Raw genomic sequence first — 115343 nt, 5'->3', positions numbered from 1 at the left:
TCGATTCGGAACTCCAGACCGTCGGCGGCGGCGAGGTACACATCCTGGTCGACCAGGTTGCCATCCAGCCGGAGGAGGCCGCGCGGACTGTCGTAGAAGTGGCCGGTGGGGAGGGCGGCGGATATTTCGACGGAGCCGGTGATCTCGCCTAGCCGGGCGAGGAAGTGGAGGGCCTCGTAGCAGGATTCACCGACCGCGTTCAGGGCCGGGGCGAAGGCGCCGAAGCGGGCGTAGTACTGCTGGGCGAACTCGTTGCTCTCCACTGTCGACAGCCTGTCGAAGTACGCCGCGGCCGCGTAGACACCATGGTTAGCACCGGGCCCGGCGCCGAGCAGCGTGTTCTCCTCGATCGCGGTGCTGAGGCGGAGAAGGTCCTCGCTCAACCCGGCGCGGGCGAACTGCCGGTTGAAGTGGACCGCGTCCTGTCCCATCAGCAACATGATCACGCCGTCCGCTTTGGTTGCCTTGAGCCCGTTGATCACGTCGGTGAAATCGGAGGTGCCGAGGGCAACATAAGCCGACTCGACGATGTCCAGGGCTTCCTGCGCGACGGATCCGGTCACCCGCGGGTACACGTAGTCGTTGCCGACGACAACCCATCGGCGGGCGCCGTGATGTTCACGAAGCCAGCGCGCCGCCGGGAGCAACTGGTTGACCGGACGCTCGCCGAGCATGAACACCCCGGGCGTATCGTCGCCGCCCTCATGCATCGCGGCGAACGCGTACACCACCCGCCCGCCGATCCGTCGCGTCAGCGCCACGCGGACGGCGGAGATGTGCCACCCGGCCACCGCCTCCACCCGCCCGGAATCGACCAGTCGCCCGACCTCCTCGGCGACAATCTCAGACGGACGACCGGCATCGACCTGAACCAGCTCGACCCAGCGTCCGGCGATGCCGTTGCGCGCATTCAGTTGCTCGACAGCCAGCTGACCGCACGCAAGACAGGATGGCCCATAGATCCCGGTCGGCCCCTGCAGCGGCACCACGAAGGCGACCGGCAGTACGTCGGAACGCCGCACGATCACCTCCTCGTCGCCGTACGGGCGCGACCAGTGTGAACGAATCGGAGGCGCAACTTCGAGCGAACGGCTATATTTCCCAGCACCTGAACCGAGGAGGGGGTGCGGATGGCGTCGAGCCTGCTCCTGCTGCTGAAGCGGGTCGAGCGGGAGATCGAGCTCGGCCTGCAACCGCTGCTGGACGAGTTCGGGCTGACGATCGAGCAGTGGCGGATCATGGCCGCGCTGCACGAGGAGCCCGGCCAGCCGATGTCGCTGCTCGCGGAGTCCGCCGTACTGCCGGCCGCGAGCCTGACCCGGCACGTCGACAAGCTGGTAGAGCGCGGACTCGTCCTGCGCCGCGTGCACCCGGACGACAAGCGGCGGATCGTCACCGCCCTCTCCCCCGTCGGCGCGACCGTCGCCGACCGCCTCGGCACCGCGCAACACGCCCTCGAGGCCGAGCTCCCGGATTACTTCCAGATGGAAATACACGAACGTATTGGTTCGGCAACACGCAGGTAACACGGCGTTCCTAGGTTCCTTCCATTCGGGTGCATCCCGGCCGGCAGCGTCGCCGGTACGCCGGAGCACCGCTCGCCCGAAGGTGCCGCAGGAGTTCCGCCATGACTGTTGAACCCTCGCTCGATCACCGCACTGCCTCTCCTCCAAGTCAGAACACCGCGACGCGCGAGACCTTGGAGGACTACACCCTCCGGTTCGCGCCGCGCAGCTACCGCAAGTGGTCCGCCGGCGTGGTCGCTGTCTCCGCCCTCGGCGGGATCGCGTACCTGGCCGACTTCGCGATCGGCGCGAACATCGGCATCTCGTACGGGACGACCAACGCGCTGTGGGGTATCGCGATCTTCGCGGTGGTGATCTTCGCGACCGGCCTGCCACTGGCGTACTACGCCGCGCGGTACAACATCGACCTCGACCTGATCACGCGCGGCAGCGGCTTCGGGTACTACGGCTCGGTCGTGACCAACGTGATCTTCGCGTCGTTCACGTTCATCTTCTTCGCACTCGAAGGCTCGATCATGGCGCAGGGCCTGCAACTCGGGCTGCACGTGCCGCTCTGGCTCGGGTACGCCGTGTCCACGCTGGTGATCTTCCCGCTGGTGATCTACGGGATGAAGGTGCTGTCGACGCTGCAGGTATGGACGACGCCGCTGTGGCTGATCCTGATGGTGCTGCCGTTCTGCTACCTGCTCGTCTCGCACCCGTCGTCGGTGTCGACGTTCTTCGACTACGGTCCCGACGCCGACTTCGGTTCGATGCTGCTCGCGGCCGGCGTGTGCCTGTCGTTGATCGCGCAGATCGCGGAACAGATCGACTACCTGCGGTTCATGCCGCCGAAGACGCCCGAGAACTCGCGCCGCTGGTGGACCGCCGTACTGCTCGCCGGTCCGGGCTGGGTGATCTTCGGTGCGCTGAAGCAGGTCATCGGGCTGTTCCTTGCCGTCTACATCATCGCCCAGGTCGACGGCGGTACGGCGATCGCGAATCAGCCGGTGCACCAGTTCCTCGAGATCTATCGCGGCTTCCTGCCCGGATGGCTGGCCATGACGCTGGCCGTCGTACTCGTCGTCATCAGTCAGGTGAAGATCAACGTGACCAACGCGTACTCCGGGTCGCTCGCCTGGACGAACTCGTACACGCGGCTGACCCGGCACTACCCCGGCCGGCTCGTGTTCCTCGGGTTCAACCTGGTGATCGCGCTGGTGCTGATGGAGGCGAACATGTTCGACTTCCTCAACACCATCCTCGGCTTCTACGCGAACTGCGGGATGGCGTGGATCGTGGTCGTTGCCTCCGACATCGTCTTCAACAAGTACCTGCTGAAGCTGTCGCCCAAGGCACCGGAATTCCGCCGCGGCATGCTGTACGCCGTCAACCCGGTCGGCTTCGTCTCGATGGCCGCGGCGGCAGGCGTCTCCATCCTGGTCTTCTTCGGCGGGCTGGGCGACACGATCAAGCCGTACTCACCACTGGTCGCGATCGGGCTGGCTCTGGTCCTGCCGCCCGTCCTCGCCATCATCACCCGCGGCAAGTACTACCTCCGCCGCCCCGACGACGGCCTCGACCTCCCCATGTACGACGAACACGGCAACCCGTCCGGCGAAGTACTCACCTGCCACGTCTGCCGCCAGGACTACGAACGCCCCGACATGACCGCCTGCCAAACCCACGCCGCCGCCGTCTGCTCCCTATGCCTCAGCACAGACAAGCTCTCCGACCACGTCCTACCCGCCCACTGCTGATCCACCAACGCCTCGCGGCCTGCCATGATGCAGGTTGGGGAGGATTACACCCCCGATTCGGTCCAAAATCCTCCCCAACCTGCAGCCGACATGCCTTAGCAGGCCAGCTTTTGAAGGGAGTCAGCGGTGGTGGTTCGCGCCTCGGCGACGGGCTGCCCGCAACCTCACACCATGAACTTCACTCCAGCTGATGTTGAGAAGCTGCTGCTCTCCGTGGCCGGCATGGTCGCTCGTGACCGGCTGGCGCGGGGGGTGCTGCTGAACCACCCGGAGGCGGTGGCGTTGCTGAGCACGTGGGTGATTGAACGCGCACGTGAGGGTGCCCGCGTCGCCGACCTGATGGAAAGCGGACGGCTGGTGCTCACTCGGGACCAGGTAATGCCGGGCGTGGCCGACATGCTGCACGACGTGCAGGTCGAAGCGACGTTCCCGGACGGCCGGAAACTCGTGACTATCCACAACCCCATCATCTGAAGGCAGATTCCATGGCTGACGCCGATAGACTTAGCACGGAAGGACAGGGGGCGGCGGCTCACTCGGTCGCACCTGGTGCAATTCGTGTCGCGCCGGGCACGATCCGCCTGAACGCCGACCGCACGGACGCTGAGCGCCTGCGGCTGGTGATCGTGAACACCGGTGACCGGCCGATCCAGATCGGGTCGCACCTCCATCTGCCGGACGCCAACGCCGCGCTCGCCTTCGACCGGCAGGCCGCGCGTGGGTTCCGGCTCGACATCCCCTCCGGGACCTCGCAGCGGTTCGAGCCGGGAGCGTCGCGCGAGGTAGATCTGGTGGCGTTCAGGGGCAACCGCCGGGTGCCGGGGATCCAACTGAAGCCGGCCGGCACCGACAGCCTGGGCGAGGTGGATCGTGGTTGAGATTTCGCGGGCGGCTTATGCCGCGTTGTATGGGCCGACGGTTGGGGATCAGGTTCGGTTGGGGGACACGGATTTGTGGGTGGAGGTTGAGCGGGACTTCACCGTCGGCGGTGAGGAGGTGGTGTTCGGGGGTGGGAAGTCGATTCGGGAGTCGATGGCGCAAGGTACGACGACGCGGGCCGACGGGGCGCCGGACACGGTGATCACCAACGTGCTGGTGGTGGACTGGTGGGGCATCGTGCGGGCCGACGTCGGGATCCGGGACGGCCGGATCGTCGCGCTGGGTCGCGCCGGGAATCCGGATATCGCGGACGGCGTACACCCGGACCTGCGTATCGGCCCGTCCACCGACGTGATCGCGGGCGAGGGTCGGATCCTCACCGCCGGCGCGATCGACTCGCACGTCCACCTGCTCTCCCCGTCGCAATTGCACGAGGCCCTCGCGACCGGGATCACCACGATCGTCGGCGGCGGGACCGGGCCGAGCGAGGGTTCCAAGGCGACCACGGTCACGCCTGGCGCGTGGCACCTGGAGCAGATGCATCGCGCGCTGGACCACGTACCGCTCAACATCCTGCTGCTCGGCAAAGGCAACACGGTGAGCGCAGAGGCCCTGGCAGAGCAGGCGCTCGCGGGTGCGGCCGGCTACAAGGTGCACGAGGACTGGGGTTCGACGCCGGCCGCGATCGACTCCGCATTGCGCGCCGCGGATGAGTGGGGCCTGCAGGTCGCGTTGCATGCGGACAGCCTCAACGAGGCCGGGTACGTCGAGTCGACGCTCGGCGCGATCGCCGGTCGGTCGATCCACGCGTTCCATGTCGAGGGCGCGGGCGGTGGGCACGCGCCGGACATCCTCTCGATCGCGGCGTACCCGCACGTCATCCCCGGATCCACCAACCCGACCCTGCCGCACACCGTGAACACGGTCGCCGAGCACCTCGACATGCTGATGGTCTGCCACCACCTCAGCCCGGACGTGCCAGAGGACCTCGCGTTCGCCGAGTCGCGGATCCGCGCCACCACGATCGCGGCCGAGGACATCCTGCACGACCTCGGCGCGCTCTCGATCACCTCGTCGGACGCGCAGGCGATGGGCCGGATCGGCGAGGTGATCACCCGCACCTGGCAGGTCGCGCACGTGATGAAGCACCGCCGTGGCGCGCTCGCGGGAGACCTTCCCGCCGACAACGAGCGGGTCCGCCGGTACGTCGCGAAGTACACGATCAACCCGGCTGTTGCCCATGGCATCGACCACGAGGTCGGCTCGGTCGAACCGGGCAAGCTGGCGGACCTCACGCTCTGGGATCCGCGGTACTTCGGCGTTCGCCCGAGCCTGGTGATCAAGGGCGGCGCGATCGCGTGGGCCGCGCTCGGCGACCCGAACGCGTCGATCCCGACGCCGCAGCCCGTGCTGATGCGGCCGGCGTTCGGTGACGCTGTCGGTGCGGACCTCTCGTACACGTTCGTGTCACCCGCGGCGCTGGCGGACGGGCTGGCTGAACGGCTGCAGTTGCGCCGGCGGCTGCTCGGCGTACGGCCGACGCGCGAGATCGGCAAGGCGGACATGAAGAACAACAGCGCGCTGCCGAGCATCGAGATCGACCCGGAGACGTTCGCCATCGAGGTCGACGGAGAGCTCGTGGAGCCGTCGCCGGCGGAGGTGCTGCCGCTCGCCCAGTTGTACTCGATGTTCTGATGGGTACGGCGGAGTTGGTCGCGCTGATGCTCGCCGACGGACGCCTGCCGACCGGCGGGCACACCCAGTCGGCGGGCCTCGAGCCCGCCGTCCGCGCCGGATTAGGCGCCGACGGCAAGCAGCTCCACGAGGTACAAACCTACGCCCGCGACCGCCTCCGCACAGTCACCCGCGTCGACGCCGCCGTCGCGGTCGTGGCCCGCCATGTCATCCTCACCGGCCGACCGCCCGAACCCCCACCGAGTCGTGTGGATTGGTCCGCCCCCGGATCGCCGAGTCGTGAACCATGGTCGCCAAATCACAACCCCAACTCACGACTCGACGCCACGGCCGAGCAGGCCAAGCCGGGCGGGCTGGGCAGCGGGCTGGGCAGCGGGCTGGAGGTGGTTGAGCGGGCCTGGGCGGCTCGGGTTTCTAGCCAGGTCGTGCGGGAGGCGGTGAGGCGGCAGGGGCGGTTGTTGTTGCGGTTGGCGGGGCGGGTTTGGCCGGGCGTCGGGGAGTACCTGCCGCCGGATGGCGAGATCGCTCGGCCGATCGTGCTGGGGGTGGTGGCGGCGGTGACCGGGTTGTCGGCGGAGCAGTTGGCTCGGGTTGTGGCGTATGACGATGCGCAGACGGTCGTGTCCGCGTCGTTGAAGCTGCTGCCGGTGGACCCGGCCGAGGCCGCGACCTGGCTGGCCGCCCTTCACGACGACATCGAAAAGCTCGTCGCCGACGTCGCGCCCCTGACCGACGTCGACAAGATCCCCGCCAACGCAGCTCCACTGATCGACATCCACGCGCAGAACCACGTGACCGAGAGAATGAGGTTGTTCCATGCCTGAGACCCGCTCCTTCCGGCTAGGTGTCGCCGGCCCGGTCGGCACCGGTAAGAGCTCACTCATCGCGACGATCTGCCGTGAACTCGCCGACGAGCTCCGCCTGGGCGTGATCACCAACGACATCTACACCGACGAGGACGCCCGCCTGCTGCGCTCCGCCGGCGTACTCGATCCGGACCGGATCCGCGCCGTCGAGACCGGTGCCTGCCCGCACACCGCGATCCGCGACGACGTCACGCCGAACCTGATCGCGGTCGAGGATCTCGAGCGCGACTTCGCCCCGCTGGACGTCGTACTCGTCGAGTCCGGCGGTGACAACCTGACCGCGACCTTCTCCCCCGCCCTCGTCGACGCCCAGATCTTCGTCCTCGACGTCGCCGGCGGCGGTGACGTCGCGCGTAAGGGCGGACCTGGCATCGCGCGGGCGGATCTGCTCGTCGTCAACAAGACCGACCTCGCGCCGTACGTCGAGGTGGACGTCGACCGGATGGTGAAGGACGCCGAGGCCGCCCGCGACGGGAAACCCGTCCTCGCGCTCTCCCGGAAAGATCCCGCCTCGGTCGCCAAGCTCAAGGAGTGGGTCCGGCACATGACGGCCCAAGTGAGCACCGGCGATCACACCCCGGTCGACCCCGGTCCGATGGCTCCGCACTCACATGTCGGCGAGGACGGCAGCGTGATCACCCATGTCCACACGCATTGACGTCACAGCCGACCCGGTCCGCGACCGCTGCCTGCTGACGACCGACCACCTGTCGCCCCGGCGGCTGCACGGTCCGCCAGGCGTGGTCCGCGTCGCCCTCGTCGCAGCGGGCGCGCTCCTGCTCGCAGGCGACGAAGTACGCATCGAGATCGCCGTCGCCGGTCCCACCAGGCTCGAGATCGTGGAGACGGCGGGCACCGTCGCGTACGCGATGCGCGGCGGCTCCGCCCGCTGGGACGTCGACATCCGTCTGACCGACGGCGCCAGCCTCCAGTGGTACGCCGAGCCGTTCGTCGTCTCGGCCGGCGCCGACGTGACGCGTACGACGACCGCGCGCCTCACACACGGCTGCAGGGCTCAACTGCGCGAGTCCCTCGTCCTAGGACGGTACGGCGAAGTCGGCGGCACACTCCGTACGGCGACCCGCGCCTGGCTCGACGACGACCTCCTCCTCGCCGAAGACCTCGACCTCTCCCCCGAGACCCGCACCGGCTCGGCGATCCTCGGCCCGGCCCGTTGCCTCGACACCGTCACCACTCTCGGCTTCCGCCTGCCGGAAACGCCGCACACGCTCCAGCTCGAAGGCACCGGCTCGATCAGGCGGCAACTGGTCCAGGAACAACACGAGAGCGATCTCATCCAGACGCCCGTGTGATGGTCAGCGGGGCTCCGCGGACTTAGGCTGGATCGGTTCGGCAACTGCGGCGTACCGGAAGATCGTCGCGGTCCCACCGCGGGGAGGGCGGACGGACGGTGGAGCATGGCGGCGGAGCAGAGGCGGGGCGAACACAGCCGACGGCGCTGCTCGGGCGCCGGTCCGAACGCGCCGTACTCGACCAGCTACTCGCCGATGTCCGCAACGGTGGCAGCCAGGTGCTCGTCGTACGCGGTGAGGCTGGTGTCGGGAAGACCGCGCTGCTGAAGTACGCCACCGACTCCGCGCGTGATCTGCGGCTGCTGCGCGCGGTCGGCGTCCAGTCGGAGATGGAGCTGGTGTTCGCGGCTCTGCACCAACTGTGTATGCCGCTGCTCGACAGGATGGAGCGGATCCCTGAGCCGCAGCGGCGGGCGCTCGCCACGGTGTTCGGCATGGCTCCCGGGCCCACGCCGGATCGGTTCATGGTCGGGCTCGCCGTACTCAGCCTGATCTCGGACCTGGCCGCCGAACAGCCCGTGCTGATCGTCGTCGACGACGCCCAGTGGCTCGACACCGCGACCGCTCAGACGCTGGGGTTCGTTGCCCGCCGGATCGGGAACGAGGCCGTCGGGCTGCTGTTCGGGGCGCGCGAGGTCGGCGTGGAGCTGAACGGTCTCCCGGAGCTGGAGATCGACGGCCTGCCGGACGACGAGGCGCGCGCGTTGCTGGGGTCGGCGGTCGAGTTCCTGCTGGACGCTCCGATCCGGGACCGCATTGTGGCCGAGACCGGTGGCAACCCGTTGGCGTTGCTGCAGTTGCCTCGGGGGCTGACAGCAACCCAGTTGGCGGCCGGGTTCGGGCTGCTGGGCGGGCAGGAGTTACCGGGGCGGATCGAGCAGAGCTTCCTGCGGCAGGCCGATGCGCTGCCGCCGCCGACGCGTCGCCTCCTACTGGTCGCTGCGGCCGAGCCGGTGGGCGATCCGGTCCTGGTACGGCGGGCCGCCGATCAGCTCGGGATCGACGCTGCGTTCGCCGAGATCGACGGCCTGCTGAGCCTGGGCGAGCGGGTGACGTTCCGCCATCCGCTGGTGCGCTCGGCTTTGTACGGGTCAGCGTCCGCGACGGAGCGTCGCGCCGTACATCTCGCGCTGGCTGGGGCGACAGATTCGGTCACCGATCCTGACCGGCGCGCCTGGCATCTGGCGGCGGCCGCGACCGGGCCCGACGAGGCCGTTGCTGTGGAGCTGGAGCGGTCGGCTGATCGGGCGCAGGCGCGCGGTGGGTTCGCGGCGGCTGCGGCGTTCCTGCAGCGGGCGGTCGCGCTGACGCGTGATCCGGTACGCCGTACCGAGCGCGCACTCGCCGGAGCCCAGGCGAGCGTGCAGGCCGGCGCCTTCCGGACCGCGTGGGAGCTGCTCGCGACAGCGGAAGCGGGTCAGCTCGACGACCTCGGGCGCGCACGGATCGACTTACTCCGCGCCGAGGCGGCCTTCGCCCAACAACGCGGCCGCGACGCCCCCGGCCTCCTCCTGCGTGCCGCCCGAACGCTCGAGCCCCTCGACGCCCGCCTGGCGCGTGACACGTACCTCGACGCCTGGAGCGCCGCGCTCTTCGCCGGCCAGTTGGCGGCAGGCACCGGCCTCCGCGAGGTCTCGCAAGCCGCAATGGCTGCCCCGCGCCCTGACCCGCCCGAGCGCAGTTCTGATGTGATGCTGGATGGGTTCGCCTTGTTGTTCGCCGGCGGGCGCGAGGAGGCGATGCCGTTGCTCAAGCGGGCCGCGGGCGCGTTCGGCAACGGGGAGGTTTCGGCCGAGGAGATTCTGCGCTGGGGGTGGCTGGCAACGGCCGCGGCCGCGACCGCGTGGGACTTCGAAGCCTGTCTGGCCGCATCCATCCGGCAGGTGGAGACAGCCCGACGCGCCGGTGCGCTCGCAGTACTCGCCGTCGGCGTCAACGTGCTCGGGCAGGTGTTCGCGATGGCGGGCGACTTCGCCGAAGCGACCTCGCTCCGCGCCGAGGCAGACGCCGTACGCGAGGCCACCGGCACCCACATCGGCCCGTACGGCGCGCTCGTGCTGGCCGCGCTCCAAGGACGCCCGGACGACGCGTTCCCGCTGATCGACGACACCATCGCGCGGACGACGGCCGAGGGGCAGGGTACGGCGGCGCAGTACGCGCGCTGGGCGAAGTCCGTCGTACTGAACGGGCTCGGTCACCACGACGAAGCGTTGCCCTGGGCAACTCTCGCCGCCGAGGACACACCCGAGCTGTTCGTCTCCTTCTGGGCGCTGAGCGAGCAGATCGAGGCCGCCGTACACAGCGGGCACCCGCAGGAGGCGGCCGCCGCACTCGCCCGCCTGCAGGAGAAGACACGCGGCACCAACGAACCATGGGGACTCGGCCTCGAGGCACGGGCCCGCGGACTGGTCCACAAGGAGGAGAAGGCGTATCTCGAAGCGATCGAGCAGCTGAACGGCACCAGACTGCGCCCGGACCTCGCCCGCACCCACCTGCTGTACGGCGAATGGCTGCGCCGGCAGACGCGTCGCGGCGACGCCCGGACCGAGCTGCGCACGGCGTACGAGATGTTTTCCGAGATCGGCATGACCGCCTTCGCCGACCGGGCCCGCCGCGAGCTGCAAGCGACGGGCGAAACGGTACGCCGACGTGCGACCGCCTCGACCGCGGGCGACGAGCTGACCCCGCAGGAACGCCAGATCGCCCTGCTCGTCCGCGACGGCCTGTCGAATCCCGAGGTAGGCACCCGCCTGTTCCTCAGCCCGCGCACGGTCGAGTGGCACCTCCGGAAGATCTTCGACAAGCTCTCGATCAGCTCCCGCCGCCAACTCCGCGACGCATTTCCCGAAGCCGGCTAGCCCGGGATCAGCTGCTGTCCCCCGTCGACGTCGTACGTCGCTCCGGTCAGTGCCGTGTTCGTCATCAGGTGGACGACCAACGCCGCCACGTCCTCCGGACCGACAACTCGCGCGATCGGCAGCGTGGCACGCAACTGCGCGCGACGCTCTTCGAGCTGATCCCCGAGCAGCCGCGCCGACAACGGAGTGTCGACGAAACCCGCAGCGACCGTGTTCACCCGGATCGGAGCGATCTCGACGGCCGCGTTCGCGACGATCGCGGACTGCGCGGCCGTCCCGATGGCCGCGAGCATCAGCCCGACTCCCGGCCGCCTCGCGCCTGTACCGCTGATGAACGTCAGCGAACCGCCCGCACGAACCCTGCCGACGCACAACCGCGCGATCCGCAACGAGCCGACCAGATGCTGGTTGATGAACCGCTCCGCCTCCTCCAGATCGAGCTCGGCGAGCGGCGCGTAGAACGGACCGCTCCCGCCGATCAGGAGGTGGTCGAGCTGCTCGGGCAGCTCGCCGAACAACCGCTCGACGTCCGCGGAATCATCCAGGTTGACCGTCAGCGCACTCTCGGCGCCGACCTCGACAGCCGCCTTCTCGAGCCGCTCACGATCCCGCCCGGTGATGATGACCCGCGCGCCGGCCGCACGCGCCAGCCTCGCGGTCTCCAACCCGATGCCCGCGCTGCCGCCCATCACCACAACGACCTGATCGGCGAGACTCGTCGTTGGCTCAGTCATCGTGCTCTCCACTCTCTCGTCGACTCGAATCAGTTGGATACCGGTACGGCGCAACCGTGCACGCGAGGTGTCGCCGGAAGCTGAGCGGCGGACGGGCGACCGCGGGCGACGAACACCATCGTGATCACCGCGGCGACGACGCTCAAGGCTGCCATCACGAGCATGGCCGCCTGATACCTGTTGGCCAACGGCCCGGCGAGCTCGTCCGAGCCGCCCACGCCCAGCAGCGCGGGCACGAGCGCAATCAGCACCACCCCGCCGACGCGAGACGCGGCGTCGTTGATCGCTGACGCCTCTCCGAGATCCGCATCGTCAACGGCTGCCAGCACGCCGGCTGTCAGCGGAGCGACCGTCAGCCCGATGCCGAGACCCCACAACAGCGCGCCTGGCAGGATCGCCTGCACATAGCTTTGGCCAGGCTGCGCCGCGGACAGCCAGGCGAACCCGCCGGCCACGATCAGGATGCCGATGGCCATCGGCCAGCGCGTGCCGACTCGCGCGACCAAACCGCCGACGAACGGCGAGACCAGCAGGAACACAGCCGACTCCGGAATCAGCGCCGCACCCGCCTCGGTCGCGCTGTAGCCCAGCCGCAGCTGACACTGCAGGACAACCAGGTAGCTGGCCGCCGACAACGCGCCGTAGAACAGGAGGGTCGCAGCGTTGATCGCAACGAACTGGCGGATCCGGAACAGCGCCGTACGCAGCATCGGCGCCGTCTGCCTGTGCTCCACCGGAATCAGTGCGACCAGGCAGACCACGCCGACGACTGCCGACACCAGGACCTGCGCGCTGGCCCAGCCTGACGCCGGTCCGGCCGTCAGCGCGTAGATCACGCCGCCCAACCCGAGCGCGGTGAGCAGGGCACCCGCGACGTCGACCGACAGGGGACGTCGTTCACGCGCGACCTCCGGTACGCCGCGCAGTACCCACAATCCGGCCGCGATCAGCGGGAGGTTCAGGAGGAAGACGTACCGCCACGAGCCGTGGTCGATCAACCAGCCGCCGCCGTACGGGCCGAGCGTCGTACCGAGAGTCGACAGGCCGGCCCAGACGCCGATCCCCTTGGCACGATCGGCTGACTGAAGCGTGCCGTTGAGCAACGCAAGACTGCTCGGTACGACCAGCGCACCGCCCGCTCCTTGCACCACGCGCGCCGCGATCAGAGCGCCGCCGTTCGGGGCCGCGGCGCAGCACAGCGACGCGACCAGCATGACGATGAGTCCGGCGACGAGGATCCGGCGCCAGCCGAAGTGGTCGGCCAGCGCACCGGCCAGCAGGAGCAGCGACGCGACGGTGACGAGGTACCCGGTGAGCACCCATTGGAGTTCGCTCACACCGATCTCCAGGTCGCGGCCGATCGCTGGGATCGCGACGTTGATCATGTACGCATCGATGAACCCGACCATTGACGCCAGCACCGTCGCGGTGACCAGCAGAGTGCCGGCCCTCCCCCGCAACGCGACCAGTCCCGCGCCGGTCACCCCAGGCTCACTCATCCGACCTCCCAGGCGTGTCTGCTCCACGATCGGACCGGCGGACCGGGTTGCGCCACCGTGACGGTCCCTGGTCGCGCGAGACCAGGGACACTCCCTGGCCCGGTCGGCAGGCGGTTCGCGCGAGCCTGGATGCGCCGGTTCGAAGGGAGCCCGAAGCTGATGAGTGAGTACGACGTGATCGTCCTCGGAGCCGGTGCTCCGGGTGAACACTGCGCCGCGGTGCTGACCAAGGGCGGTGCCCGCGTTGCGATCGTCGAGCGCGAACTGCTCGGCGGCGAGTGTTCCTACTGGGCCTGCATCCCGTCGAAGACTCTGCTGCGACCCGGCGAAGCACTGGCCGAGGCCCTCGACGCACCCGGCGCGCGCGAGGCCGTGACCGGATCGCTGGACACCCACGCGGCGCTGAGCTGGCGCGACTTCATGGTGTCGAACTACGACGACGCCGGCGCGGTGTCGTGGGCCAAGAGCGTCGGCCTCGAAGTACTGCGGGGCCACGGCCGGCTCGCAGGTCCGCACACCGTCTCGGTGGACGATCGGACGCACACCGCCGAACACATCGTGATCGCGTGCGGTGCGGATCCGACGATTCCACCCGTTCCGGGACTGCGTGAGCTGCCCGGTGTATGGACGAACCGGGACGTGACCGGGCTGGTCGACGTACCTGACCGGCTGCTCGTTCTCGGCGGTGGGGCGACCGGCGTCGAGATGAGTCAGGCGCTGGCGCGGATGGGCTCGACGGTCACGCTCATCGAGCGCGACGACCACCTGATGCCTCGTGAACCGCGGGCGGTCGGCGAGGCGATCGCGGTCGCGCTGACGGCCGACAAGGTCGACGTACGGACAGGGACCGGCGCGGAGCGCGCTCGCCTCGACAGGGCGACGTACGTGATCGAGCTGAGCGACGGGAGTCAGGTCGAGGGCGATCGCATCCTGGTCGCGACCGGCCGGCGTCCGCGCGTCGACAACATCGGGCTGGAGACCGTCGGCATCGTCGCGAATCCGCGCGGTATCGCGGTCGACGACCGACTGTCGGCCGGTCCCAACCTCTGGGCGATCGGCGATGTTACGGGCCTGTGGCAACTGACCCATGTCGGTGAGTACCAGGGTCGTGTTGCCGCGAGCAACATTCTCGGCAAGCCGCGTACTGCGGACTACCGGGCGGTGCCACGCGTCGTGTACAGCTACCCGCAGGCCGCGTCCGTGGGTGACGCCGAGGGACCGTACACGAGCACGATCCAGCTGTCCGGCGTACCGCGCACGGCGACGTACCTGCGCTCGTACGACACGCAGCCCGGCTTCCTCACGCTCGTCTCCGACGGAACCGTCATCACCGGCGCCTACGCGGTCGGCCCCGAAGCCGGCGAATGGCTCCAGCAAGCAACCCTCGCCATCCGCGCCAGGATCCCGATCCCCGTCCTCCTCGACGTCATCCAGCCCTTCCCCACCTTCTCCGAAGCCCTCCTCCAAGCCCTCCGCCAACTGGCAAACGAGTAACGCTCGGTAGCCGAGGTCAGAGGGCCGGGGTCATCAGCGCGAGCATGGTGGCCATGCCGGCGCATGAGAGGCCGTGGCAGCCGCAGAGGGTTCGGTGGCCGGGGGTTCGGGCGGCGTGGACGAGCCACCAGGCGGCGGTGATGACGAGCAGGCCGACGGCGGACCAGCTGAGCATCGTGGTCCAGGGCTCGCCGGACATCAGCCGGGGCATCGCGGCCAGCATCCAGACCATACCGAGGTTCATGCCGGCGTGAGCCATCGCGCCGGCTCGCTCGGGGACGGTGTCCAACCCGGACAACTGGTAGAAGAAGACGACCGCCAGTCCGCTGAAAACCGCCATCTGCGCCCACTGGCCGGTCGCCGCCATCGGCCACCACAGCATCACGAGCATGGCCGGGCTCATCAGGGCATGGCTGACGTCGACGACGGTCTCGATCCCCTGCCAGCGCCTCGTGCTCAGCCGCCAAACGCCGTACAGACCCGTCGCAGCGAAGACCGCGGTCAGGACAATCGTCCAGGCTCCAGTCACCACGCCCCTCTAACTCCAGTCGTCGCAAAGAAGTTCCGTTCCTGGGAACTGTTCCCACAACTCGCTCGTATTCACCAGTTGGGGGTTGTGGCAACCAATCGATCAGGAGTGACGTGGGTACGACGCGCCACCGGCGGTGGCTGATCGGGTACGTCGTCCTGCTGGGCGTACTCGTTCTGGCCGCATCGCTGGTCACCACCGCACGGATGGGCTCGGCCAGTTACCTGCCGATCGCCCGCGACTATCCCGGCCAACTGACCGGGCTCGTCGCGACCTTCGTCCGCGCGGTGGCCGACCTCTCCTCGCTGGTGACCGTCGGCGCGCTCGCGTCGGCGCTCGTCGCGGGCAAGGCGCGACCGGTACGCGAGACGGGTTCGCGGCGGCAGTTGGAGATCGCGGAGTGGTTCGAGCCGATCGTCGTACGCCGGGCCGCCGCCGTCTGGGTGATCAGCTCCGGCCTGCTGATCGCGTTCGACTCGGCCGACTCGAACGGCCTGTCGCTCGGCAAGATCGCCAGCCCGAGCGCACTCTGGTTCGCGATGTTCTCCGGCGACTTCGGGCGCGCCTGGATGATCACCTGCCTGGCCGCGATCGTGGTGCTCGTCACGAGCGTAGTGACCGTGCGCTGGGTCGCGTACCTGATCGCGCTCTGGGCAGCCCTGGCCGGCTCGCTTGCCCCGGTCGTCGTCGGCCAGGTCCTGGTCGGGCCCCGGCACGACTTCGCCGGCGACTCGGCCATTTACCAGACGATCGCGGCGCAGCTCCTCCTCGGGCTGGCCGTCGTACAGACCCTCAGGCTCGCCACCGGCCGCCGGAACCGAGCCCTCGACCGCGCCCATTGGCGCAGCGTCGCGATGGCCGGGGCCGCACTGCTGATCGTGACCGAGGCCGTTCTGCTCTGGTTCAAGATGGCCGGCTCGTCGCCCTTCGCCTCGGCCACCGGCTGGCTCACGCTGGCCCGGTTGGCGGCACTGACGCTTGTTGCCCTCGGCCTGTTCTCCGTTGCCCGCAGCAAGCTCCCGCTCGGCGCCGTCCTCCTCACCACCGGTACGGCGGTTTTCGTTGCCTGCGGGATCGCGATGACCCGCATTCCCCCGCCGCAGTTCTTCGTGCCGACGTCGATCAGCCAGATCTTCTTCGGCTTCGACCTCAGCAAGCCGCCGGCGTTCGCGACGCTGGTGAGCCAGTGGCGTCCCAACCTGCTGTTCGTGGCTGCCGCCGGCGCCGCCATCACCGCCTATCTCGCCGGCGCGATCAGGCTCCGTCGCCGTGGCGAGTCATGGCCGATCGGCCGGACGATCGCCTGGACCCTCGGCTGGGTGCTGATCGTCGTGGTGACCAGCTCCGGCCTCGGGAAGTACTCCGGCGCGAGCTTCGCCGTCCATATGGCTATGCACATGGCGCTCAGCATGCTGATCCCGATCCCGCTCGTACTCGGCGGACCGTTGACCCTCGCGCTCAAGGCTCTGCCCACTGCGGCCAAGGATGCACAGCCAGGCCCGCACGAGTGGATCGTCGCTGTACTCCACTCGCGTCCGCTCAAGGCGCTCTACCACCCTTTGCTTGTCTTCGGCGTCTACATCGGCTCGTACTACGGCCTCTACTTCACCAACGCGTTCGGCACGCTGATGAAGTTCCATTGGGCGCACCAACTGATGAACGCCCACTTCCTGCTCGTCGGTTGTCTGTACTTCGGTCTGGTGATCGGCGTCGACCAGACGCCGCGGAAGCTGCCGTCCCTGGCGAAACTCGGCTTCCTGTTCGCGGCGATGCCGTTCCATGCGTTCTTCGGCGTCATCCTGATGTCCGACGGCGCGATCATCGGCGACTCGTTCTACCAGCACCTCGAGCTGCCCTGGAAGGTCGACCTCGCCGCGACGCAGCACACGGGCGGCGGCATCGCCTGGGCAGGCGGCGAGATCCCGCTGCTGATCGTTGTCGTCGTGCTGGCACTGCAGTGGGCTGTGCAGGACGGGAAGCTTGCCAAACGCATCGATCGGCACCTCGACAGTGGGCTCGACGATTCGTACGACGCCTATAACGCGATGCTCGAGCGCCTTGCTGAACGAACTGGCGACCGGACCAAGGAGCCTCGGTGACGCTGACCGAGTCCGAGACGAGCTCCGTCGAGCTGCTGGTCGGCGGGATGACGTGCGCGGCCTGCGCCAACCGCGTCGAGCGGGCGCTGAACAAGCTTGACGGCGTGACGGCCAGCGTCAACTACGCGACTGAGCGCGCGATCATCACCGGGGCGGGACCGGATCTCGCGGCCCGCGCGACCAGTGCGGTCGACAAGGCCGGGTACGACGCGACGGTGCGCGATCCCGAGTCCGCGGACGAGCTCGCGGAGCAGCTGACGATCAAGCGCGTGACCGCGCTGCGCCGGCGGCTGATCGTGGCGATCCTGCTGGCGATTCCGTTGATGGATGCAACGATCGTGCTGGCCGCAGTACCGTCGCTCCGGTTCCCCGGTTGGGAGATCGTCTCGCTGGTCGTCGCGCTGCCGGTCGTCACCTGGGCGGCGTACCCGTTCCATCGCGCGACGATCCGGAACCTGCGTCATCGTGCGGTGAGCATGGACACGCTCGTGTCACTGGGCATCATCGTGTCGTTCGGGTGGGCGGCGGTGTCGGTGCTGTTGCCTGGGGCATCGAACACGGGCGGTCATTGGCCGGGGCTGTCGTCGATCCCGCTGGACACCGGGGCGCTGTATCTCGATGTCGCGGCAGGCATGACGGTGTTCCAGCTCGCGGGGCGGTACTTCGAGACGCGGTCGCGGCGCCGTGCTGCTGATGTGTTCGGTGCGCTGAGTCGGTTGGCTACGCCGACGGCCCGGGTACTGCGGGACGGCGCGGAGGCCGACGTACCGACCGGGCAGGTTGTCAAGGGCGAGGTCGTCATCGTCAAGGCGGGCGAGATCGTGCCGGTCGACGGGACTGTGCTGGAGGGTGCGGCGGCTGTCGATACGAGCGTCGTGACCGGTGAGCCGTTGCCGCGGAGCGTGCGGGCGGGCGATTCCGTTATCGGCGGGACGATCAGCACGGACGGGCGGTTGGTGCTGACTGCGACGGCGGTCGGGGCGCACACGCAGCTCGCGCAGATGGCGGCTGTTGCTGAGCAGGCGCAGGAGCGCAAGGCTCGCATCCAGCACACGGTCGACCGGATCATCGTGTGGTTCGTGCCGGCGGTCATCGCGCTCGCGATCGCTGTCACCGTCGGGTGGATCGTGTCCGGTGCACCGTTCCAGCAGGCGATGGGCACGGGCATTTCGGTTCTCGTCATCGCGTGCCCGTGCGCCCTCGGGCTGGCGACACCGACCGCACTCATGGTCGGCATCGGCCGCGGCGCCACCCTCGGCATCCTGATCAAGGGCCAGGACGCCCTCGAGGCGAGCGGCGTCATCGACACCATCGTCCTCGACAAAACCGGCACCCTCACCACCGGCGAACTCGTCGTAGAACACATCGACCCCGACCTGCTCCCCTACGTAGTCTCCATCGAACACAACTCCGAACACCCCATAGCCCGCGCAGTCGAACGCCGAGCCACCGCCGACGGAGTAAGCCCCCACCCGGTCACCGCCTTCGAGGTCCGCCCCGGCCAAGGCGCAGTAGGCGTAGTAGAGGGCCACCGCGTAGTCGTGGGAAACGCAACCCTCCTGGAGTCCGAAGGCGTCCCCGCACCGGTAGCGGAGGAACGCGGGGCGGGGTCGGTCGTGTTTGTGGGGGTTGATGGACGGCTGGCTGGGTCGTTTGTGGTGGCGGATCGGTTGCGGCCTACCGCAGGGGCGGCGGTTGAGATGCTTCGGAGGCAGGGGTTGCGGACGGTTTTGCTGACTGGGGACAGTGAGGTGGTGGCTCGGACGGTCGCCGCCGAGTTGGGGATTGAGGATGTGCAGGCGGAGGTGCTCCCGGCCGACAAGGCGGCTGTGATTGAGCGGTTGCGGGCTGACGGGCACAGGGTCGCGATGGTCGGTGACGGGATCAACGACGCGGCCGCGCTCGCGACGGCTGATCTCGGATTGGCGGTCGTGAGCGGGACCGATATCGCGCTCAAGTCGGCCGACATCATCCTGGTGCGCGAAGACCTTCGGGTGATCCCGGACGCGATCGCGCTGGCCCGACGTACCCGCCAGACCATCCACCGCAACCTCATCTGGGCCTTCGGCTACAACGTGGCCGCCGTGCCGATCGCCGCCGCGGGCCTGCTCAACCCCTTGATCGCGGCCGCCGCGATGAGCCTCTCGTCGCTGTTCGTCACCTACAACAGCCTCCGCCTCCGCGACTTCGGCACCGAGCCCGACCCCGAGTAGCTCACCGCCGTACGACGGTGTACCCGTGCCCCCGGATCGCCTCGAAGCTCTGCGCGCGGACCTCGTCGGACGGGAACGCCGCCACGACCTCCTTCGTGTCCAGGTCGATCCCCGCGACCCGGACCCCGAGCGCTTCCAGCACGCCGGTGATCGTGTTCGTGCAGTGCGAGCACGTCATGTCCGGTACCTCGAAAACCTCATCGGCAGTGTCCATGCCGGTCTCCCCAATCTCCACCAACTCGAGCAACTGAACGAACGTCTCCACGAACGTGTCCACCACCCCGGGCAGCAACCGCACCCCGTCCACGGACATGTTGGCCAGGCACCGCGGCTGCTCCCCCGCCGGCAACAACGCGTACTGCCGCTCGTGCGCGTCCGCGATCGCGGTCTGCTTCATCTCCCGCAGTACGTCGACCGTCTCCGCGGCGTACCGCACCGTCCCGTCGTCCTGCGCGACCAGCCGCACCGGGATCATCCCGCGCCGGAACGTCGACGACTGCAGACCCCAGAACCAGGTGTTCGCCACCACGGAGAAGATCCCCGAATCCCGCAACCCCCGCGCGAACTCAGCGGCGCTCCGGTACGGCGTCTGATCCGCAAGGTACGCGTGCTGCACCAGGGCCCGCGACGTCGTATCGATCCCGACCCGGAGGATCTCCACCGGATCCTTGTCGGTCGTCGTCGCGTCCATCACCGCGCGATCGTCATCCGTCAACGCCGCAGCATCCAGCCCCACGAGCGCCTGCCACATGGCCAGCGTCGCCTCCCGCGCCACCACGGGCACGATCGGCCCGAGCGGACCGCAGTGAGCGACATTCGCGACCCCGCCGCTGTCTCGCCAACTGACCTTCGAGGTAGCACTCACCACCAAGGCAGGCGGACACGGCCGCATCCGCTGATCCACATACTCCAACTGCGGCGCACTCAGCTGACCGTCGAGCGGCACAACCTCAGGCTCGAGCCGGCGCACACCACCAAGACCCACCTGCCCGAACGCAGCACGGCCCGCGACCTCGGCGAGCACCCGGGACGCAGCCGCGCGGTCATAACGGCCACCCGGCAGTCCCGCCATCCGCGACCTCCCCGGCGACCCGTCATCCTCGCGCTCCCAGTTTAGGAACCAACTACGGTCCGCGCGATTACTCCGCGTGTCGGACCCCCGTCGCTGCGGGTCTGGACTTTCGCGGGGTTCGGCAGTTGTCTTGGACAGGTGGAATCCATCGATCGATGGCTGCACCGGCGACACGAAGAGTTCGTCGAGGGTGGGGAGAAACAGCCCGTGCGCGGGCTGGTCGCGGCCTCCTGGGACCGCTCGGTCGCCGCTGGGCTGCGCGCCGATACGGCAGCGCCTTTTGCCTTCCAAGGCAACGAACTCGCCACCTATCGCGCCGAACATCCACTCTCGGCCGTCTTCCCGATGCTGTACGACGTCCTCGGCCGGGCAGCTGTGGACAGCGACTGTGTGATGGCCGTCGGCGACAGCGGCGGCCGGCTGCTGTGGGTGTGCGGCCGACCCGACGCACTGCGCGCAGCCGACGGCATCCACTTCAGTGAGGGCGCCTGGTGGGCCGAGCGACAGGTCGGCACCAACGCGCTCGGTACGTCGCTCGAGGTGACCGCGCCGGTCCAGATCCGATCGGCCGAACACTTCACGGTCCTGGTGCAGCCGTGGTCCTGCGCGGCGGCCCCGATCTACGACCCGGACACGCAACGCGTTCTCGGCGTCGTCGACATCACCGGCGGCGCCGACGCGAGCTCACCCCAATCCCTCGCGCTCGTCCGCGCCGCCGCCCGGATGGCCGAGGCCGAGCTCGGTCGGCTGACCATCCTCCGCAAACTGAACGGCGATACCGGCTATCGCGTCCGCATCTCAGCGCTCGGACGCCCGGACGCCGAAGTACGCGTCGACGACCGCGACCTCCGACTCAGCCGGCGACACAGCGACATCGTCGTACTGCTGGCCGAACACCCCGAAGGCCTCACCGCCGAAGAACTCTCCGACGCGCTGTACGGCGAGGCCGATCATCGCTCCTCTCTGCGCGGCGAGATGACCCGCCTGCGCGCACTCCTCGGCGCGGACGTCCTCGACTCCCGTCCGTACAGGTTCCGCCGCGACATTGCCGCGGACTGGCTCGAGACGGCCGACGACCTCGACTCCCACCTGCTCTCGTCGGCGCTCCGTCGCTACGCCGGCCCGCTCCTCCCGCAATCCGACGCGCCAGCAGTCGTCGCCGTACGGAACCGGCTCGAGAACCGCATGCGGGCCGACGTACTGCGGACCCACGACGTCGACCTGGTCGTCGCGTGGACCCGCTCGTACGCCGGCGTGAACGACCTCAGCGCCTGGGAACACCAGCTGACCCTGCTCTCGCCGACCTCTCCGCTGTGGCCGTCGACCCAGTCCGAAGTACGCCGGCTGCGCGCGGACTACGGCCTCTCAGAACACGCGAATCGCGATCTCCGCAGGCGCTGACAACAGGCCGTCGATCTCGTCGTCGAGCTTCACCAACGTCACCGACGCGCCCGCCATGTCGAGCGAGGTGCAGTACTCACCGACGTAGTTGCGCCGTACGTTGATGCCCTGATCGGTGAGCACCTTGTGCGCCCGGCCGTAGAGCAGGTACAGCTCGCTGATCGGCGTACCGCCGAGGCCGTTGATCATCAGCGCGACATTGTCGCCCGACTCGTACGGCAGGTCGGAGCGGACCGCCTCGAGCATCTGGTCGATGATGTCGTTCGCCGATGCGAGCGGCTCGCGACTGCGGCCCGGCTCGCCGTGGATGCCGACACCCATCTCCATCTCATCAGGGCCGAGCTCGAACAGCGGCGAGCCCTTGGCCGGCGGCGTACAGGCGGTGAGCGCCATCCCCATCGTTCGCGTGACCGAGTTGACCTTCTCGCCGATCCGGACCAACTCGTCCAGGTCCGCACCCTGCTCCGAGGCCGCGCCGACCGCCTTCATCACGAAGAAGTTGCCCGCGACACCACGCCGACCGACCGTGTACGTCGAGTCCTTCACAGCAACGTCGTCGTCGATGATCAGCGTCTTCACGGTCAGCCCGTCCGCGGCACTGAGCTCCTGCGACATGTCGAACGCCATCCGGTCGCCGGTGTAGTTGTTCACCAGGAGCAACACGCCCTTCGGCGATGCGAGCAGCTTGGTGGTCTCGTACACGTAGTCCATCGGCGGCGCGGCGAAGACGTCACCGGGACAGGCGGCATCGAGCATGCCCTTGCCGACGGTCATCACGTGCGCCGGCTCGTGCCCGGAGCCTGAGCCCTGGATGATCGAGACCTTGTCGTCGCGTGGCGCGTCGGTCCGCATGATCAGGTTGTACTCCGGGACGTACTTCAAGGTCTCGGGGTTCGCCAGTGCGATGCCCTGCAGCATCTCCGGCACGTAGTTCTTGGGATCGTTGACGAACTTCTTCATCCGGAGTTCCTCCCCTTCCACTTCTCTGCGATCTGCTCCATCAGCACGGCGACGGCGGTGGCCCCGGCGTCGACCGATCCCCGGCTGCGTTCGCCGGTGTAGGCGGCCCGGCCGCGCTTGGCGACCAGGTCGATCGTCGCGTCGGCCGCCGACCGGGCGGCCACTGCGGCGCGGTCCACGACCTCGTCGCTGCTCACCCCGTCCGCGAGCGCCGCCTCGATGACGTCGGTCATCGGGACGAGCGCATCGAGAAGAGTCTTTTCACCCAACGAGGCGCCGCCGCGGGCCATGATCCCCGCGATCGCGGAGCGAAGCATCGCGACGACGGTCGCGCCGTCGAGGACCGTCGTCGCGCCGGCTGTCATCCCGGCGCGCAGGAATCCCGTTCCCCAGATCGGTCCGGAGGTCCCGCCGATCCGGGACGTGACCAGCATCCCGACCTTCTTGAAGAACGTGCCGATATCGGTCCGGTCCAACTCGCCGTACTGGGCCTGGAGTTTCTCGAAGCCGCGGGCCAGCGAGTACCCGAAGTCGCCGTCGCCGACGACCGAGTCGAGGTCACCGAAGTACTTCTCGTTGGTGAGGCAGGTGTCGATGATCGTGGTCATGACCAGGTCGACATCACTCCAGCTGTCACTCATGTCTGCCCTCCTTTGCGACCGGCCAGTTCGGCGAGCTCGGTCAGCGTGAGCGCGCTGACGGGGCCGATGTTCCAGGGGTCCGCGAGTACCTCGAGCTGCTCACCCTCGGGATCGCCGAGACTTGAGACGACCAGCGCCGCTCCGGAGAAGTCCTCGTCGCGCGTGTATCCGGACACGGTCACGACAGTGGACAGTCCGGCTCCGGACGCGGCGAGCAGGCCGTTGCTCGAGTCCTCGATGACGAGCGTGTGATCCCGGACCAGCGCGAGCTGATGCACGGCCAGCTCGTACACCGCCGGGTCCGGCTTCTTCCGCGGTACGACGTCCCCCGCGAACACGGGCACCCGCGCCGCGACGTCCGCACCGACCGCTCCGGTCAGCACAGCACGTACCGACGGCCCGGCCGAGGTCGACGCGACGGCAACAGTCCAGCCCTCCCGCAGCGCCTCGGTGATGATTCGCCGTACGCCGGGACGCGGCGGAACGACACCGGCCGCGATGAGGTCGGTGAACGCCTTGGTCTTGTACTGATGCCAGGCCGCGACAACCTGCGTACGTTCGTCGTCGGTCGACGGCGAGCCGGCCGCCTTCACCACGTCGGGATCGTCGAGCAACGTGGCCAGGCGTTCCTTGCCGCCGCCGATCTTCAGCAGCCGGCCGTAGTCCTCGACCGACCAGCGCACCGGAAGGCCGAAGTGCTCGAACGTCGCGTTGAACGCCGGCAGATGCCCGTCGCGTTCGGTGTCGCCGAGCACCCCGTCGCAGTCGAAGATGAGCGCGGTCATGCGCGATCGCCGCTACCGAAGATCTCGATGTACTCGACGGTCATCGCCTTCACTGCGGCGTGGATGTTCCGGAACAGCGTCGGCGGGTCCCACTTGTCCTTCGCCCGCGCCTCCTCGAGATGCTCGAGCGACGACTTCATGTACGCGACCTTGAGCGCCGTGGAGATGTTCACCTTCGCGCAGCCCCGCCCGATCAGGTCCCGGAACTGCTCCGGCGTCAGTCCCGATCCGCCGTGCAGCGCCATCGGGATGCCGGTCGCGGCGACCAGGTCGGTGATCCGCTGCGAGTGCAGCTCGGGTGTCGACCGGTAGATGCCGTGGGCGTTGCCGATCGCCGGGGCGAACACATCGACCCCGGTCGTCTCCACGAAGCGAGTGGCAACCGCCAAGGATTGACGTTCCGACTCCGTGTCGGACCCGACTCCGTCCTCGACCCCCGTGATGCCCTCGATCTCGCCTTCCACGTGAGCGCCGTACTTGCGGGCCTCGGCGACGACCTCGACGGTCTGCCGCTGGTTCTCCTCGACCGGCAGCGCGGAGGCGTCGAACAGCACCGAGTTCCAGCCGGCCGCGAGGCAGGAGCTGATCACCTCGCGGTCCGGGCAGTGATCCAGGTGCAGCGCGACCGGCACCGGCTCGGGCGCGACGGTCGCGTCGAACATCGCCTTGAGTACGTCGCGCCCGACCGACTTCACGGTCTTCACCGACGTCTGCACGATCAGCGGCGAGCGCAGCTCCACGGCCGCGTCGACGACGGCTCGCAGGCTCAACTCGTCGACGATGTTGATCGCGGGAACGGCGTACCCCTTGGCCAAGGCCTCGTCGACGAGTTCCTTCAACGGTGCGACCGGCATGCTCACTCCTCCCGGTAGCTCCGTCCAGCCTGCCTCTCCGAACGCTGCAGAAAGGCTGCAAACCGGGCGACTAGGCCGGCGCGTGCTCCTTCAGGATCGCCATGAACGCCCGCATCCAGGTCGGGTGGTCCGGCCAGGCGCGACCGGAGACCACGGTGCCGTCGACGACCGCGTCGCCGTCGACCCACTCGGCTCCCCCGGCGCGGATGTCCGGCGCGAGCGCCGGGTACGCCGACGTCTTGCGGCCGTTCAGCACACCGGCCGCCGCTGGGATGAGTGGTCCGTGACACAGCTGCGCGACGGGCTTCGCCTCGCCATAGAAGTGCTTCACGATCCGCTGACAGTCCGCGTCGTTGCGGATGTACTCCGGAGCGCGGCCGCCCGGGATCACGACCGCGACGTACTCCGCCGGATCCACATCCGCGAACGCCACATCCGCCTGCCAGGTATGCCCGAGCTTCTCGGTGTACGTGTCGAACCCGTCCACGAAGTCATGCACCACGAACTGCAGCTTCTTCACCGCAGGAGCCGCGATGTCGACCTCGTACCCCTCCTCCAGCAGGCGCTGATAGGGATAAAACACCTCGAGATCCTCCGCCGCGTCACCGGTAAGAATCAGTACCTTCGCCATCAGGCCACTCCCTCTCGAAGACACACCAGTCAGATACCCACCCACCAGCCAGCCTCTGCCCGCTTCCAACCGCGGTCAAGGCCCGTCTGACCGGGTGGTCGTGTAGACCGAAAGCATGGTGCTTCCTGTTGAGGTCGTTGCGGCTGAGCGGATCGAAGTGCGTGCCGGGCATCGACTCGCGGTGCGGCGACGCGGCGCGGGCGGCGTACCGCTGCTGCTGGTCCACGGGTTTCCGTGCACGAGCCGGATCTGGTCGCACAATCTGATCCCGCTGGCCGAGGCCGGGTTCGACGTGGTCGCGCCGGACCTGCGCGGGTACGGCGATTCCGATTTCGCGCCGGACGACTTCTACGACTTCAACGCGTTCAACAGCGACCTGACCGGGCTGTTCGACGTACTCGGCTGGGAGCGTGCCGTCGTCGCCGGGCACGACCTGGGCGCTATGATCTCCATCGATCTGGCCAACCGGCACCCCGAGCGCGTGGACCGGCTGGTGATCCTGGACGACTCGATGCCCGATCTGCCGGACGCGTTCGCGGCGGCCGGCATCCCGGCCGGCCGACCCAAGCCCGCCGTCTACGACTACCAGCGTCGTCAGGGCCACCACGCCGATGAGCTGGTCGCCGAATTGGATACGCCCGAACGGCGGCGGCGCTACATCGGCGAGTTCTACGGGCATCGTCTCTGGTGCCCGCCTGATGCCTTCGACGAGGACGACCTGGCGTTCCTGACCGAGCCGTTCGGTGACGCGGCCCGCCTGCGCGCGTCCTTCGCCGACTACGAGGTGCTGATGGGCACCCGGCCGCTGTCCGCGCCGGAGCTGATCGATCGCCCGGTGCAGCAACGGGCCTTGGTGCTGATCGGCGCGGACCAGGTCACCGTCGGCGAGTACGCCGAGGAACGCTGCGCACTGGCCTTCCCGGAGGGCGTCGGACCGTTCTGGGTCAAAGGCGCCGGGCACTTCATGCCCTGGGAACGCCCTCAGTTGGTCAACCGCTCCATCCGCTTCTTCTGCGGGGATCTCCTTTAGTGCTGCCGCAAGAAACGTTGCGGTTGCAACCCCATCTCCCCGGCTTCGGCAACACGAGCGGATAACCCCGCGAGTTGTGCCTTCTCTGCTCGCACACCAGCAGAGAAGGCACAACGACGGCGGATATCCACTCCTCTGACCGAGCACGGCCACGCCGTCGACGTCGCCGGGCCTGGTGCGCGTTACGACCCCAACGTTCGTTGATACGGCACTAGTGCCACGGCCAGACAGGTTGGCTGCTTGGCCTGTCCGCAGGCCGGGCCCCGGCCTTCTCGGGGGTCAACCCCTGAGGTGGTCGGTTCGCGGTCTGCACGCAGGGGCCGAACCCCCCATCTGGGGGGCTGACCCCCGAGATCGCCGTCGAAGGGCGGGGCTTGCTCCGTCACGGGGAGGGGCGGGGTACGACCCGAACCTTGGTTGGCGCGGCTCTAGAGTTCCCCGCCCATCGCGTTGGCCAGACCGTCACGGGTCAAGCCGAGCGTCGCCAGGAACTCGGCGTCCGCATCGTCCTCCGGGTCGATCCGGGCCGGCAACCGGTCCTCGATGGACTGGGCAAGATCAGGACCGTAAGCGCGACGAATGATCGCCAGCGCCTCAGCTTTCGTGAGCACTGCCACTTTGCCTCCCAGGTCAGGCATCCACGGACCAGGCTAGCCGGGTTGCTCTGCCCGGAAGGCTTCGACAGCTGTCGGGAGGGTGTAGAAGACGCGTCCAGGTCCCAAACGATCGAGGAACCCCGAGGCTTCGAGGTCGTCACGGAGGTCCTGCTTGACCCTCGCCAGCGCCAGCACGATCCCGCGCGAAGCCAACTCCTCGCGCAACGCGTCCAACGCGTCGACCGCGGTGACGTCGATCTGGATGTTCGCCTCGGTGTTGAGCAGCAGCCATCGCACCGGATCAGATGCATCGTCGACGGCTGCGAGTGCGCGACGGTGGAAGTCCTCGGCGTTCGCAAAGAACAACGGCGAGTCGTACCGGTAGACGACGAGCCCCGGGACCGGACGAGCGTCCGGGTAGTCGTCGATGTCGTGCATGCCGGCGATGCCCGGCACGTATCCGAGGATGCCGTCGTGCGGCCGGGCGACCCGTCGCAGTACGTCGAGAACCGACAGCGCGACGGCCAGGAGTACGCCGTACAGGACGTCGAGGGCGATCACGCCGGCGGTTGTTGCCAAGGCCAACAAAAGCTCGCTGCGCCGGAAGGCGGCGATGCGGCGGAACTCGCCCAGCTCGATCAGCCGGATGGCGGCGAACACGACCAAGGCGCCGAGGGCCGGGATCGGGAAGGTGGCAAGGAGCGGGCCGGCGAAGAGCAAGGTGGCGACGATCGTCACCGCAGCGACCAGCGAGTAGACCTGACTCTTCGCTCCGGACGCTGCTGCGAGGGCGGTCCGGCTGCCGCTGCTGCTGATCGGGAAGCCGCGCACGAAGCCCGCGGACAGGTTGGCGAGCCCGAGTACGAGCAGCTCTCGGCCGGGGTCGGTCCGCCCGCCGCCGCGACTCGCGAACGCTCGGCCGGTCAGGACCGTGTCGGTGTAGCCGACCAGCGCCACGCCGACCGCGGGCAGGGCCAGCAGACCGACATCGTGAAGGGACATCGACGGCACCTGCAGCGTCGGCAGGCCGCTCGGCACCGCGCCGACCAGCTCCACTCCCTTGTCGCCCAGCCCCGCCGCCCAGGTCACGAACGCCGCAAGCACCACGACAACGAGCGGCCCTGGAACGCGCGGCGTCCATCGAGCCAGCACAAGCAGCAGCACGAGCGCCACGACCGACAACACCACCGGCGCGAGCTTCCACTGACCGAACAGCCGGATCGCGGACAGGATCTCGGCCGGCGGCGAATCGCCTTCCACCGGAGCACCGGTCAGCCGCCCGAGCTGGCCGGTCATCATGATCACCGCGATCCCGGTCAGGTAGCCGATCAGCACTGGCTTCGACAGCAGGTCGGCCAGAAATCCCAGCCGGGCTGCCCACCCGACCACGCAGATCACCCCGACCAGCAGAGCCAGTACTGCGGCCAGCGTCGCGTACCGAGCCGGATCACCGGCGGCCAACGGACCGATCGCCGTCGCGGTCAGCAGTGCGGTCGTCGACTCCGGGCCGAGCGACATCAACCGTGACGTGCCGAGCAGGAAGTACAGCACGAGCGGACCGAGCGCGACCCACAGTCCGACCACCGCGGGCAGGCCGGCGAGTTCGGCGTACGCCATCACCTGCGGGACGAAGTACGCAGCGACCGTCAGGCCCGCGACGACATCCGGCCGCAGCCAGCTCCGCTGGTACTGCTGCAGCGTCTCAACTCCAGGTATCGGCAAACCTGCCCCCTCTCCGTCCCCACAGTGTGGCTTGCGCCGCCGGTAGTCAGTGTTACTATCTACTAGTACTCAGTGACACTGAATAGCTAAGGAACGCCGCGTGGGCAAGCAGATGACGGAGATGCTCAAGGGCACGCTCGAGGGGATCGTGCTCGCGATCCTGTCCGGGCGGCCGGCGTACGGCTACGAGATCACCGCGTGGTTGCGGGACCAGGGCTTCACCGATATCGCCGAAGGCACCGTCTACGCGCTGCTGGTCCGGATCGAGAAACGCGGTCTGGTCGACGTGGAGAAGGTCCCGTCCGAGAAAGGACCGCCCCGCAAGGTGTACACGCTCAACGCCCGGGGCCGCCAAGACCTCGACGAATTCTGGGGAACGTGGAGCTTCCTGGCCGAACGCCTCGACCGACTGCGCGAAGGAGACAAGGGATGACAGTGATTCAGGTGCAGGGTCTGGAGAAGTCGTACAAGGACCTGCACGTACTGCGGGGCGTGGACTTCGAGGTGGAGCGTGGCAGCATCTTCGCCCTGCTCGGCTCGAACGGTGCCGGCAAGACCACCGTCGTACGCATCCTGTCGACGCTGCTGAAGGCCGACGCGGGGACGGCGAGCGTGCAGGGCTTCGACGTCTTCAAGGACTCCGCCAAGGTGCGCGAATCGATCAGCCTCACCGGGCAGTTCGCGGCCGTCGACGAGATTCTGACCGGACGCGAGAACCTCGTGCTGATCGCCAAGCTGCGGCACATCGACGACCCGGGCAAGGTCGCGGACGACCTGCTCGCACGGTTCTCCCTCACGGACGCGGGCGGCCGCAGAGTCGCGACGTACTCCGGAGGTATGCGGCGCCGGCTGGACATCGCGATGAGCCTGATCGGGAGTCCGCCGGTCGTCTTCCTCGACGAGCCGACCACCGGGCTCGACCCGCAGGCGCGGATCGAGGTCTGGAACAGCGTCAAGGAGCTCGCCAAGCACGGTACGACGGTGCTGCTCACCACGCAGTACCTCGACGAGGCCGAGAAGCTCGCCGACCGGATCGCGATCCTGCACGAAGGCCGGATCATCGTGAACGGCACGCTCGAGGAGCTCAGGCAGCTGCTCCCACCCGCCAAGGTCGAGTACGTCGAGAAGCAGCCCACGCTCGAGGACGTCTTCCTCACCCTCGTCGGCGATACCGCCCCGGAAAAGTAGGGATCCGACCATGGCCTCGCACCTCATCGGCGACACCGCCACTCTCACCGGGCGCTCCCTGCGGCACATCCTCCGCAGCCCGGACACGATCATCACGACCGCGATCATGCCGATCGCGATGATGCTGCTGTTCGTCTACGTGTTCGGCGGCGCGATCGACACCGGCTCGGTCAAGTACGTCAACTACCTGCTGCCGGGCATCCTGCTGATCACGATCGCGTCCGGCGTCGCGTACACGTCGTTCCGGCTGTTCATGGATCTCAAGAGCGGCATCTTCGAACGCTTCCAGTCCCTGCCGATCGCGCGCTCGGGCGTGTTGTGGGGTCATGTGCTGACGTCGCTCGTCGCCAACCTGATCTCACTCGTGATCGTCGTCGGCGTCGCGCTGATCATGGGCTTCCGCACCGGCGCGGGGATCGGCGCCTGGCTCGCGGTCGCCGGGATGCTGATCCTGTTCACGCTCGCGGTGACCTGGCTGGCCGTGATCGCGGGTCTGAGCGCGAAGTCCGTGGACGGCGCGAGCGCGTTCTCGTACCCGCTGATCTTCCTGCCGTTCCTCAGCTCGGCGTTCGTGCCGACCGACACCATGCCGAGCGTGGTCCGCGCCTTCGCCGAGAACCAGCCGGTCACGTCGATCGTCAACACGATCCGGGACCTGTTCGCGCAGCAGCCGATCGGCAACGACATCTGGGTCGCGCTCGCCTGGTGCGTCGGCCTGCTCGTTCTCGCGTACGCCGGTGCGACAGCGCTCTACCGCCGCAAGATCAGCTAGCAGACCGGCTGGTGACTGCGCCGTGTCAGTCCGGTGTCAGGCCGCTCCGCGATCGTCGTATCAACGAAAACTTCCTGAAAGGACCTTTCATGTTCGCACGACTGGGGTCGCTGGTCGTACGGCGGCCGTGGTGGACGATCGGCGCCTGGGTGCTGATCATCGCCGCGGTGGCCGCGACGGCCCCGAAACTGACCGCGACCACGGATCAATCCGCGTTCCTGCCGTCGCACTACGAGTCGATCCAGGCAGCACAACTGCAGGAGAAGGCCTTCCCCAACGCCACCGCGCCCGCGGCCCTCGTGGTGTTCGAACGCAGCGACGGCGCGCCGATCGGCGCCGCCGACGCCGCAACGGTCGGAACGATCGCCGGCCAGCTGAACCAGGCCAAACTCAAAGACGTCACCGGGATCCAGGCGGTCCCGCCGACTGGTAACCGGCTGATCCAGATCGCCGCGGTCGAGCTGACCAAGATCACCAACCCCAGCGACACCCGGCAGAACGACGCCGTCAAGGCACTCCGCACGGCGTTGCAGGACAAGCTGCACGGGACGTCGCTGAAGGCGGGCGTGACCGGATCGGCCGCGCAGGCCCTGGACGCGCAGGAGTCCTCGACGAAGGGCTTGGCGATCATCGGAATCGCCACGGTCGGCCTGATCCTGCTGCTCCTGCTGCTGATCTTCCGCAGCCCGGTGATCGCGCTGCTTCCGATCGTCGTCATCGGCGCTGTCTCAACGGTGGTCAACGGTCTGATCGCAATCGTGAGCAAGGCCTTCGACCTGAAGATCGACAGCTCGATCACGTCGATCCTGCTGGTGGTGCTGTTCGGCGTCGGCACCGACTACATCCTGTTCCTGATGTTCCGGTACCGGGAGCGCCTGCGGGCCGGCGAGGACGCGAAGACCGCGATGGTCAGCGCCGTCACCCGGGTCGGCGAGGCGATCGCGTCCGCGGCCGGGGCGGTCATCATCGCCTTCATGGCGCTGACGTTGTCGACGCTCGGCATGTTCCGCGCGATGGGGCCGGCACTCGCGATCTCGGTCGCGGTGGCGCTGCTGGCCGGGCTCACGCTCGTACCGGCGATCGTCTCGCTGCTCGGCACGAAGGTGTTCTGGCCGTCGAAGGCGTGGAAGGTCGAGCCGAAGGGTGCGAAGTTCGCCGCCATGGGTCGTGGTCTCGGGCGGCGGCCGGCTGTCTTCGCGGTCGCTGCGGGTGGGCTGCTGATCGTGCTGAGCGCGTTCGCGATCGGCTTCAACCCGACGTTCGACCTGACCTCGGGCTCGACGTCCGACACGTCCGAATCCACCGTGTACAGCAAGGAACTGCTCAAGAGCCTGCCGGCAGGCGTCACCCAGCCGTCCGACGTACTGCTGCAGTCGTCGAGCCCGTTGAGCAAGGACCAGCTCGACAAGTACCGCACCGCGCTGACCAAGGTGGACGGTGTCGGCGATGTCTCCCAGGCCACGCTGTCTCCGGACAGTACGGTCGCCGACTTCAAGGTCACGCTGACGTCGGCGCCCGAATCGGACCAGGCGATCGCCACCGTCCGGGGTCCGCTGCGCGACGCGGCGCACGCCGCCGCACCGGCCGGTACGACGGCGGTCGTCGGCGGGCTGACCTCGGTGTTCGTCGACTTCCAGGACGCGATGAACCATGACTACCGCATCGTGTTCCCGGTCGCGGCGATCCTGATCATGATCGTGCTGGCGCTGCTCCTGCGCAGTCTGGTCGCGCCGTGGTACCTGATGGCGTCGGTGTTCCTCGGCTTCGGGGCGACGCTCGGTGCGTCGGTGCTGGTGTTCCAGCATCTGCAGCACAACTCGGGGCTGATCTTCACATTGCCGGTGATCATGTACCTGTTCGTGGTTGCTCTCGGCACCGACTACAACATCCTGATGGTCGCCCGATTGCGCGAGGAAGCGCGGGAGGGCCACGACCCGAAGCGGGCCGCGGCCCTGGCCTTGCACCACACAGGCCCGACCATTGCCGCCGCCGGTCTGATCCTCGCCGGCACGTTCGCGTCGATGATGCTGGCCGGCAACAACGTCCTCTCGCAAATGGGCTTCGCGATCTCCGCGGGAATCGCGATCGCGGCGTTCGTGATGGCGATGTTCTTCACCCCGGCGCTCACGGCCCTGATCGGTCACCGCGCCTGGTGGCCGGGCCACGCCGACGCGCAGCGCGCGCCGGAACAGCCGGAGCGGGAGGAAGAGCTGACCTCGGTGTGAGAGCCGCGTTTGGCTTGTGTGAGTAGCACGTGAGAAGTGCTGACTGACCGGGTCGCTGCACTGGAAGGTCGTGCTGTGACCACCTCTTCGGACGATAGGCATCGGCTCGGCGTCGCGGGAGGTCTGGCGGCACCGTCACTCGACGCGATGGCCTCCGTTGCCTATGGCCCGGAGGCCATCGTGCTCGTCCTCGCCCTGGGCGGGTCGGCGGCGCTGGGGCTGACGCTCCCCATTACGATCGCGATCGCCGTACTGCTGCTCGTGCTGGTCCTGTCGTACCGGCAGGTGATCGCGGCCTTCCCGGACGGCGGTGGTTCGTACGGCGTCGCGAAGGCGCACCTCGGCCGGCGGGCAAGTCTCGTGGCCGCCGCGTCGCTGGTGATCGACTACGTCCTCAATGTGGCCGTCTCGGTCGCGGCCGGCGTCGCAGCGCTGACGTCGGCCGTGCCGGGACTGTACGGGTATCGCGTCGAGCTCGCACTCGCCGTACTGTTCCTCGTCACCGCGGTGAATCTGCGTGGTGTCGCGACGAGTGCGAGGCTGTGCGCTGCCCTGACCGGTGTCGAGGCGATCGCGAACGCCGTACCGTCGTTCCGCAAGCCCGGTGTCGTTCGGGCCCAGCGTGCGGAACTGGCGCTCGGTGGCCTGCTCGGCGTGATGCTGATCGGCCTCGCGATCCTGATCGAGAAGTTCGATATCCGGCCGGTCGACGGCGTCACCGTGCTGTCTCAACTCACCGATGGGGCACTCGGCCACGGATTCGGGTACTACGTCGTGCAGTTCACGACCGTGCTGCTGCTGGCACTGGCTGCGAACACGTCCTTCGGCGGGCTTCCCGTCCTGAGCCAACTGCTTGCCAAGGACAACTACCTCCCGCATGTGTTCCAGCTGCGCGGGCAACGCCAGGTCTACCGGTACGGCATCCTGTTCCTGGCTGGAGTGTCAGCCGTCCTGCTGATCGCGGCGCGCGGCGACATGAACACGCTGGTGCCGCTCTTCGCGATCGGCGTCTTCGTCGGCTTCACGCTGTCCCAGGCCGGCATGGTGCGCCACTGGTGGCACCGTCGTCCGCCGCAATGGCGGGGCAAGCTGGCGCTGAACGGATTCGGCGCTCTCCTCACCGGTGTCGCCGCGATCGTGGTCACCGCCTCGAAGTTCGCCGACGGCGCGTGGCTGATCGCGATCACGCTGCCCGTGCTGGTGCTCGTGATGGAGTCCGTGAACCGCAACTACCGACGGATCGGTGATCGGCTCGAGCTGGGGCACGTCCCCGATCGGCTGACGTCGCGGCGGTCGCGCGTCGTCGTACCCGTGCATGGCGTGAGCAGGCTGACGGGTGAGGCATTGTCGGTTGCGCGCGGGCTCGGTCACGACGTCGTCGCCGTCCATGCGGTCAACACCGCGGACCCCGAGGACACCAAGGCCTTCGTCCGCCTCCTCGACGACTGGCAGCGCTGGCAGCCAGGCATCCCGCTGATCGCGCTGTACGACCAACGCCGCACCTTGACCGCACCGGTCGTCCAGTACGTCAACCGCTGCGAGGTCGACACCGTTTTCGTGGTGATCCCCGAGATCGAGCCCGATCACCTGTGGCAGCGGCTGCTGCAGAATCAGCGAGGCGCCATCCTCGCGCATGCGCTCCGCCGCCGTACCGACGCGGTCGTCTGCCGGATGCGGTTCCGGATCGATCAGCCGACGTGCACCCAGGGGCGCTGGGAACGCTTGGGCTCGGCCCGTCTCAGTACTTCGCGGGTCACGGGCGGTACGTCGCCTTCGCCGGAGATGAGGTAGCGGAACAGGAAGTAGAACGGGTTGCCCTCGGCCCAGGCGAAGTAGATGTGCGGCATCACCTGCCAGTCGTCCCGGATCTTCAGCATCAGCGCCGCAATCGCATTCGGCACGCTCGGACTCTCGACCCGCAGGATCTGGTAGCCGAACCGCTCGTCGCCTTGCACGTCCAGCTCGGTCTCGAACTGCGAGGCGTCGGTCAGCGTCACCTCGAGGAACAAGATCGGCAGACCTTCGGGCAGGTTGCGCACCTCGCGCTGTTCGGCCTCCTTCTCCTGGTACTCCGCCTCGTCGCGATCGTCCGGCTCGTTCGCGATGATCCGCAGCTCACCGGCCACGGCAGCCGCGGAGATGATCCGGCAGGCCTCCTCGTCGAACCGCACCTCGGTGGCCCGGAGCTCGAGCGAGCGCGTGGCCCGCGAGATCAGCGAGGTGAGGATGATCGCGACGATGAAGAACGACGCGATCTGCACGCCGTCGGGACGCTCGATGATGTTCGCGATCGTCGTGTACAGCAGCACCAGGCTGATGACGGCGAAGCCGACCGTCTTGGCCCGCTCCCCCTTCCGCCGCGCCGACAACGTGACCGCGATCGACGCCGACATGATCAGCACGAGTACGCCGGTCGCGTACGCACCGCCCTGGGCGTTGACATCGGCCTTGAACAGCAGCGTGATCACGAACGCGATCACGCCGAACACGATCACCAGCGGGCGGGTCGCGCGGGCCCAGTCCGGGACCATGCCGTAGCGGGGCAGGTACCGCGGAACGATGTTCAGCAGACCGGCCATCGCCGAGGCGCCGGCGAACCACAGGATGAGGATCGTGCTCACGTCGTACACGGTCCCGAAGATGCTGCCGAGGTGCTCGTGCGCCAGGTAGGCCAGCGCCCGGCCGGACGCTTCGCCGCCGTCCTTGAACTCGTTCTCGGGGATCAGCACGATCGTGGTGAAGCTGCTGGTGATCAGGAAGCCGCTCATGATCAGTGCCGCGGTGGTCAGCAGCTTGCGGGTGTTGCGGATCCGGGTCGCCGGGTGTGCAGGATCGTCGTCGGGTGAGCCGTCGACCTGCGGCATCACCGCGACCCCGGTCTCGAACCCCGACAGACCGAGGGCGAGCTTGGGGAACACGACCAGCGAGATGCCGATCATCACCCAGATGTTCGAGTGCTCGGTGGTCAGCATGCCGCGCCAGTTCGTCACGAGTTCGGGTGCGGTGATCACGTTCCAGAGCGCGTTGCCGACGACAACGACGTTCAGGCCGAGGTAGACGAGGACCAGAACGACGGCGATCCCGATCGCCTCTCCGAAGCCGCGCAGGAACACGCCGGCGAGCAGGGCCAGCAGCAGGAGGGTGATGATCACCTCTTTGCCCTCGAACCAGTGCGGCACGTACGGGTTCTCGATGACGTGCGCGGTGGCGTCGGCGGCCGACAGCGTCATCGTGATGATGAAGTCCGTCGCCATGAAGCCGAGCAGGACCAGGATGGTGAACTTGCCCTTCCAGCGGCCGAGCAGCCGGTCGAGCATCGCGATCGAGCCCTCGCCGTGCGGACTCTCGGCCGCCACGCGCCGGTAGACCGGCAAGGCGCCGAGCAGGGTGAGCAGGACGAGGACCAGTGTGGCGACCGGTGACAGCAGACCCACCGCGGCGGCCGCGATGGCGGGCTGGTAGCCGAGCGTGGAGAAGTAGTCGACACCGGTCAGGCACATCACCTTCCACCAGCGGTGCGTGGGGTGCGGCGCCGGCCGGTGCGGCCCGGCGTGTCCGGCGGGGCGGTCGTGCAGTAACCACTCGACGAACCGGCCACGGACCGGAGGGGGTAGCCCGACCGTCTCGTTCTCACGGGTTTCTGTCACCGCTCGGAGCCTAGCCAGCCGGAGAACCAGGACCGGTCCTTTCTAACGCCTCTCTAACACCTACGTGCGAACCGCCACTCTCCCGCCGGGGATGCTCCGGCAGATCACGTAGATGAGGAAGGAGATCGTGGTCACGTAGGGGCTGATCGGCAGGCTGCCGCCCAGTGCGAGAAGGATCCCTCCGACGAGGGACAAGGTCGCAAAGATCACGCTGAGCAACGGAACGAGCCACGGAGAGGTAGCGACTCGAAGTGCGGCGGCCGCGGGTGTGACCACGATGCTCAGGACGAGCAAGGCGCCCACGATCTGGACCGAGATGGCTACCGCCAACCCGAGTAGCAGCATGAACACCAACGACAGGAGCCGCACCGGCACACCACGAGCCGCAGCCTGTTCCGGGTCCGAGCTGGCGAACATCAGTGGCCGCCAGACGATCACAAGCCCGAGCAGTACGACGACGCCGGTGACGATCAGCCAGGACAACTGCGGCGTGTCCACCGCCACGATCTGCCCTGTCAGCAGGCCGAACTTGTTGGCCGCACGACCCTTGTACAAGGCGAGGAACAGCACGCCGAGCCCCAGCCCGAACGGCATCAGCACCCCGATGATCGAATTGCGATCACGCGCACGACTTCCCAGTACGCCGATCAGCATCGCGGCGATGATCGACCCCGTCAGCGAACCGGCGACCACGTTCACGCCCAGCAGCAGAGCGGCGGACGCGCCCGCGAACGACAGCTCGCTGATGCCGTGGACCGCGAACGGCAGGTCGCGCATCATCACGAACACGCCGATCAGACCGCCGACGACGCCGAGCGCCACGCCGGCGATGATCGAGTTGCGTACCAGCGCCAGCAGTTCCCCGTAGTTGGTGAAGTTGAAGATCTCGTGCCAGACAGTTGCCGTGAGCATCGACCTCACCCGGCCCGCAGGACCGAGGTGTGATGGGTGTCCTCGGGAACACCGGCCACCAGCACCCGGCCGCCGGAACGGACCACCTCCACCGGCGACTGGTACAGGTCGCTCAAGGTCGTCGACGTCATCACCTCGTCGACCGACCCGGTCCGGAAGCGACCGTTGGCAAGGTAGAGCACGCGGTCGACGTACGGCAGCACCGGGTTGATGTCGTGGGTGACGAAGACGATCGCGGTGTCATGCGTACTGCGGCGCCGATCGACCAGACCGGAGATCGTGCGCTGGCTGTTGAGATCCAGCGACAGCAACGGCTCGTCACAGAGCAGGAGCTTCGGGTCGGACACCAGTGCCTGCGCGATCCGGACCCGCTGCTGCTCGCCTCCGGACAGCTGTCCGATCGGACGGTCCGCGAAGGCGTCGGCGCCGACCGACTCGAGCAGCTCGTCGATCCGTCGACGGCGCCTCGGGTCGGGGCGGCCGATCCCCCATCGATGGCCGTCCAGGCCCTGGCCGACGACGTCCCGAGCCCGGAGCGGCGTGAGCGTGTCGATCCGCCGGTGCTGCGGCACGTACCCGATCTGCGTGCTTCCTCGGTGGGGCGGAGCGCCGGCGACCTGGACGGTCCCGGACATCAGCGGATGCAACCCGAGAACGGCCTTCAGCAGGCTGGTCTTCCCCGATCCGTTGGCGCCGAGGATCGCGAGGAACTCCCCTGCGTGCAGGCTCATCGTCAGGCCGCCCCACAACCGATGCCCTCCGTATCCGAACGACGCCTTCTCGAACTGCAGGACGTTCATCAGGCCAGAGCCGAACGGATCGCGTCCAGGTTGGCGGTCATCCAGCCCAGGTAGTCCTTGCCGTCGGGCAGCGTCTCGGTCACGGGTACGACGGCGATGCCGTTCGCCTTCGCCGCCGCGAGCACCTTCTCCGTCTCCGGACCTGACGTCTGCTCGTTGTATGCCAGCAGCTTCACCTGTTTGGCGCTGAACAACGTGAGCGTCTCCTGCAGCACCGCGGCCGGAACGTCCGTCCCCTCCTCGATGGCCTCGCTGAACTCGCCCGGCGTCTTGTTCACCAGCCCGCAGGCGGTCAGCAGATACACCGGCACCGGCTCGGTGATCGCGGCGCCGTCGCCGGTATGAGCAGCCTTGATCGAGGCCTCGGTCGCCTCCAGTTGCTTCACCTTGCCGGTGAAGGCGGCGGCGTTCGCGGCGTACGTCGAACTGTTCGCGGAGTCGACCTCGGACAGGGTGGACGCCAGTTGCGCCGCCAGCTTCTCCATGGTCGGGAAGTCGTACCAGACGTGCTCGTTGAGTTCACCGCCGGTGGGCGCCTTGTGGCCGGAGATGCCGACCACGTTGAGCACCTTCGCCGAGGTGTTGCCCGCCGACTTGAGCATCGTGGCCATGAAGTCGTCGTAGCCGCCGCCGTTCTCGATCACGACCTTCGCTTTCGAGAGCGAGAGCTGTGTCTGCGCGTTCGCCTCGTACGAGTGCGGATCCTGGTCCGGGTCGGAGATGATCGACGTCACCTCGGCCTTGTCCCCCGCGATCTGCTCGACGATGTCGCCGTACACGTTCGTCGACGCCACGACCTGCACCCCGGCCTCGGAGGTCGACGCGGCCGTCTCGTCGGCCGCCGACGAACTGCACGCGGCCAGCAGCGCCAGCGCCGCCGCACCGGCCAGGAATCCAACAGAACTACGCAGCCTCACAGCGCACCCGTCCCTCATCGCCAATTGATAATGAAAACCATTCCGGACAAAAGGTAGCACTGTCCCCCGGATGATTGACAGCTAGGGCATCTCTGGACTGTCAGAGATGCCCTACAGGGTTGGTCAGCGACGTACGGCTGGGAGCTGAACCGTGACGCGGAGACCGCCGGAGGGGCGGGCGGCGAGGATCAGGATTCCGTCGTGCGCCTGGGTGATGCTGTTGACGATCGCGAGGCCCAGGCCGACGCCGGTGTGGTCGGTGCGGATGCGCCCGCCGCCGCGCTGGAAGGGCTCGATCAGGGTGGAAACCACGGATGCGGGGAGGATCTCGCCGGTGTTCTCGACCGTGAGCACCACGGTCTTCGGGTGCATGGTCGTGGTGATCCACACGGCGCCGCCCGCGGGCAGGTTGTGGACGATCGCGTTGTGGACAAGGTTCGTCGCCAGCTGCAGCAGGAGGGTGTGCGAGCCGACGGCCGGGGTCACGTCACCGGAGGTTTCGACCGTCAGACCGCGCTTTTCCGCGAGTGGGAGGAGAGTCTCGACGGCCTCCTCCGCAACGAGGGACAAGTCGACGTCGCCGCGGGTGAAGGTCCGCTGGTTGGCGCGGCTGAGCAGCAGCAAGGCTTCGGTCAGGTCGATCGCCCGGCTGTTGACGAAGTCGAGGCGGTCGACGAGCTCGGCGGGGTCGCGGTTCGGATCCTTGCGGGCCACGTCGAGCAGGGTCTGGGTGATCGCGAGCGGAGTACGCAGTTCGTGGGAGGCGTTGGCGGCGAACCGCTGCTGTTCGGCGTCGTGCGCTTCGATCCGCTCGAGCATGGTGTCGAACGCGTCGGAAAGCTCGCGGAACTCGTCCTGGCGGCCTTCCAGCTGAATCCGGTGGGACAGCGAACCGGCCGTGGCCAGGCGGGCGGCGTTGGTGATTCGGGTCAGCGGCGCGAGCATGCTGCCGGCCAGGATCCAGCCTCCGACGAGACCGGCGATCAGCAGCAACGTCAGCATCAGGATCGCCTTGGGCGCGAACGCGGCCAGCAGGTCGGCACGGTCCGGGCCGCTCATGGGTGCGCGAACCATCCGGGCGGGAACGTAGCGCAGCAGGAACACCCAGACGACCGCGAGCAGCCCACCGCCCGCGAGCATGATGACCGCCGCATAGCTGAGGGTGAGCTTGAGGCGAACACTCAGCCCCGGCTCCCTACCCACGCTCGCCTTCCTCGCCAGCCGTGTCGATGCGATACCCCACGCCGGCTACGGTGGCGATGATCCAAGGCTCGCCCAGCCGTTTGCGCAGCGCGGAGACAGTGATCCGTACGGCGTTGGTGAACGGGTCGGCGTTCTCGTCCCACGCCCGTTCCAGCAGCTCCTCGGCGCTGACGACACCGCCTTCGGCACCGACGAGAACTTCGAGTACGGCGAACTGCTTGCGGGTCAGCGCGACGTACCGGCCGTCGCGGTAGACCTCGCGGCGGAACGGGTCCACCCGCAGGCCCGCGATCTCGCGCACGGGCGGCCGGTTGTGGCCGCGTCGACGGTCGAGCGCTCGCAGACGCAGTACCAGCTCCTGGAGCGCGAAGGGCTTGGTGAGGTAGTCGTCGGCGCCGAGCTCGAACCCGGTCGCCTTGTCGTCGAGCCGATCGGCCGCGGTCAGCATGAGGATCGGCATACCGCTGCCGGAGGCAACGATCCGCTTGGCGACCTCGTCCCCCGACGGGCCGGGAATGTCGCGGTCCAGGACCGCGATGTCGTAGGCGTTGATGCTGAGCAGCTCGAGCGCGGTGTCGCCGTCGCCGGCGATATCGGCCGCGATCGCCTCCAGGCGCAGGCCGTCGCGGATCGCGCCCGCCATCTCCGGCTCGTCCTCGACCAGCAGCACCCGCATACTCCCGATGCTACGAGGTCCTTCGTATCGTCCGTATATCGAATTCCCCATACGTACCGACAACACCGCGCTGCCTTGACTGGGAGCATGACTCGAGCGGCAATTGGTGCGCCCAGCAAGGATGACGGCGCCGTCCCGGCCGGGGCGACGGTGTTCGACGACGACTACCCGGCCGTGGCCAACCTCGATCCGGCGCTGCTCACGGCGCTGCGAAAGGCCGCTTCGGATGCCTTGGACGACGGGGTCACGTTCTACGTGAACAGCGGCTGGCGTTCTCCGGAGTACCAGAATGACCTGCTGCGCAATGCGGTTGCGAAGTACGGCTCGGAGGAGGAAGCGGCTCGATGGGTCGCTACGCCTGAGACGTCCCAGCACGTGCGCGGCGCGGCGGTCGACATCGGGCACTCCGAGGCGAAGGCATGGCTGGCGGAGCACGGGTCGGCATACGGGCTGTGTCAGATCTATCGCAACGAGCCGTGGCACTACGAGCTTCGGCCGAACGGGTGCGAGCCGATGTACGCCGACCCGACGCACGATCCGAGGATGCAGCTGTGAAGCTGGCTGTCTCTCGTATCAGCGCCGGCGAACATCAGGCATTTGTGGACGCGCAGCGGTCGGTCAGCTTCCTGCAGATCCCGGAGTGGGCCGCCGTCAAGACCGAATGGCGTAGCGAGTCGCTCGGCTGGTACGACGGGGCGCAGCTCGTCGGCGCCGGCCTTGTGCTGCATCGACCGGTGCCGCGGTTGGAGCGGTACACGCTGGCGTACTTGCCGCAGGGGCCGGTGATCGACTGGAGCGGGTCGCTCGACGAGTGGATCGACCCGCTCGCGGCGTACCTGAAGGCGCAGGGTGCATTCGCGATCCGGCTCGGGCCGCCCGTGCGCACGGACGTCTGGAGCGCCGCTGAGGTCAAGTCGGGGATCGCGGATCCGGAGGTCAAGCGGCTCGCCGGGCGGGGCGGGGATCGGGTGACGCGCTGGCTCGAGGAGGCGGGGTGGCTGCCGCAGAGTCCCGAGGACGGGTTCGGCGACGGGCAACCGCAGTACATCTATGAGCTTCCGCTGGCCGGGCGGACCGAGGACGACGTACTCCGAGGGATGAACCAGCAATGGCGCCGGAACATCAAGAAGGCGGCGAAGGAGGGTGTAGAGGTCTCGGTCGGCACGGACGTGAAGGCCTTCCACGACCTGTACGTCCACACTGCTGAGCGCGATCGCTTCACGCCGCGACCACTGCGGTACTTCGAGAACCTGTTCGCCGCGATGAGCTCGGCCAGGTTGTATCTCGCGCACCATCAGGGCGAGCTGGTCGCCGCGACGATCCTGGTCCGGGTCGGCGCTCATGCGTGGTACCTGTACGGCGCTTCGTCCACGTCGAAGCGTGAGGTTCGCGGGTCGAACGCGTGCCAGTGGGCGATGATCCGCGACTCGCTCGCCGCCGGGTGCGACGTGTACGACCTGCGCGGCATCACGCCGACGCTAGATCTGCAGGACTCCCATGTCGGGCTGATCCAGTTCAAGGTCGGCACCGGCGGGCAAGCGGTCCGGTACGCCGGCGAGTGGGACCTCCCGCTACGTCCGCTGGTGTATCGCGCCTTCGACCTCTACATGAAACGGCGCCGCGGATGAACATCCGTCCTGCCACCCGCGCCGACGCGATCGCCGTCAACGAACTCCTGGGGCAGCTGGGTTATCCCCAAGACGGCGCAGACGCGACAGCCGATCGAATCCAGGTCTGGGCCGACGATCCGGCGCTGGCGGCGTACGTCGCGGAGTCGGACGGCGACGTGCTGGGCGTCATCGCCGTCCACGTTGCCCCGTTCTTCCAGCGCGACGGCTCGTGGGCCCGCATCGTCGCCCTTGTCGTCTCCAACCAGGCCCGCCGTCAGGGCATCGCCACCCAGCTCATGGCCGCCGCGGAATCCTTCGCCGCCGACCGAGGCTGCGTCCGGATAGACCTCAACAGCGCCAACGACCGCCACGACGCACACGCCTTCTACCAAGACCTCGGATACGTCGAGCAAACCGACACGTCGACCCGCTTCCTCCGCTCCTTACCGCAGCCGGGTTGAGGCGAGTGCGGCAGCGACCTCTTCGAGGTGGGCTTCTCGGGAGGCTTTGACGAGGACCACGTCGCCAGGGGCGAGGGTTCGGCGGAGCCAGTCGATGGCTGCGGTCTTGTCGGGGAGCGCCACTGCGTGCTCCCCCGCGCCGGCGGCGATCGCGCGCGCACCTTCCCCGACTGCGACGATGACGTCGGCGCGGGTGGCGGCGTACCCGCCGATGATGTGGTGTTCGGATTCGCTTTCCTCGCCCAGCTCGAGCATCTCGCCGAGTACAGCGATGCGGCGGCCCTCAATCACCGCCATCGCGTCCAGGGCGGCGCGGGCGGAGTCCGGGTTGGCGTTGAAGGAGTCGTTCAGGAGCGTGATGCCGCCTGGCAGTTCGCACAATTCCATCCGCCACTGCGAGACCGATGCGCCGGCCAACGCAGCCGCGGTCAGCGCGATCGGTACGCCGACCGCCAACCCGGCCGCAGTAGCCGCCGCCGCGTTGAACGCCTGGTGCGCGCCCACAAGCGGCAGTACGACGGACGCCGCGGCAGCTGCGGTCCGCAGGGTGAAGGATGGCCGGCCGAGGCGATCGAGCGCCAGGTCAAGCACACGTACGTCGGCGTGCTCCGCCCGACCGAAGGTGAGCACCGGGCCGTCCGTCAGGGCACGCATCGCAACAACCCGGGGATCGTCGGCGTTCAGCACGGCGGTCCCTCCTGGCGCGAGGCCCTGCACCAGCTCGCCCTTGGCCTTGGCGATCGCCCCGCGTGAGCCGAACTCGCCGAGGTGCGCCTGCCCGACGTTGAGAACGACCGCCACGTCGGGTGGGACCAGGGCGGCGAGGTGAGCGATATCGCCGATCCGCCGCGCGCCCATCTCGACAACGAGGAAGCGGGTGGTCGGGTCGGAACGCAGGATCGTCAGCGGTACGCCAAGCTCGTTGTTGAGCGAACCAATCGTTGCGACCGTCGGCCCAATAGTGGAGAGCGCGGCGGTCAGTAGGTCCTTGGTGCTGGTCTTGCCCTGGGAGCCGGTGAGGCCTAGAACAGTCAGCCCGGTGCGTAGCTGCGCGCCGACGTGAGCGGCGAGGTTCTGTAGTGCAGCTTCCACGTCCTCAACCACGACAGTGGGCAAGGCCGTGGGCCGTGAGCCGAGCACAGCCACCGCACCGGCTTGGCCGGCCTGCGGAGCGTAGTCGTGGCCGTCGGCGTGTTCGCCCGCGAAGGCTACGAACAGTCCCCCCGGCTCAGCCTCTCGACCGTCGAGTACGGCGGGTGCGGTCACTTTCACGGAGCCGTCGCCGGCGACCGTTCCGCCAACTACCGCGCTGATCTCATCGAGGCTGAGCGGAATCATTCCCCCAGTAAAGGAGCCGCGGTGTTTCGTCCGCATATCGAAAATCCGATACGCGCGGGCAACACCACTCTTCCTTCACTGGAGGCATGACCTACAGCGAACCAGAACGCCGTACGCAATCGCTGGCGTCCTGGTTGTCGTCCGCGACCCTCCCGGACGTCGCACTGACGATCTACGGCTGCGGGCCGGACGAAGCCGCGCTGTTCCGGGAGCTCGCTCCTCGGTTCGGCGTCGTACCGACCATCACCGAGGCATCAGTGTCCGAGGCAACCATTGAACTTGCCCTCGGCAAAAGATGTATCAGCGTCGGACATAAGACGCCGATCACCAACCAAACACTGCTGGCTCTCGCGAGAGCCGGCGTCACGTACATCTCCACGAGGAGTATCGGCTACAACCACCTCGACGTGGACTACGCGGACACCGTCGGCATCACCGTCGAGAACGTTGCCTACTCCCCCGACAGCGTCGCCGACTACACGCTGATGCTCATGTTGATGGCAGTGCGCAACGCGAAGCCGATGCTCCGCCGTGCCGACATCCACGACTACCGACTGAACGACGCACGCGGGAAGGAACTGCGTGACCTGACCGTCGGCGTCATCGGCACCGGGCGCATCGGCGCAGCCGTGATCGACCGGCTGCGCGGCTTCGGCTGCCGCACCGTTGCCTACGACAACCGCCCGGCGACGTCGGCCGACTACGTCCCGCTCGACGAGTTGCTGCCCGTCAGCGACATCCTGACGCTGCACACACCGCTCACCGAAGACACCCGTCATCTGCTCGACCGTCGACGGATCGAGCAACTCAAGCCGGGCGCGTACGTCGTCAACACCGGACGCGGCCCGCTCCTCGACACCGAAGCGCTTCTCACGGCGTTGGAAAACGGACGACTCGGCGGCGCAGCGCTGGACGTCCTCGAAGGCGAAGACGGCATCTTCTACGCCGACTGCAGCAACGAACCCGTCGAAAGCAAACAACTGCGGCGACTCCAGGAGCTGCCGAACGTGATCATCAGCCCGCACACCGCCTACTACACCGATCACGCCCTCAGCGACACGGTCGAGAACTCGATCATCAACTGCCGGAAATTCGAGAACAGGAAACAGCAGTGGATATGAAGATCGGCATCATCTTCGGAGGCCGCTCCGAGGAACACCCCATCTCGGTGAAGTCCGCCCAACAGGTCGCGGACAACATCGACACCACGAAGTACGAACCGTTCTACATCGGCATCACCGAGGACGGCGCCTGGAAGCTGTGCGACGGACCCGCCACGGACTGGGAGAACGGCGCCTGCCGCCCGGCCATGCTGTCACCGGACAGTACCTCCCCCGGGCTGCTCGTCCTGGACGACGGGAAGTACGAGACGATCAGCCTCGACGTGCTCTTCCCGGTCCTCCACGGCAAGCAAGGCGAGGACGGCGCGATCCAGGGTCTGCTCGAGCTCTCCGGCCTTCCGTACGTCGGCTGCGACATCCAGAGCTCTGTCCTGTGCATGGACAAGTCCCTCGCCTACACCGTCGCCGCGGGCGCCGGAATCGCGACGCCGAACTTCTGGACGTTCACGGCGAGCCAAGCCATCGATCCCGACCAGTTCACCTATCCGATCTTCGTGAAGCCGGCCCGCTCGGGCTCGTCCTTCGGTGTCAGCAAGGTCGCGGCCAGAGAAGAACTGCCGGCCGCCGTCGAGGCCGCCAGGAAGTTCGACTCGAAGGTCCTGATCGAGGAAGCCGTCGTCGGCAGCGAGATCGGCTGCGCGATCCTCGGCAACGATCCCGAACTGCTCGCCGGTGAGGTCGACCAGATCGACCTGTCGCACGGCTTCTTCAAGATCCACCAGGAGAGTACGCCGGAAAGCGGCTCCGACAACTCGACGGTGATCGTGCCCGCGGACATCCCGCCCGAGTCCCGCGCGCTCGTTCAGGAGACCGCGAAAGCCATCTACCGCGCTCTGGGATGCCGCGGCCTGTCACGCGTGGACATGTTCCTCACGGAGGACGGCACCGTCGTACTCAACGAGGTCAACACCCTTCCCGGCATGACGTCGTACAGCCGATACCCCCGGATGATGGACGCCACCGGCCTGTCCCGGACCGAGGTGATCGACCGCATGCTGTCGCTGGCACTGGCGGCCAAGGCTCGGTGAACGAACGCCCGCCCCGACCGGCAGTGCTCACAGTGATCGTGGTTGCCAGTCTGGTGTTGATCGGCCTTCTCAAGTACCACTCGCCGTGACACATAAGATCTCGCTATGGCGACGCGACTTGTGCAGGCGGTTATCAAGGCTCGGGACAACTCTGCGCTCGGGCGGTTCTGGGCGGAGGCTCTCGGTTGGAAAGTCACCGGCGACAAACCCGAAGAGACCAACCTCGAGCCTGAGGGTGTCACGTACCCGGACCCGAGTGCCGTCGTCGTCGATCTCATCCCGGGTGCGCAGCCCAAGACGGTCAAGAACCGCGTACACATCGACCTGGCCACCACGTCCGCGACCCACCAGGCAGAGTTGGTCGCGCGCCTCCAGGAGCTCGGCGCAACCCCCGCCGACATCGGCCAGGGTGACATGCCGTGGACGGTTCTCGCCGACCCGGAGGGCAACGAGTTCTGCGTCCTCGAGCCCCGCGCGATCTACAGCGACACCGGCCCGATCGCCGCCATCGTTGTCGACTGTGTGGATCCGCATGCCATGGCCCGGTTCTGGAACGAGGCGTTGGACTGGACCCTGCACGAGGAGACCGATGACTTCGTGTCGCTGCGCTCGGCGAAGGGCGTCGGCCCGTACCTCGAGTTCCTCCGCTCCTCCGACCCGAAGACCGGGCTCGACCGCATCCACCTCGACCTCCGCCCGTACCCGGGCGACGACCACGCGGCAGAGGTTGCCCGGCTGGAGGCCCTCGGTGCGACGAAGCTCGACATTGGCCAGGGCGACGTCGCGTGGCAAGTGATGGCTGATCCCGAGGGCAACGAGTTCTGCCTCCTCACCCCGCTCTGACACCGAACCAGGTCGTCAGCGCGGTTGTGACATCCGCACCTCCCGACCAGCACAGCAGTCCATCCGGGCGGATCAGCAGCGCGTCATGCTCTCCGTCCGGCTTGACGTGCAGTACGTCGACGCGGTCTGCCCAACCGTCCGGCCAGGTACGGTCGCCGAAGTCGAGTAGCCGACCGCGACCGGAGTGCAGGAGCGTCGACAACCAGACCGGCCCGTCACCGGTGACCACCTCGAAGTCTGGGATCCGGTCCGCTGCATCGAGCCCGGACATCATGCCGGCGAGGTAGCGGTTGGTGTCGGGCAGCCGCATCAGGTCCGTGAAGATCTCTCGCAGTTCGACGACGTCCTCGCTCGGCCCAGGAAGCGCGAAGACGCGCTGCGCCGCGGTATGACGTAGTACGCGCGCGGCCACCGGATGCCGCTCGACCTGGTACGTGTCGAGCAGGTCCGCCGTACCGCGCATGGCGGCCGCCAGCTTCCAGCCCAGGTTGAACGCGTCCTGTACGCCGAGGTTCAGCCCCTGCCCGCCGAACGGGGGATGGATGTGCGCAGCGTCTCCCGCGAAGAGGATCCGCCCGTAGCGGTACGACTCCAGCTGCCTGGTCGCGTCACCGAACTCAGACGAGTTCAGCACCTCGGCGAGCGTCGTCTCCTCGCCGTACAAGGCAGTGAGCGCAGCCCGCGTCTCGTCCGCGGTGGTGACTCCGGGGCGGCCGAACGTGAAGCGATACTTCCCGTCGCCGACCGGCACGAGCATGCCCCAGTACTCACCGGCTTGCGTGGTCATCGTGCTGAAGTGACCCATGGTCGTCGGCACCTCGTCCGACACCGACGACAGCCGTACGTCGGTCAGCACCGCGCGGAACGTCCCCGCCCGACCGGGGAACGGTACGTCGAGCAGCTTGCGGACCGTGCTGTGTGCGCCGTCGCAGGCCACGAGATACCGAGCCCGCAAAACCTCCCCACCAGCGGTAACCGTCACGCCGTCGGAGTCCTGCGAGACCGCACTGACCTCGACACCACGACGTACCTGAACTCCGCGCGCGGCCGCCGCTCGCTCGAGCTCCTCCTCGACGATCCACTGCGGTACCGAGATCGGGTACGGGTGCCGGGTGTTCCACGGCGACGCGTCGAGCGGAACCGGCAGCCCGGCGAAGTGTCCGCCGACCGCCTCACGCGGCAGCTCGCGCGCCTGGATCGGGCCGAGCAGCCCGCGCAGGTCCAGCACCTCGGCCGTGCGGGCCTGCAACGCGCCGCCCTTCGTCTGTTCGATCCGGGTGTCCAGCCGTTCGAGGATGGTCACGTCGACGCCGGCCAGCGCCAGCTCGTAGGCCAGCATCAGCCCGGTCGGCCCGGCACCCGCGATCAGTACGTCCATGAAAGCTCTCCTCAGTGCAAAAGTAGACTAAGTGCAGATTAGCACCCGGTGCTACGATCCCGCCATGGCGTTGCGTGAACGGAAGAAGCTCCGGACCCGGGAGGCGATCTCGACGGCGGCCATCGAGCTGTTCGTGGAGCACGGCTTCGACCAGGTGTCGATCACCCAGGTCGCGGAGGCCGCCGATGTGTCCCGGCGTACTCTCTTCGCGTACTTCCCGACCAAGGAAGATCTCGTCGTCCACCGCTTCGCCGACCATGAAGACGAGCCGGCCCGTGTGGTTCGCGCTCGCCCCGCCGACCAGTCACCGCTGGTCGCACTCCATACGCACTTCATCGAGCGCCTCCGCGCCCACGACCCGTTCACCGGCCTCACCGATCTGCCCCAGGTGCTCGACCTCTACCGGCTTCTCCGCGGTACGCCGGCCCTGATGGCACGCATGCTCCAGTTCAACGAGACCTCCGAAAGGGAACTGGCCTCAGCCCTGCACGAGACCGCCGGAACCCCCGAACTCACCGCCCGCCTGGCCGCCGCCCAGATCGCCTCGGTCCACTGGACCCTGGCGATGTCGAACTTCGACCGCTGCGCGTCCGGCACCTCCGCCCCGAAAGCTCTGCCCACCGCAGTGAAAGCCGCCAACCAAGGCTTTGCCCTCCTCTCCTCCGGCCTGGCTCCGCTCTGGCCAACCACAGAAGGGTCACCATGAACGCGATGCAGAAGTTCTCCCTCGAGGGCAAGGTCGCTCTCGTCACCGGTGGCAGCCGGGGTCTCGGACGCGCGATGGCCGAGGCGCTCGGCGATGCCGGTGCCGCGGTCGCGGTCACCGCGCGGACCCTCGCCGCAGCCGAAGCCTCCGCGGCGGAGCTCACCGCCCTCGGCATCCGCGCGTACGGCGTACAGCTCGAGGTGTCCGACGTCGAGGACGTGGAACGCGCGGTCGAGCAGGTGAGCAGCGAGTTCGGCGAGATCGATGTGCTGCTCAACAACGCGGGGATCGGAGTTGCCGGTCGCGCGTTCGAGACGCCTGATACCGCGTGGCACGAAGTCTTCTCGGTCAACGTCGACGGCCTCTGGTACTGCAGTCGTGCGGTCGCCCGCCGGATGGCCGAGCGCGGCGGCGGCACGATCGTGAACGTCGGGTCGATGTCGGCGGAGATCGTGAACCAGCCGCGCTGGCAGGCGTCGTACCTGTCGTCGAAGGCCGCCGTCCATCAGCTGACCAAGGCGCTGGCGGCCGAGTGGGCGCCGCACGGGATCCGGGTGAACGCGATGGCGCCGGGGTACTTCCTGACCGAGATGTCGCCGGTCGACCAGCCCGAGTTCAAACAGTGGTGCGTGGACCCGGCGGCCATGAAGCGGTACGGTCTGCCGCCGGAGTTGGGGCCGGTGGCAATCTTCCTGGCGAGCGAGGCGTCCAGTTTCATGACCGGCTCTATCGTCAAGGTCGACGGCGGCTTCACACTGTTCTGATGGTCACCATAGGCATCGTCGGCGCCGGACTCCGCGGGAGGCTGTTCGCCGAGGCACTCCATACCCAGCCGGACGTCACTGTCGTCGGTCTGGCAGAGCCGTCGGAGAAGGTGGCGTCGCAAGCGCGGGCGGCCACCGGCCTGCCCGTCGTTTCGTCACACGGGGAGTTGCTCGAGAAACTCGACCCGGACGCCGTGATCGTGGCGACCCCGGATTTCGCCCATCGCGAGGTTGCTGTCGATGTGGCCGAAGCAGGCAAGCATCTGCTGATCGAGAAGCCGGTCGCCACGAATCTCGACGACGCGCATGCCATCGCGGAGGCGGTCCACCGCTCAGGTGTGCGCTGCCTCGTCGGCTTCGAGAACCGGTGGAATCCGCATGTGGTGCAGGCCAAGGCGGCGATGGACTCGGTCGGCGATCCGATCACGGCATCAGCCACCCTGAGCAACTCGTACTTCGTGCCGACCACCATGCTGTCGTGGGCGGCGAAGTCATCGCCGGCATGGTTCCTCATGCCGCACACCGTCGACCTCATCCTCTACCTCACCGGCCGTCGAGCCGTGTCGGTGAACGCGGTCGGATCTCGTGGTGTGCTCGCCAAGCGCGGTATCGACACGTGGGATGTCGTCCACGCGCTGGTCAGCTTCGAGGACGGATCGACTGCGACGCTGTCGTCGGCGTGGACGCTGCCGGATGCCGGTGACGGGATCGTCGACTTCCGGTTCCAGGTCGTCGGCACCGAAGGATCGGTGACCGCCGACCTGTCCCACCAAGGCCTGACCGTGGTCAGCGACAAATACCGGTCGACCTGGCCCGTCGCGGGTCGGATCGGGCGCTCGCAGGTCGGTCCGGCGGTGTGGATGGTTCAGGATTTCGCGGCGGGCCTCGTCGACGGCGGCGACCTCGGGCCGGGTATCGATCACGGCGTACTCGTCACTGAGCTCATCTGCGCGATCGAGGAGTCGATCAGCTCCGGACAGACTGTGCAGCTTCCGGCTCCTCAGCCCTGACCTGCCACCAGCGGTGTGATGCGAGGGCGGCCAGTCCGGCGCCGGCGGTGTTGAGCAGTACGTCGTCCACAGAGGACACCCGGTCCAACTGGAAGGCGTACTGCGAGACCTCGATCAGGATCGAGCAGCCTCCCGCGAGCGCCAGGATCCGCGGTACCGACGCCAACGCGGCGAACCGCAGCGGGGCGAGGAACCCGAGCGCCGCGAACACGAGCAGATTGCCGACGATGTCAAGGGCCGGCATCGTGACCAGGTCGTGCAGCGGTACGAGGCTCACGCGGGCAGGAGCGACGCCGGCGCCGCTGCCCGGCAACAGGGTCCCCCACACCCACGGCACCGTCCCGTAGACGATGCCGACGTCAGCCACCGCTGTGCGCCACGTACGTCGGCGACGTGCGAGCAGGTACATGACCAGCGCGGCCACCGGCAGTGCGAGCACCGTTATGACGGCGACACCCGTGAACGTACCGAGCCAGCCGTGCCAACCTCTGATGATCGCCTTACCTCCGTCTGCTCCGGCCCTCCAGTGAAGCCGGCCTGGTGTTGCCGGAACGTATGCGGTTTTGGATATGCGAACGATATGCGCCGCCCGGTAGCGTCGGATGTATGTGTGTGCTCACCGGGGAAGCAGGTCATGCGTAGGCAGCCCGGGTTGAGCGTCCGCCTCAAGCTCACCCTCAGCTACGCCGCCTTCCTCATGCTCGCGGGCACCTTGCTCCTCGCGGCGGTCTGGCTGTTCCTCCTGCGGTACGTCCCCGAGCGCGCGGTCCTCGTCGTCCCCGACGGCACGGCCGGCAGCAGTGTCTTCCCGGTCCGGTCGCGTCTGCTGGAGGTGTTCGCGCCACGGGCTGCCGCGGTGTTCATCCTGCTGCTGATCTTCGGCTTGCTGGGCGGGTGGATCCTCTCGGGCCGCATGCTCGCGCCGCTGACTCGCATCACCAACGCCACGCGTCTTGCTGAGAACGGTTCGCTGTCCCACCGGATCAAGCTCGAAGGATCAACCGACGAGTTCCGTGAGCTCGCCGACGGCTTCGACCGGATGCTTGCGCAGCTCGAGGCTCATGTCGACGAACAGAAGCGATTCGCGGCCAACGCCTCTCACGAGCTGCGTACGCCGCTCGCGATCACGCAGACGCTCCTCGACGTCGCCATCAACGACCCGGACCGCGACAGCGGCGACCTCGACGAACGCCTGCGTGCCATCAACACCCGGGCGATCAACCTGACCGAGGCCCTACTGCTGCTCAGCCGCGCCGATCAGCGGTCCTTCGCCCAAGAACGGGTCGACCTCTCGCTGATCGTGGAAGAAGCGACCGAAACCCTGCTCCCGTTCGCGGAGAAGCGCGGTATCACGATCGAGACCGCCGGCGAGCTCACGCCGACCACCGGCTCCCACACGCTCCTTCTCCAACTCGCGACGAACCTCCTCCACAACGCGATCGTCCACAACCTGCCCGATCACGGCACGATCTCCGTCACCACTGCGGCGCGCTTCAACACCGTCGTACTGACCGTCGAGAACACCGGCGAGCTCCTCAGCCGGCAACTGGTCTCCACCCTGACCGAACCGTTCCAGCGCGGCGCCCGGACCCATCAGCCGGGCGTCGGCCTGGGCCTCGCCATCGTCAAGAGCATCACCGAGGCCCACGGAGGCACGCTCACCCTGATGGCCCGCCTGGGCGGCGGGCTCCACGTCACCGTCGCACTACCCGTCGACCAGGCCTGAGCCAATCGCGCGCGAGCCGCCTCGCATTCGTCCGTCTCACTCACCAGGGTCCGCAGGGCTCCGGACCAGTTGCTCGACAGCAACCGCTGCCCCACAAACCCGGTCTACAGTGACGAGCATGCGAGCTGACATCGTGCCCGGCGCCGTGTTCCCCGACTACGAGCTGCCCGACCAGGAGGACGTACCGCGGAAGCTGAGCGACCTCCAGGGCGAGGATCCGATGATTCTCACGCTCGCCCGCGGGCACTACTGCCCCAAGGAGCACCAGCAACATCTCGAGCTGGCGGCGTTCTACCCGAAGATCGCGGTCAGCTACACGCAGATCGTGACGATCGCGACCGACGAGCACCACACGCTGCAGGAGTTCCGGGCGTCGGTCGGCGCGCAGTGGCCGTTCCTGTCCGATCCGGGGCGGATCGTCCAGCGGGATCTCGACATCGCGGAGTACACCGATCCCGACAACGACCCGATGATCCCGTACACGCTCGTGCTCAAGCCCGGGCTGGTGGTGCACAGCATCTACAACGGTTACTGGTTCTGGGGACGGCCCACGATCTCCGAGCTGTGGCAGGACCTCCGGGAGGCAAGCAGCGAAGTGCGTCCGGACTGGGATCTCAGCAAGCCCGGACTACGTGAGGCATGGGACAGCGGCGACCACAGCGCCTTCCACGGGTGGAACAAGCGCCCTAACGGGTGATGTCGTCGTACAGGCGGACCGCCGCGAGGAGGCCGTCCGTGCCGCGTTCGAAGACGGCGAGACCTGCCTGAGGCGGTCCGTCGATGTTGTATTCCAGTGCGCAGCCGACGCCGTCATCGGTGACAGCACACGGCCGTACGGCGGTTACGCCCGCGCCTGCGTAGTACGCGCGGAGCCCGTCCACGCCGCGATGGACGTTGTCCAGCGGCTCCTGCACGTATCCGTCCGACTCGAAGGTCTTGACGATGGACTCGACATCACCACCGGCCAGCGCGCCCAGGTGCCGCGCCACGACGTCTGTCGTCTCCACAGCGCCAGCCTCCAGGAAGGGCGGCCGCAGGTGGCGCAGTCCGTCGACCGGCCACTGGCTGCAATACGTGCGGAACTCGACGGAGCGCTCGTCCGACGACTCGGCGACCACCGCGACCGGCCACGCCACCTCGTCGCCCTCGTGCAGGACGTGGACGAGCAGCTCGACCGCCGCGCGCCCGTCGACCGTGATCGAGCCGACCACCTTCAGCCGGGCATGGTGCGCGGCCATCCACTCGCGGTTGCTGTGGATGAACGTCCGCAGGTCGCGATGCCCGCGAATCTCTCCGGCCCGGGGATCGTGCACGACCACGTCTCCGGGCCAGGTCTTCTCCAGCGCGCCCGGCGCATCGTCGTACATCGCCTTCAGGTACTGCGCGACTGGATCCGCCTGCTCTCGCGCCCGGGCATCACGACGGGCCAGCTCGATCGCGGTGGAGAACTCCGGGAACCACGGCATGATTCACGGTACGACAGCGGAGCGGGCCGCCGCACGCATGTCCTTCAGCAAGGCGACGTCACGCGCATGCGTCGGCGTCTCGACGAGTAGCGGAATGCCGTGCAAGCCCGACAGCACCGTCTCCAGCGCGGCCAGTCCGATCGTGCCGCGACCGAGCGACTCGTGCCGGTCGCGGCGGGAACCGGCGGGATCGCGGCTGTCGTTCACATGGATCAGCCCGACCCTGTCCGCCACTTGCTTGACGGCGGTCAGATCCTCGCCGGCCGCGTGCAGGTGGCACGTGTCGAGGCACAGGCCGATCTCGGGTTCGTCCAGCGCGTCCAGGTACTCGATGCTGCTCTCGATGGTCGAGGCGGCTGCCTCACCGGCGCCGGCCGTCGGCTCGATCAGTAGCCGTACGTCGTGCCACCGCTGGGCGATCGGTACGACGAGATCGCGCAGGCCACGGAGTACTTCAGCGCGGCGGCCCTTCGTGACCAGCGAGCCCGCATGCACGACGACCGTGGAGGCGCCCAGCGAGGCGGCCCGCTGCATCGTCAGTTCGAGGGCGGCCGTTGAGCGGCTCAGCACCAGGTCGGAGGGCGAGCACAGATTGATCAGGTGCGGCGCGTGGACGACGACCGGCAGGTCGCGCTCGGCACACGCCGTACGGAACGCCTCGTCGGCCGCCGGATCGAAGGCCGCCGGTATCCAGCTGCGGGGATTGCCGGCGAACAGCTGGATGATCTCGGCGTCAACCGCCTCGGCCTCCCCCAGCCCGACCTTGACCAGCCCACCGGCGACGGCAACATGTGAACCGATCCGCACTCTCGATCCCTCCGGGTTCGCATTCTTGACTTCAGAGTACAGAACTCTACGATGTGGGTGTGGCGAGACCCATGACATTCGACACCGAGGAGACCATCGACCGGGCGGTGGAGGTCTTCTGGCAGCGCGGCTTCGGCGCGACGACCCCGCAGAACCTGGTCGACGAGCTCGGCATCGGCAAAGGCAGCCTGTACAACACATTCAAGAGCAAGCACCACCTGTTCCAGCTGGCCATGCGCCGGTACAGCGCCCATCGCGCCGCCGACCTGGCCGAGGCTCTCGACGGACCGGGGCCCGTCCGCCCCAAGCTGCGGACCGCGATGCGGAATCTGGCCGGCGTCGGTGAGCATCAGTTGGGCTGTCTGATCGTCAACTCGGTCGCCGAGCTGGGCAGCTCGGACGACGCCGTCACCGACGTCTCGAAGGAGATGTTCGACCTGGTCCAGGATGCGTTCCGGGCCGCGATCGAGCGCGGTCAGGCCAGCGGCGAACTGATCCCCGGTCGGGACCCCGGCGACGCCGCGAGTGCGCTCCTCGCTGTGGTGATCGGGACGAATGTCCTGGCCAAGGCGGGCCGGGCCCCGTCGCAGCTCACCCGCCTCCTCGACGCCGCACTGATCGACATCTGATGAGCATCGTCTGTATGCGTGGCCCCAGACGCTCTGGGGCCTCGTCAAAGGCAGGCTGCCCGCCTGAGCTCAGGTCTTCGCCTTACGCGCCCTCGGCTTGCGGGCCACGGGATGTGCGCCGTTGCCATTGCCGTTGCCTTGGCCGTTGACCTCGGTCTCGGGCTCGGCCGCGAACGGGATGAACGGCATCGTGAGCGGCAGCGCCGCGAGCCGCATCAGCAGCAGGACGTTGTCATCGCCGGCGGTCTTGTTGAGTCGAAGGCGCCCGCAGTTGGTGCACCTGTGGATGAGGACCCAACGACCCTCGCCGCGGACCGTGACCGCGATCGGCTCCATGCCGCCGGAGCAGTCGGCCTTGCGATCGCCCGGCACGTTGCGGTCGAGATGACGCGACCACAGGCAACTCGGGCAGTGATTTCGATGGGTGGTTCCAGGGGCGTCGAGGGAGACCTCTACGCCGCAGTGTTCACAACTGAACGAACGTGCGAAAGCCAAACCGATGAACCTTTCAGAGCAAAGCTGCAGGACAGAACAGACATCGGCTCTCCTCCTTCCGGTCCGCACCGGCCACTCCGGCGCACCAGCCTCCTAGCAGATCAGCCTGCGCCTGCCTCGGTCAATCGATTAACTGCACACCTCGCGCTATTAGTTGCCAAGGGCAACTTCGCGGTTCCGGGATCGCCTTGTAGATCAAGCGATTGACCCTCAAGCCCAGGTCCAGATTTTCGAGACGTTCGAGTCCGACACGCCGTTTCAAGCCGCGAACCCGGGGGTAGATCGGGAAGATCACGGGATGGACAGGCTCGGGGACAGAAAGTAGGAGGGCACTCTTGTCAACGCAGTACTCGTCGGTGCGTTACGCCGACGACCGGGAGCACATATCCGTTCCGCCCGAGGAGCTGCCGTTCCGAGCCGGATAGCCAAGCCCCATGGATGCCTACGCATTACAAAGCAGCTGGGACCGCGTGTCGGCGTACGGAGATCAGGTAGCCCTGTACTTCTACTCGCACATCTTCGTGTCCCATCCCGAGGTGCGGGCGATGTTCCCGCTCTCGATGTCGAACCAGCGGGACAAGTTCGTCAGCGCACTCGGCCGGATCGTCAGTCATGCCGACCAGCTCGAGAACGATGCCAACTTCCTCCAGCACCTCGGCCGTGACCATCGCAAGTACGCCGTCGTCGCAGAGCACTACAACGCCGTCGGGGCCTCGCTCTGCGCCACCCTGAAGCACTTCCTCGGGCCCGAGTGGGACGAGGACCTCGCCGCGCACTGGACAGCGGCGTACCAGGTGGTTGCGCGGATCATGGTCGAAGCGGCCGAAACGTCCGAGGAGTCCAGCCCCGACTGGTGGGACGCCGAGGTGATCTCGGTCGAACGGCGGACCATGGACCTCACCCTGCTGAAGGTCCAGCCGCGGCACGTGTTCCGGTTCCGCCCCGGTCAGTCGGTGTCGATGGAGATACCGCAGCGGCCGAAGCAGTGGAGGTACTTCAGCCCGGCCAATGCCCCACGCGCCGACGGCTCGATCGATCTGCACGTGCAGCAGATCGACGGCGGTCAGGTGAGCCCGGCCGTGGTCCGGACACTCAAGGCCGGAGACACCGTGAAGCTCGGCGCCCCGATCGGCGAGCGGTTGACCCGGCGGGAAGGTGACCAGCGGGAACTGCTGATGGTCGCCGGCGGCACCGGTCTCGCTCCGCTCCTGGCCGTCCTCGAGCAGGTCGACAACGAGTGGACGCGCACCGGCAACGGACCGCTGGTCCACCTGCTGCACGGCGTACGGCTGCCCTGGCACCTGTACGACCGGCCGCGGCTCAAAGCGCTGGCCCAGGACCGGTCCTGGTTCGACTACACCGAGGTCGTGTCCGACGACCCCTCCTATCCCGGCACCCGCGGGAAGGTCGGCACGGTCGCGGCCCGGCAGATCCTGTACGGCCGGACGGCGATGGTGTGCGGCGGCCCGCAGATGGTCGCGCACACGCTGGAGCAGCTGGCCGCCGCGGGCATGCAGCCCGAACACATCAAGTACGAGCACTTCTACTACGCAGCCGCGGGTGAGCACACCGCGGCGTCGGCACTATCAGGTCAGGAGACACCACGTGACGCCCAACAGCCACCGCCAAGGCTCGCCGCGTTATCAGACGCCCCGCTCGATCCGGGAGGAGACGTTCCGACGCAGGATGCGGGGTCTCGACGCCGACACGGTCTACGGATACCTCGGTCAGCTGGCTGACCAGGTCCAGCAAACGGAACGGGAGCTCGGCGAGACCCGGACCCGGAACGAACGTCTCCAGATCGAGCTCCAGCGCGGACAGGCGGAGCTGCAGCGCGTCCAGGCCGAGCTGGACCAGTACGAGCAGGCCGGCGAGCGCGTCAACGAACAGGTCGTCCAGATGTTCAGCCAGGCGCAGCTCGTGGTCGAGGAGATGGTCCAGGACGTCAGCCGGGACGCCCGGGAGCGCATCGGGCAGGCACGCGCGCACGAACGCCGGATCGTCGCCGATGCGATGGACACGGCCGGCGAGCAGGTTCGTTCGTACGCCAAGACGGCGCAGGCGCATATGCAGTCGATCGTGGACTCGTTCGCGACCGAGGTCGACCAGCTCGGGAGCAAACCTGTGCCCGGTGAGCCGGTCGTCCAGCGCGATCCCTTCTTCGACAACTCGGGCGACTGGCAGACCCGCCGTCCAGGCACCCCATGAACCCCGAGAGATCGTGGGGGAAGGCTCCGCGGACCGGCCGGCGGGCGTCGCCCGGTCCGGGGCGGATCCGGGCGCGGATCAGCCACTCGATCAGCAAACCCGATCCGGGGCCGAGCCCCGGGAGCAGCGATACCGAGATGGTTCGGGCGGCAGCCAAAGAGTTCCTCGAGCTCTTTCACGCCGAGAACCCGAAGGCCGGCTGGATGGGGCCACGGCTCGCCGCGGTGATGCGCGAGATCGACCTCACCGGGACCTACTGGCACACCCCCGACGAGCTGGCATTCGGCGCCCGGGTCGCCTGGCGCAACAACGCCCGCTGCATCGGCCGGCTGTACTGGCGCAGTCTGCAGGTCCGCGACCTGAGGACGGTCTCCGACGCTCGCGGCGTCGCCGGGCACTGCTTCGACCATCTGCGCGAGGCCCACAACGGCGGGAAGATCCGCCCGATGATCAGCGTGTTCGCTCCCGAGACGCCGTCCCGGCCGGCGCCCAGGATCTGGAACGAGCAGCTCATCCGGTACGCCGGGTACGAGCAGCCGGACGGACGCGTTCTCGGCGACCCTCGCTACCGCGCCTTCACCACCGAACTCATCCGGCGCGGCTGGCGGCAGCCCGACCGGACTGGCGCGTACGACGTACTCCCGCTCGTCGTGGAGACCGTCGAGGAGGGGCCGCGGATGTTCGAGCTGCCCGTCGAAGCCGTCCACGAAGTCCCGCTGGCACATCCAGAACTGCCGTGGTTCGCCGACCTCGGCCTGCGCTGGCACGCCGTACCGGTGATCAGCAACAACCGGCTCGTCATCGGCGGCATCTCGTACCCGGCAGCGCCCTTCAACGGCTGGTACATGGGCACCGAGATCGGCGCCCGCAACTTCGGCGACACCGATCGCTACGCGATGGTCCCCGAGGTCGCCGAACGCATGGGCCTGGACACGACCGACGAGACTTCGTTATGGCGCGACCGCGCGCTGGTCGAGATCAACCGCGCCGTACTGCACTCGTTCAACCTGAACGGCGTCACGATCACCGACCACCACACCGAGTCCCGCAGGTTCCTCATCCACGTGGAACGCGAGGAACGCGCCGGCCGCCAGTGCCCCGCTGACTGGACCTGGATCGTCCCGCCGATGTCCAGCTCCCAGACCCCGGTCTTCCACCGCTACTACTCCCCCGACCTCCAACTCCCCAACTTCTTCACCGACCCCGCCGCCACCCACCGCTCGCTCCACGGCACACCGCCGGCCTTTCACCGGAGTGGCTTCTAGACGTGCCCGGAATTGACCAGGGTGACGTCTTGACGAGCAGTTCTGCGCAGTGGCTAACTAGCTGGAACCGCCCTGCCTGAGGAGACTCGATGCGCCTTCTCCTGTCCGCCCTGCTTGCCTTGACCTCTCCCCTGGCCTTGGCCGCGCCGACCGCGACCGCCGTACCGCCGGCTGCTCCGACGATCAGTCCTGCACCACAGCAGGTCGTTGCGCGCAGCGACGGGTTCCCGATCACTCCGGTGGTCGGGTTGGTCCGTACGTCGCGGTCGGACGCGGACGCCGAACGCGTCGTACGCGCGGCGCTGGCCAGTGCTGGTGTGAAGACCGTGCGTACGACGGACGGCAGTGATCCCGGCACACCGACGACCATCTGGCTCGGTCGTACGTCGTCCGTACTGTCCGCGCTCCAGGTCCAGGACAGCACCGGACTGCCCGCCGAGGGATACGTGCTCGCCGCCGGCCGCGATCGGCACGACCGCGCCCAGATCGTCATCGACGGAGTCGACTCCGACGGCACGTTCTACGCCGCGGAGTCGCTCGCACAGCTGGTGGGGCAGGCACGGCACTGGATGCCTGGCGTCGCCGTCCGGGACTGGCCGACCATGCGGTACCGCGGCTCGATCGAGGGCTTCTACGGCACGCCGTGGTCGCAGGCCGACCGGCTGGACCACCTCGACTATCTCGGCGCGCATCGGATGAACACCTACGAGTACGCACCGAAGGACGACCCGTACCACCGCGAGCAATGGCGCGATCCGTATCCGGCGGACAAGCTCGCACAACTCGGTGAGCTCGTGACCCGCGCGCGGCAGAACAAGGTCGACTTCACCTTCGCGCTCTCCCCCGGTCTGTCGATCTGCTACACCTCCGACGCCGATTTCCAGGCACTGACAGCGAAGTTCGAGTCCCTATACGCGCTCGGTGCGCGGTCGTTCAACGTGCCGCTCGACGACATCGACTACAACACCTGGCACTGCGACGCGGACCGCGCGAAGTACGGGACCGGCGGCGAGGCGGCCGCGCGAGCGCAGAGCGATCTGCTCAACCGGATACAGCGCGAATGGGTCGAGTCCAAGCCCGACGTGGCGCCGCTCCAGATGGTGCCGACGGAGTACTACAACGTCAGCGAAACGCCGTACAAGAAGGTACTGCGGGAGCAGCTCGACTCGGCTGTTGTCGTGCATTGGACCGGCGTCGGAGTCGTCCCGCAGACGATCACCGCGGTGCAGGCGGCTCAGGCGAAGGCCGTGTTCGGGCACGACATCCTGATCTGGGACAACTACCCGGTCAACGACTACGCCGCCGGCCGGCTGCTGCTCGCGCCGTACACCGGCCGCGGGGCGGGGATCGCCGACGACGTCGTCGGCGTGATCTCTAACCCGATGAACCAGGCAGCGGTGAGCAAGGTCGCGCTGTACTCGTTCGCCGAGTTCGGCTGGAACCCTGCGCGGTACGACGCGACGTCCATCTGGCTGCGCGCGATCGCGGAGCGGGCCGGCGGCGATCGACGTACGGCGGATGCCTTGCGGGTGTTCGCCGATCTCAACACGTACGACGGGACGCTGCATCCGGAGAGCGCACCGGTCTTCGGCGCGGCGGTCGACTCGTTCTGGCGGCGGTGGCAGGCCGGACAACGCACCCAGGCAATCGCGGCGCTGTGCCCGCGAGTGAACGCGATCGTCGCGGCGCCGGGGACGATCCGGTCGGGTGTCGTCGATCCGGCGTTCGTTGGGCAGGCGGAGTCGTGGCTCAAGGCAACGGAACTCTGGGGACAGGCGATGAGCCGCGGCCTCGACCTGTTGGCCGCGCTCGAGGCGGGCAACGGTGCGGCGGCCTGGACCGCGCGTCAGCAGATGAGCGCTCTCGTCATTTCGGCGAAGGCCATCCGGGACAGCCGGGCGCCACACGACGGGACCTATCCGCGGATCGGTGAACGCGTTGTCGACGAGCTCATCGCGGAGGTCGGCCGGGTGCACGACCGCTGGCTCGGCGTGACGCCCGGCAAGTCGGCGACGACCAACCTGGGCACGTATCAGGACAACGTGCCGGCTCGGATGGTCGACGGCGATGAGAGCACGTTCTTCTGGAGCAACGGGGCGCCGGGGCCGGGTTCGGAGGTGCGGGTCGATCTCGGATCAGCGGTCCAGATCGGTGACATCGCGGTACTGATGGGCAAGTCGGGGAGCCCGGATGACTACATCCACTCAGGTGCGTTGGAGTACTCCGTCGACGGCACGCGGTGGACCGAGCTCACGCGCGCGACGAGTGCCGAGGTGCGGTTCACCGCGCCGGCGGGAACTGTCGCGCGCTACGTCCGGTACCGGTCGTTGACGGCGAGCGACTTCTGGCTGGTGGTGCGGGAGTTCACGGTGTCGACTGTCGGCGGGAACGTGACGACGTTGACTGCCAGCGGTACGCCGGCGCCTGCCGCGGGGTCGTCGTACCAGCGGGCAGTGGATGGTGATGTTTCGAGCGCCTACGTGCCTGGTAGCGCCCCGGTCGCTGGAGATGCGTTGGTTGCGACTCTGTCGGCGCCACGGTCGCTGGCTCGGCTGACGGTTCTGCAAACGTCTGTGGGCATTGCCGATGTCGAGGTCCAGGTTGGTGGCGCGTGGAAGCGGGTCGGCCGGGTTTCTTCGGCGTACGCCGAGGTTCCTGTCGGTGATGTGATGGCGTCGGCTGTGCGGTTGGCGTGGAAGGGTGGGACTCCGGCTGTTGCGGAGCTCATACCGCTCTGGAGCGACACGCCACCGGTTGCCCTGGGCACCGGTTCCGATCGGATCGATGTGGTCCGGGGTGCGGAGTCGAGTGTTGTGGTCGACGTCTCGGCCGGCTCGCGCGCGGATGTCTCGGGCCGCCTCCACATTGCGGTGCCTTCCGGCTGGGTTGTTGAGGCGCCGGACCGGCTCACGGTGCGGCGCGGCCTGACTTCATCGGTGACGGTCGAGCTGACGCCGCCCGCTGGTGCTTCGCCGGCCGATGTGGATATCCCGGTGACCTTCGGTACGGCTTCCGCCGTACTGCGGGTCGCCGTACGGCCTCGCACCTCGGACACGAACATCGCCCTGCATCGGCCAGTCGTTGCCTCGGGCATCGAACCTGGGACGAGCTTCGGCGCGGATCTGGCGGTCGACGGCGACACCACCACGCGCTGGGCATCGGCGTACGACGACGCGTCCTGGCTCCAGGTCGATCTGGGCGCGTCGACACACCTCGGCAAGGTCGTGCTGCGCTGGGAGGCGGCGTACGGGTCGGCGTACAAGATCGAGGTTTCCGACGACGCCACCACCTGGACCACGGCGACCGAGGTCACCGACGGGGACGGCGGTACCGACACCCTCTGGCTGGACACGACCGCTCGCTATGTCCGTCTGCAAGGTGTCCACCGAGCGACGCAGTACGGCTATTCGCTCTATGAAGCGGAGGTCTATCCCGCCGTCTGAGACGCAGCGACCGCCAACTGGTCGACGAAGTCGTTCATCTCGTCGCCGGAGTGGCCTTTCACCCAACGGAAGGCCACGTCGCCGCGCTCCGTCACCAGCTCCACCAGCGGTTCCCACAGGTCTCGGTTGGCGACCGGCTTCTTGGCGGACGTCAGCCACCCACGCTCGAGCCACCCTTGGTGCCAGCGGTCGCGGAAACAGTTCACGACGTACGTCGAATCAGACACCACCAGCAGCGGCCCTGGGTTGTCCCGCACAGCCTCCAACGCCGCCCGGATCTCCATCCGCTGATTCGTCGACACCGCCTCGGACCCAGCGGCGTACTCCGTCTTCGACAACGCCCAGGCCCACCCACCCGGCCCCGGATTCCCCGAACAAGCCCCATCCGTAAACACAGACCGAGCCCCCACAGGCACCGCCATATCAGCCGGCCGAGCCCGCCGCACACGAGTAACAGACATCCGAGCACCCTACCGCTGCGTCCGCACCCTGGCGGCACGACCAGGCACGCTAGGACACATGCTTGACGAGCCAGCGGGCGAGTGGGCGGAGTTGGTGGAAGGTGGTGAGGACTTGGTTCGCTGCGGCCGGGGTGTGGAGCCAGTCTTCGCAGCCTAGGGGGCGGCTGGCGATGAGCGATCGGTGGCGCAGCAGGTCGGCTCGGGGGTGGTCGGTGGGATGGCCGCGGAGCGGGCGCTTCAGTTGGTCGCCGGTGATCGCGAAGCCGTGTCGCTCGAGGTTCCGGAGGATGGCGACCAGTTGCGGTCCCGAGCCGGGATCCGCTGTCGCGGCGCGGTAGCGCTCTATTTGGGTCGACGGGGCGTACCACCACGCCAGGCCGACCTCCAGACCGTCGAGATCGAACCGGACCCCAAGCTCGAGGTTCCGAGCCAGTCGGACGATGGCGCGCTGCCGCTGCCACGCATCCAGCAGTACGTCGCCGTACCCCCAGACCGCAAAATCCTCGTACTCCGGATCCGCGTCCGCCACCGCGTTCAGCAACCCGATCATCGGCCGCCGAACCAGCTCTTCCCGCTCCCGCCTGCACGCCCGCCGGACCTCAGCCGAAGGCTCCCCCTCGAGCTGCAACAACACGTCGAACGCCGACCTCGGCCACCCGTCGAAACCCGCAGTCACGAGCTACAGGCCGAGCATGCGTTTGAGGGCTCGGCGTGAGGCCGGCAGGGGGTGGCCGGCGTCGAACTCCAGGGCCGAGATCTCCCGCGTCATCGCTGCGAGGAGCTGAGCCGCAGCTTCGATGTCCTCCCAGCCCATGGCTTCGAGATCGGCGAGACCGCCTTCGACGAGGCGCTCACGCCGTACAGTCATCGCGTCTTGCTCGGGGCTGGAGCGCACCTCGAGGGACAGGGCCTTGGCTCCGCGATTCTGGAGTGAGATGTCGAGGTAGACCTCGAAGGCTCGGAAGAGTCGCTCGGCGCCCCTGGGCAAATCGCCCAGCGCCTCGGCCATCGCGACTTCGACGTTGGTGTGGAAGCGGGCGTGCATGGCGTCGATGAAGGCCGACCGGTCCTTGAAATGCACGTAGAACGTGCCCTTTGCGACTCCCGCGCTCGCCACCACCATGTTCACGCTGATGCCGCTCAGGCCGTGCCGCTCCGCGAGCGAGGCGCCGGCATCCAGCAGCGCCTCGCGGGTCTGCGGAGCTCCCGGCACGCGCACGTCTTCGGTCACCGGGGAAGCTTATGCGAAAACACACTGACCGACCGGTCGGTCAGTGTGTTACGGTCCTCGTCATGGACACCATCGTCACCTCAGCCGGCGAGATCGCGTACGACGTGCAGGGGGCTGGACCGACCGTCGTCCTCCTTCCCAGCGGCGGCCATCGCCGTCGCGACTACGACGAGGTGCGCGGTCTGCTGCCGGAACGCTTCCGAAGCATCAGCATCGACTGGCCGGGTCACGGCGAGTCCGCAGCCTCAGCATCGAACGAACTGAACCTCACCGACCTGGTCGAGGAGATCCTGAACCGGATGGCTCCCGACGGCGCCGTTCTGGTCGGGAACTCGATCGGCGGAAACGTCGCCACACGCCTTGCCGTCAGACGCCCGAACCTCGTGCGCGGGTTGATGATCATCGACGGTGGTGGCTTCGAGGCAGCGCAGCTTTCGAGTCGGGTGTTCTGCACGATGATGAGCCGGCCCTGGTTCGTGCGGCTCATCTATCCGGGCTTCTCCTGGTGGTACATGCGCTCACGCACCAGCGCCGACCGACGTGCGCGCGCCGACGCTATTGCCACCACACGCACCGCCGCAGGGCGGAAAGCAGTCGCGCAGATGTGGCACAGCTTCACCTTGCCGGGGCACGATCTGCGCGACCAGGCACGGCAGATCGCCGCACCGACCGTCCTGATCTGGGGCGAGCAGGACCCGGTTCTGCCACTAGCGGCTGCGCGTACCGCTCACGAGCTGATCCCGGAGTCGAAGCTGGTCGTGATCGACAGCGGGCATTCCCCACACACCAGCAACCCCGAGGCGGTCGCGGAGCAGCTCAATCTCCTGCTCGCCACCGCTTTCGATGCCGAGTCGGAAATCAACTGATTCTCTGGGCGAGGCGTTGGACTTGGCCTGCGTGTACGTCGCTGACCCACTCCCAGCCGGTCTTCGCCGAGGGACCGATTCGCGGGTCGTTGACTTCGCGGCCGTCGCGTAAGGCCTCTACGTAGGCGCGGTCCTGGTCGATCCGGATGCGTAGTTCGTCTGCTCCGCCGACGGAGCCGTGGCCCGGTACGACGACTGCGACGTTGTCCGCGACGTCGTCGAAGAGTTGCAGAGCGGCGAGGTACTCCTCGATCGGGTCGGCCGCGCCGTTGACGTCGAGCATCGGGATCAGGACGTCCGAAAGCATGTCTCCGGCAACTAAAACGCCGTGCTCCTCGATCAGCAGCGCCGCGTGGCCGGGAGCATGTGCCCGATGCTCGATGATGCGGACTTGTGGGCCGTCCCAAGGGAGGTGAGTGGTCCCGGCAGGTAGACCGGTGATGAGACCGAACAGGTCGAGCGGCAGCCCGTCGGCGAGCTCCGGCGGCACCCACTCGAGGACGCCGGTCTTCCAGTCCGCGCTCGACAGGAGCTCTGACAGATCAGCCGCACAGCGCTCCGTACCGTAGCGCGGTGCGTCGCCGAGGTCGGCGTACCAGAGCACGTGGTCCCAGTCGGGATGCGTCGCGAAGCCTGCCACGACGGGTTCGCCATCGAGATCCTTCGCGAGACAGGCCATTTCGTCGCCGGTGATTCCGGGATCGACGAGCAGTACGCCGGCAACGCCTTGTACGACGATGGTGTTGTTCTGGAGCAGCTCGCTCTGGTGGACGCGTACGCCGTCCGCAACGTGCCTCAGCATCAGCCGGCCTCTTTCAGGATCGCGTAGCGGTTCATCGTGACGCCCGATCCGAACGATTGCTGGTCGAGCAGTTCGAGGTCGATCGGCAGGTCGTAGTCGTCGAACAGCGGCCGGCCGAAGCCGAGGATCGAGGGATGGGTCGTGAGCAGGAGCTCGTCGAGCAGCCCGGCGCGGAGCAGTTGCGTGGCGAGCGCCGCGCCGCCGACCGCGATCGTGCCTTCGGTCTCGGCGCGCAGTACGGCGAGCTGCTCGATCGCGTCGTCTCCCCCGATGATCCGGGTGTTGTGATCGGCGGTGTGGCGGGTTCGAGAGACGAGCACCTTGGGCATGGCGGTCCAGATCTCGCCGTACTCGCGCATGAAGTCGGGCAGCGAGGCGTCCTCGCGGGACCGCGGCCAGTACTCCTCCATCACCTCATAAACGACACGTCCGTGGACGATCATCGCGAGCTGCCGCGTCCGCGCATTGGCCTCGCGGTGCAGTTCTTCGTCGATGCGCAGCCACTCGCCCGCACCGTTGTCCCCGGGCACCTGCTCGATCCGCAGGTCGAGGGACACATTCATCGCATACACGAAGCGGCCCATCTTCCCCCTCTTCCGACTAGTGCTTGCAATCTGCAATCACTATTATGGCGACGCCCGGACCTGTCAAGGAGGAGACGTGGAACCACGGTCAGGCTGTCCGATCAATGCCGCCGTCGAGGTGCTAGGCGATCGCTGGTCGTTGCTCGTACTGCGCGACGTCATCTTCAGCGACCGCCGTTACTTCCGGGCACTGCTCACCGGATCGGCCGAAGGCATCGCCTCGAACATCCTCGCCGACCGCCTGGTCCGCCTGGTCGAAGCCGGTCTCCTCAGCCGAGGCACGGCAGCCCGCGGCCAACGCGCGCAGTACAGCCTCACCGAGGCCGGCATCCAGACCCTCCCCGTCCTCGATGCCCTAGGCAACTGGTCCCTCACCTGGCGGCCGGCTGACAACGAACTCCACGCCCGCCACCAATTCATGCACGAGCAAGGCTCACCCTTCATCGAAGCCCTGATGAACGACCTCCGCACGCGCCACTTGGGCGCGCCACCCAAGCCCGACGACGGCGTCAGCCCATTCGACCGCCTCAACGCCCAGCAAACGCAGGCCGACTAGCGATAGCGGCGTGACTGGTTCTCCGCTGTCGATTCGCCGGGCTGCCATTGGGCGATCCATGGGCCGGTTCCCTCGGAGGGGTCGACGATGCCGGCTTCGAGCCAGCTGTGTTTGCCGTCGAGGACCTGCTGGGACAGTCTTCGGTCCGCGTCGTCGGTGTTGCTCCACAGTTGCTCGAAGAGGTGATCGACCCGCAGCCGCGCCTGTTCGCAGAACACCGCCGCCAGCTCGTACGCCGACTCGCCCTGGGCGGCGTCCCGTGCGCGCAGCGTCTCGGCCCGCGAGCAGGACGCGGCCATCGCGAACAGCTCGGCGCCGATGTCGACGATCCGCGCCAGGAAGCCCTGCCGGTACTCGAGCTTCGCCTGCCAGCGGCCCATCCCGTAGAACGTCTGCCGCGCGAGCTTGCGGGACGAGCGTTCGACGTACCGCAGGTGCTTCGCGAGCGGCCCGAACTCGCCGTACGACCTGGGATCCGATCCCTTGCCGACCGCCAGCTTGGGCAGCCATCTGGCATAGAACCCGCTCGCGTTGACCGCGGCCTTCGCCTTGGCCTGGAGGTCGGCGTCCGGTGCGGCGAGGTCGCCCGCCGCGGACAGGTGGGCGTCGACGGCCTCCCGGGCGATCAGCAGATGCATGATCTCGGTCGAGCCCTCGAAGATGCGGTTGATCCGCAGATCGCGCAGGATCTGCTCCGCGGGTACGGCGCGCTCGCCGCGGGCCGCCAGCGAGTCAGCAGTCTCGTACCCGCGTCCGCCGCGGATCTGCACCAGCTCGTCGGCGATCCGCCAGGCCATCTCGCTGGCCCACAGCTTGGCCAGCGCCGCCTCGATCCGGATGTCCTTGGTACCCGCGTCGGCCAGGTTCGCCGACAGGTCGAGGACCGCCTCGAGCGCGAACGTGGTCGCGGCGATGAACGAGATCTTCTCGGCCACGGCTGCGTGGGAGCCGATCGGCCGGCCCCATTGGACGCGCTCCGCGGACCACTCCCGCGCGATCTTCAGGCACCACTTGGCCGCCGCCGTGGTGGTCGCCGGGATCGACAATCGGCCGGTGTTCAGCGTGGTGAGCGCGATCCGCAGGCCGTCGCCCTCCCGTCCCAGCCGGTTCTCGGCCGGCACCCGGACCTGGTGGAAACGGGTCACGCCGTTCTCGATCCCGCGCAACCCCATGAAGGCATTGCGGTTCTCCACGGTGATCCCCGGCGAGTCGGCCTCCACGACGAACGCGCTGATGCCACCCCGGCCGCCTTCATGCTCCGGCACGCGTGCCATCACCACGACCAGCTCGGCGATGACACCGTTCGTCGTCCAGAGCTTCACGCCGTCCAAGAGGTACGCCGTACCGTCGTCGGTCGGGATCGCCGTCGACGCCAGCCGGGCGGGATCCGAGCCCACATCGGGCTCGGTGAGCAGGAACGCCGTCACCGCACCGGCAGCGCAGCGCGGCAGGAACCGCTGCTTCTGCTCGTCGGTCCCGAACATCTTCACCGGCTCCGGCACACCGATCGACTGATGCGCGGACACCAGGGCACTCAGACTCGGATGCACCGACGCGACGAGCATCAGCGCCTTGCCGTAGTACGACATCGACAGGCCGAGACCGCCGTACTCGACCGGGATCTTGATGCCGAACGTGCCCAGCTCGGCGAGCCCGCGCAGGTACTCGTCCGGGATCTTCGCCTCGCGCTCGATCAGCAGCCCGTCGAGCGTCTCGCAGTACGCCGCCAGCCGCGCGATGAACTCCTCGCCGCGCACCGCATGGTCGGCCGCGACCGCATGCGGTTGTGGATGGATCAGCGACAGGTCGAAGTCACCCAGATACAGCCCTTTGGCGAAACTCGGCCGGGTCCACTCCCTCTCCCGCGCCGCCTCCGCAACCTCCCGCGCCTCACGCTCCCCCACCTGCCGCGTCGTAGCCGTCACGGGTATCCCTCCTCGCCTGGAGACTCCTACTACCCGCTAGTACCCGAAACGGCAGCGCACAGTCGACCAACACATCGGCGACCCCTTCTGGGCCTGACCAAGGCCCAGGTAGCCGACTAACCATCTGCGACGCAAGCCCGGCATAACCTTCCGGCCCCGCGCGGTATCGGAGTACACAGAAGGACTACTCCGTACTGCGAACCGAGGGGCTGGCCATGTCCGGTCGACTGAGTACAGCGGGGCGCGCGGCGGTTGCCGTGTTGCTTGTAGCAGGTGTCACCCCCGGGGCCGCGACGGCCGCGCGAACGGGTTCCACGACGGCCGCGAAGGCGTCGGCGGCTTGCGTCGTCAGCGTCGGGTCCGTGACCGCCACCGGCGCGGTCGCCGGCAAGCGGATCACACCTGGCGCGGTCACCGCCGACAAGGAGGACGTCGGGGTCTTCCCGGCCGGCGCCGTCCGGGTCAGTGGTTCGCTGTCAGTGGATCCGGACGTCACCGGGTACGACGCGTCCATCACCGGATACACGGTGCTCGGCTCGACCATGTACGGCACCTCGTACCTGATCACGCTGGACGGCGTGGTCGACCCGACCAGGCCGACGCACTACCGGGTCGGCGGCGGCTGGGGCGACACGACCTTCTTCGAGACGACGAGGTACTGGGACTATCCCGACCCGCCGAACCTCACCACGCAGTACCAGCTGCGCACCGACGGCACGCTGACTCGCTGGGAGATGTACTACAACAACGGCAACAATCCGCGGCTGTGGGCCAACAAGCAGTCGGCCACCGGGTTCGGCGCGGTGAAGACGATGGCGATGATCAGCCAGACCGCGACGTACGACACCTTCTTGGCCAATACCCGCGGCGGCGCGCTCTACACGATCCGGCTCCCCCGGACGTCGCCGCTCAAGCCGGTCGTGAAGAAGGTGCGCGGGTCGACCTGGCAGGCGTTCGATGCGCTGGTCGCCGAGAAGTGCGGTCAGTACGGGACGATGCTGGTCGGCATCGACAAGGACACCCAGTCGGCCTACGCGTACGCCGTCGGCCACGCGAACGGGACCGCGACCGTCATCCAAGGCCTGGGCAAGGTCCCGGCGAGTTTCGCCGACCCGGTCTACTTCCGGTGGCAGATCAGGCCCGGCGACGCCCAGATGCTGTTCGGCGAGTGACCTGGCCATGGTGACTTGACGTAGCCAGGTTTTCCAGCGTCCCATGAGCTAAGAGCACCGGAGGGTGGAGGCCGACGCTGTCGCGACTAGTGAGCCCAGAAAGCCATGGCTGAGCGCACGGAAGGCTCGTGGGCCTCGACGGCACATAGGCCGCGCCTGACGGCGGATCTGGGCCGTACCGCCGCGGCCGCTGTGCTGGTCGGCGCGGCCTACTATCTGGGCGCACGTCTGGGTCTGAGTCTGTCGCTGGTCGAGCGGAACGTCACGCCGCTGTGGCCGCCCAGCGGCATCGCACTGGCCGCCTTCCTGATTCTGGGAAGGCGGATGTGGCCGGGCGTCGCGCTCGCGGCTCTGGCCGTGAATCTGCCGATCAGCACCGGTCCGGTTCCCGCGCTGCTGACCGCACTGGGCAACACGCTTGCACCGCTGGTGGCCTCGATCGTGCTCGAGCGCATCGGCTTCCGCCGTCAGCTGGATCGTCTGCGTGACGCGCTGGCAATCGTCTTCCTGGGTGCGCTGGCGAGCATGACGATCAGCGCGACCATCGGTGCCACCACGCTCATGGCGTCGAAAGGCACCCGTGGACTGGCCGGTGCCTGGGCGGTCTGGTGGACCGGCGACGCAATGGGCGTTCTCGCCGTCGCACCGTTCCTCCTGTGCATCCCCCTGTTCTGGGAGCTCGAACCGTGGCCGGTCGCGCGCTGGCTCGAAGCCGGGATCATTCTTGTGCTGACGATCGTCCTGGTGTCGTGGACGACCCGCACCGACGTCCAGCTGTTGTTCCTGGTCCTGCCGTTGCTGGGCTGGGCCTCGTGGCGCCTGCAACTGCGCGGAGCTGCGCCCGCCGCGCTGACGGCATCGCTGATCGCGACCTGGTCGGCGACGCGCGACCTCGGCCCGTTCGAGGGTAAGTCGCTGCTCGAGAAGATGCTGACCCTCCAGGCCTTCAACGCCACCGTCGCGCTGACGTCGTTCTTCCTCGCCGCGCTCGTGACCGAACGGATCGGGTTTGCACGCGCGCTGATGGCGGCGGCAGCCGACCTGGAGGTGCGCGTCAAGGACCGCACCGCCGAACTGGAAGCAACCACCGACCGGCTGCGTCGCGAGACCGACCAGCGGCAGGAGACCCAGCAGCAGCTGACCCGGGAGGAGGCCAGGACGCGGCGGGAGCACCAGATCGCGGAGACACTCCAGCGCAGCCTGCTCCCGAACCGGATGCCCGAGATCCCCGGCCTGGTCGTGGCCGCCCGATACGTCCCAGCGACAGCCGACCTACACGTCGGCGGCGACTGGTACGACGTGATCCAGCTGCGCGCCGGCCTGATAGGTCTCGTCATCGGTGATGTTGCCGGCCACGGCCTGCAGGCCGCGGCAGCCATGACACAGCTGCGGATGGCGGTGCGGGCCTACGCCATCCACGATCCGTCACCAGTAACGGTGATGAGCCGACTGCACGAGCTAGCCCGCGAGCTGCCGATGGCCGAGATGGTCACCCTGCTGTACGTCCTGTACGACCCGGACACCGGCACCGTGCGGATCGCGAACGCCGGACATCCGCCGGCTCTCCTGATCGACGACGGGAGCACGCAGTACCTCGACGGCGGGCTGGCTCCACCTCTCGGCGTACTCGCGCACTGGGACTATGCCGAAGCAACGCACCGGCTGCCGCCCGGCGCGACTCTGCTGCTCTACACCGACGGGCTGGTCGAGAAGCGCACACTGTCGATCCAGGACGGACTCGATCGGCTGCTCGCCGAAGCCCAAGGCTCCGAATGGGCCGACCTCGACGCTCTCTGCGACCATCTGCTCTCCACCCTGGCGGAGACCGGCAAGGTGGCCGACGACATCGCGCTGATCGCGCTGCGGCCTCTCGCGCTGGCTGGAACGCCGCTGTCCCTCGACGTACCGGCCGAGGCGCGCATGCTCTTCCAGGTCCGGCATGCGTTGCGTCGCTGGCTCCGCGAGTCGGGTGTCAACGCGCGGGACGCCGGCGAGATCGCGATCGCCTGCGGGGAGGCGTGCAGCAACGTCGTACGCCACGCGTACGGCGCCTCGCCCGGCGACATGCACGTCGAGGCGCGCCTGGTGGACGGCTCGGTCGAGCTGACCGTGCGCGACGAGGGTCAGTGGCGGCGTCCGGCGGACCGCGGCGGCGGCCTGGGCCTGACACTGATCCACGGGCTGTCCGACTCGGTGGACATCGACAGCGATCCGGAAGGTACGACGATCTACATGCGACGCCACGTAGCGGTCGGGGACGAGAAATGACGGCGTACGCCGAGGTCGACGCCTGGACGAGCAAAGGCGTCCAGGTCGTCCGGATCTCCGGAGAAGTCGACCTCACGAACGCGGCCGAGGTAAGGGAGGTCATCAGCCGCATCGCCTCGGTCGACGAGTCCGTCATCGCCGTCGACCTGACCGAGACCGCCTATCTCGACAGCTCCGGCATCGCGATGCTCTTCCGTCTCGCCGAACGCCTGACCCAAAGCCGTCAGGAGCTCCGCATCGTCGTCCCGCCGGACTCCCCAATCCGAGCCGCCCTCGAACTTACAGACCTACCGCGGACCATCCCGGTCCAACACAGCCTCGAATGACCAGCGATCGGTCAGTTGGCCGGCTGGAACAGTTCGATCACGTTGCCGGCCGGGTCCTCCAGCAGGATCTGAGAGCCTCCGACACCGACGACGATCTCGTTGCGGAAGGTCGCGCCCTCGGCCCGGAGCCGCGCGACCTCGGCGGCGAGGTCGTCGACGACAATCTGGAACCTGTTCCAGCCACCGGGCTCCGGCGATCGGCCGTCGGGCATGGGCTGGGATGCTCCGCCGATGCCGCCGACGTTGTTCAGCATCAACCGCAGTCCGCCACGCGTCACCGCGGCAAACCCTGGCGAATAGTCCATCTCCACGGTGAAACCGAGCCGGTCGGTATAGAAGGTCACCGCCGCTGCCACGTCGTACACGATGTAGCGAACACCCACGCTGTCCATCCGGAACTCCTTGCCGTATGAGCGATGTCCACTCTATTGGCTGACTTGTACTCCGGAGATGGGTTCGGGCTGGTTTCTGTGTGTGGCTGCGTGGTTGGCGACCAGCGCGGTGGCGATGCCGGTGGCTGCGAAGAGTGAGCCGAGGGCGATCCAGCCCGGTGTGCCGTGGTCGATCGCGCTGGTGGTCACGACGGCCGGGCTGAGCATCTGGGCGACCGCGTAGCCGGTTTGGCTGAGCCCTTGGTAGGCGCCCGCGCGAGCGGGGTCGGCGAGGTCGAAGGCCATGGTCCAGCCGCCGGCCTCGCCCTGCGTCTCGGCCGCGGACGCCGCGAGCGCGGCCAGGAGCAGTATGGCGGTTGCTGCTGCGGCGCCGACGTACCCCGCGCAGGCGAAGAGGACGCAGGCAACCAGCAGGAACAGGCCTGCTCGGCGTACCGACTGGCCAGCGGTACGCAGGTTCTGTGCGCCTCGGGAGGCACGCACTTGGAAGAGAGCCACGTAGGCGGTGTTGACCAGTAGTAGCGCCGAGACGACGACGGTTGGCGCATCGGTGTGGTCGGCGACCCAGAGCGGTATCGCGACCGACGTCAGTCCGAACTGGATCGCGAGTATGGCGTTCAGGACCGTCGATGCGACGTACGTGCGATCGCGCAGCGGGGATCGTTCACGCACGTCTCGCGCAGCGCCGTTCGACGCGTCCATGCGTGCGGCCAGCCCGTCGACCCTGCGGCGCAGACCGATCAGCGGCAGTGTGCCGAGCATTGTGACGGCGCCGACGAGGACCACCGTCAGGCGGTACGCCGCTGTGGTGTCGACCATCAGCGCGAGCCCTGCGAGCAGACTGCCGCCGCCGATGAAGACGTTCATCACCACCCGCAGCCTGGCGCGGACAGTGACTCGCTCCGGGCCGACGTACCAACGGGCAAGCAGTGTCACCTGGGCAGTGCTCTGCAGGCCGCGTGTGGCGGAGACGCAGGCCGCGATCAGGATGAAGCTGACGACATTGCCGGCAAGCGCATACGCCAGCAGTGCGGCTCCGTTCGCGGCCAGCGTCCATTGCTGCAGCCGGTCCGCGCCGTAGCGGTCGCTCAACCGCCCACCGACGTACGACGCGAGGACGCCGACCGCTCCGGCGAGGGTGAGGCCGATCCCGACGGTGGCTGCGGACAGGCCGACTCCGCGGGTGAAGTACAGGGCGCTGACGGCGAAGAACATGCCACGGGACAGCGACAGCGCGGCCACGGCGGAGGCGAGCGCGCGTTCGACGGGATCACGGAGGAGTTCAGGCACTCGACAGTTGTCGCATCGGATGCTGTCGGGTGCCAGAGATGTAGCGTATTGCTTCATGATCGAGTACGAGCTGGCGGGCAACGATCTCGGTGAGGTGCGGTTCGCGATCTCACCGCTGCAGGAGCTGGTCCTGTCCCTGCGGACTCTGCGTGACCCTGGCCGGTTCCCGTTGCAACTGCCCTGGCTGCGGGCCACTGAGCCGGCCCGCAGTGAGCTCGACCTCGAGCTGCTCTACGCCCTGACCAACGAGGCGTTGTGGACTCCCGACTTCCTCACGCCTCGGCCCTACAGTCCGTTGGGCAGGATCGAGGACGAGTTGACGGCTCTTGTGGACACTCCTGCTGGGGTCGTGCGAGTGGACCTCGCCGCGGTCCATCCGGCCACTCTGCCGTCGGTACTCGTCGGGCGCCCGGCCACCGTCCTGCGCCGTCTGCTGGCCGCGCTGCGCGACTACTGGGACGCCTGCTTCGAGCCGTACTGGACGCGCATGCGCACCATCCTCGAGGCCGACATCGTCTACCGCGGCCGAGTCATGGCGAACGCCGGACTGGCGGCGATGTTCACCGACATCGACCCACACGTCCGCCTGGACGAGACCGTCCTCCGAATCCGCCTCCGCAGCGACCTCTCCTACCGAACCTCAACCGCCGGCCGCGGCCTCACCCTCACCCCGTCCCTCTTCAGCCGCCGCGCCGCCACCCCCATCTCCCCCGACGAGCCACCCCACCTCATCTACCCAGCCCGAGGCCTCGCCACCCTCTGGCAGACCTCAGCACCAACGCTCCCGGCCGCCCTCGCGAACCTCATCGGCCGAGCCCGAGCCCGCCTCCTGTCCCTCCTGGAAACCCCAACCTCCACAACCGAACTAGCCGTCCGCCTCAACGTCACCCCCACCGCCATCAACCAACACCTACGAGCCCTCCAAGCCGCCGGCCTCCTAACCTCAGCCCGCCACGGCCGCTCAGTCCTCTACCACCGCTCCGACCTCGGCGACCGGCTCATCCGCAGGACCTAATTGCCTTCGGCCGGAAATTGAGAAGCGCTGGGTCGTGGAAGGTGTCAGGATTCCGGGCATGGTTGTGCGTGCGTTGAGTTTTGGGGCCGTGGCGGAGGCATACGAACGGTTTCGGCCTGGGTATCCGGTGGAGCTTCTCGAGCTGGTGACGGCGTACGCCGGTGGGCCGATCGGGACCGCGCTGGAGATCGGCGCCGGGACGGGTAAGGCGACGCGGCTGTTCGCGCAGGGCGGGATCGCGATCACGGCGTCTGAGCCTGATGCGGCGATGCTCGCGGAGCTACACAAACACTTGCCACCGAACGTCACCACGCTGCAGGCTGCCTTCGAGGATTTGCCGCTGGATTCGTCGTACGACCTGGTGTACTCGGCTGCCGCGCTCCATTGGACCGACCCTGAAGGCCGATGGGAGCGCATGGCCGCACTTGTCCGGCAGGGTGGTGTGTTCACCTCGTTCGGCGTGCCCATCGGGCTGGCCGACCCGGATCTCGACGAGGCCGCGCGCGCCGCACGTGCGCCGTACCTCGAGGACGACGGCGTCCCATCGCCCGACGGCACATCCGCGGACCTGTCGATGCAGTGGCCCGGCACGGAGCTCCAACAGTCCGAGTGGTTCGGCGATGTCCGGCAGGTCGTGATCGAACGGCTCCTGACGATGAGCGCCCACGACTATGTCGGGCACCTCTCAACGGTGTCGGCGTACGTGCTCCTCGCACCCGCCGACCGCGAGGAAGTCTTCCGCCGAACCCTCGAGGTCCTCCCCGAGACCGTTGAAATCAACGGCCAGATCCACGTCCACCTGGCCCGCCGCCAGTGATCGTCGGGTCGTAGTGGACGGACAGTCGGACACCAACGTCTGCCGCTCGTGACGAGAGAATTCGGATGCGTACGTCGGTGGGCGTGATCGGCTCTTGGAGCGTCAGCAGCCGGCGGTGGCCGATCGTGGTGCCTTCTGCGACCTGAGTCCAGGTGCCGTCGATCATGGCGTCCACAGCGAATGACTCGACCTGTTGACCGTCTTCGATGTTCTCGCGAACATCGATCACGTTGATGGTTGCCGGAAGCACCAGATCGGCGTCGTAGTACTCCCGCACCGCGTTGCCGAACTCCGCCAGCCGTTCGACATCCGGCTGGGCGAACAGTCCGCGGCGATCCGGCGGGACGTTCAGCAGCAGTACGGCGTTCCGCCCGACTGACTTCCGATAGATGTCGAGCAACTCCGCGACGGACTTCACCGCCGCATCCTCAGCAGCGTGGTAGAACCAGCCCGGCCGGATCGACACGTCAACCTCGGCCGGATACCACCGGAGCTCATCCGCCTTCCGCAACTGCTCAGGCCCCGCGACATCCGCCTCCGTCTCAGCGGCAACCATCCGCCCGTCGGCAAACGGGATGACACTCCACTCGGTCTCGCGCGCGAATCCGTCCTCGTTCCCCACCCACCGCACGTCCGGCCCACCGATCGCGATGGTCGCATCCGGAGCAAGCCGCCGAATGAGATCGAACCACGCCTCGTAGTCATACGTCTGCGCATTGCTCGTCGGATTAGCCCCGTCCAACCAGACCTCAGCAATCGGCCCGTACTGCGTCAGCAGCTCGTACAACTGGTCGAGGTAATACCGGTTGTAGTCATCCACGTCATAACGGAATGGACCATCGTCCGGGCCGATCGTCGACGGCACAGCCGGACTACCGTTCCCGTAGTACCCGCCGGCCGCCTTCTCCTGATAAAGATCCGCCGGCGACAAATAAACCCCAAACCCAACCCCCGCTGCCTGACACGCCGCTGACAGTTCGGCGACGACATCACCCCGATAGGGGCTAGCGGCAACCGTATGCGTCACATACCGACTAGGCCAAAGACAAAACCCATCATGATGCTTAGCCGTCAATATCACACTCTTGAACCCCGCGGACTGCAACGCCCCCACCCACTGCGAGCAGTCCAACTCCTCCGGCGCAAACACCCCCGGATCATCAACCCCGGTCCCCCACTCCAACCCGGTAAACGTATTGGGGCCAAAATGCACAAAGGCCGTCAACTCCTGCCCCTGCCAGGTGATCTGCCGCGACGAAGGCCTCACCGTTGAAGCCTTCCGGCGAAGTTCGTCCAGATCGTCGGACAACCCAACCTTGATCTGCATCAGACAGTGGCCCTTCGTCATCTCGAGCAGTGAAGCACAGAACACCGGCGAATCAGCATACGGCCCGCCACGCACGCCAGCTGCGAGTCAGTTGGCTTGCGGTGGGTGGGCCGCCGCAGATTGGTCCAGGACACCTCGACCAACATCTGTCAGCATTCAGGGGGTAGCTGGAGCAGTGAGGAGAGGCTTGATGGGCACTCGTGGTCTGAATGAATCGCATGTTGTCTCGACGCCGTCGCTGGACATCGCGTACGACGCTGCTGGGCCGTCGGACGGGCCAACCGCCGTACTGCTTCACGGCTTTCCGTACGACGCGCGCTGCTACGACCAAGTGGCTTCGATTCTCGCCCGAGCCGGTATGCGCGTCGTGGCGCCGTACCTGCGGGGATTCGGGCCGACCCGGTACCGCAACCCCGACATCACACGCTCCGGACAGCAGGCGGCGCTCGGGCAGGACCTGCTCGATCTGCTCGATGCACTCGAGGTCGAACGCGCGGTCGTCGGCGGATTCGACTGGGGCGGCCGAGCTGCCTGCATCTCGGCCGCGGTTGCACCCGAGCGGGTCGTCGGCCTGGTAACGGTCGGCGGCTACAACATCCAGAACATCGCCAGGTCCGACGAACCTCAAGCTCCGGAAGCCGAGAGCGCGGCTTGGTACACCCACTACTTCCTCACCGAACGCGGACGGGCCGGGCTGGAGCTCTACACCGATGAGCTGTGTGGATTGTTGTGGCGGCAATGGTCGCCGCTATGGACAGGTTGTGATGCCGCCTTCGCGGCCAGCGCGCCGAGCCTGCGCAACCCCGACTTCGTTGCCACCGTCATCCACTCCTACCAGCACCGCCGCCGCGCCGCCCCCGGCGACCCGCGGTACGACGACCTCGAGAAGATCCTGGCCACGATGCCCGCCATCACCGTGCCGACCATTTCACTCGACGCCCTCGCGGACGGCCTCGGTGCCGATGACTCCCGTGGCGACGAGCCGCTGTTCACCGGCGGCTTCGACCGGCGCGAACTACCAGGCATCGGGCACAGTCCCCCTCAAGAGCATCCGACAGCATTCGCCCAGGCAGTCCTGGACGTCGCCGCATCGACGGCCTGACAGACGAACGATCTGAGTGGGCGGTGTCAGGGTTCGTCTGGTGAGATGCTGCGCACCAGCAGGCCAGGTGTCGGGCCGGCCGGGGCCTCCCAGTGGGTCGCGTAGTGGTCGAGGAAGATCTGCCCGACCAGCTCGCCCCGGCTGCGCACACCGGTCTTGTCGAAGATCGATTTAAGGTGGTCCTGCACGGTGTACGGCGACATGGTCAAGGCGCGGGCGATCTCCTTGGTGACCCGACCCTGAACGCACTGCACGGCCACCTGGCACTCCCGGTCGGTCAGGCCGTACGAGAGGGCGATGACCGGCGCGACGTCCTGCGGGGTGGCGGGATGAATGATCACCGCGGTCCTGTCGCCGGTGCCTCCGCTGAGCCGGGTGCCGTACAGCAGGAGCCAGGCGCCGGAGCGGGTCCGGACCCTGGCTCGGGCGGCCAGCTCGAGGGGGTCGGTGCCGGGCGTGATCGCGCGGGCGCGGGCAGCGATCGCCTGCACCGTCTTCGACTCGCTCGGTGAACTCGGTGGAGGCTCTTCGACAAGCTCGCCGATCCACCGCTCCGCGGCACCGGAGATCGACTCCGGCTCGCCGTGCTCATCGAATACGACCACCCCTGGGCCGTGGTCCACCGGCCCTCCGACGTACGGCGAGATCGGTCGCGCCAGCATGGCGCGGCGCAGACCAGTCGCGATCACGGGAGCCAACATTGCGAGTGTCCGCACCTCGCCCTCGGTGAACCAGGGTTCGTCGGCGCGACGCAGGAAGGCCGCCGCGCCCCAATAGATGCCATCGGCAACGAGCGACACGCGCAGCTCGTCGCCGAATCCGTGGTTCTCTTGGGACCGGTGCCGAATCGAGCGGGACAGCTCGCCGTGGGTGTCGATGCTGGTCGCACCGGCGATCCGGCCGCTGCGGGCGAGGAAGGACCACTTGTTGACGTCCTCGATGACGTACTCGTGATGGGCCAGCCACGAGCCGGAGCAGCCGACGTTGCGGTTGACGCTGCCGGTGAACAGGATCGTTCCCGGGTCGACCGTGTGGCAGCACCAGGCGTGGAAGGGGATGGCGGTCGCGAGCACATCGGCTACAGCGGCGCCGAAGTCCACCCACGTCATTCCGCCGCCACCCAGCCGGTGGATCTCGTCGCGGATCCGCGGTGCCAAAGTCCCGGTCACATCTGCAGAGTACGGCGCGGCCCAGGTCCGGCGGCACCCCCAGAATCGTGGGATTGCGGCCATCTGAAGCCGCTCCGCACGCTGAGGGAATGACGACCACAGACACAGCCCCAACGGGGAATCTCCGCGACATGACGCCGAACCGGATCTTCGAGATCGCGCAGGGCTTCATGGCCAGCAAGCACCTGTTCGCGGCCTGCGAACTCGGCGTGTTCGAGGCGCTGGGAGAAGGGCCGGTGGATCTCGCCGGTCTCGCCGCTCGCACTGGTCTCACCCGGCGTACGGCACGCATCAGCGCGGACGCCATGGTCGCGATCGGCCTGCTCGAGCGGCAGGGCGACCGCTACGCGAACAGCTCGGTGGCGGCCACGTTCCTGTCCGGCGCGACCGCAGCCGACTTCCGGCCGCTGCTCAGGTTCTGGGACCGGCTCAGCTACCCCGCCTGGGAGGACCTCGCCGGAGCGCTCGGCCGCGGCCGACCGGCCCACGAGATCTACGAGATCGACGACGACCTGGTACCGATCATGTCGGCCGGCATCGCCGCCGCCACCGCCGCGGCCTGCCATGCCCTTCCCGAGGCGGCCGCGCTGCCTGCAGGAAGCCGGCTGCTGGATATCGGCGGCGGCACCGGTTCCTGGTCGATCGCCCTGGCCGCGGCCGACCCGGCCCTCACCGCGACCGTCCTCGAACTCCCCTTCGTTGCGCCCGTCGCAAGGGAACAGCTGCGCGCAACGGCCTACTCAGAGCGCCTCGACGTCCATGTCGGTGACATCCTCGCGGCCGACGACCTGCCGCGGGGGTACGACGCCTTCCTGCTCGCCAACCTGGTGCACTGCTTCGCTCCGGAGACCAACCAGTCGATCCTGCACCGGATCCGCGCCGCCGCCGAGCCCGGGGCCCGCCTGCTGCTCGCCGACTTCTGGACCGACCCGACCCACACCCAGCCGCTCCCGGCCGCGCTGATGGCAGGCGAGTTCGCGATCCACGTCAACGACGGCGACGTCTACAGCGTCGAGGAAGGCACCGCCTGGCTGCAGGACACGGGCTGGCGCTGTCTCGATCACCGGCCGCTGGCCGGACCGATAAGCGTCATCGTCGCCGAAACCGCCTGAAAGATCTTCGCGGTGATCTCGCACCAGGTAGCGATCATCGGCGCAGGCACGTCCGGTGTCTCGGCGGCCGTGGCCCTTGCCGATCGCGGCATCAAGCCGCTGCTCGTCGACCGGGCCGACCAGGTCGGCTCGTCGTGGCGCAATCGCTATGACCGGCTGCGTCTGAACACCGGCAGGCAGTTCTCGCATCTGCCGAACCGTCCCTACCCGAGTGGGACACCGACCTTTCCCACACGAGACCAGGTGATCGACCACCTCGAGCGCCATGCGAACGAAGACGGAATCGAACTGTGCTTGGGCTGCACGGCAGAACGGCTCGACCGAGCCAACGGGCGTTGGCGGCTGACAACCTCCACCGGCGAAATCGACGCTTCCCAGGTGGTGGTTGCCACTGGCTTCGATCACGAGCCCTTCATCCCCGGTTGGCCGGGGCGCGGCGAGTGGCCAGGCGGTCTGATTCATTCTTCGCAGTACCGGAATCCGTTGCCGTACAACGGCAAACGGGTCCTGGTGGTAGGACCGGGCAGTTCCGGCATGGAGATCGCCTACGACCTGGCCACGGGCGGTGCGGCCAAGGTGTGGCTCGCCGTTCGCACGCCGCCCAACATCATGCTCCGCCAGGGACCCGGGGGTATACCGGGCGACTTCATCGCGACGCCGCTCTACCATGCCCCGGTCCGGATCGCCGATGCGATTGCTCGGTTCAGCCGGAGGATGGACATCGGGGACCTGCACGAATTCGGACTCCCGGTGCCCGCCGAAGGCATCTTCGCGCGGAGCTCGCGGCTCGGCGTGGCCCCGGCGATCCTGGACAAGGACGTCATCGCGGCCATCCGGGACAAGTCCATCGAGATCGTGCGCGGCGTCGAGGCCCTCGACGCCGCCGGCGTGGCGCTGGCGGACGGAACGCGAATCAACCCCGACGCGATGGTCTGCGCGACCGGCTTCCGGAGAGGCCTCTCGCAGCTGGTTGGGCACCTCGGCGTGCTCGACGAGCGGGGTTGGCCGAAGACCACTGGCGAAGAGCCCGCCGCGGACGGCCTGCGGTTCATCGGGTTCGTGCCGAGACCGTCACAGCTCGGATTCGCCGCCAAACAGGCCCGACGCGCAGCAAAAGCGATTGCCCAGGAACTGCGGCGGAGCGAGCAAAGCAGCCAAGACCCGATCCGCGGCAACCCGGGCCGGGCCGGTGGGTGAACCCCTCAGATCACAGCGCGCCGCTGCCCGGCGCGGATCGCCCTGTGGCTCACGTCCGGACGGTCATCCGTTCGCCGGGGCGACTGAAGATGCTGAGGATCTCCGACGGTTCCTCGCCCGTGCTACCGAACCAGTGCGGAACCTGGGTGCTGAACTCGGCCACCTCGCCGGGGCCCAGCACCCAGTCCTGGTCACCGACAACCAGATGCAGGTGGCCGGACAGAACGTAGATCCATTCATGGCCGTCGTGTGCGCGCGGCTGCGGGTCGACCTTGCCGGCCGGAACGACGATCTTCCAAGCCTGCGCGCCATCGGGCTGTCCGGTCAGCGGGATCACGGTTCTGCCCTTGACTCGACCGGGCTTGAGCCGGATGCGCGGATCGCCTTCCTCCGGCGCGGCGACGAGATCGTCCAGTCCCACCTGATAGGCGTGCGACAACGCGAGGAGCAGGCCCAGCGTCGGCCTCCGCTGCCCGGTCTCGAGCCGCGACATCGTGCTCTTCGAGATACCCGTGGCCTTCGCGACATCGGCAAGAGTCAACTGGCGGTGGGCGCGGAGCAGCTGCAACCGGGCGCCGACCCGATCGAGCACTGCTGCGATCTCCGCCGCCGAGGTGTCCTCCACGCCACTCATCTGACGCTCATTTCCCACAAACAGCAACCTTCATAGCTATTCACCCGGCACGGCCACAGCCTGGGGGTATGAACCCACCGCAAGAAGTCATCTCCCGGCCCTCGACGCCGGCAGCCGAACTGTCTGCCCGCAGCCTGAACGTCATGCGGATCGGTTATGCGTTCATGGGAATCGGTCTGGCAATCGTCAAGTGGCCGCTTCTCGTCAACAACGCCCGATCCCTCCCGCTCTGGGAAGGAGTCGTCGTCTGTCTACTGACGGCTATGTCGCTCCTGGCCTTTCTCGGACTCAGATACCCCGTCCGGATGCTGCCGATCCTGCTCTTCGAGGTGACCTGGAAGCTCATCTGGATCGCTACGATCGCGATTCCTCACCTGGTCTCGCACGACCTGGACTCCGCCACGCGCGCGGTGCTCGTCAACTGTTCCTTCGTCGTCGTCATCATCGCCGTCGTCCCGTGGCGGTTCGCCTGGCGGCATTACGTCCGGACGCCCGGGGATGCCTGGCATTAACTCCTGATCAGATCCGGACGCCGCGTCTGGCAAGCCAGGAATCGGTCAGGATCTCGGTCAGCTCGTCGTCCTCGAGGCGGTCGAGCCACGCGCAGATCGATGCCTTGACCTTGAACGTGTGCACCGCGAAGAAGACGTCGGAGCGATCAGCGAGCGCATCGCCGGAGTCGAGGTCGAGGGTCCAGAACTGCAGAACTTCCCGGCCCGCGTCATCCCACCGCAGCCTCGCGAACGGATGGCGTCCGACGTCGAACGTCGGCGAACCCTCATGCGCACGCCCGGGCCTCGCGCCGGCCAGTCCCCCGGCAATCCGCTCGACATCCTGCCACGTCGCCATCCGTCCAATCTCTCACGACAAGGCAGACAGCAGACGCTAGGACCAGTGGGTCGGGCGGGCCAGCCGGTTCGGGAGGGTGGTGGCGGCGTCGCCGTGGGTCGCGTTGATCTGCATCTGGGTCAGGAAGATGCTCCGGGCGAGGTGGGTGCCGCGGACGTCGGCGTCGCGGAGATCGGTGCCGATGAGGTCGGCGTACGTGAGATCGGCCCCGCGCAGGTCGGCGCCGATCAGGTAGGCGCTGCGGAAGTCCGTACCCCGGAGGTCGGCGCCGCGCAGGTCCGCGCCCATGAGATCCGCGCCGCGTCGGTTGATCGGTGTGGGCGAGACGCCGGCGCGGACGAGCTCGCTGGTCCTGAGCAGCAGGTCGTTGATCCGTGAGCGATGAGCGAGTACGTCGAGAGCCGTGAGCGACTCCGGGCTGCCGAGGGCCAGCTGTTCCGTGTCGTCCAGCGCGCGCCTGAGCGCATCGTCCAGGGAAGGCGCCAGCTCCACGGCCTCGGTCAGGTACCAGAGCAGCTCGTGCAGCAGCCGCACCACCGCGAACACCTCGAACATCTGCGCGCCCGAGTCCGCCGCCTGCCGCCAGTCACGGCCGCCGTACGTCACCTGGGTGACCTTCTGGCCGGCGCCGAAACAGTCGTACACGGTGCAGCCGGGGAAGCCACCGTCTCGCAGCCGCGCGTGGATGCCACAGCGGAAGTCGTGCTTCAGATTCGGGCACGGTTCACCGGCCGGCTTATCGATGGCGAAGTCGGCGGAGGCGGTCAGCGCGAGCGCCACGCAGCACAGGCCGGCGCACTGCGCGCAGTCGGCGCGCAGGTCCAGGCGGCGTACGGGCCGGTGGCTCGGAGGCATGTCCCTGTCGAGGCTAGAGCGTGCTGGCGCACAGCGCATCAGCCGCGCCGGCCGCGTCGTCACCTCCGCGGAGCTGCATCATCACCTCTCGCGCGCAGGGAGCAGCTAATGGATGCCCGGAGTCGATCGCGAGTTGGTAGGCCCGCTCGGCGCCGTCGAGGTCGCCCTGATCCTGACGAAGTACTCCGAGATTGAACGCGGCCTTCGGCGCCATATCGGCGTGCCCGGAATCGATCACCAACTGGAACGCCGACTCCGCCCCGGCAAAATCCTGCCGGCCGTGACAGAGCACCCCGAGATTCACCGCCGCCTGCGGGGCCTGGTCGGCGTGTCCGGTATCGATCACGACCTGGTACGCCGTCTGTGCCCCGGCGAGATCGCCCCGCTGCTCACGCAGTACCCCGAGATTGACCGCCGCCTTCGGAGCCAGATCGGTGTGTCCGGACTCGATCGCAAACTCGTACGCCAGCTCCGCGGCGGCGAAATCGCCCCGCTCCTCGCAGAGCACCGCGAGGTTGACGGCCGCCATCGGAGCCATGGCAGCATGCCCGGAATCGATCGCCAGCCGGTACGCCCGCTCCGCACCAGCCCAGTCGCGCCGCTCCTCCCGGAGTACGCCGAGGTTGACCGCCGCCTTCGGTGCCTGGTCGGCGTGCCCCGAGTCGATCGCGACCTGATAGGCGCGCTCCGCCCCGTCCAGATCCTCACGGAGTACGCCGAGGTTGACCGCCGCCATCGGGGCCATGTCGGCGTGGCCGGAGTCGATCGCCAACTGGAGCGCCAGCTCCGCCCCCGCGAGGTCACCCCGTCCCTCGCGGAGTACCCCGAGGTTGACCGCCGCCTTCGGGGCGTGGTCCGCATGACCGGAGTCGATAGCCAGCTGATACGCCAGCTCCGCCCCGGCCAGATCGTCTCGATCCTCACGCAGGACCCCGAGATTGAACGCTGCCTTCGGTGCCAGATCGGCGTGCCCGGAGTCGATCGCCAACTGCAGGATCCGCTCGGCTCCGGCGATACCACTCCGAGCATGCTCGCTTGCCGTCATCACCGCACCCCCCACCTACCGGCGCGACCGCTGCGCGCCATTCTTCACCTGATACGCGCGGAGCTCCAGAGATACGTGTCGTATCCGGAGATGCCTCCGCCGGGTGCCAGCGACTTGCCGTCAGAGTCGAACGCGACATGCTCTCCGTCGTCGGAGATCGCCGGGCCGTGACTCCCGTTGTTGCCGTCCACCCGGGTCTGATCCTGGCCGGACGTGATCCACTGGAGGGAGTTGGTCCTCCGGTCGAAACGGAACACGTCGCTGAGCTCCCCGTCGTCGGTGCGAGTCAGGCGAGCAGTCGTCCCGAAGGTGACATACCGTCCGTCCGCAGAGATGCCGGTACTGAAGCTGCCGCCGATCGCCAACGCCGGATTCCCCGAGTAATCAACGGAAATCAGCTCGAGCCGATCGGTCCGGAGGTCGCGCAGCCACACGTTCGGAACCGGATCCATTCCCGGGAACCACCCGATCACTGTGAAGACCACGAACCGTCCGTCGTTGGAAATGGCCGGTTTGACGGCCTCGAGGGACTCGGACCGCGGGTCGACGGTGACGCCGTGCGAAACCACGCGGGTCCTGTTCGTACTGCGATCCCGTACCGCCACGTCGGTATTGGAAGCAAATGCGACGAAGCGCCCGTCCGCCGAGATCGCGGGATCGTTCGACGAGTACGCCGACTGCTGTCCGCCGACGGTCAGCGATACCCGCTGGGTCCGTCCGGCGTCGAGGTCCCGGACGAAGATGTCAGCGACGTTGTTGGTGTCGCCGGCGACCAGATTCGTCGATCCTGACGTGAAGGCCACCTGGCGGCCATCGGCAGAGATGTCCGGCTGGTATGCGCCCTGGTCCGCGGGACCGTTGCGGCCGACGGAGACCAGCGTCGTACGCCCGGTCCTGGTGTCCCGGACGAAGACGTCCGAGCTGTTGTTGGTGTCACCGGCCAGCAGGTTCGAAGCGTCCGAGTTGAAGGCGACGAACCGTCCGTCGGCCGAGATCGACCCCTGCCGGCTCTCGTGGTTGCCCTGGACCCCACCGACGCCGACCGATACGAGCGTCGTACGGCCGGTCTTGGTGTCCCGAACGAAGACGTCCCGCTGGCCGTTGTTGTCGTTGGCCACGAGATCGGTGGCGTAGGACGAGAACACGACGTACCGCCCGTCAGCCGACACGCCGACCCCCTTCTCGGTCCCCGGGAACAGGCCGGCGTTGCCCCCACCTCCGCCCGCCCCGACCGACACAAGCCCGATCGTCCCCTGCTGCCGATCCCCACCGGCACTCGCCGGACCGGCAACTGCTCCCACCGGTACAGCGGCTACTGCGAGCACCGCGAGCGCGGTACGAATTGGTGAGCGAATATTCCTGGTCTGAAAAACCTTCACGATGTCCCCCCTTTGGACACCTACTTGATGCAGCCACAACGCCATAAGTTGCAGGCCCCGCCACATTCGCTCCGAGTAGTCACACACTGCGATTAACCACAACAATTTCCATAAGGCAGAAATAATTGAAGTGCTTGAATTCCGCCGCCGAAGAACGACACTGAGCGGACCGCGCCGATATCGAAGGTCGGTCCGCCGACGGAGTAAATCGAGTTACTACAGCAAATCGCCGGCAACCTGCTAGGCGGGTTGGTGAATCGGGAGCACCTTGCTTCAGCGGCCGGTCGCTCGGCGCCGTCCAGCACGCGTCGCCGGCTGACGAGCGAGCTGGTCTTGGACCGGCCCGGCCCGGCACGCCGATTGGCGGCTGCCCGTGCGGCATCATCGCGGCGAGTTGGGGCGCCGCGTCTGGTGGTTCGAATGGAGTTGTCCGTGCCATCTCACCGCACACCCCGAAGAGCGCTGGGGCTTCGATGTCAGAGGCGTTAGCGGGCGTCCTCGGACTCGGACAGGGTCGCGGCCCAGTCTGCGGACCAGCGGACGAGCGGGCGCAGCGCGCGGTGGGCGCCGTGACCCAGCTCGGTGAGGGCGTAGGTGGTGTCCGGACGCTGTTCGACGAGGGCGGCGTCGAGCAGTTCGGTCAGCCGTTGCCGCAGCACGCTGGAGGACATGTTGTCGCAGCGCTCCTGCAACGCGCGGAACCCGACCGGCCCGTGTCGCAGTTCCCAGACGATCCGCAGGTTCCACCTACGGCCGAACAGGTCGAGGGCGGCCATCAGCGGCCGGCCGGTGCTCGACCCTCGGACCGCCCGTCCCGGCCTGGGTGTCGCCATCCGTCGTACCGTCCCATCTTGCGGCTTCGATATCCGACACACTATCGTCCACCCCATCGATTCGATTTCCGAAGCACCTTCGGGTGCTTCGTGAGGCGATCACCACCAGGTTGTGCGACCGGCCGGCCCGAGGTGTCCCAGGGCGTTCTGGTCGCTCGCCGCTGAACGGAGGGTTGTATGCACAAGCTGATGGTCCTGTATCCCGAGCCCGCCGATCCCGACCATTTCCGCGACTACTACGTGAGCAAGCACCTCCCGCTGGTCACACGCATGCCCGGCCTCCTCGCGTGGCGCTACAGCTTCGAGGTCGCAGCGACGCAGGAACCGACGCCGTACTTCGCCGTCTTCGAGGCCGAGTTCGCCAACGCTGCCGCAATGACCGCGGCAAGGTCGTCCCCGCAAGGCCAGCAAGCGGCCGCCGATGTCGCCAACTACGCCACCGGCGGCGCGGTCGTCATCGACTATCCGATCCAGAACGGCACCAGCTGAGCCGGACATACGACGAGCCGGCGTGAAAGGGGCTCTCTTCCAAGCCGGCGTCATCCCTGAGCCAACGAACAGGCTTTTGCTCGACTGATCCGCGTGCGGCAATCAGTTCGCCGTAGTAGCCGACGCGGCGGGTCATATCAGTCCGAGCTAGTCAGCCATCCGGCAGGAGCGGGCGTCCTTGGCTTGCCGGGCACAGACGAGCCTCCCGCGGTCGGGTGGCAAAGCGCACCGCGGTCGGCAGCCCCCAGACAGCCGGCACCAGCCGGCAAGGACACACCGACGATGATCCGGCGGCGCGCGGGAGCACGCATAGCAGACACGGAAGCGACGCAGCGCCTGCGTAGCGTGCGGGGTGCCTACCTGATGCGCATGCCTGAGATGGCTCGGGCGATTACCAGGCGCTGGATTTCGGAGGTGCCTTCGAAGATGGTGTAGATCTCCTCCAGCGCGGGGGACGGCTCGGCGCGAGTCGGCGAATAAGGCCTCTGACCTGCGGTTTCTTCTGTCGTCAATGCTCAGCCGTGACCACAGTTTGCCAACGTCTCACGGAGCTGTGACGGAGCAAGAATTTGCCCATAGCAACGTTCTGACGGCAGCAGAGTAGTCAGTTCGATGGCAGTCCAGTGGGTTCAGCCGGGAGCCCGATCGGGCACTCTGAGGCGCCCCTCCGCCTAGTCTTAGACAAATTCGAAACCTCTCACAGAAGGAACAGCGCCAGCCTGCCGAACGGCTGGAGGCGTTGAGAGCGCGTAGCCACTAATAGGCCTTGGCAGGCGCTCGATGACCTCCAAGCCTCGTTCTCGTGCCCCGGCCGTCGACCTTCTCATTACGAGTGCCGCGACCCGGCGTCCACCGACCGCATTCCGATAGCCGGCCCAGGCGCAGCAACAGGCGCGTCCGTCCACAGTCGTCCATCTCGATCCAGCACCCTGTTGTTAGCACCCTTGTTGGCAACGCTGGGGAGCATCGCCACCGTTCGAAATGCCTGACACGCTGTCCCGAGCGTCGGACGGGCCCCGCGAAGTCAGTCGCACCCGCCATTGGGCCCCCGCAGCTCGTCGAGCAGTCGTTCGTAGTCCTCGTACTCAGGCCCATGCAGCTCCCGGAACTGCCGGTCGATCCGGGCCGACAGCGTCATCGCCTCGGTCATCTAGGCGTCGATCGCGGTCCGGAGCGCGAACTGATCCGGCTGGCCCTGGATGTACGCACGCGCGGGAGCCGACCAGTCCGACACCTGGAGGAGAGCGGCCCGATCGACCGTCAGCTCGTGCAGCGGGCCTCCTGCCGATCACAACGCCGTACACCGAGACGAAGGACTCGAACCTCGCCCGTCGCACGAGTTCGCAGAGTATTTGGCCTGGGCGGCATCGAAGACTCTGATCTCGAGGCAGTCGAGGCGCAGCCCAAGACTGCGATTGGCGTGCTCGGCGTTAGGGCATTCCGAATGGTGCACCCGCGAGTCCGGCAAGCTCGGCACGGATCGAAGCGTGCAAGGCTGCATCAGCCTCAACGGCGGCCCGCATAGCCTGCGCCGTGCCGGGATCCTGCCGATCTATCGCCTCCCGGGCGGCGATGTCCGCCTTCAGGGCTGCAGAGAACTCCTTCAGCACCGAGTCTGCCGCGAACACTCTCAGACGAGCATCGAAGGCGAACCACTCTGCTGCCCCGTAGTCGACTGGCGGAACAATTCCGGTCCCGCCCACTGCGGTCAGCACGGCCGGCTCGTGCAGGCTTTGGCGCGCTCTGAGACGGCGGTGGACATATTCCACTACGTCGACATAGACCTCAGCACGACGTTCCCACACACGCTCGCGTTGCTGCTCTGTAAGCGCCAACTGCAGGGTGTTTGAGGCGTTAGTGGTCGCTAACCTGGCGACACGTACGCTGGCGATGAAGCCGCTGATCGCGGTCACCGCGACGGCACCAGCGCCGATTAGGGCTGCGAGCACGGTTGGGTTCACCTACGGCACTTTATAGCTGGGTGACTAGACCAGGCAGGTTGCCCGGCGCGCCCGTGACCTTCGCGCAACACCACATCCCTCTCATCTGTGGAGTGTCGTCGCTGGCATACAGCACGAGTGGAGTGTGGGCACCCCAGCCGCTCGATTTGAGTACATCCCAGAAGCTCAAGGCGCTCGAGGCTGATCGTGGCGACGTCGCCGCCGGGATCCAGCTTGCGGACTGCAGGAGCGGCGGCGGAGCCCAGGACCTCGAAGAACTGGAGCTTCGGGTCGGCGGCACCGAAGACGCCCATTCATCGGCCTTGGCGGGCTCGGCCACAGCGATAGTCTCCCGGCCCATTCGGGGTGCGCCTGACGAGCCTTGGCAACTGGGCGTTGATGTCCGCGATCAACTGGTCGGCATTGGCGCGGCGGCCGAGGGAGGTGCCGGCCTGTTGAGTCATGACTGTGCAGGACGCTGCGAAGTCGGCGTAGTCGCGAGATTGCGCGACAGTGGGCGCCAGCTTGGTTAGGGTGCGCATGTCGGCGACTCCGAGGCTCAGGATCGGCTAAGACCACCCGCCGCAAGATGAGGCACGCCTTACCTTAAGAGAGCGGGAGGCAGGCCGACTAGCCGAACAGCATCCCGAGAGAGGCGTCAGCCACGTGCCTACAGGACGGCGGCGCCGCGACTCCAGGAGAGCGCCGCCGGCGTAACTACGACGACACCCAACTGATCTACCGCCTCAAACCCTGAACAAGTCGACCGGTCCGTGACGGAAGCTGTCGGCGACCAGGCGCACAATCGAACTCATGAGCTTCACAGGCGGGTCGTGGTCGGACAAGTTCGGATTTCGCATGCCACCTGGAGCGCGCATCGCCGGGCGCCAGGGCGAAACCTTCAATCTCAGCGTCGAAATCCCCACCGACGATGACGGCTTCCTCGGACAGCAGTGCCCCAGTTGCCGTGCGCTGTTCCGGCTCGATGCCGATGACTACGAAGCGCTCCCCGATGACATCGAGCTCTGGTGCGCTTACTGCGGAGGCCGCGGTGACACCGGCGACTTCCTCACCGAGCAGCAGATGGATCGGATACAGCGCGCCGTCGGCGACTTAGGCGAGCAGATCATCGGTAACGCCCTCGACGAGATCTTCGGTGGGATCGCCCGGAAGTCACGCTCGCGCCCTCGAGGTGGATCCGGGATCGAGATCACCTACAAGTCCACGTCGTTCTCGCCTAAGGCATTGCCAGGCATCGACGAAGAGGCCCTGGTCCGGGTCCGCAAATGCGCTCGGTGCTCTCTTCGTTATGCCGTCTTCGGCGAGCATCGCTTCTGCCCGTCCTGCGGTCCGCTGCCCTCCACTGTCGTCGCATTCGACGCCCTTGCCGCCGAGACAGCACGTCTCGACGCATTTGCCGCTCTCCCTCCTGCCGTCGCCGTCGGCCTCCGAGAGCAAGGTGTGTTCAACCGCCTCTGGGTCGACACCTTGGAGAACCTCGTCGGCATAGTCGAAGTCCTCGCCGGCAACCTCTTCAAGGATGCGGTGCCGGACGCCGCGCTGAAACTTAGGAACAAAGGAAACATCTTCCAACGCCTCGACGACATGGCAGCGCTTTGCGTGTCCGAAGGCTACGAAGACCTACGTACAACGGTTGGCGATGTGACTTGGCACAGACTCGTCGATGTCTGGGCCATTCGACATCTCTTCACCCACAACGACGGCATCGTCGACGCCAAGTACATCACCAAGGCTCCACACTCGACGGCCCAGCTCGGGCAGCGCCTGACAGTCACAGACACCCTGTGCCGACAGGCTATCGCCGACACTGGGGTTCTCTGCCGTGCTCTCTCGCCCCTGACGGACAAACCCTAGAACCGCGTGAACCCTCAGCGGCCGCGCGGGACGCTGAGGTCACGCAGACAGTGCAGCAGTCCCCTGCCCCGTCAGCCAAGTGATCGGTTGGCGCCGCGGTCACGGCTCTTGCCGGTCGTCGAGTCCTTCTTCGCCACCGTCAAGACCGAACTGATCCACCGCCGCGCCTGGCCCACCCGCGAGGCCGCCACCAGCGCACTCTTCAACTACATCGAGGGCTGGTACAACACCCGCCGACGCCAGTCCACCCTCGGCTACCTCAGCCCCGCCACCTACGAATCAACCCACGCCAACACCCACCAACAGGTAGCGTGAACCAACCTCACACCAACCCTGTCCGTCGAACCGGGTCAACCCCAGGCCGGCCCTCAGCTCGGACGGCTCCAAACCGAGACGTGTTGCAGCCAACGCGACGTCCGCAGGCAGCACAACGCCCCGGAACGCGACTGCAGATCGGATCTCCAGCTTCACCGGCTGCGTCCGTTCAGCGTGCCTTCGACCCTCTTCTTGTAGGTGGGCCATCCTCGGTCCAGGTCTCCGGCCCATTCCCACTCGAAGCGGTTGGCTCCGAATTCGGTCGGCTCGGGCGGTCTGCCAAGAGCTTCCATGAGCTGCAGGTATCTCACGCTGGCGGTCGCAAGACGAGATCTTTGCCGATAGCCGTCAGCCTTTGGGAAATCGGTGATCCTGAGGTTCTCTTCGTACGGCTCGCCACCCAGCGCGGCGTAGACCGTCTCGATGAGTTGGCGGGTCGGCATCGAGAAAAGGCAGACGCGTGGCAAGGCCGGCGGCGCCTTCTCTCCGATGGCGGTCGAGAGCGCAGTGAGATCCCCGCCGAACCAGTGCGTGGCGGCTGTGGCAGCCAAGCGAGCGAACTGCTTGAAGGTCGGCGGCTTCCCCTTGACGGCGATAGTCCGATGAACCTCTTGGGAGACCTGGGACAGTTCGGTGGTCCAGCGCTGCTGCAGATATTCGGCCAGGTAGCGCTCTGCCCAGCCTCTGCGGTGCCGGGTGATGATGTCGCGGAGGAGCTCGAAGCCGTCGCGGCGTTCTCCTCCACCGCTCATCCGGAATCCAAGCGTGCCGTTCGCCAACTGCAGCTCGTGAGTGTTCGTCTCGAGGCTCTGGGGCTTGCCCAGGTGTTGCTCGGCGGCGAGGAGTTCGTCGAAGAGGCTTAGATGGACCGGGACGCCCGCCTCTGCGAGCGCGGCAAGATCTCGTTGGTGATAACTGCGGAGGCCCTCAAGGGACGTCCGCGAGGACGGACCCTCGCAGGTGTACCAGGCAGTGAGAGCGATCCCGTGCCAGAGGGAGACGGCAGGTCCGAACGCCTCGGCCATGATCTTGTGTGGATAAGGCTCGGTGACGATCGTGTTCGGCCATCGCGGGAGTATGGCGCCTTCCCAGTGCTGCGCGATGTCTTCGAGGAGGCCCGGCGACAGCAGGCGCCGATAGAGCTCGGACGACGGGCCTTGCTGATATCCGATCGCGTAGTCGGTGTCCTCGACAAGACCCCACAGTGCGTCCATCTGTGGTGTCTGCCTTGCGTGCGCGCTGTCGAATTCCACCCACCACCGCCGGAGAACCTCGACTCTGCGGTCTACGGGAGAGACAGAGTCGGTCTGCCCCAGGAATGCCGCGAGCATGGCGTGCGCGTCGCTCACATCGAGTCCGTGCTTGGCCGCTGCCGCCGTCGCCTTTGCGGCACCCCCGACGAACAGCTTCGGAGTGGGGAGAGCAGTCATGACCTCCTCGTTGGGGTTCGGAGGCAGTCCGAGATGGTCGAGGAAGGCCATCCAGTCGCCACCGAAGTAGGCGGCCAGCGTCAGTTGGAGAGGCTTCGTCATGGCTTGGCGGGCGAGTGGCGTGGTGTGACGCGCCTTCTGCATGGTCCTGGCCGCCAGCGCTTGGACTTGTTGGGCCCGGAACCGTGAAGCAATTCCGACTAGGTCCTGCGTGGCGAGTGCGTCGAGGAACGCGAGACGGGCTTGTACCTGACCGCCGCGGTCGAGACGGCTCCACCCTCCGCCGTACTGGAAGACAGCGAAGGCCGGGGCCGGCCTGATGCCGAGTAGGTCGAGGTCGGCCCAGGTAGCTCGCTGAACCTCGGCAGGGTCCGGAGAGCCCGCCGCACGGAGGAAGACTGGCGCGAAAATCGTGTCGAAGAGCGGGATGAGCAGTGCGAGGGTTGCCAGTGCGTCTGGGCTGGCGGCCAGTGGCATGCTGGCGCGGTCCTCGGAGGCGACGGTCAGGGCATGCCATGGATGGTGCCGGAGATGGGCAGCGAGATTGATGGACCTGCACTTCAGGGAGGCCTGCTCCGGCAGGAACCACGCGCCGCGGGATTGCTGCTTCGCCAGGCTGAAACTTCTGTCGATGAAGGCCCGTTCGTCGGGACCGACCGCCACGATCGCCACGTGGTTTCGCCGGTTCGGGTCTGGATGCTCACGAGCGATGTCGATGATCTTGGTGCCGTTCAAGGCTCTTTCGAGGAGGACGGCGGCGAGCTGGTCGACGGCGGCGAAGGCGGACTCATCCATGCATGCTCCGGATCACCGCAACGAAGTCTTCGAATGATCGGGGCGTGGCCCTGGTAGCCGCATAGGCGGCGTACCGCTGGGCGAGGGCGTGCAACTCTCGTTCTTCTCTGCGGGCTTCGACCTGGTCAGGGGTGTGGAGGAACTGCTGCCGGGAGTCCCCCTGTTCTTCGAGGACGACTGCCTGAGCGATCTCCGCCGTCGGGCCCGTGTTCGGCCGCTGTACGGTCTGGCACCGGCGCGTCACCGAAGGCGTCGTCGGTCTCGGGGTTCGGGTCCATGTCGTTCTCAATGCGGAGACTTTCCAGGTGGGTGTCCAGGCCGAGTTCGCCGTGGTAGACGACGTCCAGATGTTGTTCCTGCTCGCGAGCGGCCAGGTCAGGGTCATGGATCATCCTGATGCCGCGCCCGATGAACTGGTAGAACTCCCCGAAGCTGCCGTACGGCCGCATCGGGACGACCACACTGATGGCAGGCAGGTCATACCCTTGGCCGAGCATCTTGAGCTGTACGACGGCCTGCAGCGTCCCGGACTCCGCTTCGTAGCGCCTCCTCGTGGCGGCGATCTCGGTGTCGCTCATCGAGTGGTGCAAGGTTCGGGCAATGATGCCGTGAGCGTTTGCGATCCGTGCGATCTGCTCGGCATGGTTCTGCCCGAGCGCGGCAAACAGGACTCGCGGTCGCAACGGGGCGAGCGCGACCTTCTGGGAGTCCAGGCATTCGCTGACGATTTGCATGATCCGGTGAATGGGCTGCTCGGAGGTCGCTGTGATCCGGGCAAGTTTGCGTTCGTCGTCCATGACCTCGAGAAGCGCCTGTTTGCCGACGATCTCCTCGCGGGTGCCGTCGGGCCAGGTGATCTCGTACTCGGTCTGCTCGACTTCAGGGCTGAAGCGGTGGGCCCGGAGATGCTTGGCGTGACCGTCGGCGATCGAGTCGATCAGCCGGTAGCGGTAGACCACATCTGCCGTGATGCTCTTGCCGTCGGCCCGGCTGAAACAGGCCGACATCAGGAGCCGGCGTGCGCTCGGGAAATGGTCGAACAGGTTCTGATACGACGTCGCTGCGGCGATGTGGGCTTCGTCGACGACGATGAAGTCGATGTCGTCCGGATCGAGGACACCCAGTAGTCCTTCGCCGTCTCGCGTGCTGTTGAGCGAGTGGAAGTTCGTGACGATGATGTCGGACGACAGCAGCGTCTCGCGGCTCACGTCGCGGATCGGGCCGTCCTGCCGATCCAGAACCGTGGTCCGCGGAGGCCGGCACCCAGGGATGAGTGGACCGCCTCTCAGTGTGTAGATCACATTCGCAGCAGAGGACTCATCCAGTGCGGTGGCAAAGGCACCTCGTATCACCCGGCCAGGGGTTACGATCAACGCCCTGCGTCTGCTGAAGGCCAGCGCCGCCGCCACACCCAGAACTGTCTTGCCTGAGCCGACCGACATTACGCATGCCGCGTTCGTGCCGCCTCGCCGGTAGTAGTCGGCCAACGCGGTCAGCGCCTCCCGCTGGCAACCGCGCAGTGGGGTCATGGCAAACCGCTGCCTGACCTCGTCGAAGTACGACAGGCTAGGCGGCGTCTGCACCGGGGGTGGCGTCGCCAGCCAGAGCGGGTTGGCGTCCATGTCGTCCGGGACAGGCACGATCGGGTCTGCGATCAGATGGACGGCGAGCTGCGGGTCTGCTGCCAGGACCGACTGCAACTGTGAGACGCAGCGAGCCGTGTCATCCCGGATCGCATCGTAGGAGAATCGCAGCACGATATAGGCAAGGGCCACGAGGTCGTTCTGCCTGCTGCGGTCGTGCACGAATGCTTTGCGGCTGCTGTGAAACTCGAAGCCGTCGAGCTCGATCACGATCGGCCGGCCGGACCCGGCGATCACAAAGTCCAGCACGTAGTTGCGATCGTCGATCGCAACGGGCTGCTGACCGACGATGTGCGGAAGGATCCCCTCGGTGACAGCCGGCGTGAGGACCCACCGGACGAACGCGTCCTCGAGAAAGGACTCTCCAGAGATCGCCCGGACGAGCCGGGTGCCGCTCATCCGTCTTCTCCCTCGAGCGCAGCTACCTTGGCCTCCAGATCATCACGTACAAAGGCCTCGCCGCCGATCCGTTGCGCCCGCCGGCTCAATGCAAGCGCTTCACGCACAGCGCCCTCCTGCTCCAACAGTGTCAACAGAACGGTCAACGAAGTAATGCGCAGGAAGCCTTCAGCCGGGCGGGCTCGGTCCCTCAGAGCCATCTGGGGGACGGCCTCGAGGAGCGCCAGATCCGCGGCGGCGAAGATCTCGACGTGCTGTAAGCCGACCGGATAGGACGCCCGGGCAGCCCACAATCGGTCGACCGCTCCCTGGAGGAGGAAGTGGTAGTCGAGCGGCAGCCCAGGCAACTCAAGGCCCTCCCACACCCACCGCACCAGACCATCGAGAGCCACCGAACGCGTGTCCCCGGTCCACCGTCGCTGTGCGGGAGAAGCAGATGTCGTCCCGTCCGATGTTGGCCAGTGGAGATAGCCGTACTCCGTGCTCGGCCTCACGTTTGCCTCAGGCAGGCGAGATCGATCAACCCCCGGACTGCCCTGAAACTGAATCCCCGGAATATCAGCCATCCGGCCAAACCAGGTATCCATCAGCACCCAACTTCCCCCGGCAGTCCGTTCGGCCCATAATTCCACGGTCCCGCGACAGTTGGCCAGCCTCAGCGAGTCAGGACTGGCCGCCGCTAAGGCAGAGGTCGACGGTACGGCGATAGGCCGCGTCGGGGTCGTGGGACGACAGGCGGATGGCCATTGCGGCTGGGCCTGGGTGTTAGGGCGGTTCTGGTGGAGAGGAAGACTGCGCGGGCCGCGGCTCCTTGCTCGGGGCGAGCGTCGCGTTCGTCTTCCAGTTGAATGTGGAGGAACGCCGTACCGGTGAGGAAGGTGTAGATCTCCTCCAGCCTGGCGGCAACCTCGACTGAGAGAGGCGTCTCTGCGTCCTGACCTGCGGTTTCGCTATTCGTCATTGATCAACAGTAACCAGTGTTTGTCAGCGTCTCACGGAGCAGTGACGGAGCAGGAACTTGCCCATAGCAACATTTTTTGGCGTATCGAAGGCCTGAGCTCAGGAGCGAGTCTGAGCTCCGGCCAGCAGGCAAGCCGGCCGCCCCTGCAGCATCAAGCGGCCCGACCCACCCCAGTCCAATGCAGATCGTTGCTCCGAACGTCGCCAGTCAAGCCAGTCCAGCCCGGGCGAACACGAAGATCACCACGGCCAGGCAGAGCGCTTAGGACACGTCGCATGGGTACTGAGTCAGCCAAACGTCACAGCCGGAGCTTGCCGGCACGAAGCTGCGACGGCGCAGACATTTGCCCAGAGCAACTGTTCGGGTCTGTGCCGGCCGCCACCTTCGAGGCGTCCTGACCATCCATCGGCGTTCAATCGCTAGCAATTCAATGAAGCACTTGATGCGCGATTCTCAGTTGCGCAGGGACCCGCGGACAATCGCTCCGACTATTCCCTCCGGTCCCCTTGAGCGCTAGCCTCATAACTGCAGCTCCGAACCGCTGAACCGAGGTGTTTCAGTTTGCGGGGCAGACCGGCATGGCCTCGCCATTGCTGGTGCAGGGGGAGGACGGGTGTGCATGGTCTGAGTTGGATTTGAGCGGGCGAAGACCTTTATCGTCAGCAACAGGTGTTCAAACCTGCACGCTGACCAACATGGCCGGGACGACGCGTTCCGAGGTCGCTGGCCGCACGACTCCAGCCCAGCCTGATTCGCACGATTCGTGCGCTGACAAGTTCTGGTCATGGGTGGGAGCGGGTCATGACGAATTGGTTTGCAGATACATTTTCATCGGACGCAAGCCCCGAGGACCTCGTCAAGGCGAGGTCGCTCAACATCACGAGGATCACTGGTGTGGCGGTTCCGGTTCTTGCCGGAATCTCAGTGGCCATTGGAGAACTTACAGACCAGCCGCCCTTCAATGACGCTGGCTTCCAGCGGCAGATTGCGCTGGCGCTGGTCGCCTTGATCGGGGTGGTGGCTACGGCCGACATACTCGGTCGGTCAATCGCGAGTCGCGACTCCCACTCGTCGGTCGGCACGATCCTTCCGCGAACACTGCCTGCGAAGCTTGTCTTGGATCCCGACCCAGGCACCCATGTGAAAAAAGATCATCGACGGGCGCATTGTCGGGTTCCGAAGCACCAATGGCTCGAATCCAGGGCAATGGGGAGAGTACCTATTCGTTCCGGATGACTCGGATGTGAACCCGAGTTGGCAGCTAGTGACCGCTCTTGTTATCGATTGAGGGCTTTGCCCTCGCCTTTCGAAAACAGACTTATCGGGTCCCCAATAGGATCCACCGTACTCGGGAAGGTGATCCACATGGGCGGGATACCAGGCCAAACTCCGGCAACAGGAGGGTCAGACACCGGCGACACCCACAGGAGTGGTGGTGCGGCCGCCAGTGGACTCACCGAGCTCGGCACACAGCCGGGTGGTTACCGCGCGGACCCGCCTGACGACCCAGACATGACCGACCACGGGGATCCGCCCGGCGAGGGCAACGACGCGCGCGGTAATGGTGACGGCGAGACTAGTGCCAGCAGCCCCCTCCCAGAGACGCCTGACCATGCCCATGACTTCGGCTGCGGGAAGACCCTGGAAGCCTGGGGCGTCACCCGGCAGTTCTCTTTCGGCCAATTCGTCATCCTTTATGCCCGCGACGACAAGGACATCGGCCGCGCCGAGTCGGTGCCCCTTGTGGTCACACCCGAGGGGACGCTCAACCGCGAGGTCGGTACCACTAAGGAGGAGCACCTGCAAGGTGTAGGGCCCGGGCAGAAGAAGGCTGTCATGGTCTCCGCCGCCGAGGTGGTCGCCCGCGCCAGCAGCGCGAACAAGGCAGGCAAGCCACCCGTTGGCAGCATCGCCGAGGTGGTCGGCGGCCTCCCGCTCGACCTAGCGCTCTCGGCGGATGACCCCCTCGCTCTGGTCACCAAAGCTCCACCCAATGCAGTGCAAATCGACAACCTGCGCGACATGTTGGAGAACAAGACCCTCGTCACCGAAGTCGGTGCCGTGCGCCTGCGCCCGATCCTCGACGACGCCGCCAAGGTGGCCTTGCTCGAGGGTCGAGCCGTCGATGCGCTCGCCGAATATGATGCTGCGGACGCAGCTGGCGAGAACCATGTGCGACGTACTATGGTCCGCCTCAGTCCGGTCACAAAGGAAGTCGCGCTGGACGCAGCTGCCGTCGACACCGCATTGGCCACCGGCGCCGTCCACCTCCCCGGTGCCGGCGAGGACCTGACCCTCGACCGAACCACTCGCCTCGACAGTTCATTGCGTTCAGGCTCAGCGTTCACTCTCACCGCGTCGCTCAGCGATGGAACGCTGCGCCGGTACCGGCTCTCTGCCTCCCCATTGCCGACCTCCGAGCCGCTGGCGAAGACGTTCACCATCGAGGACCCCTCAGCCTTCCTGCGAACGCCCTATCTGCCCGCCGTAGACGGCACACCCCTGCGCGTCGATCTCGACACCGCCATCGTCACCAAGCTGCGAACCGCACGGTCCGCCACCTTCGACCTGAACGGCACCCAGGTCACGCTCCAAGTCATCGCCGCTCCCGACCAGGCCGCCCCCAGCACTGCCGCTCCGACTGCCGTGGCGTTCATGCCGGGCCGCGTCGGCAGTGGCACCGGTCTAGTCGCGGCTCTCCCCGGCCCAGCTTCCGGCATGCCTCTCCCCGGCGGACCAGGCGGACCCGCAGTACCCGGAGGACCCGGAGCGCCCTGGCCCGGGTTCCCGCTCCCCAATCCCAGCATTCCGGCGCCTGGTGTTCCCGGCGGCCCGGGAACCAGCATCCCGGTCCCCCTGGGGCCAGTGACCAACCCCGCCGATGGCCTCGACGGTGCCGGTCCGATCGGCCTGACCCCCGATCCCGACGGCGGCTTTGCGCCGGCCATCGACTGGCCAGGGAAGATCGCACAGCTGGACAAGGTGAAGCTGCTGCTCGCCAACTACCCGTTCTGGGCGAAACAGGCCCAGATCTTCGACGGCTCCACGAAGACTCCCCCTGGCAGCGAGCCGTCCGGCGAGGCGATCCCCGGGCCGGTCAAGGGACTGCCGGTCGCGCTCTTCCTGCCCTGGAAGCAGGAGTGGCGCTTCACCGGTCTGTCCCGCGGGAACCTGCTGTCCTCGATCGCGCTCGCCCCGCGCGAGGAGCGCGTCATCCGCATGTACAGCTGGGAACGCCGGTCCAAGGCTCTCGAGCAGTCCACCGAGACCGAGACCGAGATGCAGCAGGACTACACCTCCACCACGCGCGACACCGACGACGTGCTGCGTGAAATGACCTCGAACCAGAAGTTCAACAGCCAGTTCGGCGCGGACTTCGAGGCCTCCTACAGCCCTGGCATTGCCTCCATCAAGGTCGGCGCCAACCTCGACCTCAGCCAGGAGCTCGGCCTTCAGCAAGTGACGAAGGCCAGCACACAGCACCTCACCGAGACCGTGCATCGGGCCTCCGCCCGCGTCCGGTCTCGCCGGATCACCAAGATCACTGAGTCCTCCGAGTCCGTGACCGGTGAGGATGTGGTCCGTCGCATCGTGAACTACAACGACTGCCGCACCATGACCCTGGACTACTTCGAGCAGCTCGCCCACTACACGATCACCACCAAGTTCGAGAAGGAGCGGCTCCGGGTTGTTGTCATGATCGACAACCCGCTGCGCACCACCCCGTTCACCAACCTGACACTGCGCACCAACGAGACGGCGCTGCGCCAGTCCCTGCTCAACCCTGAACTGGGCGACGGTTTCGCCGCGGCCCGTCTGCTGGCCAGCTACGAGAACGCTTGGCTTGAGGCCGCCCGGGTGGCCTCAGAGTCGAAGAAAGTCGCCGAGCTCGACAAGGAACGCGCCAAGGACACCACGACGACGCCGCCCGTCACCAAGCCCGAGAACCCCTACAAGGACCAGGTCCTCAAGGCCGCCAAGGACGTACGCGACGCCGCGAAGAAGCTGCAGGCAACGACCATTGACGCGGCGCTCATCATGATCGGCGCTCACATCAAGCCGTTGCCGTACATGATCGCTGCCGGGCAGTACTGGCTGTGGTCCACCCTCGCCGCAGCCAAGCTCGGCGCCAGCGTCACCGACGCTCTCACCACGATCGCCGCCATCACTGGCGACCCCTCCCTCGACGACGCCCGACGCCTCAACGACGCCTTCGGCGCCGGCCGAGTACAGGAACTCAGCCGCCTCGCATCGCTGCCGGACAACGAGAAGGAGGACCTAGCGCTCGCCGGCGCCATCCACCGCTTCCAGGCTGCACCCTGGGACTGGGCGTGGTGGAGCGGGTCATGCCGCGACAACGGCCTGTATACCCCAAACGACGCCGGCCTCGTCGGCGCGATGACCCGGATGACTGACGCACTAGGCAAGTACGAAGCGAAGGAGTCCGAGGGCGACGCGCTCCTGCAGGGACAACAGATGGTGCAGAAGGCCAACGAGGAGCAGGCCGCAGCCAACTGGGTCGACAAACTGGAGATGAAGTACGGCCTCGATGTCGTCGCCGACGCCCAGGAACGTCAGACTGCTCTCCTCACCCACCTCCATGACCACAAGGACTACTACCACTACGTACTCTTCCAGGCCCTACCACCTGGCGAACAGCTCAAGCTACTGACCGCCAACGCCGCCGAACTCCGCGTCGGATTCTTCGAGCCGCGCGTCGTCGCGTACAACGGCGACCAACTCGCCATCCCTCTCACTCCGACCGGACAGAACGAGCTGGCCAAGTTCGTCGAGGACGCCCAGGAGTCCCTCGCAGAGGCAGCCGAGGAGGCACAGGCAGCCGCCGACAAGATGGTCCCCGAGGAGGTCATCATCCCAACGGCCGGGTTGGTGGTGGAGACCTCGATGGGCAAGTGCAGCGCCTGCGAACCACATCGTGAGCAAATGCACTCGCTGGAGGCGCGGAGCGCAACTGCGCTGGCCCGGCAGGCTGAGGCCGAGGCGGATCGTCGCGACAAGCTGCTCGCGACGACGCCCCCGAAGCTCGGCGAGTTCACCGGCGCCGACGGAGGTGGCCGACTGACCGTCCGCCTCGAACACGCCGGGCCGCCCACGTGACCAGCCACGTCCGGACGTCACGGTGAGTACTGCGACCCGGGGCACAAAGAAGGCAGACACCCGCCGCGCCGCCCAAAAGGTCAAGAGCGCCCGAACCAAGGGCGGCCAGGGTGCGGACACGAAACCTGCGGGAATTCGCCAGCTGCCGCTCAACGACGACCTCGAAGACGTGTTCCGGCATGTTCTGCTCCTCACCGATCTCGAACCAGGACCTGCTGTCTGGGACAACCCTCCTCAGCCGGCTCGCAAGGACACCGCCATCGGCTATCGCGGCGCAGTCCGCATCATCCTCACCGACCCCGAGACCAGAACGCGAGCCGAGACCTGGCTCACCGCCGACCCCGACGACCTCAAGATGCATCTGCACTACTGCTACGCCCGGTTCGGATGGCCGGCCGTTGCCCAGACCCATACACAACTTTGCGCCGCGAACGAGCAGGAACTAGGCCGCCATCACACCATCGATGAGGCCGCCAAGAAGGGCCTCAGCCCCAATGCGCTCATCGACTCAGAAGGACCGGTTGAGACACCGGACATCCTTGAGAACTGGTACGCGGTCGCCTGCGAGTTCCCGAGCAATATCTACCGGCACCTGCTGGCCGTCGAAGGCCGCGCTCGCCAGATCGCTCACCAGGCTCTCGACCGATCCGAACGGTCCCTGTCGCGCGCCGTCGACGACTACTTCGCCCGCGACAACCCGACCGAGGAACCGCCCGATGCTGAGGCCCTGACCGAGATCTACGACTACTTCACCGACATCGACCCTGGCGCGCTGTTCAAGGTGCCCAAGAACCAGCTCTCGGTGCGCCAGGACAGCCCGGCCGTCCTCGACCTCTGCCAGCTCCTCGCCGATCTGGTGCGTCTCAACGCCGAAGTCATGAAGTTCGACCGACGTCTGGGACTGCTGCCGATCGGCAGCAGGAACCGGCCGGTCGGGCAGGCCGCTATGCAGGAGCTGATCGCCGCCAAGGGCCGCCGCGCGCGTCGCGTCCAGGAGTCTGCTTCCCGGTTTCCGATGACGTTCCGCCTCCTTGAAGCACCTTATCGGTACGGAGACTCCGGCCAGCCCGTCGTACCAGTCCTGGACTCGGTCGGCAAATCGTTGAGCAACATCGAGATCCAGCACGCGATCAGCGCTGCGTTCGCGCGCACCGCCAAGGCCATCGTGGCCCAACGTGCCGCGGCAGGACCGCTGGAGACACCATCTGCGAATCGGGCACTCGATGCCCTTCCGCTCCCACCACAACCACGGCTGCGGTCTCCAGGGCCAGCCGGTGAGCTCGGGCTCGCCAACCCGGGTACCCGCATCTTCGGCAAGGTCCTCCCGGCGAAGGGCAAACGCGGCGCCTGGGACTTCCCCAACGCGATCGCACACGCCCTCGACGACCTCGGCTACGGCGCCGGATCGGCAGTTCGCGCGGCCGCTCAAGAGTCGATGGAAGGATTCCCCATCCCGTGGGACCTCAAGCTGTTCTTCGACGTCATCAAGGTCACCATCGGCGTGGGCATCGTGGCCCCGCTCGTCGAAGCGTGGGAATTCAAGGTCAAGGTCGTCGACAACATCAACGAGATCGATGCCGAGGAGTTGATCCATCAGGCTGTTCTTGACCCCAATGACGCGCTTATCGAACGCTCTGACCGCGAGCAACGAGTCCGCGAAGCACTCCTCGACTACGTTCTCGAAGAACGCGTCGCATCGAAGCTGGCCGGCAAGGTCCCGAGGCTCAGCAGCCTTCCTGCGATCGCCGGTGCAAACCAGGCGCTCGTACCGCTGATCGACTACGCGCAGCGCATCGCCGCTGATCAGGCCGCCGACAAGGCAGCTGACACCGCTACCAAAGCCCTCGCTGGTGCGAGAGACGAGCCGCTGGTACCAGCCCCGCTGTTCGCGGCTGCTGCCGCCAGCATCGCCGTCAGCGAGATACCAGGCCGCGTGACTCTCGGCACTTCCCTACTGCCACGGGTCATCGCCGCCGAGCAAAGCGATGTCGAGGACGCGTGGGTCCGCTGGGGGCGATCCTGGTTCGCATGCCAGACTGCCTGGCGAAACCAGGCAGCCCTTTCCTTCGGCCGCGCACATCTCGACGACCTCATCGCCGCCCTGCGAAAGGCACGCGGCCGGTACGGGAAGGACGTACAGAACCGGCTCGAAGCCGACCTGGCTGCCCTCCGCGAGCAATCGCAGGTGCTCGTACGCGGTATCGACCAACTGAAGCCGACCGAGAACGTGCGACGCGACATCCCGGCTCGCCAGATCCAGCACGCGGCTTCTGCCGGGCTCGGCGGTCTCCCTCCCAAGCTGCGCGACCTTGCGCGAATCGAGCACGGCGTCGCTGACACCACCACGGCCGGGCTGATGGGCTGGGAGCAAGCGCAGATCCTGCGCACCTTCGGCCAGTGGCACGAAGCGGCCACATCGCCGGACCTCGCCGCAACCTTCGACGACGGCAAGCGTCAACCGCTGGCCGCAGTCGCCGACGCGTTGCAAACGGCGCTGAACCGCGCCATGTCCGGGGAGAACCGTACGCCTGGACCACGTGCACTGGGCCGCAAGACATCTGCCTCGTACCGCCGCGACGACATCGACCCGACGGTACGGGCACTCGGTCGCCGCGGCCTCCTGCCACCGCTGAACCCGTGGAAGGTCCTCGGGACGATCGACGCCGAGATGATGACGCGACCGTTCACTCAGGAGGCCGCGTACTTCCACGAGTGGGTAGTGCCGGCCGCAATTCGCGCTCCCGACGCGTGGATACGGCTATGCGCCGCCCTGAGCGACCTTCCGGCCGCCAAAGAGCCACCTGAGATCGCTGCGGTCTGCGATCGCGCCGAGGGCCTCGTTTCCGAGCTTGTTGCGGTGGGATCGGCCGTCTATCAGTTCATGTGGCGTCGGGCTCTGGCGACCGCCGCCGATCTGGCTGAGCGCCTCAATACGCAGGACGCGGTGCAGGCGAAGGAAGCTGGCGAGCCCACTGCGCATCCGAGATCGTGGAGTGTAGTAGAGCATCTCGGTCCACGGCCACGCACCGTCGGTGGCTTCCCGGGCGGAATCATCGTGGTCGCCCGGACACTGCCGACTCCCCCGAACTCCCCAGCCGGATCTGGCACCGAGTCCACGCCCGGGAACGATGCGGCATACCTGGTCCTGTCCTCGCAGCGCATCGGAGGGTTCGCGGGCCCGCAGTCGCTGCGGGCCGCGGTAAAGGCCCAACAGTTGCTGTTCACACGTCCGCTCCTTCTCGACGACCGACAGGTACAGATCGACGACACCCCGGACCTGCGCGAGGTCACCCGCATCTTCACCGGCCAATGGACTGACGGCTTCGGCCAAGAGTGGCCCTCACGCGTGACGATCAGCCGCACAGGCGATCCCGCCGCCATCGCTCCGGTGACTCGCGCCTCCGGCGATGCCATCTCCCGGTCCGCATTCACTCATCAGCTGCTCTCAACCGCAAGGAAGCTCCCCTAGCTGGCTGTGCCGGAGCTGGTTCGGGCGATACCAGGCGTTGGTTCGCCCGCGCCTTCGATGACGGTGTAGATCTCTTCCAGCCTCGCGGCCAGATGGGTCCGGGTAGGCGGATTCGCCTTCTGACCTGCGGTTTAGTTCTTCATCGATGATCAGCGGTGATCATGCTTTATCGGTGTCTCACGGAGCTGTGGCGGAGCAGGAATTTGCCTGAGGCAATCTTTCGAAATCTGTTGCGTGAGCCGTCTCGTGCGAACTCCCGATGTGGTCGGCGCGGTCAGTTGCTTGGGTTGGACGCACCAACTGAGCGCCGGGGATTCCCGCTCCTGGCCGCGCCGCAGGGGCCGATCGGGGTAGCACTGTGATGGGCCACAACCTGACGGTTGGCAATCTCATGATCACGACGCCGAGGTTGGGCCAGGGCAAGGCGCCGACCGCTCCGTCCACGGACGGACATGTCCACCGAGATACCAGGTCGGCCAGCTAGATCGGATCGCGCCAGTGGCGCCGATGCTGCTGACGATGCGCAGCACGGCGCCTACCGGTTCCGGGTTCGCTGGTGATGCGGGATCGACGACGAGACGCTCCTGCCGTAACGAGCACGGGGGCGAAGGCAGCGTTGCGTGGGCCAACCTCCTGGTGGCTGGAGCGGTTCATGGTCGGCTCCACTCGACGCCGTCAGGTCTTCAGCCATCAACCACGCCCACCGCGTGTCGTCATACTTTCTGAACCGACCGGGCGAGTTCGTACAGCTTGATCACAACCGGAGAACGTTCGTAACGTCTTGTGGCGAGTTCCGATGTAGCGAGCAACGATTCGTTGTTTGGGGGAAGGTATGCGCGCATGTATGCGCCCAGTTCTGGCGGTAATCAATCGCTTCAGAGGCAGTAATGCCGGGTAAGGGAAAGGGAAAGGTAAAGAAGCGTTCGAAACGGTTCGCGGTGGTGCTCGTTGCGCTGACGAGCAGCGCAAGCTTTGTCGCCGGGGCGCTCGTCGATCCGGTTCGGGACCGCTACCTGTCGGGCGTCCTAGACAAGGTTGACGAAAAGCTCGGCAGCGGAGTGTTGTTCGTCGACCGGAAATGGCCCGAACTCGGCTGCTCGCCCGTGCCGATGGCACCGGCCGGACAGCCTGGTTCGTTGTCCGGGTACCGCGAGGGGCGGCCGACCACGACCACCCTGTACGAGTCCGGCGTCGGAGTTCCGTACCGGGAAGCCAGAATCACACTCGTACTGTCGAGCCGCACGTCCGACACCTTGACGATCACCGACATCAAGGCCGATGTGCACCGCGCTGATCCGTCGCACCCGCTGTGGGCACTTACCGACGCGGCCGGTGGCTGCGGCAACACTCCGCTCCGTCTGTTCGAGCTCAATCTGAACAAGACGGTTACTCCCGGGCCACGTCCGCTCAAGGACCTCGGAGTCGTCGACGCAGAAGAGCAGAAGCCGGATCCCGAGGTCAACAAGAACCCGCTCGGCTCGGCATTCACCGTCTCACAGGAAGATCCGGCGCAGCTCTTCGTCGACGTCAACGCCTGCGACAGCTACTTCGAGTTCAGCCTTGTGATCACGTACAACGTCAACGGAGCAAGCCACACCGAGACGATCAGCCCGGCGGACGGCGACTTCAAAATCGCCGGCGGCGCAGCCTCGAACTACTACATGGCCAACCTGGGTGATCCGAGCCCGGGCGGCCCACCACCACTGCAGCCGGTCGACTCCGGCATGTTCGCCAAGTGCAAGTAGCCGGTGGCTACTGGGTGCCGGGGAGGGCTGGGGATGAGAATTGACAATGTCATGACGTGCGCCACGGCCGACTGGAGCTTTCTGGCCACGGCACCATCGTTGAGCCAGCTCGCGGGCGTTCTCGCGGGCTTCCTCTTCACCGCGGTGGTCTTGTTGCTCAGCCGTCCACTCGTCGCTGCGCGCCAGGCCCAGGCCCTCGGTCTCTTCCTCGCCGCCTTCGTGACGCTTGCCATGGACAGCTACCTATTCGCGTCGCTCTCCGGCGACTCAGAGGCTGCGGACCTCTGCCTCAGAAGCCGCTCGTCAGGCCTCATCGCCAGCGGCATCCTAGGAGTTGGGGGCATGGCGATCATGGCGGGCATCTGTTGGCTCCTGGCAGCCTCCGTGACCCTCGACAGCGCGCCTCGCCGAACACAGTTCTGGCGCCAGGCCGAGGTAGAGCAACGAGACCTGGACGACGAAGTCCGGCGGCTGGGAATCTTCGCCGAAGTCATGATGTACGCCACTGCGGCGGCAATCGCCAGTTTCGTGGTCCTCACCGGCGTCGACTACGCGTACTACGGCCTGCACACTTCAAAAGTGGCCCTGCTATACGGCGGCGCCGCGGCGTATCTAGTGCTCCTGGCCGGCCTGCTATACGGCTCATGGGCCGTCAAGCGGAAGCGGACCGCGCCCGGACGAGCGACGGTCACCGCCGCGATCATGTCGACCGTTGGGTACAGCGTCGTCGGAGCCGTCGTCACCACCGTGATCATGGCCCCGTTCGGCGGCTACTGGGCCGAGCCCTCTCGTTGGGTAGTTCTTGCGATCACCGGCTTCGCCCTCCTCGGCGGCCTCCCCGCGATGATCACCCTCGCGCACGTCGTGCCGTCGCGGCGCACGCTTACGAAGCACCGGACGCCCTGATCAGACCTCGCACGAGTCCGGCAACATGCAAGGAGTTTGTCCAGTAAGACGATGCACAGTAGGTCATGATGGGAGCTCCCGAGCCCGTTAGCGAGTCGGGCAAATCTCCCACTGCTGTCGCCGCTCAGCCACGCGCCTCATGATTCACCGACCACACATCTGACGGGAAACGAAGGGCTTCAGGTAGCAGACATGCACAGCCGGGACTCGTGGCATCCGCGACTCATCATCGGCAAGATCGCTGCCCGGACTGCCGAATGGGCCGAAGGAAAGCCACTGTCAGGCTCCATGTCGAAGCCCGCTCTAGCGGCCCTCACTCCCGTGTTCAAACCCAACCAACATCAGGGCTATGTCGACCACCTGAGTGCAGCGCTCGACGAGCCGGGCGTCTGCAACATCGCGCTGACAGGCCGCTACGGCGCTGGCAAGTCGAGCGTCCTCGCTGAGTTCGCGCGCCAGAACCAGAAGCGGGTGCTGTTTCTCTCGCTTTCAACGCTGGGCCCAGACTCCGTAGACGACTCGCGCACGAACCAAATCGAGAAGGAACTCGTCAAGCAACTACTTCACCGGGAGAAGCCCGCCCGACTTCCTCAATCTCGATACCAACGAATCGACCGCCTTCCCGCTTGGCGTGCGTTCACCGAGGCAGCTGTCGCCTTAGCCACAGTGGGTCTCCTGCTGTGGCTGTTCGGCAGCTTCCCTGACATCCCCGGCTTGTCCCGCGGCGACGTGCCGAAGGCGGTGCGCGTCGCCGCGGCCACGATCGCTCTCGCCATCGTGATCGCAGCACTCGCCTGGATTCGCATTGTCGTGCACAATCGCTTCGTCGTCTCCGAGGTCTCTGCCGGCGGCGCGTCCATCACGTTGGCGAAAAAGTCTGAAAGCTACTTCAACCAGTATCTGGACGAGATCGTGTACTTCTTCGAATCGATGCGCCACATCGACGTGGTAATTTTCGAGGACCTCGACCGCTTCGACGAACCCGGCATCTTTGAGGCGCTGCGCGAGCTCAACACCCTCTTGAACGGCAGCAAACAGACCACCCGGCGCGCATTCGGGCGAAAGAGGCGCACCATCCGGTTCGTCTACGCGCTCCGCGACAGCATCTTCGAGAAACTCGGTCACGATACCAAGGAATTGGAGAACGATGCGGCACAGGCGGAGTCCGTGCGCGCGAACCGCACGAAGTTCTTCGACCTGGTCATACCGATCGTCCCATTCATCACCCACCGCACGTCGCGAGAACTGCTGTCGAGGATCATCAAAGATGACGGGCTAACTCCTGTTCCGCAGGTCAGCGACGAGCTCGTCGACCTAGCAGCCCGATATCTGCCTGACATGCGGCTCCTGACGAACATCCGGAACGAGTACTCGATCTTTGCCAAGCGCCTCATTATCGAAAAGCAAGGCATGGACACACTCACCGCTAACCAACTGTTCGCTATGGTCGTCTACAAGAACATCCACCTCGAAGATTTCGAGCTCATGCTTCTCGGCCGCGGCGACCTCGACACCGTCTATCAACTGAGTCGGGACATGGTGACCGAGGCGATCACCACCCGACGGGCAAGGCTCGCAAAGGTCACCAGCGGAGCCGCGCTAAAGGAGGCCCTCAGGTCGAAGGCACAGAACTGGGGCGAGCGGCTCAACTGGTTCTTCGCCAAGTCCACTGAAAGCGCCTACAGAGGCACCCACATCGGCTACACAATCGGCAACAACCAGTACTCAGTCGACGATGCCACGAAACCGAACTTCTGGCTCGAGGTGCTCGACACCAATACCGGTGTTACAGGGCGAGTGCAGAACCCCAACTACAACCGCATCGAGGTCGTCAGCCTGACGATGGACGAGGTGCAACTCGTCCTGGGCGCTGGCGTCAAACTCGACGACTGGGAGAAGGACACCCAACCTCAGCTCAACCGCGAGGAAGGTCGACTAAAGGCCGACCTCGATTTCCTCCGCACGGCCGACTTCACAGACCTCGCGAAGCGCCCCAACATCACCCTCACCGTCGACACCCAACTGCACTCGTTCCGTGGTCTGGTAGCCAAGCACATCAAGTCCGAGCTTGGCAGAGCCCTCGTGAACGACGGATTCATCGACCGGTACTACACCCTGTATGTCGCGCAGTACTACGGCGACCGCGTCCCGCCGAACGCCCTGAACTACATCGTGCAGAACGTCGACACGAACCGCACCGACATCAACTACCAGTTCAAGAATCCGAGCGAGATTGCTGCGGTCCTGAAGGAGACGAACGGCTCGTTTCTTTCAGACCCCAGCGCCTACAACATCAACATCCTGGACTACCTCCTCGAACACTCCGAGGCAGGCGCCCGTGTCGTGCTGGACTCGCTGGTGCGTCACGTCGGGAACACCGAACAAGCGTTCCTCGACGCCTACCTGTCCGAGGGCACTCAGGCGGCAAAAGCGGCCGCCTACCTCGCGGAACGGTGGCCAGCAATCCTCACCCAGGTCATCGAGACGGTGGGACTCGCCCATGCCCGCCGCATTGAGTTGGTCGACGCGGCCCTCGCTCACTCCAGCGACGACGTGACGTACGACCTCGACGACACCGTACGCACGTTCCTACAGGCCAATTACAAGGAGTTCTGCACGATCGCCCAACCGCAGGCGGGCGAGGACTCTGCGTCGGCCTCAGGAGTGGACCCCGACCCAGCCCTCGTGCGAAACGCGGTCACCACGATGGGGCGCGCGGCAGTCCTGTTCGACGACCTGACCGCACTCTGCACTCTCGCGGTGCGACTGGTGGTCGAGCAGGACTGCTACGCGATCACCGCCGCCAACCTCCGCACCGCACTCGGTGACCCCGAAACATTGAGCCTCGACCGAATCCGCAGCATCGACCCAGCCGTATTCGAAGACGTTCTCGACCATCCTGACGAGTATCTCGAAGCCATCAAGACCGACACCGCCTCGCCCGACACGACGGGGCCTCGATGGACCATCGAAGAACCATCAGCCTTCTCTGACATCGTCACCAACCTCGCAGACCTCCCCAAGGCACAGTCCGTCGCCATCATCCAACTCGCGCACCCCGACGGTGCCGTCGAGGACCTCTACACGGTGCCCGACACCACATGGGAGGCTCTGGCCCACTGCCAGCGATTCCCACCGATGCTCGGGAATGTCGACGCCCACATCAAACACCTCGGCGAGGTCGACAGAGACCTCGCGAGCCTCCTCACAACAGCTGGCCACATCGTCGTGCCTCAAGTCGACGACGGCGCAGCGCTAGCCGGCACCGAGAGTTCGGACGACGGCATCTCGAAGGAAGCTGACGAGGTCGAAGTTTCAAAGGGCCGCGTAGCTGCGGCCGTCATACAGGCGCAGCAGAGCATTCCCAGTGCGAGCGTTCGAGCCCGAATCGTCGGCTCGCTCAACCTCGGCTCCTGGTTCCCAGTCGGCAAGGTCCCCTCAGAGCAAGGCCAGCTCCTCGGGCATCTCCTCCGCGAACACATCTGCAGGGACGAAGCGGCCACCTTCGCCCACTTCGACACAGCCGACTGGGAAACCCTGAGCTACGGCATCATCCAGTCCACCAAGTTCGCCGAGTTCGTCACTCCTGAACTCCTCAGCCCAGCGATGACGGCGCTCCTCCTCGTCTGTGATGACATCACCGCTGAGCTCAAGCACATCATTCTCAGCCGATTCGACGAATTTGTTCCCGCCGACAACGACGCCACTCTGACAGCAGCAGGACGCAGCGCTGTTGACACCAACTTCAGCCTCAGCGCGGCACAAGTCACCACCATCGCCCACGGCACCGGAGATAGCGACCTCATTGTCAGGCTTCTGAACCACTTCCAGACAGACCTCACCATCGACCAGGTGCTCGACGCGCTTGTCCAGCTCCCCGATCCCTACAGCCGCCTAACTACAGCGGGCGAAAAACTCACCTTCCTCCGGGACGATCCTCATGAGGTAATTCTCAAGCGCATCCAAGCCGAAGGTCGCATCACGTCTCGGGTGTACGCCAAATCGCTGAGGAAGTCGGCACGCATCGAGGTCACGGTCCACTAGGTGGCGCCGAGGTTCGGGGCGCAACTGCCCACGCCTCGTCATACGGAGCCGAGCTCAGGAGTCCGACACCGCCCCTCCGTCACGTTCGACGCGCGCCGCTTGCGACAGACCCTGAACTTCGAGTGAGCCGGAGTTCCGCGCCGGCGCCGGCGACAGAACCTGGGAACAACGCGGCGCCCGTGGCGATGAAGACTTCGTCCTCGACCGTCCGGCCTCGGCATGGCCAGCTGTATCAGCCGATCAGGGCCCATGATCTCGCGATAAGTCATCGACGACGGACCGCGGGGCGTAGCAGGCATCCTCACGCCGGCCCTCCTGGTGCCCGCTGTCTGTCATACCAACGGTGTAGGCGTCGGTGCAGGCCCGTTCGACTCAGCGTCGTGCCATCGCGCAGGATGTCATGGTGATTGAGGACCCTAGTCAGAGCATCGAGCTCCTGGCCTGGCTCGAAGAGCCGCCGACCGCGATACCCCAGCCGATCTCTGTGACAGCGCCGGCACGTCTCCCATTTGAGCAACTCCAACCAGACGACTTCGAACGCCTTGTTCTGGCTGTCGCCCACACCAGATACAAGGTTGAGGAGGCACGGCAGTACGGCGTGTCTGGTCAAAAGCAGCATGGGATCGATCTATATGGGCGGTTGGCGTCGTCAGGCGACGCACATCCCAGGTACGTGACTGTGCAGTGTCGGAACGTCGAGGTAGTCAACCCAGCGGCGCTCACCAGCGCAGTGGATGAATTCCTCGTGGGTCCGTGGGCGGACCGCAGTGACCACTTTGTTTATGCCACGAGGGCATCCGTGAAGCGGACTGAGCTCGCCGAGGCGGTCGAAATCGCCGCTGCTCGACTCCGTGCCGCGCACATTCGATTCGAGGTCTGGGACGGCGAACGGCTCTCCGAACATCTGCGGGATCAACACCGGATCGTCACTACCTACTTTGGACCTGCCACAGCGGCGGTCTACTGTCTGCCCTCAGCAGGTCAGGCGCCGCCAGAGGCGGCTGCTACCGAGCAGGGTGCGTCAACCGATCAGGGCAGCGAACCATTGCCTTCGGAACCGGCGACAGCTGCAATCCTGACCCGACCTCCGTGTGGAGGCCAGTCTGGCGTATCGCTATGGAAGTCCGTACCACCGGGATGTCAACGACGGTTGAAAACGGACCCCTTTGCGGCGGTTGAAAGTGGACCCCCTGCTGGTTGTCATGGTTGGTCGTCGGTCGGTGTGGGGATCCG

The 115343-nt window shown here is 67.0% G+C and carries 100 protein-coding genes (1 of these 100 running past the window's edge); 55 read left to right on the top strand and 45 right to left on the bottom strand.

Annotated features, from left to right (window positions below; all coding sequences use genetic code 11):
• Window positions 1-1022, bottom strand: the 5' portion of a protein-coding gene (locus EV645_RS33145; RefSeq protein WP_130448025.1) for a substrate-binding domain-containing protein. Its footprint begins 25 nt before the window's first position; the window shows 1022 of its 1047 coding nt (coding positions 1-1022); its start codon is at window positions 1020-1022; its stop codon lies off the left edge, out of view.
• Between the two features lie 108 nt (window positions 1023-1130).
• Here EV645_RS33145 and EV645_RS33140 point away from each other — a divergent pair, with 108 nt between their 5' ends.
• From EV645_RS33140 to EV645_RS33100, 9 genes are all read left to right on the top strand, one after another.
• Window positions 1131-1526 (top strand): MarR family winged helix-turn-helix transcriptional regulator, encoded by a 396-nt coding sequence (locus tag EV645_RS33140; RefSeq protein WP_130448024.1) that lies wholly within the window; start codon window positions 1131-1133, stop codon window positions 1524-1526.
• Window positions 1527-1627: 101 nt separating this feature from the next.
• Window positions 1628-3265: a purine-cytosine permease family protein gene (locus EV645_RS33135; protein WP_130448023.1), complete on the top strand. Its 1638-nt coding sequence runs from the start codon at window positions 1628-1630 to the stop codon at window positions 3263-3265.
• A gap of 171 nt (window positions 3266-3436) precedes the next feature.
• On the top strand, window positions 3437-3739 hold the full coding sequence (locus EV645_RS33130; RefSeq protein ID WP_130448022.1) for an urease subunit gamma: 303 nt from the start codon (window positions 3437-3439) through the stop codon (window positions 3737-3739).
• Between the two features lie 11 nt (window positions 3740-3750).
• Complete coding sequence (ureB, locus tag EV645_RS33125) at window positions 3751-4143, top strand: urease subunit beta (RefSeq protein ID WP_130448021.1); 393 nt, start codon at window positions 3751-3753, stop codon at window positions 4141-4143.
• Window positions 4136-5839: an urease subunit alpha gene (locus EV645_RS33120; RefSeq protein ID WP_130448020.1), complete on the top strand. Its 1704-nt coding sequence runs from the start codon at window positions 4136-4138 to the stop codon at window positions 5837-5839. The genes ureB and EV645_RS33120 overlap by 8 nt, the downstream gene beginning before the upstream one ends.
• Window positions 5839-6663 carry an urease accessory protein UreF gene (locus tag EV645_RS33115; RefSeq protein WP_130448019.1) on the top strand — a complete coding sequence of 275 codons (825 nt, stop codon included), beginning with the start codon at window positions 5839-5841 and terminating at the stop codon, window positions 6661-6663. Before EV645_RS33120 ends, EV645_RS33115 begins: the two co-directional genes overlap by 1 nt.
• The gene (ureG, locus tag EV645_RS33110; RefSeq protein ID WP_130448018.1) at window positions 6656-7363 is read left to right on the top strand and encodes an urease accessory protein UreG; all 708 of its coding nucleotides are present in this window, start codon (window positions 6656-6658) and stop codon (window positions 7361-7363) included. The genes EV645_RS33115 and ureG overlap by 8 nt, the downstream gene beginning before the upstream one ends.
• Window positions 7347-8018, top strand: coding sequence for an urease accessory protein UreD (locus EV645_RS33105; RefSeq protein ID WP_130448017.1), 672 nt, complete (start codon window positions 7347-7349; stop codon window positions 8016-8018). The genes ureG and EV645_RS33105 overlap by 17 nt, the downstream gene beginning before the upstream one ends.
• Window positions 8019-8116: 98 nt before the next feature.
• On the top strand, window positions 8117-10876 hold the full coding sequence (locus tag EV645_RS33100; RefSeq protein ID WP_130448016.1) for a helix-turn-helix transcriptional regulator: 2760 nt from the start codon (window positions 8117-8119) through the stop codon (window positions 10874-10876).
• On the opposite strand, the gene EV645_RS33095 is transcribed toward EV645_RS33100, so the two are convergent.
• Complete coding sequence (locus EV645_RS33095) at window positions 10873-11610, bottom strand: SDR family oxidoreductase (protein ID WP_130448015.1); 738 nt, start codon at window positions 11608-11610, stop codon at window positions 10873-10875. The genes EV645_RS33100 and EV645_RS33095 overlap by 4 nt on opposite strands.
• A 29-nt stretch (window positions 11611-11639) precedes the next feature.
• Complete coding sequence (locus EV645_RS33090; RefSeq protein WP_130448014.1) at window positions 11640-13109, bottom strand: MFS transporter; 1470 nt, start codon at window positions 13107-13109, stop codon at window positions 11640-11642.
• A gap of 159 nt (window positions 13110-13268) precedes the next feature.
• Here EV645_RS33090 and EV645_RS33085 point away from each other — a divergent pair, with 159 nt between their 5' ends.
• Window positions 13269-14603 (top strand): dihydrolipoyl dehydrogenase family protein, encoded by a 1335-nt coding sequence (locus tag EV645_RS33085; protein ID WP_130448013.1) that lies wholly within the window; start codon window positions 13269-13271, stop codon window positions 14601-14603.
• Between the two features lie 16 nt (window positions 14604-14619).
• Here the strand turns inward: EV645_RS33085 and EV645_RS33080 are convergent, their stop codons facing one another.
• On the bottom strand, window positions 14620-15132 hold the full coding sequence (locus tag EV645_RS33080) for a DUF5134 domain-containing protein (RefSeq protein ID WP_130448012.1): 513 nt from the start codon (window positions 15130-15132) through the stop codon (window positions 14620-14622).
• Window positions 15133-15245: 113 nt separating this feature from the next.
• On the opposite strand from EV645_RS33080, the gene EV645_RS33075 reads away from it, so the two are divergent.
• Window positions 15246-17231, top strand: a complete 1986-nt coding sequence (locus EV645_RS33075) for a cytochrome c oxidase assembly protein (RefSeq protein ID WP_130448011.1) — start codon at window positions 15246-15248, stop codon at window positions 17229-17231.
• Window positions 17228-19444 (top strand): heavy metal translocating P-type ATPase, encoded by a 2217-nt coding sequence (locus EV645_RS33070; protein ID WP_479684502.1) that lies wholly within the window; start codon window positions 17228-17230, stop codon window positions 19442-19444. Before EV645_RS33075 ends, EV645_RS33070 begins: the two co-directional genes overlap by 4 nt.
• 1 nt (window position 19445) lies before the next feature.
• Here the strand turns inward: EV645_RS33070 and EV645_RS33065 are convergent, their stop codons facing one another.
• Entirely contained in the window at window positions 19446-20516 is a 1071-nt protein-coding gene (locus EV645_RS33065; RefSeq protein ID WP_130448010.1) for a heavy-metal-associated domain-containing protein, read from the bottom strand.
• A 138-nt stretch (window positions 20517-20654) separates the two neighbouring features.
• Here EV645_RS33065 and EV645_RS33060 point away from each other — a divergent pair, with 138 nt between their 5' ends.
• A complete protein-coding gene (locus tag EV645_RS33060; protein WP_198682031.1) occupies window positions 20655-21917 on the top strand; it encodes a GAF domain-containing protein in 1263 nt (420 codons plus the stop codon).
• Here the strand turns inward: EV645_RS33060 and dhaK are convergent.
• The 5 genes from dhaK to EV645_RS33035 form a co-directional block, all read right to left on the bottom strand.
• Window positions 21882-22877: a dihydroxyacetone kinase subunit DhaK gene (gene dhaK / locus EV645_RS33055; RefSeq protein WP_130448009.1), complete on the bottom strand. Its 996-nt coding sequence runs from the start codon at window positions 22875-22877 to the stop codon at window positions 21882-21884. The genes EV645_RS33060 and dhaK overlap by 36 nt on opposite strands.
• Complete coding sequence (gene dhaL / locus EV645_RS33050) at window positions 22874-23518, bottom strand: dihydroxyacetone kinase subunit DhaL (protein WP_130448008.1); 645 nt, start codon at window positions 23516-23518, stop codon at window positions 22874-22876. The genes dhaK and dhaL overlap by 4 nt, the downstream gene beginning before the upstream one ends.
• Window positions 23515-24303 (bottom strand): HAD-IA family hydrolase, encoded by a 789-nt coding sequence (locus EV645_RS33045; RefSeq protein ID WP_130448007.1) that lies wholly within the window; start codon window positions 24301-24303, stop codon window positions 23515-23517. Before EV645_RS33045 ends, dhaL begins: the two co-directional genes overlap by 4 nt.
• Window positions 24300-25157 (bottom strand): class II fructose-bisphosphate aldolase, encoded by an 858-nt coding sequence (locus tag EV645_RS33040; protein WP_130448006.1) that lies wholly within the window; start codon window positions 25155-25157, stop codon window positions 24300-24302. Before EV645_RS33040 ends, EV645_RS33045 begins: the two co-directional genes overlap by 4 nt.
• A 70-nt stretch (window positions 25158-25227) precedes the next feature.
• On the bottom strand, window positions 25228-25788 hold the full coding sequence (locus EV645_RS33035; protein ID WP_130448005.1) for a DJ-1/PfpI family protein: 561 nt from the start codon (window positions 25786-25788) through the stop codon (window positions 25228-25230).
• A gap of 115 nt (window positions 25789-25903) precedes the next feature.
• On the opposite strand from EV645_RS33035, the gene EV645_RS33030 reads away from it, so the two are divergent.
• A complete protein-coding gene (locus EV645_RS33030; RefSeq protein WP_130448004.1) occupies window positions 25904-26818 on the top strand; it encodes an alpha/beta fold hydrolase in 915 nt (304 codons plus the stop codon).
• Window positions 26819-27246: 428 nt separating this feature from the next.
• On the opposite strand, the gene EV645_RS33025 is transcribed toward EV645_RS33030, so the two are convergent.
• Both EV645_RS33025 and EV645_RS33020 read right to left on the bottom strand, forming a co-directional pair.
• Window positions 27247-27435 carry a hypothetical protein gene (locus EV645_RS33025; protein ID WP_130448003.1) on the bottom strand — a complete coding sequence of 63 codons (189 nt, stop codon included), beginning with the start codon at window positions 27433-27435 and terminating at the stop codon, window positions 27247-27249.
• A gap of 33 nt (window positions 27436-27468) precedes the next feature.
• Window positions 27469-29136 carry a SulP family inorganic anion transporter gene (locus tag EV645_RS33020; RefSeq protein ID WP_130448002.1) on the bottom strand — a complete coding sequence of 556 codons (1668 nt, stop codon included), beginning with the start codon at window positions 29134-29136 and terminating at the stop codon, window positions 27469-27471.
• Window positions 29137-29236: 100 nt separating this feature from the next.
• On the opposite strand from EV645_RS33020, the gene EV645_RS33015 reads away from it, so the two are divergent.
• The 5 genes from EV645_RS33015 (at window position 29237) to EV645_RS32995 (ending at window position 35112) form a co-directional block, all read left to right on the top strand.
• Window positions 29237-29569, top strand: coding sequence for a PadR family transcriptional regulator (locus EV645_RS33015; protein ID WP_130448001.1), 333 nt, complete (start codon window positions 29237-29239; stop codon window positions 29567-29569).
• Window positions 29566-30324 carry an ABC transporter ATP-binding protein gene (locus tag EV645_RS33010; protein ID WP_130448000.1) on the top strand — a complete coding sequence of 253 codons (759 nt, stop codon included), beginning with the start codon at window positions 29566-29568 and terminating at the stop codon, window positions 30322-30324. Before EV645_RS33015 ends, EV645_RS33010 begins: the two co-directional genes overlap by 4 nt.
• 10 nt (window positions 30325-30334) lie before the next feature.
• On the top strand, window positions 30335-31096 hold the full coding sequence (locus EV645_RS33005) for an ABC transporter permease (RefSeq protein WP_130447999.1): 762 nt from the start codon (window positions 30335-30337) through the stop codon (window positions 31094-31096).
• A gap of 89 nt (window positions 31097-31185) precedes the next feature.
• Entirely contained in the window at window positions 31186-33321 is a 2136-nt protein-coding gene (locus EV645_RS33000) for an MMPL family transporter (protein WP_130447998.1), read from the top strand.
• 75 nt (window positions 33322-33396) lie between these two features.
• On the top strand, window positions 33397-35112 hold the full coding sequence (locus EV645_RS32995) for an APC family permease (RefSeq protein ID WP_206751461.1): 1716 nt from the start codon (window positions 33397-33399) through the stop codon (window positions 35110-35112).
• Here EV645_RS32995 and EV645_RS32990 read toward each other — a convergent pair.
• The 6 genes from EV645_RS32990 to EV645_RS32965 all read right to left on the bottom strand — a co-directional run bounded on the left by EV645_RS32990 (window position 35010) and on the right by EV645_RS32965 (window position 41476).
• Window positions 35010-36968 (bottom strand): amino acid permease, encoded by a 1959-nt coding sequence (locus EV645_RS32990; protein WP_130447997.1) that lies wholly within the window; start codon window positions 36966-36968, stop codon window positions 35010-35012. The genes EV645_RS32995 and EV645_RS32990 overlap by 103 nt on opposite strands.
• A 60-nt stretch (window positions 36969-37028) precedes the next feature.
• The gene (locus EV645_RS32985) at window positions 37029-37880 is read right to left on the bottom strand and encodes a metal ABC transporter permease (protein WP_130447996.1); all 852 of its coding nucleotides are present in this window, start codon (window positions 37878-37880) and stop codon (window positions 37029-37031) included.
• 5 nt (window positions 37881-37885) lie between these two features.
• A complete protein-coding gene (locus tag EV645_RS32980) occupies window positions 37886-38680 on the bottom strand; it encodes a metal ABC transporter ATP-binding protein (protein ID WP_130447995.1) in 795 nt (264 codons plus the stop codon).
• Window positions 38680-39597, bottom strand: a complete 918-nt coding sequence (locus tag EV645_RS32975; protein WP_198682030.1) for a metal ABC transporter solute-binding protein, Zn/Mn family — start codon at window positions 39595-39597, stop codon at window positions 38680-38682. Before EV645_RS32975 ends, EV645_RS32980 begins: the two co-directional genes overlap by 1 nt.
• Before the next feature lie 123 nt (window positions 39598-39720).
• Entirely contained in the window at window positions 39721-40800 is a 1080-nt protein-coding gene (locus tag EV645_RS32970; protein WP_130447993.1) for a sensor histidine kinase, read from the bottom strand.
• Window positions 40793-41476 carry a response regulator transcription factor gene (locus tag EV645_RS32965; RefSeq protein ID WP_130447992.1) on the bottom strand — a complete coding sequence of 228 codons (684 nt, stop codon included), beginning with the start codon at window positions 41474-41476 and terminating at the stop codon, window positions 40793-40795. Before EV645_RS32965 ends, EV645_RS32970 begins: the two co-directional genes overlap by 8 nt.
• Before the next feature lie 87 nt (window positions 41477-41563).
• Between EV645_RS32965 and EV645_RS42965 the strand changes: the two genes are divergently transcribed.
• Genes EV645_RS42965 through EV645_RS32950 form a run of 3 tightly spaced genes read left to right on the top strand, consistent with a single transcriptional unit; the run spans window position 41564 to window position 43547 of the window.
• Window positions 41564-42031 (top strand): M15 family metallopeptidase, encoded by a 468-nt coding sequence (locus EV645_RS42965; protein WP_130447991.1) that lies wholly within the window; start codon window positions 41564-41566, stop codon window positions 42029-42031.
• Entirely contained in the window at window positions 42028-43104 is a 1077-nt protein-coding gene (locus tag EV645_RS32955; protein WP_422386657.1) for a lipid II:glycine glycyltransferase FemX, read from the top strand. Before EV645_RS42965 ends, EV645_RS32955 begins: the two co-directional genes overlap by 4 nt.
• Window positions 43101-43547, top strand: coding sequence for a GNAT family N-acetyltransferase (locus EV645_RS32950; protein WP_130447989.1), 447 nt, complete (start codon window positions 43101-43103; stop codon window positions 43545-43547). The genes EV645_RS32955 and EV645_RS32950 overlap by 4 nt, the downstream gene beginning before the upstream one ends.
• Here EV645_RS32950 and EV645_RS32945 read toward each other — a convergent pair.
• Entirely contained in the window at window positions 43530-44885 is a 1356-nt protein-coding gene (locus tag EV645_RS32945) for a UDP-N-acetylmuramoyl-tripeptide--D-alanyl-D-alanine ligase (RefSeq protein ID WP_130447988.1), read from the bottom strand. The two genes, EV645_RS32950 and EV645_RS32945, sit on opposite strands and share 18 nt — an antisense overlap.
• Before the next feature lie 86 nt (window positions 44886-44971).
• Here EV645_RS32945 and EV645_RS32940 point away from each other — a divergent pair, with 86 nt between their 5' ends.
• From EV645_RS32940 to EV645_RS42960, 3 genes are all read left to right on the top strand, one after another.
• Window positions 44972-46006 (top strand): D-isomer specific 2-hydroxyacid dehydrogenase family protein, encoded by a 1035-nt coding sequence (locus EV645_RS32940; RefSeq protein WP_130447987.1) that lies wholly within the window; start codon window positions 44972-44974, stop codon window positions 46004-46006.
• Window positions 46003-47034 (top strand): D-alanine--(R)-lactate ligase, encoded by a 1032-nt coding sequence (vanA, locus tag EV645_RS32935; RefSeq protein ID WP_130447986.1) that lies wholly within the window; start codon window positions 46003-46005, stop codon window positions 47032-47034. Before EV645_RS32940 ends, vanA begins: the two co-directional genes overlap by 4 nt.
• Window positions 47035-47139: 105 nt before the next feature.
• Window positions 47140-47877 (top strand): VOC family protein, encoded by a 738-nt coding sequence (locus EV645_RS42960; RefSeq protein ID WP_130447985.1) that lies wholly within the window; start codon window positions 47140-47142, stop codon window positions 47875-47877.
• Here EV645_RS42960 and EV645_RS32925 read toward each other — a convergent pair.
• Window positions 47864-49255, bottom strand: coding sequence for an FAD-dependent monooxygenase (locus EV645_RS32925; protein WP_130447984.1), 1392 nt, complete (start codon window positions 49253-49255; stop codon window positions 47864-47866). The genes EV645_RS42960 and EV645_RS32925 overlap by 14 nt on opposite strands.
• Window positions 49256-49319: 64 nt before the next feature.
• Here EV645_RS32925 and EV645_RS32920 point away from each other — a divergent pair, with 64 nt between their 5' ends.
• Genes EV645_RS32920 through EV645_RS32910 form a run of 3 tightly spaced genes read left to right on the top strand, consistent with a single transcriptional unit; the run spans window position 49320 to window position 51735 of the window.
• Window positions 49320-49961, top strand: a complete 642-nt coding sequence (locus EV645_RS32920; protein ID WP_130447983.1) for a TetR/AcrR family transcriptional regulator — start codon at window positions 49320-49322, stop codon at window positions 49959-49961.
• 5 nt (window positions 49962-49966) lie between these two features.
• Complete coding sequence (locus EV645_RS32915) at window positions 49967-50725, top strand: SDR family NAD(P)-dependent oxidoreductase (protein ID WP_242000810.1); 759 nt, start codon at window positions 49967-49969, stop codon at window positions 50723-50725.
• Entirely contained in the window at window positions 50725-51735 is a 1011-nt protein-coding gene (locus EV645_RS32910) for a Gfo/Idh/MocA family protein (RefSeq protein ID WP_130447981.1), read from the top strand. Before EV645_RS32915 ends, EV645_RS32910 begins: the two co-directional genes overlap by 1 nt.
• On the opposite strand, the gene EV645_RS32905 is transcribed toward EV645_RS32910, so the two are convergent.
• Window positions 51692-52174, bottom strand: coding sequence for a VanZ family protein (locus EV645_RS32905; protein ID WP_242000809.1), 483 nt, complete (start codon window positions 52172-52174; stop codon window positions 51692-51694). The genes EV645_RS32910 and EV645_RS32905 overlap by 44 nt on opposite strands.
• A 195-nt stretch (window positions 52175-52369) precedes the next feature.
• Between EV645_RS32905 and EV645_RS32900 the strand changes: the two genes are divergently transcribed.
• Together EV645_RS32900 and EV645_RS32895 are read left to right on the top strand one after the other, a co-directional pair.
• Entirely contained in the window at window positions 52370-53461 is a 1092-nt protein-coding gene (locus EV645_RS32900; RefSeq protein WP_130447979.1) for a sensor histidine kinase, read from the top strand.
• A 118-nt stretch (window positions 53462-53579) separates the two neighbouring features.
• Entirely contained in the window at window positions 53580-54158 is a 579-nt protein-coding gene (locus tag EV645_RS32895) for a redoxin domain-containing protein (protein WP_130447978.1), read from the top strand.
• On the opposite strand, the gene EV645_RS32890 is transcribed toward EV645_RS32895, so the two are convergent.
• Together EV645_RS32890 and EV645_RS32885 are read right to left on the bottom strand one after the other, a co-directional pair.
• Window positions 54148-54927, bottom strand: a complete 780-nt coding sequence (locus EV645_RS32890) for a nuclear transport factor 2 family protein (RefSeq protein ID WP_130447977.1) — start codon at window positions 54925-54927, stop codon at window positions 54148-54150. The genes EV645_RS32895 and EV645_RS32890 overlap by 11 nt on opposite strands.
• A 3-nt stretch (window positions 54928-54930) precedes the next feature.
• Complete coding sequence (locus EV645_RS32885; protein ID WP_157997219.1) at window positions 54931-55734, bottom strand: deoxyribonuclease IV; 804 nt, start codon at window positions 55732-55734, stop codon at window positions 54931-54933.
• 59 nt (window positions 55735-55793) lie between these two features.
• Here EV645_RS32885 and EV645_RS32880 point away from each other — a divergent pair, with 59 nt between their 5' ends.
• Complete coding sequence (locus EV645_RS32880) at window positions 55794-56363, top strand: TetR/AcrR family transcriptional regulator (RefSeq protein WP_157997218.1); 570 nt, start codon at window positions 55794-55796, stop codon at window positions 56361-56363.
• 69 nt (window positions 56364-56432) lie between these two features.
• Here EV645_RS32880 and EV645_RS32875 read toward each other — a convergent pair whose 3' ends face one another.
• Window positions 56433-56927: an RNHCP domain-containing protein gene (locus EV645_RS32875; RefSeq protein ID WP_242000808.1), complete on the bottom strand. Its 495-nt coding sequence runs from the start codon at window positions 56925-56927 to the stop codon at window positions 56433-56435.
• A 365-nt stretch (window positions 56928-57292) separates the two neighbouring features.
• Between EV645_RS32875 and EV645_RS32870 the strand changes: the two genes are divergently transcribed.
• The 4 genes from EV645_RS32870 (at window position 57293) to EV645_RS32855 (ending at window position 63774) form a co-directional block, all read left to right on the top strand.
• Complete coding sequence (locus EV645_RS32870; protein ID WP_130447973.1) at window positions 57293-58597, top strand: globin domain-containing protein; 1305 nt, start codon at window positions 57293-57295, stop codon at window positions 58595-58597.
• Window positions 58545-59066, top strand: coding sequence for a DivIVA domain-containing protein (locus EV645_RS32865; protein ID WP_130447972.1), 522 nt, complete (start codon window positions 58545-58547; stop codon window positions 59064-59066). Before EV645_RS32870 ends, EV645_RS32865 begins: the two co-directional genes overlap by 53 nt.
• A complete protein-coding gene (locus EV645_RS32860; RefSeq protein ID WP_242000807.1) occupies window positions 59063-60331 on the top strand; it encodes a nitric oxide synthase oxygenase in 1269 nt (422 codons plus the stop codon). The genes EV645_RS32865 and EV645_RS32860 overlap by 4 nt, the downstream gene beginning before the upstream one ends.
• 89 nt (window positions 60332-60420) lie before the next feature.
• Window positions 60421-63774, top strand: coding sequence for a beta-N-acetylglucosaminidase domain-containing protein (locus EV645_RS32855; protein ID WP_130447971.1), 3354 nt, complete (start codon window positions 60421-60423; stop codon window positions 63772-63774).
• Here the strand turns inward: EV645_RS32855 and EV645_RS32850 are convergent.
• The 3 genes from EV645_RS32850 to EV645_RS32840 all read right to left on the bottom strand — a co-directional run bounded on the left by EV645_RS32850 (window position 63759) and on the right by EV645_RS32840 (window position 65466).
• Complete coding sequence (locus tag EV645_RS32850; RefSeq protein WP_130448442.1) at window positions 63759-64196, bottom strand: ribonuclease H family protein; 438 nt, start codon at window positions 64194-64196, stop codon at window positions 63759-63761. The genes EV645_RS32855 and EV645_RS32850 overlap by 16 nt on opposite strands.
• Window positions 64197-64284: 88 nt before the next feature.
• Entirely contained in the window at window positions 64285-64911 is a 627-nt protein-coding gene (locus EV645_RS32845; protein ID WP_242000805.1) for a DUF2461 family protein, read from the bottom strand.
• Between the two features lie 3 nt (window positions 64912-64914).
• Window positions 64915-65466 (bottom strand): TetR/AcrR family transcriptional regulator, encoded by a 552-nt coding sequence (locus EV645_RS32840; protein WP_198682029.1) that lies wholly within the window; start codon window positions 65464-65466, stop codon window positions 64915-64917.
• A gap of 62 nt (window positions 65467-65528) precedes the next feature.
• Here EV645_RS32840 and EV645_RS32835 point away from each other — a divergent pair, with 62 nt between their 5' ends.
• On the top strand, window positions 65529-66332 hold the full coding sequence (locus tag EV645_RS32835; RefSeq protein WP_157997217.1) for an alpha/beta fold hydrolase: 804 nt from the start codon (window positions 65529-65531) through the stop codon (window positions 66330-66332).
• Here EV645_RS32835 and EV645_RS32830 read toward each other — a convergent pair.
• Both EV645_RS32830 and EV645_RS32825 read right to left on the bottom strand, forming a co-directional pair.
• Window positions 66325-67134 carry an MBL fold metallo-hydrolase gene (locus EV645_RS32830; protein WP_130447969.1) on the bottom strand — a complete coding sequence of 270 codons (810 nt, stop codon included), beginning with the start codon at window positions 67132-67134 and terminating at the stop codon, window positions 66325-66327. The genes EV645_RS32835 and EV645_RS32830 overlap by 8 nt on opposite strands.
• The gene (locus EV645_RS32825; RefSeq protein WP_130447968.1) at window positions 67134-67718 is read right to left on the bottom strand and encodes a dihydrofolate reductase family protein; all 585 of its coding nucleotides are present in this window, start codon (window positions 67716-67718) and stop codon (window positions 67134-67136) included. Before EV645_RS32825 ends, EV645_RS32830 begins: the two co-directional genes overlap by 1 nt.
• A 76-nt stretch (window positions 67719-67794) precedes the next feature.
• Here EV645_RS32825 and EV645_RS32820 point away from each other — a divergent pair, with 76 nt between their 5' ends.
• Entirely contained in the window at window positions 67795-68274 is a 480-nt protein-coding gene (locus EV645_RS32820) for a winged helix-turn-helix transcriptional regulator (RefSeq protein WP_242000804.1), read from the top strand.
• Here the strand turns inward: EV645_RS32820 and EV645_RS32815 are convergent.
• Window positions 68271-70199, bottom strand: a complete 1929-nt coding sequence (locus EV645_RS32815) for an acyl-CoA dehydrogenase family protein (protein ID WP_130447966.1) — start codon at window positions 70197-70199, stop codon at window positions 68271-68273. The genes EV645_RS32820 and EV645_RS32815 overlap by 4 nt on opposite strands.
• 362 nt (window positions 70200-70561) lie before the next feature.
• Between EV645_RS32815 and EV645_RS32810 the strand changes: the two genes are divergently transcribed.
• The 3 genes from EV645_RS32810 to EV645_RS32800 all read left to right on the top strand — a co-directional run bounded on the left by EV645_RS32810 (window position 70562) and on the right by EV645_RS32800 (window position 73965).
• Window positions 70562-71371, top strand: coding sequence for a hypothetical protein (locus EV645_RS32810; protein WP_198682027.1), 810 nt, complete (start codon window positions 70562-70564; stop codon window positions 71369-71371).
• Window positions 71372-71476: 105 nt separating this feature from the next.
• On the top strand, window positions 71477-73639 hold the full coding sequence (locus EV645_RS32805; RefSeq protein ID WP_130447965.1) for an ATP-binding SpoIIE family protein phosphatase: 2163 nt from the start codon (window positions 71477-71479) through the stop codon (window positions 73637-73639).
• The gene (locus tag EV645_RS32800; RefSeq protein WP_130447964.1) at window positions 73636-73965 is read left to right on the top strand and encodes an STAS domain-containing protein; all 330 of its coding nucleotides are present in this window, start codon (window positions 73636-73638) and stop codon (window positions 73963-73965) included. The genes EV645_RS32805 and EV645_RS32800 overlap by 4 nt, the downstream gene beginning before the upstream one ends.
• 11 nt (window positions 73966-73976) lie before the next feature.
• Here the strand turns inward: EV645_RS32800 and EV645_RS32795 are convergent, their stop codons facing one another.
• Window positions 73977-74357 carry a VOC family protein gene (locus tag EV645_RS32795; protein ID WP_130447963.1) on the bottom strand — a complete coding sequence of 127 codons (381 nt, stop codon included), beginning with the start codon at window positions 74355-74357 and terminating at the stop codon, window positions 73977-73979.
• A gap of 33 nt (window positions 74358-74390) precedes the next feature.
• On the bottom strand, window positions 74391-75647 hold the full coding sequence (locus tag EV645_RS32790) for an MFS transporter (RefSeq protein WP_157997216.1): 1257 nt from the start codon (window positions 75645-75647) through the stop codon (window positions 74391-74393).
• 55 nt (window positions 75648-75702) lie between these two features.
• Here EV645_RS32790 and EV645_RS32785 point away from each other — a divergent pair, with 55 nt between their 5' ends.
• Together EV645_RS32785 and EV645_RS32780 are read left to right on the top strand one after the other, a co-directional pair.
• Window positions 75703-76662 (top strand): ArsR/SmtB family transcription factor, encoded by a 960-nt coding sequence (locus EV645_RS32785; protein WP_130447961.1) that lies wholly within the window; start codon window positions 75703-75705, stop codon window positions 76660-76662.
• A 127-nt stretch (window positions 76663-76789) separates the two neighbouring features.
• Window positions 76790-77479, top strand: coding sequence for a class I SAM-dependent methyltransferase (locus tag EV645_RS32780; RefSeq protein ID WP_242000803.1), 690 nt, complete (start codon window positions 76790-76792; stop codon window positions 77477-77479).
• Here EV645_RS32780 and EV645_RS32775 read toward each other — a convergent pair.
• Window positions 77439-78806 (bottom strand): alpha-L-fucosidase, encoded by a 1368-nt coding sequence (locus EV645_RS32775; protein WP_242000862.1) that lies wholly within the window; start codon window positions 78804-78806, stop codon window positions 77439-77441. The genes EV645_RS32780 and EV645_RS32775 overlap by 41 nt on opposite strands.
• A 190-nt stretch (window positions 78807-78996) precedes the next feature.
• Between EV645_RS32775 and EV645_RS32770 the strand changes: the two genes are divergently transcribed.
• Window positions 78997-79908 (top strand): alpha/beta fold hydrolase, encoded by a 912-nt coding sequence (locus tag EV645_RS32770; RefSeq protein WP_130447958.1) that lies wholly within the window; start codon window positions 78997-78999, stop codon window positions 79906-79908.
• 26 nt (window positions 79909-79934) lie between these two features.
• Here the strand turns inward: EV645_RS32770 and EV645_RS32765 are convergent, their stop codons facing one another.
• The gene (locus tag EV645_RS32765) at window positions 79935-81077 is read right to left on the bottom strand and encodes a LuxR C-terminal-related transcriptional regulator (protein ID WP_130447957.1); all 1143 of its coding nucleotides are present in this window, start codon (window positions 81075-81077) and stop codon (window positions 79935-79937) included.
• Between the two features lie 89 nt (window positions 81078-81166).
• Here EV645_RS32765 and EV645_RS32760 point away from each other — a divergent pair, with 89 nt between their 5' ends.
• Together EV645_RS32760 and EV645_RS32755 are read left to right on the top strand one after the other, a co-directional pair.
• Entirely contained in the window at window positions 81167-82189 is a 1023-nt protein-coding gene (locus tag EV645_RS32760) for a methyltransferase (protein ID WP_130447956.1), read from the top strand.
• Window positions 82190-82201: 12 nt separating this feature from the next.
• Window positions 82202-83386, top strand: coding sequence for a flavin-containing monooxygenase (locus EV645_RS32755; protein WP_130447955.1), 1185 nt, complete (start codon window positions 82202-82204; stop codon window positions 83384-83386).
• A gap of 49 nt (window positions 83387-83435) precedes the next feature.
• Here the strand turns inward: EV645_RS32755 and EV645_RS32750 are convergent, their stop codons facing one another.
• Window positions 83436-84020, bottom strand: a complete 585-nt coding sequence (locus EV645_RS32750) for a helix-turn-helix domain-containing protein (protein ID WP_130447954.1) — start codon at window positions 84018-84020, stop codon at window positions 83436-83438.
• 68 nt (window positions 84021-84088) lie between these two features.
• Between EV645_RS32750 and EV645_RS32745 the strand changes: the two genes are divergently transcribed.
• A complete protein-coding gene (locus EV645_RS32745) occupies window positions 84089-84532 on the top strand; it encodes a hypothetical protein (protein WP_130447953.1) in 444 nt (147 codons plus the stop codon).
• Window positions 84533-84539: 7 nt separating this feature from the next.
• On the opposite strand, the gene EV645_RS32740 is transcribed toward EV645_RS32745, so the two are convergent.
• The 5 genes from EV645_RS32740 to EV645_RS32720 form a co-directional block, all read right to left on the bottom strand.
• A complete protein-coding gene (locus tag EV645_RS32740) occupies window positions 84540-84869 on the bottom strand; it encodes an MmcQ/YjbR family DNA-binding protein (protein ID WP_130447952.1) in 330 nt (109 codons plus the stop codon).
• A 36-nt stretch (window positions 84870-84905) separates the two neighbouring features.
• Entirely contained in the window at window positions 84906-85724 is an 819-nt protein-coding gene (locus tag EV645_RS32735; protein ID WP_130447951.1) for a pentapeptide repeat-containing protein, read from the bottom strand.
• Between the two features lie 13 nt (window positions 85725-85737).
• Window positions 85738-86769, bottom strand: coding sequence for a tetratricopeptide repeat protein (locus EV645_RS32730; RefSeq protein ID WP_130447950.1), 1032 nt, complete (start codon window positions 86767-86769; stop codon window positions 85738-85740).
• Between the two features lie 44 nt (window positions 86770-86813).
• Complete coding sequence (locus EV645_RS32725; protein WP_157997214.1) at window positions 86814-88148, bottom strand: TolB-like translocation protein; 1335 nt, start codon at window positions 88146-88148, stop codon at window positions 86814-86816.
• Between the two features lie 485 nt (window positions 88149-88633).
• Window positions 88634-88981 (bottom strand): winged helix-turn-helix transcriptional regulator, encoded by a 348-nt coding sequence (locus EV645_RS32720; RefSeq protein WP_130447948.1) that lies wholly within the window; start codon window positions 88979-88981, stop codon window positions 88634-88636.
• A gap of 177 nt (window positions 88982-89158) precedes the next feature.
• Between EV645_RS32720 and EV645_RS32715 the strand changes: the two genes are divergently transcribed.
• Window positions 89159-89470 carry an EthD family reductase gene (locus tag EV645_RS32715; RefSeq protein WP_130447947.1) on the top strand — a complete coding sequence of 104 codons (312 nt, stop codon included), beginning with the start codon at window positions 89159-89161 and terminating at the stop codon, window positions 89468-89470.
• A gap of 1024 nt (window positions 89471-90494) precedes the next feature.
• Here the strand turns inward: EV645_RS32715 and EV645_RS43260 are convergent.
• Together EV645_RS43260 and EV645_RS32705 are read right to left on the bottom strand one after the other, a co-directional pair.
• Complete coding sequence (locus EV645_RS43260; protein WP_277877127.1) at window positions 90495-90620, bottom strand: hypothetical protein; 126 nt, start codon at window positions 90618-90620, stop codon at window positions 90495-90497.
• 280 nt (window positions 90621-90900) lie between these two features.
• On the bottom strand, window positions 90901-91431 hold the full coding sequence (locus EV645_RS32705; protein ID WP_130447946.1) for a hypothetical protein: 531 nt from the start codon (window positions 91429-91431) through the stop codon (window positions 90901-90903).
• A gap of 792 nt (window positions 91432-92223) precedes the next feature.
• Here EV645_RS32705 and EV645_RS32700 point away from each other — a divergent pair.
• Together EV645_RS32700 and EV645_RS32695 are read left to right on the top strand one after the other, a co-directional pair.
• Window positions 92224-93285 (top strand): hypothetical protein, encoded by a 1062-nt coding sequence (locus tag EV645_RS32700; protein ID WP_130447945.1) that lies wholly within the window; start codon window positions 92224-92226, stop codon window positions 93283-93285.
• Window positions 93286-93393: 108 nt separating this feature from the next.
• Window positions 93394-93600, top strand: a complete 207-nt coding sequence (locus EV645_RS32695) for an IS3 family transposase (protein WP_157997212.1) — start codon at window positions 93394-93396, stop codon at window positions 93598-93600.
• Between the two features lie 152 nt (window positions 93601-93752).
• Here EV645_RS32695 and EV645_RS32690 read toward each other — a convergent pair whose 3' ends face one another.
• The 3 genes from EV645_RS32690 to EV645_RS32680 all read right to left on the bottom strand — a co-directional run bounded on the left by EV645_RS32690 (window position 93753) and on the right by EV645_RS32680 (window position 98259).
• Window positions 93753-95825 carry a stress protein gene (locus EV645_RS32690; protein WP_130447943.1) on the bottom strand — a complete coding sequence of 691 codons (2073 nt, stop codon included), beginning with the start codon at window positions 95823-95825 and terminating at the stop codon, window positions 93753-93755.
• Between the two features lie 125 nt (window positions 95826-95950).
• Entirely contained in the window at window positions 95951-97867 is a 1917-nt protein-coding gene (locus EV645_RS32685) for a DEAD/DEAH box helicase family protein (RefSeq protein ID WP_198682026.1), read from the bottom strand.
• Window positions 97864-98259, bottom strand: coding sequence for a hypothetical protein (locus EV645_RS32680; RefSeq protein ID WP_130447942.1), 396 nt, complete (start codon window positions 98257-98259; stop codon window positions 97864-97866). Before EV645_RS32680 ends, EV645_RS32685 begins: the two co-directional genes overlap by 4 nt.
• Before the next feature lie 1370 nt (window positions 98260-99629).
• On the opposite strand from EV645_RS32680, the gene EV645_RS32675 reads away from it, so the two are divergent.
• From EV645_RS32675 to EV645_RS32650, 6 genes are all read left to right on the top strand, one after another.
• Complete coding sequence (locus EV645_RS32675) at window positions 99630-100064, top strand: hypothetical protein (RefSeq protein ID WP_130447941.1); 435 nt, start codon at window positions 99630-99632, stop codon at window positions 100062-100064.
• A 276-nt stretch (window positions 100065-100340) separates the two neighbouring features.
• Complete coding sequence (locus EV645_RS32670) at window positions 100341-103946, top strand: hypothetical protein (protein WP_130447940.1); 3606 nt, start codon at window positions 100341-100343, stop codon at window positions 103944-103946.
• A 22-nt stretch (window positions 103947-103968) separates the two neighbouring features.
• Window positions 103969-107415, top strand: coding sequence for a hypothetical protein (locus EV645_RS32665; protein WP_130447939.1), 3447 nt, complete (start codon window positions 103969-103971; stop codon window positions 107413-107415).
• A 938-nt stretch (window positions 107416-108353) separates the two neighbouring features.
• Complete coding sequence (locus tag EV645_RS32660) at window positions 108354-109160, top strand: hypothetical protein (RefSeq protein WP_206751460.1); 807 nt, start codon at window positions 108354-108356, stop codon at window positions 109158-109160.
• A 33-nt stretch (window positions 109161-109193) separates the two neighbouring features.
• Entirely contained in the window at window positions 109194-110066 is an 873-nt protein-coding gene (locus EV645_RS32655) for a hypothetical protein (RefSeq protein WP_130447937.1), read from the top strand.
• Window positions 110067-110354: 288 nt separating this feature from the next.
• Window positions 110355-114110, top strand: a complete 3756-nt coding sequence (locus tag EV645_RS32650; RefSeq protein WP_130447936.1) for a YobI family P-loop NTPase — start codon at window positions 110355-110357, stop codon at window positions 114108-114110.
• The last annotated feature ends 1233 nt before the right edge of the window (window positions 114111-115343 follow it).

The organism is Kribbella rubisoli, assembly GCF_004217145.1.
GTDB classification, from domain to species: Bacteria; Actinomycetota; Actinomycetes; order Propionibacteriales; family Kribbellaceae; genus Kribbella; species Kribbella rubisoli.
The sequence above is the reverse complement of the archived record's forward strand: the minus strand, read 5'-3'. Positions and strand labels throughout refer to the sequence as shown.

Excerpts from the sequence above, each read along its gene's own strand:
- EV645_RS33140 (WP_130448024.1), top strand. The coding sequence starts at position 1,131 with ATGGCGTCGAGCCTGCTCCTGCTGCTGAAGCGGGTCGAGCGGGAGATC.
- EV645_RS33135 (WP_130448023.1), top strand. The coding sequence starts at position 1,628 with ATGACTGTTGAACCCTCGCTCGATCACCGCACTGCCTCTCCTCCAAGT.
- EV645_RS33130 (WP_130448022.1), top strand. The coding sequence starts at position 3,437 with ATGAACTTCACTCCAGCTGATGTTGAGAAGCTGCTGCTCTCCGTGGCC.
- ureB (WP_130448021.1), top strand. The coding sequence starts at position 3,751 with ATGGCTGACGCCGATAGACTTAGCACGGAAGGACAGGGGGCGGCGGCT.
- EV645_RS33115 (WP_130448019.1), top strand. The coding sequence starts at position 5,839 with ATGGGTACGGCGGAGTTGGTCGCGCTGATGCTCGCCGACGGACGCCTG.
- ureG (WP_130448018.1), top strand. The coding sequence starts at position 6,656 with ATGCCTGAGACCCGCTCCTTCCGGCTAGGTGTCGCCGGCCCGGTCGGC.
- EV645_RS33105 (WP_130448017.1), top strand. The coding sequence starts at position 7,347 with ATGTCCACACGCATTGACGTCACAGCCGACCCGGTCCGCGACCGCTGC.
- EV645_RS33095 (WP_130448015.1), bottom strand. The coding sequence starts at position 11,610 with ATGACTGAGCCAACGACGAGTCTCGCCGATCAGGTCGTTGTGGTGATG.
- EV645_RS33090 (WP_130448014.1), bottom strand. The coding sequence starts at position 13,109 with ATGAGTGAGCCTGGGGTGACCGGCGCGGGACTGGTCGCGTTGCGGGGG.
- EV645_RS33085 (WP_130448013.1), top strand. The coding sequence starts at position 13,269 with ATGAGTGAGTACGACGTGATCGTCCTCGGAGCCGGTGCTCCGGGTGAA.
- EV645_RS33065 (WP_130448010.1), bottom strand. The coding sequence starts at position 20,516 with ATGGCGGGACTGCCGGGTGGCCGTTATGACCGCGCGGCTGCGTCCCGG.
- dhaK (WP_130448009.1), bottom strand. The coding sequence starts at position 22,877 with ATGAAGAAGTTCGTCAACGATCCCAAGAACTACGTGCCGGAGATGCTG.
- dhaL (WP_130448008.1), bottom strand. The coding sequence starts at position 23,518 with ATGAGTGACAGCTGGAGTGATGTCGACCTGGTCATGACCACGATCATC.
- EV645_RS33045 (WP_130448007.1), bottom strand. The coding sequence starts at position 24,303 with ATGACCGCGCTCATCTTCGACTGCGACGGGGTGCTCGGCGACACCGAA.
- EV645_RS33040 (WP_130448006.1), bottom strand. The coding sequence starts at position 25,157 with ATGCCGGTCGCACCGTTGAAGGAACTCGTCGACGAGGCCTTGGCCAAG.
- EV645_RS33035 (WP_130448005.1), bottom strand. The coding sequence starts at position 25,788 with ATGGCGAAGGTACTGATTCTTACCGGTGACGCGGCGGAGGATCTCGAG.
- EV645_RS33030 (WP_130448004.1), top strand. The coding sequence starts at position 25,904 with ATGGTGCTTCCTGTTGAGGTCGTTGCGGCTGAGCGGATCGAAGTGCGT.
- EV645_RS33010 (WP_130448000.1), top strand. The coding sequence starts at position 29,566 with ATGACAGTGATTCAGGTGCAGGGTCTGGAGAAGTCGTACAAGGACCTG.
- EV645_RS33005 (WP_130447999.1), top strand. The coding sequence starts at position 30,335 with ATGGCCTCGCACCTCATCGGCGACACCGCCACTCTCACCGGGCGCTCC.
- EV645_RS33000 (WP_130447998.1), top strand. The coding sequence starts at position 31,186 with ATGTTCGCACGACTGGGGTCGCTGGTCGTACGGCGGCCGTGGTGGACG.
- EV645_RS32985 (WP_130447996.1), bottom strand. The coding sequence starts at position 37,880 with ATGCTCACGGCAACTGTCTGGCACGAGATCTTCAACTTCACCAACTAC.
- EV645_RS32980 (WP_130447995.1), bottom strand. The coding sequence starts at position 38,680 with ATGAACGTCCTGCAGTTCGAGAAGGCGTCGTTCGGATACGGAGGGCAT.
- EV645_RS32965 (WP_130447992.1), bottom strand. The coding sequence starts at position 41,476 with ATGCGGGTGCTGCTGGTCGAGGACGAGCCGGAGATGGCGGGCGCGATC.
- EV645_RS42965 (WP_130447991.1), top strand. The coding sequence starts at position 41,564 with ATGACTCGAGCGGCAATTGGTGCGCCCAGCAAGGATGACGGCGCCGTC.
- EV645_RS32950 (WP_130447989.1), top strand. The coding sequence starts at position 43,101 with ATGAACATCCGTCCTGCCACCCGCGCCGACGCGATCGCCGTCAACGAA.
- EV645_RS32945 (WP_130447988.1), bottom strand. The coding sequence starts at position 44,885 with ATGATTCCGCTCAGCCTCGATGAGATCAGCGCGGTAGTTGGCGGAACG.
- EV645_RS32940 (WP_130447987.1), top strand. The coding sequence starts at position 44,972 with ATGACCTACAGCGAACCAGAACGCCGTACGCAATCGCTGGCGTCCTGG.
- vanA (WP_130447986.1), top strand. The coding sequence starts at position 46,003 with ATGAAGATCGGCATCATCTTCGGAGGCCGCTCCGAGGAACACCCCATC.
- EV645_RS42960 (WP_130447985.1), top strand. The coding sequence starts at position 47,140 with ATGGCGACGCGACTTGTGCAGGCGGTTATCAAGGCTCGGGACAACTCT.
- EV645_RS32925 (WP_130447984.1), bottom strand. The coding sequence starts at position 49,255 with ATGGACGTACTGATCGCGGGTGCCGGGCCGACCGGGCTGATGCTGGCC.
- EV645_RS32920 (WP_130447983.1), top strand. The coding sequence starts at position 49,320 with ATGGCGTTGCGTGAACGGAAGAAGCTCCGGACCCGGGAGGCGATCTCG.
- EV645_RS32915 (WP_242000810.1), top strand. The coding sequence starts at position 49,967 with ATGCAGAAGTTCTCCCTCGAGGGCAAGGTCGCTCTCGTCACCGGTGGC.
- EV645_RS32910 (WP_130447981.1), top strand. The coding sequence starts at position 50,725 with ATGGTCACCATAGGCATCGTCGGCGCCGGACTCCGCGGGAGGCTGTTC.
- EV645_RS32900 (WP_130447979.1), top strand. The coding sequence starts at position 52,370 with ATGCGTAGGCAGCCCGGGTTGAGCGTCCGCCTCAAGCTCACCCTCAGC.
- EV645_RS32895 (WP_130447978.1), top strand. The coding sequence starts at position 53,580 with ATGCGAGCTGACATCGTGCCCGGCGCCGTGTTCCCCGACTACGAGCTG.
- EV645_RS32890 (WP_130447977.1), bottom strand. The coding sequence starts at position 54,927 with ATGCCGTGGTTCCCGGAGTTCTCCACCGCGATCGAGCTGGCCCGTCGT.
- EV645_RS32870 (WP_130447973.1), top strand. The coding sequence starts at position 57,293 with ATGGATGCCTACGCATTACAAAGCAGCTGGGACCGCGTGTCGGCGTAC.
- EV645_RS32865 (WP_130447972.1), top strand. The coding sequence starts at position 58,545 with ATGCGGGGTCTCGACGCCGACACGGTCTACGGATACCTCGGTCAGCTG.
- EV645_RS32860 (WP_242000807.1), top strand. The coding sequence starts at position 59,063 with ATGAACCCCGAGAGATCGTGGGGGAAGGCTCCGCGGACCGGCCGGCGG.
- EV645_RS32855 (WP_130447971.1), top strand. The coding sequence starts at position 60,421 with ATGCGCCTTCTCCTGTCCGCCCTGCTTGCCTTGACCTCTCCCCTGGCC.
- EV645_RS32850 (WP_130448442.1), bottom strand. The coding sequence starts at position 64,196 with ATGGCGGTGCCTGTGGGGGCTCGGTCTGTGTTTACGGATGGGGCTTGT.
- EV645_RS32835 (WP_157997217.1), top strand. The coding sequence starts at position 65,529 with ATGGACACCATCGTCACCTCAGCCGGCGAGATCGCGTACGACGTGCAG.
- EV645_RS32830 (WP_130447969.1), bottom strand. The coding sequence starts at position 67,134 with ATGCTGAGGCACGTTGCGGACGGCGTACGCGTCCACCAGAGCGAGCTG.
- EV645_RS32825 (WP_130447968.1), bottom strand. The coding sequence starts at position 67,718 with ATGGGCCGCTTCGTGTATGCGATGAATGTGTCCCTCGACCTGCGGATC.
- EV645_RS32805 (WP_130447965.1), top strand. The coding sequence starts at position 71,477 with ATGGCTGAGCGCACGGAAGGCTCGTGGGCCTCGACGGCACATAGGCCG.
- EV645_RS32800 (WP_130447964.1), top strand. The coding sequence starts at position 73,636 with ATGACGGCGTACGCCGAGGTCGACGCCTGGACGAGCAAAGGCGTCCAG.
- EV645_RS32795 (WP_130447963.1), bottom strand. The coding sequence starts at position 74,357 with ATGGACAGCGTGGGTGTTCGCTACATCGTGTACGACGTGGCAGCGGCG.
- EV645_RS32785 (WP_130447961.1), top strand. The coding sequence starts at position 75,703 with ATGATCGAGTACGAGCTGGCGGGCAACGATCTCGGTGAGGTGCGGTTC.
- EV645_RS32775 (WP_242000862.1), bottom strand. The coding sequence starts at position 78,806 with ATGCAGATCAAGGTTGGGTTGTCCGACGATCTGGACGAACTTCGCCGG.
- EV645_RS32770 (WP_130447958.1), top strand. The coding sequence starts at position 78,997 with ATGGGCACTCGTGGTCTGAATGAATCGCATGTTGTCTCGACGCCGTCG.
- EV645_RS32760 (WP_130447956.1), top strand. The coding sequence starts at position 81,167 with ATGACGACCACAGACACAGCCCCAACGGGGAATCTCCGCGACATGACG.
- EV645_RS32750 (WP_130447954.1), bottom strand. The coding sequence starts at position 84,020 with ATGAGTGGCGTGGAGGACACCTCGGCGGCGGAGATCGCAGCAGTGCTC.
- EV645_RS32745 (WP_130447953.1), top strand. The coding sequence starts at position 84,089 with ATGAACCCACCGCAAGAAGTCATCTCCCGGCCCTCGACGCCGGCAGCC.
- EV645_RS32740 (WP_130447952.1), bottom strand. The coding sequence starts at position 84,869 with ATGGCGACGTGGCAGGATGTCGAGCGGATTGCCGGGGGACTGGCCGGC.
- EV645_RS32735 (WP_130447951.1), bottom strand. The coding sequence starts at position 85,724 with ATGCCTCCGAGCCACCGGCCCGTACGCCGCCTGGACCTGCGCGCCGAC.
- EV645_RS32730 (WP_130447950.1), bottom strand. The coding sequence starts at position 86,769 with ATGACGGCAAGCGAGCATGCTCGGAGTGGTATCGCCGGAGCCGAGCGG.
- EV645_RS32720 (WP_130447948.1), bottom strand. The coding sequence starts at position 88,981 with ATGGCGACACCCAGGCCGGGACGGGCGGTCCGAGGGTCGAGCACCGGC.
- EV645_RS32715 (WP_130447947.1), top strand. The coding sequence starts at position 89,159 with ATGCACAAGCTGATGGTCCTGTATCCCGAGCCCGCCGATCCCGACCAT.
- EV645_RS43260 (WP_277877127.1), bottom strand. The coding sequence starts at position 90,620 with ATGACCGAGGCGATGACGCTGTCGGCCCGGATCGACCGGCAGTTCCGG.
- EV645_RS32700 (WP_130447945.1), top strand. The coding sequence starts at position 92,224 with ATGAGCTTCACAGGCGGGTCGTGGTCGGACAAGTTCGGATTTCGCATG.
- EV645_RS32690 (WP_130447943.1), bottom strand. The coding sequence starts at position 95,825 with ATGGATGAGTCCGCCTTCGCCGCCGTCGACCAGCTCGCCGCCGTCCTC.
- EV645_RS32685 (WP_198682026.1), bottom strand. The coding sequence starts at position 97,867 with ATGAGCGGCACCCGGCTCGTCCGGGCGATCTCTGGAGAGTCCTTTCTC.
- EV645_RS32675 (WP_130447941.1), top strand. The coding sequence starts at position 99,630 with ATGACGAATTGGTTTGCAGATACATTTTCATCGGACGCAAGCCCCGAG.
- EV645_RS32670 (WP_130447940.1), top strand. The coding sequence starts at position 100,341 with ATGACCGACCACGGGGATCCGCCCGGCGAGGGCAACGACGCGCGCGGT.
- EV645_RS32655 (WP_130447937.1), top strand. The coding sequence starts at position 109,194 with ATGAGAATTGACAATGTCATGACGTGCGCCACGGCCGACTGGAGCTTT.
- EV645_RS32650 (WP_130447936.1), top strand. The coding sequence starts at position 110,355 with ATGTCGAAGCCCGCTCTAGCGGCCCTCACTCCCGTGTTCAAACCCAAC.